96 protein-coding genes, 1 pseudogene and 1 other annotated feature (1 of these 98 running past the window's edge) are annotated in these 115343 nt (G+C 29.8%); of the genes and pseudogenes, 14 read left to right on the top strand and 83 right to left on the bottom strand.

From position 1 onward, the window contains the following. A protein-coding gene (locus ACZ41D_RS02750) for a glycosyltransferase family 4 protein (RefSeq protein WP_464152391.1) crosses the window boundary here: on the top strand, positions 1-788 show its 3' portion. It extends 358 nt beyond the left edge of the window; 788 of the gene's 1146 nt are visible here — the last part of the coding sequence; its start codon lies off the left edge, out of view; its stop codon occupies positions 786-788. Between the two features lie 35 nt (positions 789-823). Here the strand turns inward: ACZ41D_RS02750 and ACZ41D_RS02745 are convergent, their stop codons facing one another. From ACZ41D_RS02745 to ACZ41D_RS02670, 16 genes are all read right to left on the bottom strand, one after another. Next, positions 824-2050: a dicarboxylate/amino acid:cation symporter gene (locus ACZ41D_RS02745; protein WP_464152390.1), complete on the bottom strand. Its 1227-nt coding sequence runs from the start codon at positions 2048-2050 to the stop codon at positions 824-826. A 130-nt stretch (positions 2051-2180) separates the two neighbouring features. Beyond that, positions 2181-3086: a response regulator gene (locus ACZ41D_RS02740; protein WP_464152389.1), complete on the bottom strand. Its 906-nt coding sequence runs from the start codon at positions 3084-3086 to the stop codon at positions 2181-2183. A gap of 43 nt (positions 3087-3129) precedes the next feature. Beyond that, entirely contained in the window at positions 3130-4389 is a 1260-nt protein-coding gene (locus ACZ41D_RS02735) for an ATP-binding protein (RefSeq protein ID WP_464152388.1), read from the bottom strand. Positions 4390-4572: 183 nt separating this feature from the next. Beyond that, on the bottom strand, positions 4573-5883 hold the full coding sequence (locus ACZ41D_RS02730; protein WP_464152387.1) for a sodium/glutamate symporter: 1311 nt from the start codon (positions 5881-5883) through the stop codon (positions 4573-4575). A gap of 110 nt (positions 5884-5993) precedes the next feature. Further along, positions 5994-7196 carry a transposase gene (locus ACZ41D_RS02725; RefSeq protein WP_464150977.1) on the bottom strand — a complete coding sequence of 401 codons (1203 nt, stop codon included), beginning with the start codon at positions 7194-7196 and terminating at the stop codon, positions 5994-5996. 445 nt (positions 7197-7641) lie between these two features. Beyond that, positions 7642-9324, bottom strand: a complete 1683-nt coding sequence (locus tag ACZ41D_RS02720) for a formate--tetrahydrofolate ligase (RefSeq protein WP_464152386.1) — start codon at positions 9322-9324, stop codon at positions 7642-7644. Positions 9325-9430: 106 nt separating this feature from the next. Continuing rightward, positions 9431-10018: a uracil-DNA glycosylase gene (locus tag ACZ41D_RS02715; RefSeq protein WP_464152385.1), complete on the bottom strand. Its 588-nt coding sequence runs from the start codon at positions 10016-10018 to the stop codon at positions 9431-9433. Further along, the gene (locus tag ACZ41D_RS02710; protein WP_464152384.1) at positions 10008-10589 is read right to left on the bottom strand and encodes a uracil-DNA glycosylase; all 582 of its coding nucleotides are present in this window, start codon (positions 10587-10589) and stop codon (positions 10008-10010) included. Before ACZ41D_RS02710 ends, ACZ41D_RS02715 begins: the two co-directional genes overlap by 11 nt. 436 nt (positions 10590-11025) lie before the next feature. After that, positions 11026-12507 carry an ISLre2 family transposase gene (locus ACZ41D_RS02705; RefSeq protein WP_464150702.1) on the bottom strand — a complete coding sequence of 494 codons (1482 nt, stop codon included), beginning with the start codon at positions 12505-12507 and terminating at the stop codon, positions 11026-11028. 244 nt (positions 12508-12751) lie between these two features. Next, positions 12752-14236, bottom strand: coding sequence for a lysine--tRNA ligase (lysS, locus tag ACZ41D_RS02700; RefSeq protein ID WP_464152383.1), 1485 nt, complete (start codon positions 14234-14236; stop codon positions 12752-12754). 16 nt (positions 14237-14252) lie between these two features. Then, on the bottom strand, positions 14253-14732 hold the full coding sequence (gene greA, locus ACZ41D_RS02695; RefSeq protein ID WP_464152382.1) for a transcription elongation factor GreA: 480 nt from the start codon (positions 14730-14732) through the stop codon (positions 14253-14255). A 148-nt stretch (positions 14733-14880) separates the two neighbouring features. Beyond that, positions 14881-15867: a hypothetical protein gene (locus tag ACZ41D_RS02690; protein ID WP_464152381.1), complete on the bottom strand. Its 987-nt coding sequence runs from the start codon at positions 15865-15867 to the stop codon at positions 14881-14883. An 83-nt stretch (positions 15868-15950) separates the two neighbouring features. Further along, a complete protein-coding gene (dusB, locus tag ACZ41D_RS02685) occupies positions 15951-16922 on the bottom strand; it encodes a tRNA dihydrouridine synthase DusB (RefSeq protein WP_464152380.1) in 972 nt (323 codons plus the stop codon). 74 nt (positions 16923-16996) lie between these two features. Further along, positions 16997-17764: a type III pantothenate kinase gene (locus ACZ41D_RS02680; protein ID WP_464152379.1), complete on the bottom strand. Its 768-nt coding sequence runs from the start codon at positions 17762-17764 to the stop codon at positions 16997-16999. Positions 17765-17788: 24 nt separating this feature from the next. Next, complete coding sequence (locus tag ACZ41D_RS02675; protein ID WP_464152378.1) at positions 17789-18595, bottom strand: ECF transporter S component; 807 nt, start codon at positions 18593-18595, stop codon at positions 17789-17791. Positions 18596-18850: 255 nt separating this feature from the next. Then, positions 18851-20005 (bottom strand): aminotransferase class V-fold PLP-dependent enzyme, encoded by a 1155-nt coding sequence (locus ACZ41D_RS02670; RefSeq protein ID WP_464152377.1) that lies wholly within the window; start codon positions 20003-20005, stop codon positions 18851-18853. Positions 20006-20283: 278 nt separating this feature from the next. On the opposite strand from ACZ41D_RS02670, the gene yedE reads away from it, so the two are divergent. The 3 genes from yedE to ACZ41D_RS02655 are packed head-to-tail and all read left to right on the top strand — an operon-like array spanning position 20284 to position 21831. After that, entirely contained in the window at positions 20284-21363 is a 1080-nt protein-coding gene (gene yedE / locus ACZ41D_RS02665; RefSeq protein WP_464152376.1) for a YedE family putative selenium transporter, read from the top strand. A 19-nt stretch (positions 21364-21382) separates the two neighbouring features. Then, entirely contained in the window at positions 21383-21589 is a 207-nt protein-coding gene (locus ACZ41D_RS02660) for a sulfurtransferase TusA family protein (RefSeq protein ID WP_464152375.1), read from the top strand. A gap of 2 nt (positions 21590-21591) precedes the next feature. Beyond that, the gene (locus ACZ41D_RS02655) at positions 21592-21831 is read left to right on the top strand and encodes a putative Se/S carrier protein (RefSeq protein ID WP_464152374.1); all 240 of its coding nucleotides are present in this window, start codon (positions 21592-21594) and stop codon (positions 21829-21831) included. 119 nt (positions 21832-21950) lie between these two features. Here the strand turns inward: ACZ41D_RS02655 and ACZ41D_RS02650 are convergent, their stop codons facing one another. The 56 genes and pseudogenes from ACZ41D_RS02650 to purR all read right to left on the bottom strand — a co-directional run bounded on the left by ACZ41D_RS02650 (position 21951) and on the right by purR (position 90465). Further along, entirely contained in the window at positions 21951-23567 is a 1617-nt protein-coding gene (locus ACZ41D_RS02650) for a DUF4932 domain-containing protein (protein WP_464152373.1), read from the bottom strand. Positions 23568-23673: 106 nt separating this feature from the next. Next, positions 23674-24789, bottom strand: a complete 1116-nt coding sequence (locus tag ACZ41D_RS02645) for a sodium ion-translocating decarboxylase subunit beta (RefSeq protein ID WP_464152372.1) — start codon at positions 24787-24789, stop codon at positions 23674-23676. Between the two features lie 33 nt (positions 24790-24822). After that, positions 24823-25224 (bottom strand): biotin/lipoyl-containing protein, encoded by a 402-nt coding sequence (locus ACZ41D_RS02640; RefSeq protein WP_464152371.1) that lies wholly within the window; start codon positions 25222-25224, stop codon positions 24823-24825. A 16-nt stretch (positions 25225-25240) separates the two neighbouring features. Beyond that, positions 25241-25615 carry an OadG family protein gene (locus ACZ41D_RS02635; protein WP_464152370.1) on the bottom strand — a complete coding sequence of 125 codons (375 nt, stop codon included), beginning with the start codon at positions 25613-25615 and terminating at the stop codon, positions 25241-25243. A 23-nt stretch (positions 25616-25638) separates the two neighbouring features. After that, entirely contained in the window at positions 25639-27186 is a 1548-nt protein-coding gene (gene mmdA, locus ACZ41D_RS02630) for a methylmalonyl-CoA decarboxylase subunit alpha (RefSeq protein ID WP_464152369.1), read from the bottom strand. A 20-nt stretch (positions 27187-27206) separates the two neighbouring features. Next, positions 27207-27608, bottom strand: coding sequence for a methylmalonyl-CoA epimerase (gene mce, locus ACZ41D_RS02625; protein WP_464152368.1), 402 nt, complete (start codon positions 27606-27608; stop codon positions 27207-27209). Between the two features lie 6 nt (positions 27609-27614). Continuing rightward, positions 27615-28556 carry a methylmalonyl Co-A mutase-associated GTPase MeaB gene (gene meaB / locus ACZ41D_RS02620; RefSeq protein ID WP_464152367.1) on the bottom strand — a complete coding sequence of 314 codons (942 nt, stop codon included), beginning with the start codon at positions 28554-28556 and terminating at the stop codon, positions 27615-27617. 23 nt (positions 28557-28579) lie between these two features. Continuing rightward, positions 28580-28978: a cobalamin B12-binding domain-containing protein gene (locus ACZ41D_RS02615; protein WP_464152366.1), complete on the bottom strand. Its 399-nt coding sequence runs from the start codon at positions 28976-28978 to the stop codon at positions 28580-28582. A gap of 71 nt (positions 28979-29049) precedes the next feature. Then, complete coding sequence (locus tag ACZ41D_RS02610; RefSeq protein WP_464152365.1) at positions 29050-30729, bottom strand: acyl-CoA mutase large subunit family protein; 1680 nt, start codon at positions 30727-30729, stop codon at positions 29050-29052. 529 nt (positions 30730-31258) lie between these two features. Continuing rightward, on the bottom strand, positions 31259-32059 hold the full coding sequence (locus tag ACZ41D_RS02605; RefSeq protein WP_464152364.1) for an XdhC family protein: 801 nt from the start codon (positions 32057-32059) through the stop codon (positions 31259-31261). A gap of 14 nt (positions 32060-32073) precedes the next feature. Continuing rightward, positions 32074-32643, bottom strand: coding sequence for a molybdenum cofactor cytidylyltransferase (gene mocA, locus ACZ41D_RS02600; RefSeq protein WP_464152363.1), 570 nt, complete (start codon positions 32641-32643; stop codon positions 32074-32076). A gap of 1 nt (position 32644) precedes the next feature. Further along, a complete protein-coding gene (yqeC, locus tag ACZ41D_RS02595; protein WP_464152362.1) occupies positions 32645-33391 on the bottom strand; it encodes a selenium cofactor biosynthesis protein YqeC in 747 nt (248 codons plus the stop codon). Then, complete coding sequence (gene yqeB, locus ACZ41D_RS02590) at positions 33391-34203, bottom strand: selenium-dependent molybdenum cofactor biosynthesis protein YqeB (RefSeq protein ID WP_464152361.1); 813 nt, start codon at positions 34201-34203, stop codon at positions 33391-33393. The genes yqeC and yqeB overlap by 1 nt, the downstream gene beginning before the upstream one ends. 34 nt (positions 34204-34237) lie before the next feature. Beyond that, positions 34238-34936 (bottom strand): class I SAM-dependent methyltransferase, encoded by a 699-nt coding sequence (locus ACZ41D_RS02585; protein ID WP_464152360.1) that lies wholly within the window; start codon positions 34934-34936, stop codon positions 34238-34240. Between the two features lie 52 nt (positions 34937-34988). Then, the gene (locus ACZ41D_RS02580) at positions 34989-35516 is read right to left on the bottom strand and encodes a nucleoside-triphosphatase (protein WP_464152359.1); all 528 of its coding nucleotides are present in this window, start codon (positions 35514-35516) and stop codon (positions 34989-34991) included. A gap of 81 nt (positions 35517-35597) precedes the next feature. Beyond that, positions 35598-36716, bottom strand: coding sequence for an ABC transporter substrate-binding protein (locus ACZ41D_RS02575; RefSeq protein ID WP_464152358.1), 1119 nt, complete (start codon positions 36714-36716; stop codon positions 35598-35600). 34 nt (positions 36717-36750) lie between these two features. Continuing rightward, complete coding sequence (locus ACZ41D_RS02570) at positions 36751-37533, bottom strand: ABC transporter ATP-binding protein (protein WP_464152357.1); 783 nt, start codon at positions 37531-37533, stop codon at positions 36751-36753. Continuing rightward, positions 37530-38588 carry a FecCD family ABC transporter permease gene (locus tag ACZ41D_RS02565; protein WP_464152356.1) on the bottom strand — a complete coding sequence of 353 codons (1059 nt, stop codon included), beginning with the start codon at positions 38586-38588 and terminating at the stop codon, positions 37530-37532. Before ACZ41D_RS02565 ends, ACZ41D_RS02570 begins: the two co-directional genes overlap by 4 nt. Positions 38589-38921: 333 nt before the next feature. Then, on the bottom strand, positions 38922-40310 hold the full coding sequence (hydA, locus tag ACZ41D_RS02560) for a dihydropyrimidinase (RefSeq protein ID WP_464152355.1): 1389 nt from the start codon (positions 40308-40310) through the stop codon (positions 38922-38924). 267 nt (positions 40311-40577) lie between these two features. Further along, positions 40578-41771: a knotted carbamoyltransferase YgeW gene (ygeW, locus tag ACZ41D_RS02555; RefSeq protein ID WP_464152354.1), complete on the bottom strand. Its 1194-nt coding sequence runs from the start codon at positions 41769-41771 to the stop codon at positions 40578-40580. Between the two features lie 143 nt (positions 41772-41914). Then, positions 41915-43135 carry a YgeY family selenium metabolism-linked hydrolase gene (locus ACZ41D_RS02550; RefSeq protein WP_464152353.1) on the bottom strand — a complete coding sequence of 407 codons (1221 nt, stop codon included), beginning with the start codon at positions 43133-43135 and terminating at the stop codon, positions 41915-41917. A 114-nt stretch (positions 43136-43249) separates the two neighbouring features. Next, positions 43250-44464, bottom strand: a complete 1215-nt coding sequence (gene dpaL / locus ACZ41D_RS02545) for a diaminopropionate ammonia-lyase (RefSeq protein WP_464152352.1) — start codon at positions 44462-44464, stop codon at positions 43250-43252. Between the two features lie 423 nt (positions 44465-44887). After that, the gene (ade, locus tag ACZ41D_RS02540; RefSeq protein WP_464152351.1) at positions 44888-46606 is read right to left on the bottom strand and encodes an adenine deaminase; all 1719 of its coding nucleotides are present in this window, start codon (positions 46604-46606) and stop codon (positions 44888-44890) included. A 66-nt stretch (positions 46607-46672) separates the two neighbouring features. Beyond that, positions 46673-48000, bottom strand: a pseudogene (locus ACZ41D_RS02535) (NCS2 family permease). An 81-nt stretch (positions 48001-48081) separates the two neighbouring features. Then, positions 48082-49404, bottom strand: a complete 1323-nt coding sequence (gene ssnA, locus ACZ41D_RS02530; protein ID WP_464152350.1) for a putative aminohydrolase SsnA — start codon at positions 49402-49404, stop codon at positions 48082-48084. A gap of 245 nt (positions 49405-49649) precedes the next feature. Then, complete coding sequence (gene ygfK, locus ACZ41D_RS02525) at positions 49650-52667, bottom strand: putative selenate reductase subunit YgfK (RefSeq protein WP_464152349.1); 3018 nt, start codon at positions 52665-52667, stop codon at positions 49650-49652. Positions 52668-53154: 487 nt separating this feature from the next. Beyond that, entirely contained in the window at positions 53155-54912 is a 1758-nt protein-coding gene (locus tag ACZ41D_RS02520) for a sigma 54-interacting transcriptional regulator (protein ID WP_464152348.1), read from the bottom strand. Between the two features lie 105 nt (positions 54913-55017). After that, a complete protein-coding gene (locus tag ACZ41D_RS02515; protein ID WP_464152347.1) occupies positions 55018-56580 on the bottom strand; it encodes a methyl-accepting chemotaxis protein in 1563 nt (520 codons plus the stop codon). Between the two features lie 168 nt (positions 56581-56748). Then, positions 56749-58116, bottom strand: a complete 1368-nt coding sequence (locus ACZ41D_RS02510; protein ID WP_464152346.1) for a uracil-xanthine permease family protein — start codon at positions 58114-58116, stop codon at positions 56749-56751. Then, a complete protein-coding gene (gene xdhC / locus ACZ41D_RS02505; RefSeq protein ID WP_464152345.1) occupies positions 58109-58594 on the bottom strand; it encodes a xanthine dehydrogenase subunit XdhC in 486 nt (161 codons plus the stop codon). Before xdhC ends, ACZ41D_RS02510 begins: the two co-directional genes overlap by 8 nt. Continuing rightward, complete coding sequence (gene xdhB, locus ACZ41D_RS02500) at positions 58587-59477, bottom strand: xanthine dehydrogenase subunit XdhB (RefSeq protein WP_464152344.1); 891 nt, start codon at positions 59475-59477, stop codon at positions 58587-58589. The genes xdhC and xdhB overlap by 8 nt, the downstream gene beginning before the upstream one ends. A gap of 26 nt (positions 59478-59503) precedes the next feature. Further along, on the bottom strand, positions 59504-61783 hold the full coding sequence (gene xdhA, locus ACZ41D_RS02495) for a xanthine dehydrogenase subunit XdhA (RefSeq protein ID WP_464152343.1): 2280 nt from the start codon (positions 61781-61783) through the stop codon (positions 59504-59506). 31 nt (positions 61784-61814) lie between these two features. Further along, positions 61815-63074 carry a guanine deaminase gene (guaD, locus tag ACZ41D_RS02490; RefSeq protein ID WP_464152342.1) on the bottom strand — a complete coding sequence of 420 codons (1260 nt, stop codon included), beginning with the start codon at positions 63072-63074 and terminating at the stop codon, positions 61815-61817. A gap of 34 nt (positions 63075-63108) precedes the next feature. Next, positions 63109-65670: a selenium-dependent xanthine dehydrogenase gene (gene xdh / locus ACZ41D_RS02485; RefSeq protein WP_464152341.1), complete on the bottom strand. Its 2562-nt coding sequence runs from the start codon at positions 65668-65670 to the stop codon at positions 63109-63111. Positions 65671-66336: 666 nt separating this feature from the next. Further along, a complete protein-coding gene (gene ftsH, locus ACZ41D_RS02480; RefSeq protein WP_464152340.1) occupies positions 66337-68148 on the bottom strand; it encodes an ATP-dependent zinc metalloprotease FtsH in 1812 nt (603 codons plus the stop codon). Between the two features lie 90 nt (positions 68149-68238). Continuing rightward, complete coding sequence (hpt, locus tag ACZ41D_RS02475; protein WP_464152339.1) at positions 68239-68775, bottom strand: hypoxanthine phosphoribosyltransferase; 537 nt, start codon at positions 68773-68775, stop codon at positions 68239-68241. Positions 68776-68854: 79 nt separating this feature from the next. Beyond that, the gene (gene tilS, locus ACZ41D_RS02470; RefSeq protein ID WP_464152338.1) at positions 68855-70240 is read right to left on the bottom strand and encodes a tRNA lysidine(34) synthetase TilS; all 1386 of its coding nucleotides are present in this window, start codon (positions 70238-70240) and stop codon (positions 68855-68857) included. 31 nt (positions 70241-70271) lie between these two features. Continuing rightward, complete coding sequence (locus ACZ41D_RS02465) at positions 70272-71168, bottom strand: protein kinase domain-containing protein (RefSeq protein ID WP_464152337.1); 897 nt, start codon at positions 71166-71168, stop codon at positions 70272-70274. A gap of 59 nt (positions 71169-71227) precedes the next feature. After that, positions 71228-71977, bottom strand: a complete 750-nt coding sequence (locus ACZ41D_RS02460; protein ID WP_464152336.1) for a vWA domain-containing protein — start codon at positions 71975-71977, stop codon at positions 71228-71230. A gap of 110 nt (positions 71978-72087) precedes the next feature. Next, complete coding sequence (gene spoIIE, locus ACZ41D_RS02455; protein WP_464152335.1) at positions 72088-74466, bottom strand: stage II sporulation protein E; 2379 nt, start codon at positions 74464-74466, stop codon at positions 72088-72090. A 614-nt stretch (positions 74467-75080) separates the two neighbouring features. Beyond that, positions 75081-75494 (bottom strand): S1 RNA-binding domain-containing protein, encoded by a 414-nt coding sequence (locus ACZ41D_RS02450; RefSeq protein ID WP_464152334.1) that lies wholly within the window; start codon positions 75492-75494, stop codon positions 75081-75083. A gap of 73 nt (positions 75495-75567) precedes the next feature. Beyond that, positions 75568-75894 (bottom strand): FtsB family cell division protein, encoded by a 327-nt coding sequence (locus ACZ41D_RS02445; RefSeq protein ID WP_464152333.1) that lies wholly within the window; start codon positions 75892-75894, stop codon positions 75568-75570. A gap of 57 nt (positions 75895-75951) precedes the next feature. Next, a complete protein-coding gene (yabQ, locus tag ACZ41D_RS02440) occupies positions 75952-76449 on the bottom strand; it encodes a spore cortex biosynthesis protein YabQ (protein WP_464152332.1) in 498 nt (165 codons plus the stop codon). 27 nt (positions 76450-76476) lie between these two features. Then, positions 76477-76764, bottom strand: coding sequence for a sporulation protein YabP (gene yabP, locus ACZ41D_RS02435; RefSeq protein ID WP_464152331.1), 288 nt, complete (start codon positions 76762-76764; stop codon positions 76477-76479). A 72-nt stretch (positions 76765-76836) separates the two neighbouring features. Further along, positions 76837-77076, bottom strand: a complete 240-nt coding sequence (locus tag ACZ41D_RS02430; protein WP_464152330.1) for an RNA-binding S4 domain-containing protein — start codon at positions 77074-77076, stop codon at positions 76837-76839. 58 nt (positions 77077-77134) lie between these two features. Next, positions 77135-77413 (bottom strand): HU family DNA-binding protein, encoded by a 279-nt coding sequence (locus ACZ41D_RS02425; protein WP_464152329.1) that lies wholly within the window; start codon positions 77411-77413, stop codon positions 77135-77137. Between the two features lie 60 nt (positions 77414-77473). Next, positions 77474-78985 carry a bifunctional methyltransferase/pyrophosphohydrolase YabN gene (yabN, locus tag ACZ41D_RS02420; protein ID WP_464152328.1) on the bottom strand — a complete coding sequence of 504 codons (1512 nt, stop codon included), beginning with the start codon at positions 78983-78985 and terminating at the stop codon, positions 77474-77476. Positions 78986-79060: 75 nt separating this feature from the next. Next, positions 79061-80671, bottom strand: a complete 1611-nt coding sequence (locus tag ACZ41D_RS02415) for a putative polysaccharide biosynthesis protein (RefSeq protein ID WP_464152327.1) — start codon at positions 80669-80671, stop codon at positions 79061-79063. 156 nt (positions 80672-80827) lie between these two features. Next, entirely contained in the window at positions 80828-81379 is a 552-nt protein-coding gene (gene spoVT / locus ACZ41D_RS02410; RefSeq protein ID WP_464152326.1) for a stage V sporulation protein T, read from the bottom strand. A gap of 102 nt (positions 81380-81481) precedes the next feature. Beyond that, positions 81482-82429, bottom strand: a complete 948-nt coding sequence (locus ACZ41D_RS02405; protein ID WP_464152325.1) for a peptidylprolyl isomerase — start codon at positions 82427-82429, stop codon at positions 81482-81484. A gap of 51 nt (positions 82430-82480) precedes the next feature. Then, entirely contained in the window at positions 82481-86005 is a 3525-nt protein-coding gene (mfd, locus tag ACZ41D_RS02400) for a transcription-repair coupling factor (protein WP_464152324.1), read from the bottom strand. A gap of 90 nt (positions 86006-86095) precedes the next feature. Then, positions 86096-86656: an aminoacyl-tRNA hydrolase gene (gene pth, locus ACZ41D_RS02395; protein WP_464152323.1), complete on the bottom strand. Its 561-nt coding sequence runs from the start codon at positions 86654-86656 to the stop codon at positions 86096-86098. A 20-nt stretch (positions 86657-86676) separates the two neighbouring features. Next, the gene (locus ACZ41D_RS02390) at positions 86677-87624 is read right to left on the bottom strand and encodes a ribose-phosphate pyrophosphokinase (RefSeq protein ID WP_464152322.1); all 948 of its coding nucleotides are present in this window, start codon (positions 87622-87624) and stop codon (positions 86677-86679) included. Positions 87625-87648: 24 nt separating this feature from the next. Continuing rightward, on the bottom strand, positions 87649-89031 hold the full coding sequence (gene glmU, locus ACZ41D_RS02385; protein ID WP_464152321.1) for a bifunctional UDP-N-acetylglucosamine diphosphorylase/glucosamine-1-phosphate N-acetyltransferase GlmU: 1383 nt from the start codon (positions 89029-89031) through the stop codon (positions 87649-87651). 148 nt (positions 89032-89179) lie between these two features. Then, the gene (gene spoVG / locus ACZ41D_RS02380) at positions 89180-89440 is read right to left on the bottom strand and encodes a septation regulator SpoVG (protein ID WP_464152320.1); all 261 of its coding nucleotides are present in this window, start codon (positions 89438-89440) and stop codon (positions 89180-89182) included. Positions 89441-89640: 200 nt separating this feature from the next. Continuing rightward, positions 89641-90465: a pur operon repressor gene (gene purR / locus ACZ41D_RS02375; RefSeq protein WP_464152319.1), complete on the bottom strand. Its 825-nt coding sequence runs from the start codon at positions 90463-90465 to the stop codon at positions 89641-89643. A 314-nt stretch (positions 90466-90779) separates the two neighbouring features. Here purR and ACZ41D_RS02370 point away from each other — a divergent pair, with 314 nt between their 5' ends. The 3 genes from ACZ41D_RS02370 (at position 90780) to murC (ending at position 96122) form a co-directional block, all read left to right on the top strand. Beyond that, positions 90780-92261, top strand: coding sequence for an ISLre2 family transposase (locus tag ACZ41D_RS02370; protein WP_464150702.1), 1482 nt, complete (start codon positions 90780-90782; stop codon positions 92259-92261). Between the two features lie 482 nt (positions 92262-92743). After that, positions 92744-94225 (top strand): ISLre2 family transposase, encoded by a 1482-nt coding sequence (locus ACZ41D_RS02365; RefSeq protein WP_464150702.1) that lies wholly within the window; start codon positions 92744-92746, stop codon positions 94223-94225. A gap of 496 nt (positions 94226-94721) precedes the next feature. Continuing rightward, the gene (murC, locus tag ACZ41D_RS02360; protein ID WP_464152318.1) at positions 94722-96122 is read left to right on the top strand and encodes a UDP-N-acetylmuramate--L-alanine ligase; all 1401 of its coding nucleotides are present in this window, start codon (positions 94722-94724) and stop codon (positions 96120-96122) included. Positions 96123-96158: 36 nt separating this feature from the next. Here murC and ACZ41D_RS02355 read toward each other — a convergent pair whose 3' ends face one another. From ACZ41D_RS02355 to ACZ41D_RS02315, 9 genes are all read right to left on the bottom strand, one after another. Further along, entirely contained in the window at positions 96159-97136 is a 978-nt protein-coding gene (locus tag ACZ41D_RS02355; RefSeq protein ID WP_464152317.1) for an LCP family protein, read from the bottom strand. Between the two features lie 498 nt (positions 97137-97634). Beyond that, complete coding sequence (locus tag ACZ41D_RS02350) at positions 97635-99116, bottom strand: ISLre2 family transposase (RefSeq protein WP_464150702.1); 1482 nt, start codon at positions 99114-99116, stop codon at positions 97635-97637. 183 nt (positions 99117-99299) lie between these two features. Next, positions 99300-100154, bottom strand: a complete 855-nt coding sequence (locus tag ACZ41D_RS02345) for a 3-hydroxybutyryl-CoA dehydrogenase (RefSeq protein WP_464152316.1) — start codon at positions 100152-100154, stop codon at positions 99300-99302. An 18-nt stretch (positions 100155-100172) separates the two neighbouring features. Then, a complete protein-coding gene (locus ACZ41D_RS02340) occupies positions 100173-100952 on the bottom strand; it encodes a short-chain-enoyl-CoA hydratase (RefSeq protein ID WP_464152315.1) in 780 nt (259 codons plus the stop codon). A 402-nt stretch (positions 100953-101354) separates the two neighbouring features. Next, positions 101355-102431 carry an NHL repeat-containing protein gene (locus ACZ41D_RS02335; RefSeq protein ID WP_464152314.1) on the bottom strand — a complete coding sequence of 359 codons (1077 nt, stop codon included), beginning with the start codon at positions 102429-102431 and terminating at the stop codon, positions 101355-101357. A 36-nt stretch (positions 102432-102467) separates the two neighbouring features. After that, positions 102468-102794 (bottom strand): redoxin domain-containing protein, encoded by a 327-nt coding sequence (locus ACZ41D_RS02330; RefSeq protein ID WP_464152313.1) that lies wholly within the window; start codon positions 102792-102794, stop codon positions 102468-102470. Between the two features lie 74 nt (positions 102795-102868). After that, on the bottom strand, positions 102869-104371 hold the full coding sequence (locus ACZ41D_RS02325; RefSeq protein ID WP_464152312.1) for a DUF92 domain-containing protein: 1503 nt from the start codon (positions 104369-104371) through the stop codon (positions 102869-102871). A 12-nt stretch (positions 104372-104383) separates the two neighbouring features. Then, a complete protein-coding gene (locus tag ACZ41D_RS02320) occupies positions 104384-105718 on the bottom strand; it encodes a glucose-6-phosphate isomerase (RefSeq protein WP_464152311.1) in 1335 nt (444 codons plus the stop codon). 23 nt (positions 105719-105741) lie between these two features. Further along, entirely contained in the window at positions 105742-106869 is a 1128-nt protein-coding gene (locus ACZ41D_RS02315; RefSeq protein ID WP_464152310.1) for a SpoIIE family protein phosphatase, read from the bottom strand. 241 nt (positions 106870-107110) lie between these two features. Here ACZ41D_RS02315 and ACZ41D_RS02310 point away from each other — a divergent pair, with 241 nt between their 5' ends. The 7 genes from ACZ41D_RS02310 to ACZ41D_RS02280 all read left to right on the top strand — a co-directional run bounded on the left by ACZ41D_RS02310 (position 107111) and on the right by ACZ41D_RS02280 (position 113853). Further along, positions 107111-107827 carry a hypothetical protein gene (locus ACZ41D_RS02310; RefSeq protein ID WP_464152309.1) on the top strand — a complete coding sequence of 239 codons (717 nt, stop codon included), beginning with the start codon at positions 107111-107113 and terminating at the stop codon, positions 107825-107827. 125 nt (positions 107828-107952) lie between these two features. Continuing rightward, positions 107953-109320 (top strand): MATE family efflux transporter, encoded by a 1368-nt coding sequence (locus ACZ41D_RS02305; protein WP_464152308.1) that lies wholly within the window; start codon positions 107953-107955, stop codon positions 109318-109320. 139 nt (positions 109321-109459) lie between these two features. After that, on the top strand, positions 109460-109843 hold the full coding sequence (locus tag ACZ41D_RS02300; RefSeq protein ID WP_464152307.1) for a THUMP domain-containing protein: 384 nt from the start codon (positions 109460-109462) through the stop codon (positions 109841-109843). A gap of 158 nt (positions 109844-110001) precedes the next feature. Further along, on the top strand, positions 110002-110595 hold the full coding sequence (locus ACZ41D_RS02295; RefSeq protein ID WP_464152306.1) for a THUMP domain-containing class I SAM-dependent RNA methyltransferase: 594 nt from the start codon (positions 110002-110004) through the stop codon (positions 110593-110595). A 273-nt stretch (positions 110596-110868) separates the two neighbouring features. After that, positions 110869-111240, top strand: coding sequence for a class II SORL domain-containing protein (locus tag ACZ41D_RS02290; protein ID WP_464152305.1), 372 nt, complete (start codon positions 110869-110871; stop codon positions 111238-111240). Positions 111241-111302: 62 nt separating this feature from the next. Beyond that, positions 111303-111508: a binding site (T-box leader), on the top strand. Positions 111509-111559: 51 nt separating this feature from the next. Continuing rightward, the gene (gene tyrS / locus ACZ41D_RS02285; protein WP_464152304.1) at positions 111560-112786 is read left to right on the top strand and encodes a tyrosine--tRNA ligase; all 1227 of its coding nucleotides are present in this window, start codon (positions 111560-111562) and stop codon (positions 112784-112786) included. A 320-nt stretch (positions 112787-113106) separates the two neighbouring features. Then, entirely contained in the window at positions 113107-113853 is a 747-nt protein-coding gene (locus tag ACZ41D_RS02280; protein WP_464152303.1) for a CAP domain-containing protein, read from the top strand. An 83-nt stretch (positions 113854-113936) separates the two neighbouring features. Here the strand turns inward: ACZ41D_RS02280 and ACZ41D_RS02275 are convergent, their stop codons facing one another. Both ACZ41D_RS02275 and ACZ41D_RS02270 read right to left on the bottom strand, forming a co-directional pair. Further along, the gene (locus tag ACZ41D_RS02275; RefSeq protein WP_464152302.1) at positions 113937-114560 is read right to left on the bottom strand and encodes an NUDIX hydrolase; all 624 of its coding nucleotides are present in this window, start codon (positions 114558-114560) and stop codon (positions 113937-113939) included. A 175-nt stretch (positions 114561-114735) separates the two neighbouring features. Further along, positions 114736-115257: a peroxiredoxin gene (locus tag ACZ41D_RS02270; protein WP_464153105.1), complete on the bottom strand. Its 522-nt coding sequence runs from the start codon at positions 115255-115257 to the stop codon at positions 114736-114738. Positions 115258-115343: the final 86 nt, after the last annotated feature.

Raw genomic sequence — 115343 nt, 5'->3', positions numbered from 1 at the left:
AATATTTAAAATATTATAATCTTAAATTTATAGATAACTTACTGTGGAAATATTTTAGGTGGTTTCACGAAAAATGCGATAGAAATTACTGCCCATCATATTCAAGTTATCAGTTATTGAAAAATAAAGGAATCTATAATTTTCAAATAATTAATAATGGAATTGATACAAGTGAATTTTCTCCTAAGTATAGAGACGTAAATTTTAGAAAAAAATATAATATCGATGATAAAATAGTTATATTATTTGTAGGTAGATTGGCTGCAGAAAAAGATATAGATGTGTTTATTAATGTTGCAAAAAAACTAAATACTAAATATGAAGACGATATACATTTCCTCATGGTAGGAGATGGTCCTATGAAAAACGATATAATAAATTCAAACATTCCTAATCTAACATTAACTGGATTTCTTCACGGAAAAGAATTAGCTAAAGCCTATGCATCATCTGAAATATTCTTTTTCCCATCATCAACAGAAACATATGGTAATGTTATCCTAGAAGCAATGGCTTCAGGACTAGCAACTGTAGCTTGCAAAAAAGGTGGAATACTAGAAAATGTAATCCACGGTCATAATGGACTTTTATGTAATGAAAAAAATGTTCAAGATTTCTACAATGCAGTAGAAAGATTAATATTAGATAAAAACTCGAGGGATACATTTGCTCAAAACGGATTAAAACAAGCAGAAAATAAAAGTTGGGATAACATATTTGATACATTAGTAGAAAGTTATGAATATGTTATAAGTCAACATAAGACTAAGAAAAATATTTTAGCATAAATTTATAAAAAACACGGGTAAAAGCCCCGTGTTTTTTATAGTGATATCCCTTCACTAACATCGTTAATTTCATTTTCAGTATATGCGATTACTGTTGCAGCAGACAAATCCCCTACAACATTTATTGATGTTCTAGCCATATCTAATATTCTGTCTATTCCAGCTACTAAAGCTATGCCTTCAAGTGGTAACCCTACTGATTTTAAAACTATAGTCAACATTATCATACCAGCACCAGGAACGCCTGCTGTCCCTATTGAACCTAAAGTAGCTGTAAGAATTATTGTAGCCTGCTGTGCTATTGATAAATCTACACCATATACTTGAGCTATAAATAATGCACAAACACCTTGATATAATGCAGTACCATCCATATTTATTGTTGCACCTAATGGAAGTACAAAACTTGATATTTTATCAGAAACTCCCAAATTTTCTTTAGCAGCTTTTATGCTTACAGGTAGTGTTCCAGAACTACTACTTGTACTAAAAGCTGTAACTGCTGCAGGCACAACGCCTTTAAAAAATTTTAAAGGACTATATTTTGTAAACACTTTAATTAATGAACCATAAACTAAAATAGCATGTAATATGCACCCAATATATACTGCTGCTATAACTTTGATTAATGGAATTAATACTGAAGGGCCATTTTCAGCTACAACTGGAGTAATCAATCCAAATACACCAATAGGTGCAAATTCCATAATAAATGCAGTTATTTTATACATTATCTCAGCTAAACTGTTAAAGAAATCGATGAAAGGCTTTCCCACATTTTCAGGAATTGAAGTAACCCCTATACCTAAGAATAGGGCAAATACAATGATTTGAAGCATATTTCCTTCTACTAACCCTTTTAAAGGATTACTAGGAACAATATTTAACAAAGTTTCAATTAATGGAGGACTTTCGTTTATGGTAGCTTCTGCATTTATCGGAATGCTAAGTCCTGCTCCAGGTTGGAATAGATGTCCTAATATAAGTCCTATAGTAATAGCAAATGCTGTAGTAAATAAATAATAAACAATAGTTTTCCCACCTATTCTTCCTAGAGTTTTTACGTCTCCAACACTTGAGGCTCCCACTATAAGTGATGAAAATACCAATGGTACTATAATCATTTTGATAAGATTAATGAATAGACTTCCAAATGGTTTAATAAATGTGTTTGCTATATCTGGATTGCCATTTAACATAAACCCTACTATAATACCAAGGATTAAACCTAATAAAATTTTAGTTGTTAATTTTAATTTCAAACACTATACCTCCTTATTTTTATACTATTTATAAAATAATAGTTATTAATTATAATAAATGGTAACCTACATAATATGACTTAAAATTACTAAATCATACTTAGAAGATTCTGAATATAGAAATATTTGTTTATAAAATATCATTTTTTATTAATACTACTAAACCTTCTATGAATTTTTTTATATTTACTTTTCCGCTATATTTAGACTTTCCTTTAATAAAATCCATCTGTTTTCTAACTTCCTCAAAATGAAATAAACTGCTAGAATATTTTCTAAAAATTTCATTACTGTAATCCTCAATACCTAAACTTGCAATATTTTGTAACGCTTTATATACTGCCCTTCTAATTCTTTGCTCTATTGCAGCTATATTTGAAGATAACCCATATTCTCTTTCATATTTTTCATTCAATAAATTATATAAATTTGTTAATGTATAAACTTTTAAACTATTAGAATTATCTATATCTCTTTCTAGTAATAATGCAATTATTTCTATGATATCATTAGTTCCTGCTTCTCCCATAATTCCTAGTTGTGCCAAAATACTTTTTATCTGATTTTTATACTCTACTCTATAAGACTTGATGCCTTTACTATTTGCCTTAAATAAATCTATTTTTTTCATAGCACGTTCAACAGATTGAATAACCATAGACATATTCATTTTTTCTTTAACATTATTGATTACTGAAATAACTTCAATAACATTTATAGGTTTGTTAATATAAAATTCTATACCCATCTTATATGCCTTAGACACCATATCTTTTGAAGTTACTTCTGATATCATTATAAATGTAGATTTACAGCCTGTTCTTTTAAGCTCCGAAACTATTCCTATGCCATCAATATAAGGAAGTAATAAATCAACTAATACAATATCTGGCTGAAGTTTTCTAATTTCTCTTGTTGCTACCAATCCATCCCCTGAAATACCAATAATATCTCCTAATTTATGATCTAAAATAATTTTTTTTAACATTCTTTGGATGACTTTATCATCATCTACAATATAAAACTTATCATTCATAAAGTCCCCTCCTGTTACATTGAATATTCCTTATACAATTTATTCATTTTTCAATTTTATTAACCGGAATTACTATTTTAAATGTAGTTCCTTTATTAGCAACACTATGTACATAAATTTCTCCTTTAAAATTATTTTCTACCAATTGTTTTACATGAGATAACCCAAGTCCAGTTGACATATTGCCTGTCAAAGAATTATACTTTGTAGTATATCCAGGCTCAAATATAATATCTAAATCTTCTTCTTCAATTCCACAACCATTATCTTCTACTTTAATAACATACTTATTATTTTCTTTATATTCTACTACATTAATTACACCTGAATCATTAATTGCATCTATAGCATTGATAATTAAATTATTTAAAATAGAAGCCAATGAATAATAATCTATAATTATAAAATTATCATTTACATGCATATTTAGTGAAATATCCTTTTCCTTAGCTTTTATCATTCTATCAGTATTTTCTTTAATTATATTAAATAGTTCATTTATATCTAAAGAAACATTTTCCTTCCCCTTAGAAAGAGTCTCTTCAAAGCCAGCTAATACCCTATAGTAATCTTTCTTTATCTCATGAATATTTTTAGCTATATCCAATGCATCTTCTTTAAGTTTTTTATCCTTTATATTTTCATATAGTTTGTAACTTTTTTCCATAGTATTTTCTATATCTTCCCTTGATTTTGCAAGAAAAAATATCTCAGCTTTTAATTCAGATATAAATAACACTAATTTTTTATATCTGTTTTCATTTTGCTCTTTTTCGTATTTTCTTTTATGGTATAAGATAATATGATAAATTAAACTTGTTGCTACTGCACGCATAAATCCTACAACTACAATGAGATACACTGCTCTATTAAAATTAAATAATGCAAAAAAACTTCTAAAAACAGTTTCAGTTAAATTTGCAATAGTATCGCAAAACCACAACGATAAAATAAAAAATATAATATTATTTGTTTTATTCCTAACGTCTAAAAAGTAAAATAATATACCAAAAACAATATAAAAGATAGATACTGGAAAATAATTAATTAAAGCAGAAAAAATAGTTGCTTCATCAAAGGTCATATAATATACGAAAATTCTAAAAGCAGTTACACATACGCTAGTAATACTTGTGGCAACAATAATAGAAATATCTTTAAAATATAATAACAATAAGGATAATATTACTACTGCAAAAGAAAATCTAAACCATTGTGCAAAAGGGTTAACATATATTTCACCTACAAAAATAACTGCCATAAAAGCAATAAAAATATTTTGAATGTTCTTTTTCTGAGCCAACTCTTTGCCTCCTATTCCACTTCCTATTATACTCTTTACTTTTACATTATTGCAATAAGTTAAAGCTTTAGTTAATTGAGTAATATAAAAAAAGTATGCTTCTTTAATACTGTAATTTATTCTCTAAATTACAGTATTAAAGAAAGCATACAATCAAAAATCATATTAAGATAAATTTTTAACTTAAGCTTTTGAAACTACCTTTTTATTTTTGTTCCAGAAACCTGTCAATTTAGCTAAAATAAACAAAACTATTGTTATGCCTAAAAAAACTAAACCTGAATTTAAAGAGCCGTACTTAATTGCTAACATTGGTAAAATTGATGTTATTAATCCTCCACCTAAAAAAGGTTCAAATATAGGTGTCCTTAAAGCAAATGCTTTCCCAGCTTCTGTTTTCATATCTGGGTCTACAGTACGTAAAAGCATCAATCCTACTGCTGCAACTCCTGAAAGAAATCCAAAATTAATTATAGAGTTTTCAAACCAGTCTTCTTTAAATAACCTAGGACCTGCCCAAAAGAAGAATGCCACTAGTAATATACCATTAATAACCATTAATATTGAAAATGGAACTGCATACTGTACAATTACCGGTATCTTAATAGATGCTATAGCACTTACTATTAAAAAATCTAAAGCAATACCTTGAATTCTTTGTAAGGTATATATGTCAACAGCTTGAGCTAATTTAGTTTTAGATATACCTAATTGAACAAATAGTCCACCTATCATAGCCATTGGGAATAGAGGCATTTCTATGCCAATGTATCTTTTTATTAACCCTTGAAGTATCCAGCCAATAAAAACAGCTATAGCTATTAAAGATGAATGAAATGCAAAAGATTCAACTACATCCTTATTTATAGTTGTCAGAGAATTAGCTTCTCTTTCTGAAGGAGAAATGATATCGTTTTCCGTATTAGTTTTAATCTCGTCTTTAGATTTTATAATTGAAGTATATCCTTTTCTTACTCCATAGTTAATAATTATCATTCCACCAATAATACCTACCATTAACCCTACTGTAGCAGAAGTAAGACCTAAATCTCCACCTTCTACCCAATTTAAAGATTTATAAACATCAATCATACCCCCAGCTGTACCATGGCCTCCAGCCCATCCTACTTCGACAATAGAACCAAACATTTCACTAACGTGCCATATCGGTTTTAATACTAAAGATGTAATAATAAAAGGAACTGCAACTTGAATAAGATCCCCTATAAAACTGTAATATAGATGTGGTGTTATCATATTACCTACTTTCTTCATATTTGGAAGTTCTATACCTATTAGCATAGGTGCAAAAACTATTGTAATAAGCTTTCCTGGTATGGAACCCCAAGTTCTAGTCATTTCTGCAGGTAAAAAACCTATTCCATATTCTCCTAATATAAGTCCTATTACTCCAGCTATTAAAGACGCAGGAATAAATAGCTTTTTTAAAATTTTTAATTTAAGTGAGGAAATTGCATAATTCATCTTTTTCACAGTAGAAAAAAAGAGCATAGAGCGATAGCTCATTGAAAATGAGATTTTAAATTTGATATTTATTTTAGAATAATGCAAAGAACCTCCTAAATAAAGGTAATTTTATGCCGTTAGGCAGCTTTATTAACAACTTTACTTGAATTTAATGATATTGTTCCAGCTATAAGTGCTATGCAATTTAATAATGAGTGAACCTTGGCTTTTTTAATACCTTTAGACCTTATGTTATCTAAATTTAGATATTCTTTAAGTCTACTATTACATCTTTCAACTGATGTCCTTTTATCATATAACTTTTTCCAACTAGTAGAAGACCTTAAAGGATATCCATAATGCCTTGGATTTTCTTTATAATTGACTTTAAAAGTATATCCGTAGGTAGAAGAAGAACACCAATTCATTCCATAAGGACAATTACACTTACCTAAAGCGTGAGGGCAACGGAATTTAAGATATTTTCCATCTTTGCCCCAATATACTAATTTATATCCTGCGGAGCAGATAGGATTAAAATCTTCATCTAATCCAGCAGGTGGGGCATAGCTTCGTCTAGGATTGTAAGCTATTATTGGAATACCATTAAATTCGTTTATTATATCTTTATAAACATACTCAAAGTCATACCCAGAATCCATAGCATAATATTTAGGCTTAAAAATATCTTTATAATTATTAAAAAATTGCTTTATTAAAGGTATAGCTACAGTGCCATCATAAGTGCTTGCTGGGGTTAATAAAATATCTAATGGTAGTTCACTTTTAGAATCACATAATATATGAAGCTTCCAACCAAACCATTTTACGGTGTTACCATTAGTATCTTTTTTTATCCCCCAGTTAGGGTTATAGTCATCATCTACGATATATTTTTTACGCTTAGCAGATTCATAAGAACTTAATTTTGTTGAATCAATAGAGACATGTTCTCCATCAATTATATTAAGTTCTTTTGCTTTAACAACTAAGGTATGAAACAATTGTTCAAGTTCATCAGTTTGAGTTAATTTATCTAAAAATCTGCTAAAAGTAGATTCGGATGGTACTTTGCCAAGGACACTAAAACCACAACAGAATCTTAAAACAGGATTTTGCTTAAGATTAAGAACTAAATCTTTTATAGTTTGAATTTTTTCTACTTGCATAGCAATCAAAGCATAAATTAAAGTTTCAGGATCATAGCCCTTCGGGCCTTTAGAATTATGAGATTTTCTTAGTTTGCAAGCTAAATTAGAAATGTCAATCTGAGATAAAATCATCTCTAATTTAGTTTCTTGTTGAAATTCCATAATTTCCTCAAAGGAAATCAAGCTCATTTGTCGAATATACATTTAAGAAGTTTCACTCCTTTCGGGTATTGAGTTTGTCTACTTAATATATTCGACATTTAGGGGTGAAACTCCTTTTTGCGTTCAGTGAAATTTAGAAAAATCAACAATTTAAAATTATGCAATTTCCTCAAGTCTTAAAATTGTACCGATAAATAATAAAATACCTAATACCGAACAATAAAATAGCAAAGAGTCTAAAGATGAAGATGATATAACTTCATTTGGAAACATTAAATCACTCCTTTTTAGTATAATTTTATATTTTAATTTGTTAATAAAAATTAATATATTTTATTACAATACATTAACTTATTTCATTATAAAATGTAATGTACAAAATTATACTAAAAAGGACAAAAATATACTTTGAAGTTTGCAAAAAGTAGTGAAGCAGCAAGCTATTCTTACATAACCTACTGCTTCAGTGCTTTTAAAATAATCCTATTATTTCTCCATCAGGAGTTATATCCATGTTATTTGCAGCTGGTACTTTTGGCAGTCCAGGCATAGTCATTATGTCTCCTGTCAATGCTACTAAAAATCCTGCTCCAGCTGATATTCTGATTTCTCTTACTGTTATTCTAAATCCTTTTGGTCTAGCTAGTAATGTTGGATCATCTGATAATGAGTACTGAGTCTTAGCCATACAAATAGGCATTTTATCAAGGCCCATTTCTTCTATTTTTTTGATTTGCTTTTCACATTTTTTAGTAAAGTCTACTCCATCCGCTCCATACACTTCTTTGGCTATTGTTTCTATTTTTTCTTTTATTGATTGTTCTGATTTATATATTGGCTTAAAGTTTGATTTCTTTGTTTCTATTATCTCAACAACCTTTTTAGCTAATTCGACTCCACCTTCTCCGCCTTTTGCCCATACTTTAGACATTACTACATCTACTCCTGCTTTATTACATTTGTCATACAACAGCTTTAATTCTGCTTCTGTATCTGTTGGAAACTCGTTTATTGCTACTACTACTGGTACTCCAAATTTCTGAACATTTTCTATATGTTTTTCTAAGTTGCCAAATCCTTTTTCTAATGCTTCTAAGTTTTCGTCATTTAACTCTTTCTTTGGTACTCCACCATGATGTTTTAATGCCCTAACTGTTGCTACAATTACTGTACAATCTGGCTTCAATCCTACAAACCTGCATTTGATATCAAAGAATTTTTCTGCTCCAAGGTCTGCACCGAATCCTGCCTCCGTTACTACATAATCACCTAACTTTAATGCCATCTTTGTAGCAATTACACTATTGCAGCCATGAGCTATGTTAGCAAATGGTCCTCCATGTATGAATGCTGGAGTATTCTCCAATGTTTGAACAAGATTTGGTTTTATCGCATCTTTAAGCAATATTGTTAACGCACCAGTAGCTTGTAAATCATCTGCTGTTATTGGTTCATTGTCATAATTATATGCAACTATCATTTTGCCTAATCTCTCTTTTAAATCTTCTAAATCCGTTGCTAAACATAATATTGCCATTATTTCTGATGCAACTGTTATGTCAAATCCATCTTCTCTAGGTACTCCATTTGTCCTACCACCAAGTCCAACTACTATGTTTCTTAGAGCCCTATCGTTCATATCAAGAACTCTTTTCCACACTATCCTACGTGGGTCAATATTTAGTTTATTTCCTTGCTGTAAATGGTTATCTAATAGAGCTGATAATAAATTGTGAGCTGTTGTTATTGCATGTATATCTCCTGTAAAATGAAGATTAATATCTTCCATAGGTACTACTTGTGCATATCCACCACCAGCTGCTCCACCTTTAATCCCAAAAGATGGTCCTAATGATGGTTCCCTCAAAGCAGTTATAGCTTTTTTGCCTATTTTATTTAACCCCATACTTAACCCAATGTTTATCGTTGTCTTTCCTTCTCCTGCTGGTGTAGGGTTTATTGCAGTAACTAATATTAATTTACCATCTTCTTTGTCTTTTAGTCTTTTAAATACATCTAATGATATTTTAGCTTTATAATTTCCATATAATTCTACTTCATCTTCTTCTATACCTATTTCTTTTGCTATTTCCATTATTGGTTTCATCTTAGCCCGTTGTGCAATTTCAATATCTGTTAAATATTTTTCACTCATTTTACTCATCCTTTCTTTAGCATATTTACATATATAATAAAATAATATACGTCACAAAAATGTCTTTAATACCTTACCATTTTTATATTTAAATAAAATACAATCATTAAGTATTTCTATTGTTTAAAAGATATCTTAGCGCATTTAAATCTTTAATATATGTCTCTTTTAATTTTCTATTATATATTACCGCTGCTGGATGATATAATGGAAATACACAATACGTTTTTTGGTTTATACTGATTTTTATATCTTTGCCATGAAAATCTCCTATCTTCACTAATTTATCTTCTAATATAGCCTTTAATGGAGTATTACCAAGTGTAACGATAACATTAGGATTAACTATATTAATTTCATCAAATAAAAACTCTTTAAAATCTTTTATCTCTTTCTCTGTAGGCGGTCTATTTATTTCACCTCCTGTTTTTTTGCTTTCTTTTGTTGGCCTAAATTTTACCACATTGGTTATGTATATATCTTCTCTTTTTATTTCTAACATTTCTAAAAACTCTTTTAGGTATTTTCCTGCTTGACCAACAAATGGTTTTTTTAGCTCAACCTCTTTAGCACCAGGAGCTTCTCCAATAAGTACTATTCGACTATCAGAATTCCCATCTCCCAATACTATTTCTTTATCATGAAACTTATTTAAAATTTTACTATTTAGCTCTTCAAGCTTCTTATCTTTCAAGTATTTTTCCCTCTCCCTCTAATATCTCGTCATATTTTTTCTTTAGCTCTTTAAAATCTTCCCATGCAGGTCTTTTTTTGTTTACATCTCTTAATATTGCTGCAGGATGATATGTAGGTAAAATATAAAAATGCCCCTTTTTAATCCATTTGCCTCTATCCACTGTTATCCTAAAGTTTTTATCAATTATATTTCTTGCAGATACTGCACCTAAACACACTATAATATCTGGATTTATTAATTTTACTTGCCATCTTAAAAATTCTATACAAGCTTTGCTTTCATTATCATAAGGATTTCTGTTATTAGGTGGTCTGCATTTTACAATATTTGCAATATATACTTCTTTTCTCGACAATCCTATAGCTTTCAGCATTTTATCTAATAATTTACCTGCTGCTCCAACAAAAGGGCGACCTTGTTTATCCTCATTGTACCCAGGACCTTCTCCAATAAACATTATGTTAGCGTTTTCATTACCTTCTCCAAACACTACATTGTTCCTCGTCTTATGCAAATCACATCTCTTGCATTTCATCGCTATAGACCTGACTTCATCAAGGCTATACATTATTATTCCTCCACATTTAGTATTTATTAATATCTCAAGATTTATTTTATCATAAATATATAAATGTGGAAATTGTATATTAAAGTATGATACTGTCAAGTAAAAGTTGGCAAAATTATTATTTTTAAATTTAATCATCCAATTTTGCTGTTTTAATTATGTTTTTATGCCCGATAGGGCAAGAGTATTCTATTTATACTTTCTACAATTTTAAAAATAAATTTACATATACTTTACAATGATTTCAAAATTGTTATTCTATAATACTAGACTTATGATTATAGAATAACAATAAGTCTGAGAGCCCTATTTTTAGGTCTAATTCTATTTATTCATCAGTATTAATGCTCTATTATGTTGTATTTTTTTAGGCTTATATTAGAGCATAGGTATCGTATGTTAGCTTATTCTTTTAAGTTATATAATATATTAGATATTAAAAACTTAGGTTCATTTGACTTGCACATTTGCAACCTAACATGTCCTTTATGGCTTTTCTTCCGTTAGTTACTGAACATTGACTAAATGGCATGCTTGCTCTTTTGTGTTTGTATATCTTGCTTTTCTTTGGCTTTTTATTTACTTCTGCTGCTGTTAATCCTACTTTTTCTATTATTTCTTCAAGCTTTTCTTCTTTTATTTCTTTGTTCAGTAGTGATTTTATTGTTGTTGCTAATTCTTTGCTTGCTTTTTCTGCTAGTATCTTGGCTAAGTTACTGGCTCCTTGTATTGACCAACTTGTTTTATTCCCTTTCATCCTTTGTGCTAATATATCACATATGCTATGTTCCATTGTTCCTAGATTTCTATATTTAATTCCTTCTGGTGGTTGCGGCATATTTATGTCTGGGCGAAGTTTGTAGAGCACTATCCCTTCTTTGTTGTTTACTAGGTAATTATATAGTGCCTGTAATTTCTTCATTTTCTTTTGATTATCATTGTTTTCTATCATTAGTTTTGTTATCATTTCTAATCCTTCTTCTATGTTACCATTGCTTAGTTTCTTTATTATTTCTTTTGCCTTTTTCTTATCTTCTATGTTCTTAAGTACTGCTTGATTTCTATGAAATGGATCTAATTGAAAGTGTGAATTGTCTTCTTTTATAACTTCTTTTATCCAGTTTGCTCCATCTCCATTTACTATTTTTGTTTCTATTTCGTCAGTATTATATTGTTTCGCTATTTTGGCTTGTCTTAGTTTTCTAAATTCTTTACTACTTCCAAAGCTTGCATATGCTTTTTTGTTCTTTAGTACATATCTATCTTTTTTCTCATGCTTCTTCTCCCAGCCTTCATAAAAAATTCCTAATTTTAGTTCTTTTTTCTCTTTTCCCTTAGTCTTTTTATCTTTACCTTGGATATTTATCCACACTCCATCCATTTCTTCAAACAATATTTTTGTTTCTTTTTTGCCTTGTAATTTTTCTTCGTTGTTTAATTTTATTTCGTGTTTTTCTTTTTGTTTTAGTTGTTCTCCTAAGTTTTGTATTATGTTCCAAGCTGCTGAATGACTTATACTTTGGTTTGTCATTTCTGTTATTTTATTTGCTGTTTTTCTATATGATTCATCTGTTGCTAGATCTACTATTTTTTCTACTAGATTTGTAGATATATGTCCTATGGTTTCCATTTTTAAGTATTCATCTAAAAGGCATTTGTAACCTCTTTTACCCTCTTGTGTAGTATATTGATATATTCTACGTTTATATTCAATTTCGCCCATTATTGTTTTTATGGTAGTTTTCTTTAATCCTTTATTTCTATATTCTTCTTTATCTCTTTCTTTCATTAATTTATTATCTAATTTTTCTAATAGCTCTACGAGCATTTCACATGCCTGTCGGCATACAAGCTTATATATAATTTTCTCTAAGTTCTTGAAATTAATTTCTTTTTCATCTAAACTTATATTATACATGTAATCATCCCTTTTATAGTTTTCTTATTAATTACTATTATATTGGATGATTCATATATGTTAAAGGTGCTTTCGGGCATCTTTTTCATTTTTGTTGTTTTTGCCTACTAAAATTATACTCTAAGTTAAAGTATTTAATTAAATTTTGCCAATTCTTTAAATATATTTAAAAACAACTACAAGTTAATGTAATTAAAATATTAAAAATCTATAAGAAAAGCCTGCTAAAGTATCAGCAGACTTTTTATCTATCATTATCAATTGGCTTCATAGTTGGGAACAATATTACATCTCTTATAGATGTTTGATTAGTAAACAGCATTACCATTCTATCTATCCCTATACCAAGACCTCCAGTTGGAGGTAATCCAACTTCTAAAGCATTTATAAAATCATAATCCATCACATGTGCTTCGTCATCTCCAGCTTCTCTCTTCTTGACTTGAGATAAAAATCTTTCTTTTTGGTCTATAGGATCATTTAATTCAGAAAAAGCATTTCCTGCTTCACTTCCACAAATAAATGGCTCAAATCTATGAGTATATCTAGGATCATCTGGATCTTTTTTAGCTAATGGTGATATTTCAACAGGATGATGTGTTATAAATATTGGTTGTATTAGCTTATCCTCTACATATTCATCAAAAGCCTCGCTTATAATCTCTCCAATAGATTCTGTTCCCTTTAATTCTAATTTTAATTTCTTTGCTTCTTTTCTAGCTTCTTCTGGATCAGTTATTTTATCAAAATCTACACCTGTATATTCTTTAACAATATCTACCATTCTCTTTCTTGGCCAAGGTGGAGTAAGATCTATTTCTTGACCCTGATATTCAAACTTTGTACTTCCAACCACTTTTTGAGCTACATAAGAATACATACTTTCAACCATTTCCATTACATCTTCATAATTTGCATAAGCTTCATATGATTCTAATAAAGTAAATTCAGGATTGTGGCTACTATCCATTCCTTCATTTCTAAATACTCTACCTATTTCATAAACTTTATCAAATCCACCTACTATTAATCTCTTTAAGGAAAGCTCTAGTGCAATTCTTAAGTACATTTCTATGTCTAAAGCATTATGATGGGTAATAAATGGTCTTGCATTTGCTCCTCCGGCTAACGTTGATAACACTGGAGTCTCCACTTCAATAAACCCTCTAGAATCTAAAAATTCTCTAATAGCATTTATTATCTTAGATCTAGTTACAAATATATTTTTTACTTCAGGGTTTACTATCAGATCTACATATCTTTGTCTGTATCTTAAGTCAGGATCCTTAAGGCCATGGAACTTTTCAGGCAATATTTGAAGTGATTTTGAAAGAAGAGTAACCTCACTTGCTTTTATAGAAACTTCTCCAGTTCTTGTTTTAAAAACCTCTCCTTTGACTCCTATAATATCTCCAATATCATAAGATTTAAATAACTCATATTCTTCTTCACCTAATAAATCAAACTTTGTAAATATCTGAATTCTTCCTTGGCTATCCTGAATATCTGAAAAACTTGCTTTCCCATGCCCTCTTTTTGACATTATTCTACCTGCAACACTTACTTGTTTTCCTTCCATATTTTCATAATCTTCTTTTATTTCTTTACTATGATGAGTAACGTCATATTTTTCAATTTCAAAAGGATTTCTCCCTGCTTCAATGAGTTTCTTTAGCTTTTCCCTTCTCATCATCAGCATTTCATTTAGATTTTCTTCAACATTCGTCATTCATTCTAACCTCCTATTATCTTGATATAGCTAGTATTTTATATTTTATTATACCATCTGGAACCTGTACTTCAACAATTTCACCAATTTTTCTTCCTAGTAAAGCTTTTCCTACAGGAGATTCATTTGATATTTTATTTTCTTCAGGATCAGCTTCTGTAGAGCCAACTATAATATACTCAAATTCGTCATTGAATTCAAGGTCTAATATCTTAACTTTAGCCCCTACAGTTACGGTATCCGTAGAGATATCATCTGCATCAATAACCCTTGCATTACGTAAGATAGCTTCAAGTTTAGCTATTCTTTCCTCTAATTGAGCTTGTTCATTTTTTGCTTCATCATATTCAGAGTTTTCGCTTATATCTCCAAAAGCTAAAGCCTGTTTAATTCTATCTGCAACTTCTTTTCTTTTTACAACCTTTAATTCTTCAAGCTCGCTTTCAATTTTTTCATAACCTTCACTAGTTAAATAAACTTCTTTATCAGCCACCATATTTCTCTCCTTTTCTTTAATTTTTATATATATTTTAAAAATTCATATAATACCTAAACAATAAGCACCGTAAAAAATTACAGTGCCTGCATTTCTATATGATGATTATTATAATTTAGTAACCTAATATTGTCAAGAGTATAAAAGATTATATTGTTTTACTTTTTTCTAGAAATTTTTTAGAATTTGATGTTAGTTTTAAATACGTATCTACTGCATCATTTACATAGTATGTTTTATTATGTATTTTAATTTTTATCGGTAATATATTTTCATCACAGCATAGAGCTTCAAAAATGCAGGACCCTATTTCACTTCCAAAATTCAAATAATTATCGTCACATATTATATCACTATTATTTTTATATATGAAATCCTTTATAACTAAAATATTTTTTCTCTTTTTCCCAATCTCCTTACTTAATTTTCTTCTTATACTTATATCAAAAACTATTGCTCTTCTCTTAATCTTATTAATGTTAAAATTAATTTTATCATCAAAATTTATAATAACATCATAGTTTCCAATACTTTCACCTATATATTCTATTGAATGCACTGCAAGTCCTGTACTATGTAATATATGTTTTTTCATTTCTTCTAATTCTTTATTTCGTTTTTTTACTATTGTCAGGTATTTTACATGTTTAGATATTTCCATTATAAAATCTTTAGAAATATCTGTATTATAACTTATTACAACAATCTCTTGATTGTAAATATCAACATTTCTATAATCACATATCTTTTTATAAACTTGAAATAAATTGTTCTTTATTATATTTCTTCCATCTAAAATCTTCATCCCAGAAAAATCTTCTATATATCTCTTTTCTTCCTCGCCTAAATAATCGTAATCAGCAATAATATTTTCTACATTATTATCTTTTACAATCTTTATGGCCTCACATATTCGTTTGATATATATTTCTTTATCAATATTCTCATATGTAAACAAAATTCCTAATCCGTATCCTTTAATTTGGTCATTTTTATTTTTATATACACATGCTATTCTAGGACTTATTTTAAGTTGATATTTATTTATAAACTTTTGAGGAAATATCTTCCTAACTCCTCTTCTAAAGTGCGAATAATACTGATCAGGTGTTAAAAAATATATGAACTTACCCAAATGTAGAAATCCCCCCTCTAACACTCAAATATAATAAACTATATTGTATTTTATGACTTAATTATGTTGATATTCCTAAAGAATTATTTAAAACTTTCCAAGTACTTGTATAGTTCTGATTCCATTTCGTGTTTATTATCAATTTGGCTTATTTTATTCTTAAGTGTTGAAGCATTTCTCATTCCTTTTACATACCAAATAATATGTTTTCTCATCTCTCTAACCCCAATTCTTTCCCCTTTTAAATTTACCACAAGATTAAGATGTCTTATTGCCGTATTGATTTTATCTTCATCCTTTGGTAGTGGTAACTTTTCATTTCTTTCGAGCAAAGCAATTGTTCTTTTAAATATCCAAGGGTTGCCTCTACTTCCCCTACCTATCATGATAGCATCACATCCTGTATAATCAAGCATTTTCTTTCCATCTTCAGGAGTAAATATGTCTCCATTCCCAATAACAGGTATACTTACATTTTCTTTAACTCTTTTTATAATATCCCAATCAGCTTCTCCAGAATAAAATTGTTCCCTTGTTCTACCATGAACAGCAATTGCACTTGCTCCACTGTCTTCTATTATCTTAGCTATTTCCACTGCATTTATACTTTTTTCGTCCCAGCCTGCCCTTATTTTCACAGTTACAGGTTTATTTGAAGTTCTCACAACTGCCTTAACTATTTCTCTAACCAGTTCAGGTTCTTTTAGCAATGCACTTCCATCTCCATTTTTTACTATTTTAGGAGTAGGACACCCCATGTTAATATCTATAATATCTATATCTGGTTTGTTATTTAATATTTCATCAACTATTTTAGCCATTATATAAGGTTCATTACCGAATATCTGTAGTGAAATAGGTCTCTCGTATTCGTTAACTTCAAGTAGATTTTTAGTTTTTTTATCATTATAATATAATCCTCTGCTACTTACCATCTCACTATATACAAGTCCAGCACCCATTTCCTTACATATTGTCCTAAATGCACTATCTGTAATGCCTGCCATAGGTGCTAAAATAACATTATTTTCAAGATTTATATTGCCAATCTTCATTCTATCACCCTTTGTTTGTTGTTATAAACTTGTTTTAATATATTATCATAAAATAAGTAGCCTTTAAAGGCTACTTATTTATTCCTCTCGTATATTATTCTTAACCCTTCAAGAGTTAAAAGTTTATCTGTAATCTCAATATTTCTCGAATCTTTTGCAATAAGAGATGCTAACCCTCCTGTAGCTATTACAGTTTTTACATTTCCACCTAGTTCATTTTTCATTTTATCAATAATATAGTCAACTAGCCCCACATAACCATATATCAAACCAGATTGAATGCTATTTACAGTATTTTTACATATTACAGTTTCAGGTTTAATTAGCTCTACCTTTGGAAGTTTAGCAGTTCTCATAAACAATGCTTCACTAGAAATTTTTATACCTGGTGCTATACTACCTCCTAAATATTCTCCTTTTTCTGATACAGCACAAAATGTTATTGCTGTACCAAAATCAACTATTATAATAGGGCCACCATATTTTTCATATGCCGCAACAGCATTTACTATCCTATCCGCACCTACTTCCTTAGGATTATCATATTTTATATTCATACCTGTTTTAATTCCAGGACCTACAATTAATGGTTGTTTATTTAAATATTTAATACTCATTGCTTGTAAGGAATACATTATAGTAGGAACTACTGAAGATATTATCACATCTTCTAAATCATCTATATTAATACTGTTGAATATAAATAGCTCTCGAATAAGTAAACCGTATTCATCAGAGGTTTTATTTCTGTCAGTAGAAATTCTCCAATAATCTAGAAGTTTCTTCCCATCATATACACCTAAAACAATATTTGTATTACCAACATCAATTACTAAAAGCATTTTTTCACCTTCCTCTTATAAAGCCTACAAATCACCTCGTGACTTATTTTTTAAAGTTGAAATTACTCCAGTAACTATGAGTATAGCTACAATTATTTCGGGAATACCATTAGTAATACCAATGCCCATTATTATTTTCCCAGCTATATTTGTATTGCCGCCAATTTTTTCTACAAATTGCTCAGCATAAAGCAGATAAATCATAGATAAAACACCAATTGTATTTGTTAAAGTACCTAGCATAGCAGATATAACGACTTCAATTGCCTTATCCTTTAATTTTTTATAGGAAAAGTATCCTATAATTGCTGTTAATATAACTAGTGTACCATTAAAAATCATCATCCAAAATGAAGAATCCTTTATCATTTCTACAAATGAAATACTATTTAAACTATAATTTGAAATTTGTTGCACTAAAGTCATTAATAGATAACACATTATACAAGCCCAAATTGCTGATAATACTATATAAGATGCTTTTTTCCCTAGTTTCTTAAATATAGCATAAGCATAATATGCTACAATTCCAATTAATATTCTAGGTACCACAGCAACTAATGGGTTCAAAAAAACAAAAGAAATGGCTGTCGGATACATTATTGCTTGTATCATGCTAAATAAGCCAAACATTAGCCCTACTAATGCTCCAACAAAGGGACCTTCAACTATTGCACCTATTATAACTGGTATATGCATGATAGTTGCTTTTGTAGGCCCTACAGGAATAAATCCTAGAGGAGTTAACCCTAAAATAGCAGAAATAGCACTTAAAACTCCAACAATAGCCATTTTTCGCACAGAAAAACTCTTTACACTTTTTGAAATCATTTACACAACCTCCCGTTCTAGTTCCTTTTTTTTGGATACCAGACGATGCTTTAGAAATATTAAATTTTCCAAAACAGTCTAGCTCATATTAGATGCTAGCTTTAATAACAAGTTAATTATAAACTTTTTTTTACTTGTTGGCAATATAAATATGTAAGGAAATTGCATAATAAAATATTTTTTTAAATCCGGAGTTAGAAAATTTATAACTTGCAAAATTTTGACCTTGTAGTAATTATGAAATTCACTCACATTTTATAAATTTTTAATAACTTTATATACTGCATCTACAGCATATTTTACATCGTCTATTGTATTAAAATGACTAAAGCTAAATCTCACCGTCCCTTTTGGAAATGTACCTAAAGTTTCATGAGCTGAAGGTGCACAATGAAGCCCACATCTAGTCATTACACCAAATTCTTCATATAACCTGTATGATATTTCTCCATTATCTTCTTTAGGAACATCTATGGAAACAACAGCAGTTCTACCTTTTATCCCTTTTTTACCTATCACAGCTATTTGAGGAATATTTAAAATTTTATCTAAAAAATGCTTTACTACATATAACTCTTTCTGTTGTATAGAATGAATCCCTTCTTTTAATATATACTTAAGAGAAGCATTTAATCCGTATATCCCTGGAATATTTAATGTGCCTCCTTCAAATTTATCAGGCATATATTCAGGCTGTATTTCTTTCTCTGAAAGACTGCCAGTACCCCCTTCTATGAAAGTATCAAGTGCTTTAGCCATATCATCATTAATAATAAATCCACCTATTCCTTGAGGCCCTAATAACCCCTTATGTCCTGTAAATGCTATAGCATCTGCATTCATTTTTTTATAATCTATATCTAAAAAGCCTGCTGTTTGAGCAGTATCAACGATAAAATACAGTCCATGCTCTTTACATATAGCTCCTACTTTCTCTAAATCCAATATCGTTCCACAAACATTTGAAGCGTGTAGCATGATAACTGCTTTAGTATTATGTTTTATTTTCTTTATTATATCTTCTGGATTTAATTCTCCATTTTTATTACAAGTAATTTTTGAAAACTCAGCACCTTTACTCACAATACTATTTAATGGCCTCATAACTGCATTATGTTCCATTGATGACACTATAACATGATCTCCCTTTTTAATTAACCCCTTAATCAATACATTAAGGCTTTCCGTTATGTTTTTAGTAAATATTACGTTTTCAGGCTTGTCGAAATTAAAAAGCTCACATATTAATTCCCTAGTTTCGAAAACAACGTTTTCTGCTTCAAAAGAACTTTTATATGCTCCTCTATTTACATTGCAACCGACATTTAATAAATAATTTGACATGCTTTCAACAACTCCCGGAGCTTTAGGAAATGAAGTCGCTCCATTGTCTAAATATAGATTGTTCATATAATACACCTCCGTTATGGTATAGTTACATACCTCTAATTTATTATCTATATTCAGGATATCTTTATTTACAGCACTATACAATATTAATTATAAATGTCAATAGCATATGCCCATTATATAGGAATTTTCTATTATACTTTTAGCTTTGCAATTGTTAAAATTTAGATGAAAAGAGTAAATTGCAAGATAAAATATTCTATTAAATTTGGTACAGTGATAATTAAGCAATTTACTCAGATAAATATAATAATAAAATAAAGGAGGATTAGAATATAATGGAAAGAAAAGGTATTATTGTTGCAGGAGCCATCGTTGGAATCATATCAGTATTGTTAGTTAAATTTGGTAACCCAGCAAATATGGGGTTTTGTATCGCTTGTTTTATCAGAGATATGGCAGGTGGTATAGGCATGCACAGAGCAGCAATAGTTCAATACATACGCCCTGAAATAATTGGTCTTGTGTTAGGTGCATTTATTATCTCAATGAAAAATAAAGAGTTTCGAGCTACTGGAGGTTCTTCGCCATTTACTAGATTTATATTAGGTATCGCTGTAATGATTGGTGCATTAATGTTTTTAGGGTGTCCATTAAGAATGGTATTAAGGCTTGCAGGAGGAGATCTAAATGCTGTATTAGGAATAGCAGGATTTGTACTTGGAATCTTTATAGGAGTTTTCTTCCTCAATAAAGGCTTTAATCTAAAGAGAAGCTACAAAATGCCTAAACTTGAAGGTTATTTATTCCCTGCTGTAAATGTTGGTCTATTTGTTTTACTTTTAACTGGATTTAGCCTTTTGATGTTTAGTGAAGAAGGTCCTGGATCAATGCACGCTCCAATCTGGATTTCTTTAATTGCTGGACTAATAGTAGGAATTTTAGCTCAAAAAACTAGACTTTGTATGGTTGGTGGAACAAGAGATATGATAATGTTTAAAGATAGTTATCTACTATCTGGTTTTTTATCTATAATAATATTTGCATTTATAGGAAATTTGATATTTGGATATTTTAACCCTGGTTTTGCAAGTCAACCTGTAGCCCATACCGATGGATTGTGGAATTTTCTCGGTATGGCTCTAGTAGGATGGGGCTCAGTTCTTCTAGGAGGATGCCCATTAAGGCAGTTAATCTTATCAGGAGAAGGTAACACTGACTCTGCTGTAGCGATTATAGGTATGTTAGTTGGGGCAGCCATTTGCCATAACTTTGGATTGGCTTCTAGCCCAAAAGGTCCTACAACTAATGGTCAAATAGCAGTGCTTATTTGTTTCTTAGTTGTTGCAGTAATATCAATTGCAAACTCTGAAATGCTCGTTGGACAAAAAAAGCTAGAAAAAGCTAGCAATAATTAATTAAAAGGAGTTGAATGTAATGGAAAGAATAGATGTAAGAGGAATGTCGTGTCCACAACCTGTATTGATGACTAAAAATGCTATCCAAAAGCATCCAGAAGGAATAGAAATAATAGTAGATAATAACACTGCTAAAAACAATATTAATAGATTTTTAAAAAATTCAGGATATAAAGTAACATTTAAAGATATGGATGAAGATACATTAATCATAGCGGAGAAATAATCATGAATGAATATGTAGCAATTTTTTTCACTCATTCTGGAGCTATAAAATTTGATAGAAAGCTAAAAGCAGCAAATATTGAATGTAATCTTATGCCTGTGCCACGAAAGCTTAGCTCAAATTGTGGTATAGGTGCTAAATTTAAGTTTGAAGGAGATCTTAAAGATATAATAGACGATGAAGTTGAAAAAATATTTGTTGTTGAAGGTAAAAAATATAGGTTGGTATATAGTGCTGAATAAAACAATTATCCAAATTTATAAAATCAAAAAGCCTACACAAACTAAATTTTTGTTTTTCTCGTTTGTGTAGGCTTTGTTTTTACAAAGTGGTAAATAGGCACTTAATTTTTTAATTCAAACTAATAAAATCCATTTAAAACTTCCTTACCATCTATATACAAATGATAAGCTGATGGGCCATGAAAGTTATCATTAATATTTAAAATATTGTCCTCTTTGTTAGAAGTATAAATTATAAAACTTTTCTTTGGATTTTGTAGATTTTTTACAACAGTTATAAACTGAATTTTTTCACCTGAATATTCTTTTCCATTAATAGCAATAGAATTATCCTTCATTGTAAACGGAAACTCATCTTTATATTTAGAAAGCAATTTGTTTCCTTCAATAGTACCATAAATTAATACATTATATTTACTTAAGTCCATTTCCAAAGCTGTTTCATCTGAGATTATCTTTTCACTTAATTTAAATGCATTATTTATACTATTCGCATATTCTTTTATTTCATTGTTTTTACTTTTTTCATTAGTAGGTATTACAATAATAATATCTCCATCAAAAATTGCATCATTAATAGATTTATAAAGGGACAATTTCTCTTCTATTAAATCTTTGTTATTCAAATACTTGTCAAATGCCTTTATTAGTTCTGGATAAAATTCTTCAAATGTTTCATATTCCTCTCTATTATTTTCATACTCGTATAACTTATTAACCAATTCTTCTACATAAATAAACTTATTTCCTTCTTCATAAGCCAAAGCTTCTTCTCCTTCTTCTTCTCCATCATTAAAAGCCATTCTTGTAGTAACTGCTCTTACAATATGTTCATTTACACAAGTTTTCCAATCACTATATGCCATAGCAGACATAGGCTCCTTTATTGGGGTAAATAACTTTTCATACTTCATAAGTTCATCCTCATGGATATCAGCTAGATAATTTACAAAAGAGTGGCTAAACTCATGTCTTTGTAAATATTTGAATCCTTCTTCATTACCAAAAACAGGCTTCCCATTTTGTATCCCTTGTGGACCAATTATACTATATATATCATATTTGTTTTTATCTACTTCTACCTTAGGACCAAAGCCCCCTGGATGAAAAAGTGATGCTAAGACTATATTATAACTATTCTGCTTTAATCCATAGTAAGATTCTAACTCTTTTATGTAATTATGATTACCCATATTTTCTATAGTTTCATCGATTATATCATTGTAATAATCTGCATGGGCATTAAAAAATTTTTGGAAATTCGTATCTATGTAAAAATCTCTTAACAAGCTAACAAATTTCTCTATATTTTTCTCACCACCAGCCCTATTTAACAGATATTCAGTATAGTTAACATTATTTTTTTTATTTAATTTTGAATCTAAATATAGCATTACTGTTGGTGGTGCGTCATATGTAAAATTATTTTGTGACATTTTATCAAAAAACTCTACTGCTTTATGATTTTTATATTTTTCAAAATATTCATCTACATCTGACTTATACTCTATATCAAATTTAGTCATTAATCCTGTACGACTGTTATAATTACTTAAATACTGAACTATAGATAAAAGCTCTATATTAGGATTTACTGTAACATTTATGTCGTTATGTTCTTTTGAAATTATATTTACTTCTTCTTTTATTTCCTGTAATGAATCTGTTTCTTTACTACAGCCCGATAAAACAACTAAAAAGACTAAAACTGTCAAAATAAATAGTTTTCTCCTCATTTTTTTCACTCCTATTTCCTTTATACATTTTCGCCATACCCAGACAAGTCCCTGTCCCCTTGTCTGAAAAAACCTTCTATGGATAATCCATAGAAGGTTTTTATATTTAACCAAAGAACATTAGCAATACTCCTGCTGCTACTGCTGAACCTATAACTCCTGCTACGTTTGGTCCCATTGCGTGCATTAGTAAGAAGTTTGATGGATTTGCTTTTTGCCCTTCTTTCTGTACTACTCTAGCTGCCATAGGTACTGCTGATACTCCTGCTGCTCCTATTAGTGGATTTATCTTTCCTCCACTTGTTTTATACATTATCTTTCCAAATATTACTCCCATTGCTGTTCCAAATGCAAATGCTGCTAGTCCTAGTAGTATTATCTTTATAGTTCCCCATTGTACAAATATTTCTGCTTCTGCTTTTGCTCCTACTGATATCCCTAACAATATAGTTACTATATACATTAATGAATTTTGTGCTGTTTCTGCTAGTTTAGGAACTACTCCTGATTCTCTAATTAAATTCCCAAACATCAACATTCCTATTAGTGGTGCTGCTGATGGTAGTAAAAGCACTGTAAATAATGTAACTATTATAGGGAATATTATCTTCTCTTTCTTTGATACTGGCCTTAACTGTTCCATCTTTACTTTTCTCTCTTCTTCTGTTGTAAGTAATTTCATTATTGGCGGCTGGATTATAGGTACTAATGCCATATAGGAGTATGCTGCTACTGCTATTGGCCCTAGTAAATGGTCTGCTAACATTGTTGTTGTAAAAATAGCTGTTGGCCCATCTGCTCCACCTATTATCCCTATTGATGCTGCTTCTGGACCTGTAAATCCCATTAGTATTGCACATACAAAGGTTAAAAATATTCCAAATTGAGCTGCTGCTCCTAATAATATACTCTTTGGATTTGCTATAAGTGGTCCAAAGTCAGTTCCAGCTCCAACACACAAGAAAATTAGTGGTGGATATAATCCTTTATCTATACCTGTATATATTACTTTTAATAATCCGCTATCTTCCATTAATCCTGCTAATGGTAAATTTACTAATAACATTCCAAATCCTATTGGAATTAATAAATAAGGTTCGTACTGCTTTTTAACTGCAAGATATATTAATAAACAAGCAACACCTATCATCACTAATTCTTTCCAGGTTATCCCTGAAAAACCAGTGCTTGTCCAAAACTCTTCTAATAATTCTACAAACATTTAGGTTACCTCTCTTTCTGAAAATTTGCCTGTCTACTCTAAAGAAATGAGTGGATCTCCTGTATTTACTGATGCTCCTTTTGCAGTATTTATAGCAGCTACCTTACCACTTCTTGGTGCTACTATTTCGTTTTCCATCTTCATTGCTTCAAGTAGTAATAGTACTTGTCCTTCTGTTACTGTATCTCCTTCTTTTACTTTTATATCTAATACTGTTCCTGGCATAGGTGCTTCAACAGTTTCTGCTCCTTGTGGTACTGGTTTTGCTTCTGCTTTTTTTGGAGCTGGTTTACTAGCTTTTGCTGGCTTTGCAGGTGTAGCTTTTACTTGTGGTGAAGGAGTGCTTGAAATAGATGCAGCACTTGCTCCTTCTTTTACCTCTTCTATTTCAACTTCATAACTCTTTCCATTAACATTTACTATATATTTTTTCATTTTAAGTCCTCCTTGTCTATAATTTATTAGAAACCTGTTTTTGTCTTCCTGCTACAGCCCAAACTGGTGAAGTTTGGGGAATTCTATTAATAGCTTTTATCTTTATATCTGCAGGTGAAACTGATAAGCTTTGAGCTAAAGCAGCAGCTATAACTGCTACTATTTCCGTTTCTTCATCTATATCATCTTCAACTTTTTCTTCATCAATATTTGGCTTTTGATCTACTTCAATATTATTTTTTGATATTTGTTTTTTCTTATCGTCCTTATAAAATACACTTTTAAATCCCCCCAAAATAAGGGATATTATATACAATGTAGCAAATACAATTAACATACTAAACACTGTAACTATAAGAGCTTGACTTATACTCACATTATCTCCTAACAAAACTATCACCTCCAGTTTATCTATTATAGAGGCATATTACCATGCTTCTTAGATGGCCTATCCTCCCTTTTGCTCGACAGCATATCAAATGCACTAATAATCATAGGCCTTGATATAGATGGTTCTATTACATCATCTATATATCCCCTAGCTGCTGCAACATATGGATTTGCTACTGTATTTCTATATTCTTCTATCTTTTCTTTTCTTGTCGATACTGGGTCATCTGAACCTTCAATGTCTTTTTTAAATATGATGTTTGCTGCTCCGTCTGGTCCCATAACTGCTATTTCTGCTGTAGGGTAAGCATAAACAACATCTGCTCCTAAATGCCTACTACACATTCCAATATATGCTCCACCATAAGCTTTTCTTGTTATTAAAGTTACTTTAGGCACAGTTGCTTCACTATAAGCGTAAAGAAGTTTAGCTCCATGTCTTATAATTCCACCGTATTCTTGATTTGTTCCTGGTAAAAATCCTGGTACATCAACTAATGTTAATAGTGGAATATTAAATGAGTCACATGTTCTTATAAATCTTGAAGCTTTATCTGAAGCATTTATATCTAAACATCCTGCTAAATATTTAGGTTGATTTGCAATGACACCTACCGACCTTCCATTTAACCTAATAAATCCTGTTATTATGTTTTGAGCATAATATGGTTGTACTTCTAAAAAACTTCCATTATCAGCTATTGCATTTATAATTTCTTTCATATCATAAGGCTTATTAGGATTGTCAGGTATTAAATCATTTAACTTTTCTTCTACCCTATTAATATCGTCTTCTACTTCAAATACTGGTGCATCTTCAAGGTTATTTGATGGTAGATAACTTAAAAGTTCTTTTATTCTATTAATACAGTTTTCTTCACTGTCATCTATAAAATGTGCTACTCCACTTATTTTATTGTGTGTCATAGCTCCACCAAGCTCTTCCTGAGTTACATCTTCACCTGTTACAGCTTTTATTACTTGTGGACCAGTTATAAACATTCTACTTGTATTTTTAACCATAAAAATAAAATCTGTTAAAGCTGGTGAATAAACTGCTCCTCCAGCACATGGCCCCATTATTACTGATATCTGTGGTATAACGCCTGATGCTATTGTATTGTTATAGAAAATATTACCATAACCTGAAAGTGCATCTACACCTTCTTGAATTCTTGCTCCGCCTGAATCATTAATACCTATTATTGGAGCTCCCATTTTCATGGCCATTTTTTGTACTTTACAAATTTTTGCAGCATGCATTTCTCCCAATGAACCACCTATTACAGTAAAATCTTGAGCAAATACATAAACAAGCCTTCCATCTACTGTACCATATCCAGTTACTACACCTTCGCCTGGAGCTTTTTTCTTTTCCATTCCAAAATTCGTACATCTGTGTTCAACAAATGTATCCATCTCTACAAAACTTCCCTCGTCAAGAAGTAAGTTTATCCTTTCCCTTGCAGTTAACTTACCACTGTTGTGTTGCTTCTCAATTCTCTTTTCACCGCCTCCAAGTTTTACTTTTTCCTTTGCAGCTCGTAATTGTTCAATTTTATTTTCAGCCATTTTTACCCTCCCTTTAATAATTATTTTCTCTCAGTAAGTTCTAATAATACACCTCGACTGCTTTTAGGATGCATAAAAGCAATTCTAGCTCCACCTGCACCATATCTTGGCTTTTCATCTATCATTCTCATTCCTTTTGCCTTCATTTCTTCTATAGCCTTTTCTATATCATCTACTCTTAAAGCCATATGTTGAATCCCTTCACCTTTTTTTTCAATAAATTTAGCTATAGGTCCATCAGGTTCTGTAGACTCTAAAAGTTCTATTTCGCTATCTCCTAATGGAAGAAAAGCAACTTTAACTTTTTGTTCTTCTACTACTTCTGTACCTTGAGCCTTTAATCCTAAAACATCTTCATAAAATTTCAATGTTTCATCCAAGTTTTTAACAGCTATACCTATATGATCTATCTTACTTACCATCATATATCACTCCTTATTTTTTATTAACTTAATCATATTATCTTTAGCAGTATAAGGATCTAACTCTTTTCTTAATACTTTTTCTGATATGTTATCTAACATATCTCCTTCTTTTGATATATTCATTATCAAACTCATAAGCTCTTCATTAACCAAATTTATTATCTCAAGTCCTGCATTCCTCTTTCTTCTTTTTTCTAGTTTTCCATTATCTTCCATGTATTTTTTATGTTCTAATATTTTATTTAAAAGAGAATCTATTTCTCGATTTTTTCCTGCAGATACCTTTAGTACTGGAGGCCTCCATCCTTCTTGTTTATTAAAATCTAACATCATATTTATTTCAAGAGCAGTTTTATCAGCTCCATCTAAATCGCTCTTATTTACTGCAAATATATCTCCTATTTCCATTATTCCTGCTTTTATAGCTTGAATATCATCTCCAAGTCCAGGCACCATGACCATAATTACTGTATCAGCTGTCTTTACTATATCCACCTCTGATTGACCAACTCCTACAGTTTCTATAAAAATATAATCCGCCCCATATATATCTAATATTTTTATAGCTCCTTGAGTAGCTTTTGACAATCCTCCAAGGTGTCCTCTAGTTCCCATACTTCTTATAAACACTCCTGGGTCAGTAGATAAATCATTCATTCTTATCCTATCACCTAAAATTGCTCCTCCACTAAATGGGCTTGTAGGGTCTATGGCTATAATACCTACCTTTTTGTCTTTCTTTCTTAATAATTTCGCCAATTTGTCAGTTAAAGTACTTTTACCTCCCCCTGGAGGACCTGTTATTCCAATAATATATGCATGACCAGTGTGTTTATAATATTTTTTAATTATATCTATAGCTTCAGGTTCGTTACGCTCAATCATGGAAATTAATCTAGCACAAGTTCTTCTGTCTCCATCGAGCAATTTTTTACCTAAATCCAAATCAAGCACCACCTATTATTTTCCTATCTCTTTACGTGTTCTCTTATATATTTAACTACTTCAGAAGTAGGAGTACCGGGAGTAAATATAGCTTCTACCCCTGCTTCCTTTAATCCTGGTATATCATCTTCAGGTATAACTCCTCCACCAATAATTAAAACATCATCTGCACCTTGTTCCCTAAGTAGCTTTACTACCTTTGGAAACAAATGATTGTGTGCTCCTGACAAAATACTCATTGCTACTACATCTACATCTTCCTGAATTGCTGCAGATACAATCTGTTCAGGAGTCTGTCTTAATCCTGTATATATTACTTCCATTCCAGCATCTCTTAAAGCTCTAGCAATAACTTTCGCTCCTCTATCATGTCCATCAAGACCAGGTTTAGCAACTAAAACTCTTATAACCTTCTCAGACATACTTATCCTCCTATTCTTTATCAAAATAAAACTATAATATTTTTTTATTACATTTGCTTTTATATATAAATTTAAAGAATTACTGATTGTTGGTATTCACCAAATTCTTCTCTAAGTACACCACAAATCTCGCCTAAAGTCGCATATTCCTTAACAGCATCCAATATATATGGCATAACATTTTCTGTTCCTCGTGCAGCTTTTCTTAATTTTTCTAAAGCACTTTTTACTTTATCATTATCTCTCGTCTCTTTAAGAGATCTTAGTTTTTGTTTTTGAAGTTCTCCTACAGCAGGGTCTACTTTTAATATATCTTTATGATGTTCTTCTTCTATTTGGAATTTATTAACACCTACTACTACTCGTTTATTTGTTTCGATATCCATTTGATAATTATATGCACTATCTTGAATTTCTTTTTGAATATAGCCTTTTTCTATAGCTTTAGGAGCCCCACCTAATTCGTCAATTTTATTAATGTATTCCATAGCTCCTTCTTCTATCTTTTTAGTCAAACTTTCAATATAATAAGAACCAGCTAATGGATCTATAGTTTCAGCAACTCCACTTTCATAAGCAACTATCTGCTGAGTTCTTAATGCTATTCTAACAGATTCTTCTGTAGGTAAAGCTAGTGCTTCATCTCTTGAATTTGTATGCAGTGATTGTGTTCCACCTAATACTGCTGCTAAAGTCTGAATAGTAACACGAATAATATTATTATCAGGTTGTTGCGCTGTTAAAGTTGAGCCTGCAGTTTGTGTATGGAATTTTAATTTCATGGATTTTTCATTTTTAGCATTAAATCTTTCTTTCATTATTTTTGCCCAAAGTCGTCTAGCTGCTCTAAATTTAGCTACTTCTTCAAGCAAATCATTATGAGCATTAAAGAAAAATGATAGTCTTGGTGCAAAATCATCTACATTTAATCCAGCTTTTAATGCTGCTTCAACGTATGCTATTCCATCAGCAAGCGTAAACGCTACCTCTTGTATTGCAGTAGAACCAGCTTCTCTGATATGGTAGCCTGAAATACTTATAGTATTCCATTTTGGCACATTCTTAGAGCAATAATCAAATATGTCAGTAATAAGTCTCATTGATGGTTCAGGTGGAAATATATATGTTCCTCTTGCTATATATTCTTTCAATATATCATTTTGAATAGTTCCTCTTAATTTTTCTTTTGGTACCCCTTGTTTTTCTGCTACTGCTATATACATAGCTAATAAAACAGACGCTGGTGCATTTATAGTCATAGAAGTACTTACTTTATCTAGTGGAATTCCATCAAATAATATTTCCATATCTTTTAAAGAATCTATTGCAACTCCAACCTTCCCTACTTCTCCCTCTGATAATGGGTGGTCAGAATCATATCCTATTTGAGTTGGCAAATCAAAAGCAACACTAAGTCCTGTTTGTCCCTGCTCTAATAAGTACTTATATCTCTTGTTGGATTCTTCTGCAGTGGCAAATCCTGCATACTGCCTCATAGTCCAAAGTTTTCCCCTGTACATTGTAGGCTGTACGCCTCTTGTATATGGATATTCGCCTGGAAACCCTAATTCTTCATTGTAGTCTATATCTGCAGTGTCTTCTGGAGTGTAAATTCTTTTTACCTCTATACCGGAGCCTGTAGTAAATTTTTCTTTTCTTTCTGGAAACTTAGAGATAGTTTTAGATAATGTTGTATTTTCCCAATTTTCTTGGGATTCTTTAATTTGGTCTAGCTTTTCTTTATCAAACATTTTACTTCCTCCTCATTAATTAGTATAGACCAAGACATAAGCATTAAAATAATTAATAAAAATTTGATAAAAAACAATTTATTATTCAACATATTCTACTAAGTATAGACTATTACATTATTTATAAATATGCAATATATATTTCAAATTTTTTTGTTGATGAAGTAAAAATTTCATTTCTACAGAAATATTATTTTTATCTACTATCGTAAACTTAAATTAATTCGGTGAAACGTTTTTATGAAAATATTGATGTGATACCTTAATGGTGTACAATTTAGGTACAGTTAATTTGTTGTTTTTTGTATAGGAAAGTTAATTTTTTGATATATCAAAAATAGTTATAGCCCTTTTAATAAAACAGATTCAGCTTTAATGTTAACTTATACTCATAAAAAACGCTCTTTCCTGGATTTAATCTTATTTAGATTCTTGCCAGAAAAGAGCTTTTATTTTCACAAAAGCATAGATATTCTTATATTACTTCTACAGACCTTTTTCTTGATAATTCTTTTTTTTAAAAATGCTTTCACTTTCTAATCTCCTTCATATGTTTTAAGCTTCCATTATTTTTAACTGCTAGTATTTCACACATTATACTAAATGCTATACATTCTGGTGTCTCACCACCTAAGTCTATTCCTATAGGAGCGTAAACTTTATCTAGCAATTCCTTACTTATTCCTTCATTAAGTAAATTATTCATTACATATTTATTTTTTTTACTACTTCCTATCATGCCAATATATCTTGCGTCTTTATTTATAACTTCTCTTAATGCATCTTGGTCATTTTTATGTCCATGAGTTACAATAACCACAAAACAATTTTGGTCTATAGGGTATTCTCTTAAATTCTCAGCTATGTTCCCAGCTATAAGCTCATCTGCATGAGGAAATCTTTCTCTATTGCAAAGTTCTTCTCTATCATCGAAAATAACTACAGAAAAGCCCAACATATTACCTAATTTTTCAAGACTTAATGCTATATGACCTGCTCCAGCTATAATAAGTTTATATTTTGGTTTAAATACCTTAATAAATACACTAGCTTTACCTCCACATTGCATTCCTGTATTTCCTCCACTAGTAAGGTCAAAATTAAAGGCTTTATCTTCACCTGTCCTTATACATTCTTTTGCATGTTCAATAGATAAATACTCTAAATTACCTCCCCCTATAGTTCCATATGTAGAACCATCTTCAAATACTGCCATAATAGTTCCTTGTTCCCTGGGAGTAGAATCCGAAGAATTAGTGATAATTACCATAGCTGCTCTCTTATTCTTTTTAACTTCACCCGATATCATTTCAAGAATTTTATATTCCACTATTTTCACCTCTTTTAGAAATATTTCATATATTCATCCCATGTGTCAATGTCTTGTCCAGCAGAAAAGTTGTCTATTTTTATATATTTAACTCTATCAAGATTCCCCATTATTACTTCTCTTCCTCCTACATCTCCATTTAACATAAGAAGTTCTTCTTTTAAATAAGAAGGAAAAACAACTGGATTGCCTTTTTTATCTTTATATAGCGGCATCACAATCATTGAATTATTTCTATTAAATATATCTATTATTTTATTTATTATATCACTAGTTAAAAAAGGTTGATCTGCTACAAAAAACATATAACCATCTGTATAAGGTTTAGCAGCATTTATTCCTACTTTGATAGATGAACTTTGCCCTTCTTCTGCATTACTGTTATAAATCACATTGAGATTATACTTATCACCTATTGTTTTTACATCATGATTCCTATATGTCATTATAATTTCATCAATATTTGATCCCTTTACAGCTTTTATTACCCTTTCAAGCAATGTCTCCCCATTAATATTTAAGAGTAATTTATCTTTTCCCATTCTCTTTGAAAACCCTGAAGCCATAATAATACCTGTGATCATATTAAATCACCTTTTCAATAAACTCATTGAGAAAGCTCGTTATAATAATATTATTTATGCTATGTTTTTTTATTTTTTTAATATATTGAGCTATACATATACCTTTTCTACGTCTTTCATCATTGTCAGCTTTATTAAGAATTAGATATTTTTCTGATTTATCTAATGCCCCTTTGAATAGACCTTTTGGAGATAAAATTAGTTTAGTAATCATTTCTTTAGATATAATTTGATTCATTTTAGCACCTGTTATATTACAAAATATTTCAGGTCTATAAACATTATTATAACTAATACTTTTACCTAAACAATCAAGTCCTACTACTCCTATTACTTTTGTAGTATAAGTAGGTATTACCGGCTCATGATATGCTGAAGCTTTTACTGGCTTTTTATTAGCACCATCTGCCTCGACTAAAATTAAATCAAAAAAACCTTCCTTAAATATAATGTTAACTAACGATGAATCTATTCCTAACAACTTACCTTCCTTAGATACACTTCTCCCAATAACTGTTATTGTTCCTTTTTTAATACTAGACCAATTATAATCTTCTTTATCTGAAACTATTACCTCATCAATATATTTTTCTCTAGGATAATATATAGCTGTAGTTGTTGTAACTAATACCTTCATGTTTTTCCTTTTAGCTTCCTCTGCTAGGTAAAACATAGTTGTAGTCTTGCCACCTGCTCCTATTATTGAAATTAAGTCATTAGAATTAACATCTAATATATTACACAACATCAATTTTTACTCCTTTTATTTGATAGATGAAGAATTGCTTCTAACACACCTCCACCAATAGCTCTAGCTTTGTCTGAAATGTGATAACAATACTCTACCTTCCCTCTAGGGTCTACATCTCCTATTTTCATCCCTATAGTTACTTCATAACCGTCCCTTATCATTCCTCTTACTACACCGTCTATTTTAGCTTTTACTTCTATTCCATTTATTTCAGCTACAGCATCATTTTTCTTTACAATCGAACCTATATCTCTAATAACTTTAATTTTTCCATTGTTATTTGCTCTCAAAACTCTTTCTTCAGTATAACCTGCTATATTACCCGGAATACCAGTATTTGCTTCTGGTTTACCTTCTAATATAACTTTTCCTAAATTATGCCCACGATTTGTTTCAACAACTGCATCTACATCTTTCCCTGCTTCAAAACCTGGACCTACACCAATAACTATATCTGCCATTTCCTTATTAGTACCTAAATTTTTCTTTGCCAGTATAGCATCTACTACTACATCAGGATGAAGCTTTGGTATAAACTCTCCATTTGGATCAATTATTACAGGTATTATAGATTTGCTTAAACATTCATCAACTTCTTTAACGCTAGAAACAAGTTTTGATTCTAAGTCCTCTACTTTATAATTATTTTCATATACCGTTTCAGCAAAAGCTACCTTTCTCCTAATAACAGATGGCTTGTCTGTTTCAAGCATAACTATTTTAAATCCTGACTTATGCAGTCTATAACCTATCCCCGTTGCTATATCTCCTGCTCCCCGTATGATTACTAAGCAATTAATATTAATCACTTAAAACATCTCCTTTATATTTATAAATTCACTATTATTTTTTTATTATAACTACTGCACTTTTTTTCTTATTTGGTAAATAATATTTAGAATTTTTTCGTATAAGTTTTTCCTCAATCCATTTTATTAACTCTACCTTTTTACTTTCAGGTATCTTAAAATAATATTGAATAAATTTAATAGCTTCTTCTTTTGAATCAAATGGTTGTCCAAAATCTGATTGAAATATTTTTAAATCATAGTCTATTTTTAATCCTTCAAAAACTTTTATTAATTCTTTATACGTTGGCTGCTTTAACCTTCTTACATCTATTTTGATTCTTTTGTATAACTCTGTTATGGAAAAATTATCTTTTATTTCATCTACTGGCAATATCAATATAGTATAATTATTTGATAGGTTTATAATCTTTTCTATATTACTTTCGTTTATTAACCCCATAACATAACTCATTAATACTATATCGTATCTTTCTTTTTCAAGGATAAATTCAAATGCTGTATTTAAAGTACGGATATTTTGTAAAGAATAGTTGTTTATCCTTTTTTCCAATGTTTTTATAACTAAATGTGATATGTCAACTGCAGTTATATTAAAACCTTTCATAGCCAATTTTATAGAAAACGTACCTATCCCACAACCTATGTCGATAACAGTTTTTGAATTAATGATATATGGTTCCATTATCTTTATAGCTTCATCATAAAAATCTGTACTTTTTTCTGCATCCAAAAACCATTTTATGTTGGACGGAGTCCAATTAAATTTTCTTCTACTGAAACTTTTATTTGATTCTGTTATATAATTGTGTGGATATATAGTCTCTGTTTTGTTCAGTAATTTCAACTACAATCACATCCTCGCGTTTTTTTATGGAATTCATAAATATTGTTTTTTGTGGCTTTACTACTCCTAAAACTTTCTTCTTACTTTCTATTATTTCATAAACTTTTTCCTGAAATTTATATGCTTTACTCTCAAAAAAACCTAACTCATCCATAACAATTAGTTCAAAAGAACTTTTTAAGCAATAATTAAGTATGTCAACTCCAAAACTTTCAAAAGTCTCTGTAACTGGTATCCATCTTGTGCCGTCAGGGGTGTAACCTATTATTCTTTTCTTAAATTCTGGTTTTTCTAAATTATAATTTATCGGTTCTATATAAAACCCTTTTACCTTACCATATTCAAGAAATGCTTTAGTTGAAAATCCTCCTATTTTATCACTATTAATATTAAGTTTTTGTATTATGGATTTTAATACTGTCGTTTTGCCAATATTTATTTTACCTGTAAGGAATAAATTATCCATTTAAAAAACCCCTTTATACTTTACATTTGCCTTAAGCAAACAGGAAATATTTTATCACCTTAATTATTAAATGTATTAATGTTATTTTATATTTAATAACTCCTTTGCTTCTTCATCACTAATATCACAATGATAAAACATTTTATAAAAGTCTTTTACTTCTTGAACCATATCGTAATCATACACTTCAGGATATAAAATGTTGCCAATCCATTTTACCCCTATTATACGATTCACTGAAGATGGGCGGTCAAACCAACCAAAAGGATTTTGTGGTATTCCATATACTCTTTTGTTTTTTATCGCATTTATATCTTTCCAATCTGTATTTTTATAAACTGTTTCATAAAATGATACATCTTTATCATTATCACTCTCTGCAGCAGTTATGATAACATCAGGGTTCCACAGCAACACCTGCTCTAATGATACTTCACTACGACCATAGCTATTATTTTGGGATACTTCTGCTACATTTTCTCCACCAACTAATCTTATTGCTTCAGTTCGATTTGATCCTTTAGCTTCTGTCTGTAATCCTTTAGGTCCTTCAGCATAATATACTTTTACTCTATCTTTCTCATTAATTTTTTTAGCCTTTTCTAATACATCATTTATAGTTTCTTTACAATAATCAGCAAGTTCTTTCGCCTTCTGTTCCTCGCCTATTATCTTGCCTAAAAACATATAAGCATCATATAAACTTTCCAAGTTATCACTATAAACTATTACTACAGGTATTCCTAATTGCTCTTGAATATTTTCATCTGCATCAATTGTTGTGTCATCAATAATACCCATGTCTATTATTATATCTGGTTTAGCTTTCAATATTTCTTCCATGTTACCACTGCCGTTTTTTCCAAACCATCCCCCTAATATAGGAAGTTTTAGATATTTTTCATTTATATACTTTTTCTCATTTTCAGTAAACTTATAATTCCATCCAGCAAGTTTATCAGGTGCAAGCGTGTACATAGCTATAGTTCCCACTGGACTTTTGCAGTACACTTTTTCAATCTTACTAGGAATTTCCACCGTTCTTCCAGCCATATCTGTTATTGTAACTGTTTTAGATATTTCCTCTTGTGGATCTTCATTATCGTTATAAGTTTCTTTTGCTTTTGAACATCCAACTAAAAAAATGAATAATGATATTAAAAGCAATATGAAAACTACAGTTAATTTTGATTTTTTCAATTTAATTCCTCCTTTTCATTTAACATGATTAAACTTAATTTAAAACAGGAACACAATAGCTAACTTCCTTATTGTTTCCAACATGGTTATTTATTATTTTTGCTTCTACACCGTATACTTCTTTTAAACTCTCTTTGGTAATAACATCATTAGGATTACCTATTTTTACCAATCTTCCTTTGTTTAGCATAGCAACCTTAGTCGCACAAAGAAAAACTTGATTAGGAAAATGTGAAGTCATAATGATACCAATACCATTTTGTGCAAGTTTTTTTATATGATTTAATACTTTAATCTGATTGCCATAATCTAAATTTGATGTTGGTTCATCCATTATAAGCATTTTGGCTTGTTGTGCAAGTGTCCTAGCTATAAGGACTAATTGTTTTTCTCCTCCACTTATTTCTGTATATACTTTATCTTTTAGATGTAATATGTCTAGACTTCTTAATGCATCTATTGCAATATCAATATCTCTCTTAGAAGGCGTACTAAAAGTTCCAATATGGCATGCCCTACCCATCAAAACAACATCTATTACTTTAAATGGGAATGGAGGATTATGCGCTTGTGGAACATACCCTAATAGTTTTGCTAATTCTTTAGGTGAATAATTATGTATGTCTTTTCCATCGACTGATATCTCTCCACTTTGTATTTTTAAAAATCCAAATATAGTTTTAAATAATGTAGTTTTACCTACTCCATTTGGCCCAAGTATGCATAATATTTCACCTGAGTTTACTTCTATAGAAATATTTTTAATTATCGACACCGTTCCATATCCACAACTAACGTTTTTTAATTCTAGTTTCATAGCCACCCCTTCTTCGCATTTATCATCAAATATAGGAAAAATGGTACTCCTATTATTGATGTTAAAATTCCTATTGGAATTTCCAAGCTTCCTATACACCTAGCTAAATCATCAACTAAAAGCAAAAATGAACCTCCTATCAATACTGTTGCTGGTAACAGTTTCCTAAAATTTGGTCCTACAAGCATTCTAGCAAAATGTGGAACTACTAATCCTACCCATCCTATCAATCCTGCTATAGAAACAACAGAAGCTGTCATAAAAGTGGAACACAATATTACGATAATCCTTAGAACATTTACATTTACTCCTAAGGCACGTGCTTCTTCTTCGTCAAAAGATAAAATATTTAATTTCCATCTCAAAAATATTAGTGGAACAATTCCTATTATAAAAATTACAAATAAAATACAAGCATCTTTCAAATTGACTGATGATAAGCTTCCCATGAGCCAAAAAGTAATTTCAGGAAGTTTGCTATATGGATCTGCAACATATTTAATCAATGTAATAAATGAAGTAAAGAGCGTTTTTATTAGTATGCCTGAAAGAATTAATATAAGTGTTGTTCTAGTATTTTTCCCTATTTTTATACCAATAAAATATGTTAACCCCACAGCTAAAACGCCAAATATAAAAGATAATATTTCTATACCTACTATACCAAATGAAAACAATATTCCTACTGCAGCACCAAAAGCAGCCCCTGCAGAAGCGCCTAATATGTCAGGAGAAACTAAGGGATTCCTAAACATCCCTTGATATGCTGCTCCAGAAGCAGCTAGTGAAGAACCTGCAATTAAGGCAGCTAAAATTCTAGGTAAACGTATTTTATATATTACTGAATACAAGACATCTGGCTGTGAACGTTCAAGAGAAAAAATACCCTCTTTTAAAATAATTAATAATTGTTTTAATTGTATGGGATATTTCCCAACCATAAGAGATGTCATAACCATAATAATTGGAATGAAAAATATTATAATTCTTTTATTTATCCGTATAAAAAATTTATTCCGAATACTTATATTTTTAATAATAAATATGTTTCTCATAAAAAAATAAATCCTCCTTTAAAAGCATGGAAGGAAGGATTTAATACATGATAGTAATAAAGAGTATGCTAAAGTAAAGGTATAATATTATAATTACAATTATACCCAACATACTAATTACTAATATCTTTTATTGGTCACCCAATAGTCCTTCCCTGCCATTTACAGTCATAAACTGTTACGCCGCAGTACCTCTCTACCTCATTGTCCTTTCCTCGGCTCCCTAGTTTATGGATTATCCTAGTTCCCAGCTCTAGAAACTTCTCCTTAGAGAGGAAGGGCAAAGCCCCGCGTTATTTTATTATATTTTATAATCAGTAAGTTAAAAGAATATCAAAAATTACGATTTAAAGTTTTTCTTTTAATAAATTTACCTTTAGGTTGTTCTGTGAGTATTTCAGATTTTGATAATACCTTATTCCCCCTTAAAAAAACATATTCTGGTTTACCATAGACCTCAAACCCTTCATAAGGAGTATAATCTACATTTTGTAGTTGATTTTCCACACTAATTTCAAAAGATTTATTAAAATCCCATACTACTATATCTGCGTCACTGCCAATTGCTATAGTGCCCTTTTGAGGGTATAGGCCAAATAACTTTGCAGCATTTGTAGATGTTAATTCAACCATCTTATTTAAACTTATTTTTCCTGTTTTTACACCATACGTATATAAAAGTGACATCCTATGTTCAACACCTGGTATACCATTAGGTATTTTACTAAAATCGTTAATACCTATATCTTTTTGACCTTCAAAATTAAAAGAACAGTGATCTGTCGCAATAGTATCAATTAAATTTAACCTACATGCATCCCACAAAGCTTCTATATCCTCTTTTTTTCTTAGAGGTGGTGACATAACATATTTAGCAGATTCAAATCCATCTAAATTATATAAAGAATCATCTAATAAAAGATACTGAGGACATGTTTCAACATATACTTCTACGCCTCTTTTTTTAGCTTCAATTACGCTTTCTAAAGCTTTTTTTGAACTTAAATGGACAATATATACAGGAGATTCTGTCAATTCTGCAAGATATAATAGCCTAGTTACTGCTTCATTTTCAACTAACGCTGGCCTTGTCAATGGATGATAGTAAGGAGAAGTATTGCCATTTGACTTTGCTTCTTGTATTAAAGCATCTATAACATCTCCATTTTCACAATGAAAAGCTATTAATCCACCTATCTCTTTGCTTTTTTTCAATGCCATAAAAATTTCTTCATCATTCAACTGCATTGTACCCTTATAAGCCATATATATTTTAAAAGAAGATATCCCTTCTTTGGTCATGTCTTCCATCTCAAGCAAAACTCTCTCGTTCCAATCAGTAATTGCCATATGAAAACCAAAATCACAGAAACTCTTGTTTTGAGCTTTTTGATTCCAATGGTCCAACCCTTCTTGTAATGTTTCCCCCTTATTTTGAGTAGCGTAATCTAATATAGTAGTAGTACCTCCTACTATAGCTGCTTTAGTACCACTTGCAAAATCATCTGCTGTTTTGATTCCTGTCGATGTTTCTAAGTCAAAATGAGTATGAGGGTCAATTCCCCCAGGGAGAATATGACATCCTTCAACTGATATCACTTCATCTCCATCATCTTCTAGTTCAATCCCAATTTCTACTATCTTTTCACCATTTATACGAATATCTGCTTTATAGGTGTCTTGTGAAGTAACGATAGTTCCATTTTTCAATACTATCCCCATAACATTTACCCTTCCCATCATATAAATTTTCTACACTCTATTTATTAACAAATTTATATTTTATAGATAGATCTTAAATGAAAACTTATTTAACTATATATAAATAAAATACTACTTTAATCTGAAAATTTTTTATTATTCATCAAATATATTATATTATAAATACATAATATTATAAATGAGGAAATTGCATAATAAAATTCTTAAAGAATTTTATTATGCAACTAACTTCTTATAAAATTATAAATAACTTATCATTAAAGCATATTAAATTTCTTGTAATCTTGATTTATTTCTATCCAATAATGCTTGGAGCATTTTTACTGGATCCTTCACTTTTTGTAAGAATATCATTGCTGCAATAATATATGGTTTATAACTTGCTTCTTTATAAAGTGGTACTCTATATCTATCAAAAACAGAAGCATCTACTTCTCCTTTTTCGCAACTAACTCCAGTTATATCTGCTGGTAAGCAGTGTAAATAAAGAGCTTTTCCATTTTTAGTTAATTTCATTTTTTCTTCTGTGCATGACCAATCTGTATGTTGAGCATTTTGCTCTAATAATTCTTGTTCTAATTTATCTATTTCGTCAAATTTACCCTCTCCATATAGCTTAGTTCTTTTTTCCATAGCAGCATATGGAGCCCAGCTCTTAGGATATACGATATCTGCATCTTTAAAGGCTTCATCCATAGAATTGGTTATCGTAAATTTGCCACCTGAAGCTTCAGATTGTTTCTTTCCTCTTTCTACTACATCATTCATTATTTCATATCCTTCTGGATATGCTAATGTTACATCCATACCAAAACGAGTCATCAATCCAACAACTCCCTGTGGTACAGAAAGTGGTTTACCATAAGATGGAGAATAAGCCCATGTCATAGCTACTTTTTTACCCTTAAGATTTTCTATTCCTCCAAATTCATGAATTATGTGGAGCATATCAGCCATAATTTGAGTAGGATGATCAATATCACATTGAAGATTTACAAGAGTTGGTCTTTGTTCTAATATTCCATCTTCATATCCTTCTTTTACGTATTCAACAAAATTCTTTTGATAAGTATGACCTTTACCAATATACATATCATCTCTTATACCTATAACATCAGCCATAAAAGAAATCATATTTGCAGTTTCTTTTACAGTCTCGCCGTGAACTATTTGTGATTTTTTCTCATCTAAATCCTGTACTTCAAGTCCTAATAAATTGCAAGCTGAAGCAAAAGAGAATCTAGTCCTAGTTGAATTATCTCTAAATATAGATATCCCTAATCCAGAATCAAAAATTTTTGGACTGATATTATTGCTTCTTAAATACCTTAAGCAATCTGCTACTGTAAAAATCGATTTTAATTCATCCATAGTTTTATCCCATGTAAGGAAAAAGTCATCTTGATAAAGACCTTTGTAATCTAATTTTTGAAGGGTTTCTAGCATTTGTTTGTATTCCATACTCTTCCTCCTATTTTATTATTTTAAATATTTCATAATAAGGTTGTTTATTGAATGAGAAAATTACATAATTAAATTTTGATTCTTTGATAATTATGCAATTTCCTCAAATTTTAATCTATATTATTAATTATACAAGTTAATTATTTATTTGAATATTTATTAACATAAGTTATTGGTACTAAAGCATATAATGCTGCGCATTTTACCAATTCATCTTTCCATGTCTTTTCATTAGGTGCGTGAGCTTGATCTTCATGCCCTGGGCCAAAACCTATACATGGAATATTATATCTTCCCATAATAGATACTCCATTTGTTGAAAATGTCCATTTATCTACTAATGGTTCTTCATTGAATAATTTTTTATAACTGTCTACTAATGTTTGGCAAACAGGATGATCTTCTGGCAATACCCAAGCTGGGAAATAGCATTCTGTTGGATATACTAAGCCAGTATAAGAAGGTTTTTCATAACTATACATCTCCACTTCTGCATTTGCTGCTTTTACAGAAGGTAAATTCTTAATTTCTTGAATTGCACCTTGCCAAGTTTCTCCATTGGTTAATCTTCTATCAATAGATATACTGCATCTGTCAGCTACTGCACATCTTGATGGAGATGAGAAGAAAATTTCTGAAACTGTTAAAGAACCTTTCCCTAAAAATTCATCATAATGTAAATTTTCATGTAATGCTTTTAACTCATTAATGATAGGAGCCATTTTATATATAGCATTTTCTCCCCTTTCTGGAGCTGAGCCATGACAGCTTACTCCATGAGTAGTAACTTTAATTTCCATCCTTCCTCTTTGACCTCTATAAATATTGCATGAAGTAGGCTCAGTAATAACAACAAATTCTGGTTTTATTTTATCTTCATTAATAATATATTGCCAGCATAAACCATCACAATCTTCTTCTTGTATTGTTCCAGTAACAATTAGTGTATAATCATCTTCTAACCCTAATTCCTTAATTATCTTTCCAGCATAAACCATAGAAGCCATTCCGCCTTCTTGGTCTGAAGCTCCTCTTCCTAAGATTATTTCATCATCCTCATATCCTTCATATGGATCATACTTCCAATTTGCTCTTTCTCCAACACCAACTGTATCAATATGAGCATCCATAGCGATAATATGTTTCCCATGTCCAATATATCCTAATATATTTCCCATTGGATCTATTTCTACTTTGTCAAATCCAACTTTTTCCATTTCTTCTTTTATTCTTAAAACTACTTCTTTTTCTCCACAACTTTCACTAGGAATTCTTATCATATCTCTTAAAAATTTTGACATTTCAGGCTTATACTTTTCAGCAGCTCTCAAAATCTCTTTAAAATCAATATTCTTATCCATATATCTCTCCTCCTGTATTTTTATTTATTCAGCATAAAATTAGTAATATCCTCCACCATTTTCAAAGTAGTTATAATACTAATCTTAAAATCCACTTTTTAATATTTTGCTCTTTTACATTATTGTTGAATACATGCCATCCCAAACTATTTTTCTATAATTAACAGGGTCAGTATCCCCTTCAGTACTAATTAACAATACTTTTGAATTTTCATCTATCTTTAGTTTTTCTTTAAGTGAACTTAATTTTTTATCTTTTAAAATAGAATATAAAATTCCTGTAGTTACTGCTCCAGACTCACCAGATATTACTTTTTCGTCACCTCTTAATGGATTTCCTAAAATTCTCATACCATTAGCAGATATATACTCAGGGCAGGAAATAAAGGCGTCAGAATAATGATTTATTATCTCCCATCCAATTGTATTAGGCTCACCACAAGCTAATCCATTCATAATAGTATCCATATCTCCAGTAACAATAGTCTTTTTATTGTTCTTAGCAGATCTATAAAAACAATCAGCTTTATTTGGCTCAACAATTACTGTAATAGGTTGTTCTTCTCCATATAAAGATGATAAAAATCCTTGTACAGCTCCTGCTAAGGAACCTACTCCTGCTTGAACGAAAACATGAGTTGGTTTCTCTATCTTCATTTCTTGCATTTGTTCAATGGCTTCTAACATCAATGTTGAATAGCCCTGCATAATCCACCTTGGTACATCTTCATATCCTTCCCATGCAGTATCTTGAACAATTTGCCATCCATATTTTTGAGCATTGTCATTTGCAAATCTAACTGCCTCATCATAATTTAAATCGGTAATACTTGCTTGAGCTCCTGTTTCCTTAATACTGTTTAATCTTATTAAAGAAGAACCCTTAGGCATATATACTACAGCCTTTTGTTCTAATTGTTGTGCAACCCAAGCAACACCTTTTCCATGATTTCCATCAGTTGCTGTTACAAATGTAATTTCACCTAATTTATCTTTAATTTCTTTTGATTTTAACATATTAAAGCTAATTTCATCTATTGAAAGTCCAAGTTTTTGTGCTAAAAGGTTACCAATAGCATAAGAACCTCCTAATACTTTAAAAGCATTTAACCCAAACCTATAAGATTCATCTTTAACTAAAATCTCTGAAATACCTAATTGTTTTGAAAGATTTTTTAATCTAACAAGTGGTGTTTTGCAATATGCATCGAAGCTTTTATGAAATTTTCTCGCTTTTTTTGCATTTTCTAAATCAAAATCTTTTACTGATATTTTGTTATTCCCTTTGTCATTTTTTTCCCTACATATCCATTTTACTGATTCATCCACCTTACAAACTCCTTTCAGTTAATTTTTTATATACAATAATACATACAATTTTCATGCCAATTTATAATTTTTCTAATTCTAATTTGTTTTTTCTAAATTTATTATGTTTATTATATAAGTAAAGCAACTTGAACATAAAAATTGTTTTAAAATAGGCTTATTTTTAATATAATACTTGTATCATTACATATAAAAAACTCTTAGATAATAAATAAATTAAATAAGGAATTGTATAATATTTAATGTTAAAATATTTTATTATGCATTTTTTTCAATTAATACAATATCAATAAAGTTTTTGTTTTATCATATTAATAAAATTTATCATATTGATAAAACAGTTAACATTGTAGTTTGATTCAAGATTTTAAAGTATGTTTACTTACAATGATATTTAATTATTATCATTTTGATAAAACAAAATTAATAAGACAACTTAATGAATTCAAACTTATCTACATCAAATAATCCTTTATCTGTTACTTTTAATTTAGGTATAACTGGTAATGCCATAAAGGATAAAGTCATAAAAGGTTCTATATAATCATTTACTTTTAATACATTATGTGCTATTTTATGCATCTCATTTAATTTCTCATTAACTGTTTCCAAAGAATCTTCTGACATAAGGCCACCTATACTTAAAGGTAAAGTATCTAGTACTTTTCTTTTAGACACTAAAGTAATTCCTCCGCCTACTTTTCTTAATTCTTCTATAGCTAATAACATATCTATATCATTGTCACCAATAACTATTAAGTTATGTGAATCGTGAGCTATAGTAGAAGCTATTGCTCCTTTTTCTAAACCAAACCCCTCAACTAAAGCCAAACCAATATTACCTGTTTTCTTGTGTCTTTCGATTACAGCAACCTTTAATATACCATTTCCTTCTACAAGTTTCCCATCCTTAGTTATTATACTGTTGTCAATTTTTCTTACCACTTTTTCAGTTATTAAGCTATGTGGTAAAAGTTTAATTATATTAACCATTTCCCCCTTTAAAGAGATATTTAAATCTTTTTCATTAATATCCTTAATATTTACTGTATTTTTCATATCTGTATTGTCTTTGTGTACAAAGTCAAATAATGGTTTGTGATTTTCAGCAACTAACTTTCCATCTTTATAAACCTTTAATATGTTAAAATCCTTTAAATTATCTATAACTACTAAATCAGCCTTGTACCCTGGTGCTATTGCTCCTAACTTATTAAGTCCATAAATTTCAGCTGCATTCAATGATGCCATTTTTATGCAATCTATTGGATCTATCCCTTCTTTTATTGCCATTCTTATGTTATTATCAATACTTCCGCTTTTTAATAAATCATTACTCTCTTTATCATCTGTACAAAACATTATTCTTCTCAAATTATCTTTATTAACAGCTTTTATCAATTCCTTTAAGTTTTTAGTAGCTGAACCTTCCCTAATATGAATATACATACCCAACCTTAGTCTTTCAATCATTTCCTTAACAGTTGAACACTCGTGCTCTGTCTTAACTCCAGCAGCTACGTAAGCATTTAAATCTTTCCCAGTTATCATGGGTCCGTGACCGTCAATAATTTTTCCCCTTTTATCAGCCATTATTATCTTATCAATTACCTTCTTATCTCCAGCAATAACACCAGTATAATCCATCATCTCGCCAAGTCCAAGTACCCTATCCTCATCTATGAGCTCTTCTAAATCTTTTGCTTCAAGTACTGCTCCTGAATTCTCAAAAGGTGTACATGGTACACTACTAGGCAACATGATATATACATTTAGTGGAAGTTTTTCGCTTTCATCAAGCATGTATCGAATTCCTTCTATTCCTTTTACATTAGCTATTTCATGAGGATCAGCTATAATCGTAGTAGTACCCCTAGGAACAACAGCTTTTGCAAATTGTCCAGGAGCTACTTTTGATGATTCGATATGAACATGTCCATCTATAAATCCTGGGGATAAATATCTTCCTTCTATGTCTACCTCAGTTTCACCACAATATTTACCAACACCCGCTATCACACCTTTATCTATTGCTACATCTCCTTTAATAATCTCATTAGTAAATACATTGATTATGTTAGCATTTTTTATAACCAATTCTGCTTTTATTTCTCCCTTTGCAATTTTTATTATTCTATTCACGTTTTATATCCACCTCATTTCTATATTATGAAAAAGCTGCCTTATTAGAGGCAGCTATAAAACTATTTATCCTGTAATCAAAGGTAATATTTCTTTTAATATAAATAATACAGCTAATATATACATAACTACTGATATGTCTTTATACTTTCCACTTAGAAGTTTTAAGATTACATAAGAAACTATTCCAAATACAATTCCTTCAGCAATGCTATAAGCGAAAGGCATCATAACTATTGTTAAAAATGCTGGTATTGCTTCTGTATAATCTTTAAAATTAATCTCACCTACTGAACTTATCATAGCTAACCCAACTAATATCAATGCTGGAGCAGTTGCTTGACCTGGTATCATTCCAAATATTGGTGAAAAGAATAATGCCAAGAAGAAAAATGCAGCTGCAGTTAATGATGTAAGCCCAGTTCTTCCACCTTCAGCTACCCCTGATGCAGATTCAACAAATGTTGTTACTGTACTAGTACCTAAACATGCCCCTGCTGTTGTACCTATAGCGTCAGCTAATAAAGCTTGGCTTACTCTTGGGAGTTTACCATTTTCATCTAACATATTTGCTTTTGAAGATACACCTACTAAAGTTCCAACTGTATCAAATATATCTACAAATAAGAATGTAAATACTACTATTAACATATCAAAGCTAAATATGTGTCCCCATTCAAATTGAAATGCAACTTTTGCTATTGATGGAGGAGCATTAATGATACCTTCAGGTAATTGAGTTACCCCCATTGGAATACCTATTATAGTTGTTATAAGAATACCTATTAATAATGCACCTTTAACATTTTTAACATATAGTACTCCCATAATTATTAAACCTATTAAAGCTAGTAAAGGTCCAGCAGCAGTTATTTTACCTAATCCAATTACAGTACCATCATTTGCAGTAATTATCCCTGCATTAATAAAGCCAATCAGTGCAATAAACAATCCAATACCTACTGAAACCGCTTTCTTTAAATTCATAGGAATAGCATTAAATATTGCTTCTCTTACTTTAAAGAATGATAGTATAATAAATATAATCCCTTCTATAAATACTGCTGTTAAAGCAAACTGCCATGGTTTTCCCATTCCTAGTACTACTGAATAGGTAAAGAAAGCATTAAGACCCATGCCTGGTGCTAAAACAAATGGATAGTTTGCTAACAAAGCCATCGCAAGAGTACCTATCATAGCTGCAATAGCAGTAGCTGTAAATACTCCTCCCCAATCCATTCCAGCATCTGACAAATGTTAGGATTAACAATAAGTATATATGCCATAGTCATAAAAGTAGTTAATCCTGCTAAAACTTCTGTCCTTGTGTCAGTATTGTTTTGCTTAAGCTTAAACCTTCTCTCTAAAAAACTCCTTTCTTTTACATTTTCCATAAAAACCCCCCTTTGATTTTATTTATAAGCTTGGTATAGAATTCTACACCAAGCATAAATATTATATTCATGTTGAAGCAACTACATTTTAGACCAAATTTTAGCTGCCTTTTCCGAAGATTTAGCAAATATCTCCTCTTCATCAACAGGTAGTATCTCTCTGTCCTTCATAACGAATTTACCATTTATAATGGTATCATTTACCATTCTGCCAGTTATTCCAAATAGTATATGGCCAAAATAATTATCAGCATTTATAGGAGTATATGGTTTATAATCTACAGTTATAATATCAGCATATGCACCTTCTTTAAGAATACCTAATTCTCTTTTAAAGTAATTTCTACATATTGCTGGGTTATTGTCAAATTGTAGTGCTTTAGTTTCCATAAATCCTACTGTTGGATCACAAAGGTGGTGTTTATGAAGGATATTAGTAACTTTCATAGATTCAAACATATCATTTGTATAAGCATCTGTACCTAACCCTACTCTTATACCTTGCTTTACCATAGATATTACTGGAGGACACCCAACTGCATTATTCATATTTGACATAGGATTATGTACTACGTTAGTATCAGTTTCCTTTAAAATCTCAATTTCTCTTTGATTAGCATGTATACAATGAACTGCTATAGTCTGACTACCTAGTAATCCAAAATCGAAAAGCCTTTCAACAACTCTCCTGCCATATTTTCTTAATGAATCGTATTCATCTTCAATCCCCTCTGCTACATGCACATGATATCCTGCATCTATCCCTTCCATAGCTTCTTTAATTTTATATAAAGTATCGTTTGAAATAGTGAAAGAAGCATGCATACCAAATAGTCCTTTAATCATATCCTCTTTAGTATTGTTATAAGCTTTAATGAAATTTACATTTTCTTCTATCTCTTTTTTTGTTATATCTTTACCGTCTCTATCAGACACTTCATAACATAGAGATGTCCTAATTCCAAGTTTTTTCGCTACTTCAGCTATTGTAAATAAGCTATCAGTTGCAGCATTAGGACTAGAATGATGATCAAAAACTGTTGTTACACCATTTCTTATTGATTCAATATAGGTTGTATATGCATTATACTTGCAATCTTCTAAATCTAACTTTCTATCTAAATTCCACCACAAATTTTCAAGTATATTGAAAAAATTATTTGTTGGCTTAGATACAGACATACCTCTTGCATATGCACTATAAATATGAGAATGAGTATTAATCATTCCTGGCATTATGAATTTACCACCAACATCTACTACTTCTTCATCTGGATATTTTTGCTTTATTTTTTCAAACTCTCCAACTTCTTCAATGACATTACCTTTGATATAAACTGCACCGTTTTCTATATATGGGTTATCAGCATCATTTGTAATCACTCTACCATTTCCTATAATCATAGGATAATACCTCCTTAGTTTAGTTTTTGAGGATATTGTATAATAAATTATTTAATTAAATTTTGAAAATTCCTTAAGTAAAAGTTCAATATCGTAATTGTAACATTTGACAAATAAACTTTCACTTCGGATTATTTAAACACTTACCGCTATAGTGCTTAAATACCGGAGTAAAGAAAGTTTATTTGTCATATACTTATCCAACATTAATATATATTTATCTATAATAAAGTAATTTTTTTATTTTATAAATAATATTCATAATTCTCAACTAGTGCTTTTAATACCCTTTCTAATTCGTCAGATATTTTCCCATCTCCTAATTTATGCGTTACAACATTCCCAGTTTCTGTTCTAACAAGAAATTCATCATCATTTAACTTCAAAAATCCTACGTTTTCTGAAAGACGGAAATCTTCCTCTGTCCAAAATACAGTAACTTTATCTTTATAAGGATCTCCTGCATGAGGACAGAATACTCCACAGTTGCCACATTCATTACACATACCATCAATGTGAACTATTTGATGGATTTTCTTAAATCCTTCTACCTCTATCATTTGATTAGCTCTGTTAGGACAAACTTCAACACAAACTTCACATATTTGATCACATTTTAAGCAACGATTTGCTTCATCTATACCATCTTTCTCAGTTTCTAAAATTCCACGTTTAGAATAAATTTTTTCTTGTGATTCCTCTACCTTATATTTTACAAAGTCGCTCTCAATTGATTCTCTTTTTAATATATCTTGAGCTACAACCTTAGCATCTGCAATTGCTTGAACAATAGTTGAAGGTCCTTTCTTACAATCTCCAATAAAGTACACACGATCTTCACTACTTTCTAACGTCTCTTTAAGTTTTGGATAACCTTTAGCATTTAATTTAATACCATTTCTTTCAAACATTGAAGTATCAACTTTTGCACCTGTAGCACCTATAACAGTATCAAATTCAAATTCTACCAACTTTCCAGTGCCTTTTACAGATTTTCTACCAGTATTATCATAATCGCCTAACTGCATTTTCTCACAAACCAATTTCTTACCATCATAACTTTTTGGTGCTAATAGTTCATATATTTTTATATTTTCTTCTTTAACCTTATTGACATCCTCTTGACTTGCTGGCATATAGCTTTCAGTTCTTCTATAAATTATTGATACTTCTTCTACACCTTTTGTTCTTTTTGCAAGACGTGCACAATCCATAGCAACATCCCCGGCACCTATGATAGCTACCTTACGTCCTAGTTCTGCTTTATTTTCTACTTTTACTTCCCACAAGAATTTTAAGGCATCCTTTACTTTATCTTTCCCTTCTACAACAGGTGAATTACCTGGCTTCCAAGCTCCTGTGGCAACAATTATATATTCGTACTCTTTCTTTAGTTGTTTCAAATCATAATCACCAGGTTGGTTAAATCTAAATTCTACACCATGAGCAACAGCAAGTCTGTAATCTCTATCAATAGCTTCATCTGAAATTCTAAATTTCGGAATAATATGTTTTACTATACCATATGGTTGACTTAGTTTTTCATAAACAACTACTTTCATACCATTTCTTCTTAAGAATAATGCTGCAGCAATACCTGCTGGCCCAGCGCCTATTACCGCTACCTTTTTGTTAGATTTTATATCTGTTTTTTTAATATCTTTTATTAGTTGTTCTTGTGCATTATCTGCTGCTATTTTCTTTATATCTCTCATATGAAGGGAATTATCATAATCAAGTCTTGTACAATGACTTCTACATGGTTGACTACATAGTATTCCAGTAATTGTAGGTGCAGTATTATCTGTTGCAATAACCTTCATAGCGTCATAATATTTTTCTTCACTAACAAGTTTCAAATATTCAGGAATTTGTTGGTTAATTGGGCATCCCCCATCTTTACATGGAGCTTTATAGCAATCAAACAGTGGTAATTCAGAATTTGTTTTCCTAGATCTAACTTTTTCTCTATAAGACTTCTGATTTCTTCTATCGTTAATAACCTTTTCTGCTAAACTATTTAATTTGTTTACATCTATTCCACTATATTCGCTATGTAAATGAGGCTCTGCTAACTCAGCAATTTGCTTAAACCTAGTATATCCACCTGGTTTTAATATACTTGTTGCCATAGTAATTGGTTGAATACCTGTTTCTAATATTTCTACGATATTTAGAGCGTCTGCTCCACCTGAATATGCAATAGGAAGTTTCCCATTAAATTCTCTTGAAATTTTCGCTGCTAAGTTTATTGATAATGGTAAAAGACTTCTCCCAGACATATACATTTCATCAGCAGGTAACTCATTTCTTTCTACATTTACAGGAAATGTATTAGTTAACTTTAATCCAAATTTAAGCCCTAGCTTCTCAGATAAAGGCATAAGTCTCTTTATCATTTCACATGCATCATTAAACTGTAAATCTTCTTTAAAGTGATGGTCATCAAATGAAATGTAATCGTATCCCATACTGTCAAGTATTTCTCGTGCTAAATCATATCCAAGCATAGTTGGATTACATTTAACAAATGTATTAAGATTTTTTTCAGTCATAAGATAAGTTGCTATCTTCTCAATTTCTTCAGATGGACAGCCATGGAGTGTTGATAAAGTTACAGAATTACATATATTAGGTGATATTCTATCTAAATCATCCTGATTGAATCTTTCAAATTTTCTTAAATTACTTTTGAGATAATCATAACATTCTTGATATATCTTTGTCTGAGATGCATCCTTAAGTCCTTCAATATATCTATCAATTTTTTCTGTTTTAATTCCTTCTAGGTCATATCCAACGCTCATATTATAAGCAAAATCGTCTCCAGAAGAAATATTAAATTCTTTTGCAAGCACTTTAATAGCAAAATATGCCTTCACATATTCTTCAAAAGCTTGATCAACGGTAAGCTCTGTTGACCACTCACAATTATAGCATTCATCTTCTGCATTGATACAAGGTTTTTTTACTGCTTTTCTAATTTCTTCCCCGTCCATTTTTTGAACCGTCTTTAACTCAATAAACCTGCTTCCTGTTAAATAAGCAGATATAATGTTCTGTGCTAGCTGTGATTGAGGGCCTGCAGCGGGTCCAACAGGAGAAGATAATTTATCTCCAAATACATTCATCATATAATTTCCACTTTTATTAATATAAAATTTATCTTTACTGATTCCAAATACTCTATTTTTATTTCTATATTCTTCTATACACCAATCAATCAAATGACCAAAGGAAATCGGTCGCATCAAATCTGCCATATATCTTCCTCCTTTTTTACAAATATATTTTATTTATTTATTAAAGCAAAAATTATGCCAAAATTATAATCAATAAAAATATTACTGTTTTTATCATAATTAAGAAAAACTTATAGTTAAATTTTTTATATATTATATTATATTTAAATTCATATATAACTTTTTTTAAACTTATTTCTATTAAATTTAATTAAAAATTCATAATTCAGCATAAAAAAATATAAATTACATAATTTTATCTTTGTAGTAATTATTTTACTTATTCAAATATAAAAGATATAGTTATTTTTAAATAATAATAACTATACATTCTAAAGATAAAAAAAATTATTATTTTCATATTGATAAAATTTATCATATTGATAATTTCTTTACCAAACAAGGTAATTTGGCATTTTTATATTAAATAATTAAAATTTACTCACAACTAATTATCAATTTGACAATTAATAATAATCCTTTATAGTTGTCTAGTCTATTAAATAATCTATTTACGAGAAGAATTTATTTTTCTATAAAGTGTGGCAATTCCAATACCAAGCTTATTTGCAGCAATCTGCTTTCCTCTTGTGTCCCATCCATAAACATCTAAAGCTTTTAATATATATTCTTTTTCAATTTTATCTAGTGGTTTTATAGGTTCTAATTTATTTTCATCTTGACTACTATTATTGTTATAATTTAAAATATTTTCCGGAATCATTTCCTTAGTAATAACATCTTTATCTTCTGCCAAATTAATCATATATTCTAATGCATTTTCTAGCTCTCTTACATTACCAGGCCAAGAATAGTATAATAAAATTTTCATAGCTTCTTTATCAATAGAAGTGATATTCTTGTTAAATAAAATGTTATATTTTTTTATTTTTTCTTTAATAATAACTTCTATATCTTCTCTTCTTTCTCTCAAAGGCGGAATAGTAATAGGTATTACATTAAGTCTATAATATAAATCTTCTCTAAATTTATTCTGTTTAATAAGGTTTTTCAAATTTTTATTTGTAGCAGCAATTATTCTAACATTGAGGTCAATAGACTTATTAGACCCTATTCTTACTATCTTTCTATCTTGCAATACCCTCAATAATTTTACCTGTAAATTCAAAGGCATATCACCTATTTCATCTAGAAAAATTATACCTTCATTTGCCAATTCAAATTTTCCTACTCTTCCATTTGGATTAGCTCCACTAAAAGCCCCTTTCACATAACCAAAAAGTTCACTTTCTAAAAGAGTATCTGGAATAGCTCCACAATTAATAGCAACAAATGGTTTGTTGGCCCTATCGCTTTCCGAGTGAATAGCCCTAGCTATAAGTTCTTTTCCTGTGCCACTTTCTCCTGTAATAAGCACCGTTGAATTAGAAGACGCTATTTTTTTTATTCGATTTTTAATGGCCATAATACTTTTTGATTTTCCTAATATTGCATCTAATTCTATCTTTTGATTTGCATAAGTCAACGTATATGCTTCAGATTGTATCTTTCTGATTCGATTAAATATAAATATCTTATTATAATTAGAGATTTCCAATGGTAATGTTATTAATGACCCTAATAAATCAAATTTCTTATTTCCTATCTTAATTATATATTCCTCTTTACCCATCATTGATTCATGTTTAGGTATAAGTGTAACTTTTTTATTAATATTTTTTGTTTTAAGATTAAGTTGTTTTAATGCGCTATTATTTATGTCACATATATTAAATTGACTATCAAACATAATTATTCCTTTATCCACATTATCAATAATTTCTCTTAAAGCTTTAATTAGCATCTTATTTCTGTGGTTTTCCATCTCTTCATAAACTTTAGTACCAATAAAATCTGCTATTTGATATAAAAATTCCAGATGTGAATCTATTTTACTGATTAATAATTCCCTTTTTTTAAGGTCAAAACTAACAAGGCCTATGACTCCAATTACTTCGTTGTTTAATTTAATAGGGGTACTTAACTCAAAGCATTCATTACAATGGCCTTTATTAATGCATTTTTCACATAGAGGATGTTCTCCAGGATTTTCGATAATTTGATGCGTTCCTGTTTCAATAACATGTTTATAAACATATCCTTCTGCTAACATGTTTTCATTTATTTTTTGTGAAAATATCCCTGTCCCTGCTATTCTATTTAAGTTTGAATCAACTATTTCTACATCTACTTCTAAAACATTTGATAATACATTTGCGTATTTAATAACAGATTGTTGAATAGATTTTAAACTATAATTTTGCATTTGCATCATCCTTTTTTATTGTAGAATTCTATAACTTATATGTTTATTTTCTACAAATGCATTCTTATTCCTGCAATAAAATTTTGTAAAAACTTATATGAAATTTTAAAATTTAAGCAATGATTCAATAGATAAACCTACTTGATAAATAATTCCATTCTTATCAACAGCAGCCAAAAATTTAAAAAGTCTCCCATCTTCAACTCTTTTCTTTAGAGGAGTTGTAACATATGTTTTTTCTCTATTTTTAAGTAATAAATAGCATTTATCTAACTGATAAAGGTTAAGGCCTATGCTCTTTTTTTCATTGCTATATTTTACTACACCATTCTCGTTAGTTAAGTATATTGTATCTACTCCAGTTTCTCTTAGCAATTCTTGCATTAAATCTTCGGTTATAGCTTTATTGCCAACCCTATTTTGTATATAAGTAACATCTCTAAGCATTTTACCTTCCATCACCTTGCTAGTTACATATTGCTGCATGTTATCGGAAGTTTTGTATAAATCATTAATTATATCATGCAATTTTGATATTTTTTCGTTTTGAACCATTACTTGAGTTGTAGTTTCTTGCATCTGTGAAGATATCTGGCTAGTAAAGTCTGTAACTTCATCAACACTTGATTGTATCTCGTTTACACTTTCGGTTGCTTTATTAATAGAAATATTTACATTCTCTATCTTAGTAGCACTTGTCATTAATGATTCCTCTATTTTACTAAAACCATCAATAGTTTTTTGCATTTCAGAATGACATTCATCAACTTGCGTTGACTCTTGATACATTGATTTATAAATAACTTTAATATCATTTCTAAGATTAGAAATTACTTCTTCTATTTCTGCAGAAACTTTACTTGTTTCATTTGCTAATTTACTAACTTCCATTGCTACTACTGAAAAGCCTTTACCATATTCTCCTGCTCTAGCTGCTTCTATTGAAGCATTAAGGGATAACATATTTGTCTGATTTGATACTGAATTTATTAAGTCTATTAATTTTACTACTTTTTCAGAATATACCATTAAATTATCTACTTTTTTTGCATTTTTATTGGCAAGTTGCTTTGTAATCTTTATCTTTTCTTGAACTTCTCTTGTTGACTTTATACCTTCCCGTGCTGATTCTATAGATTTAGAAGTAAATTCAACAGTGTCTTCCATTTCTTTTTTTATATTATTAAAAATAACTACAATATCATCGATTTTTTTAGATACTTGTTCCATCATCTTAAATTGACTCTCACTATTTTTACTTGTTATTTCTGCTGATGAAGCTATAGATTCCATAGCTGTTTGAGTCTCAATTGATATCTGATTAATCTGCTCACTTATCTCAGATAACTTAGTAGCAATGTTAACTTGTTTCTTAAAGTTTTTTTTCATTTCTTCTAACATTTTACCGATTTCAGAAATAATTTCTTTACCAATACCTTTTTTACCATCATTAATATTTATCATCAAGTCATTTTTATTTATGCAATTTGTGTAATACTTTATATTGTTTATAGCTATTTTATATATCTTATTAACAACACAAGTTATTATAATAGAAAACAAAATTGCTAATGCAATATTAAAAATTATATTATCTAATATTGTTGTCAAAAATATTAAAAAGCCAAATATTGCAAACAAAATAATAAATAATTTGAGTTGTCTCAAAATTATTCCTCCTTAAATATAATATCTTGCCTTGATATGTAGTTTTATATTAATAATTATTCTATAAAATAGGGATGACAACGTCATCCCTATTTTATAATTTGAACTAATTACACAATATGATTATTTTTAATATAAGTATTAAATATGTTATTTTAAATTATTCTTTTATGCAACTGTAGTTTCATGTTGTAAAGCGATTTCCGATTTTTCGCTTTCTTCTTTTAATATTAAATTAAGAATAAGAGCTGCAAATGTACCTGTACTTATTCCAGAAGAAAATAAAGTTTTCAAAACACCTGGAAGATTTGCTATAAAATCAGGTCTAACTGTTACTCCTAAACCTAACCCTATAGAAACAGACACTATTAAAAGGTTTCGATTATTTAATTTAACCCTACTTAATGTCTTGATTCCTGCAGCAGCAACATTACCAAACATTACTATGCCTGCTCCTCCTAATACTGGATTTGGCATAACTGCAATTAGAGCTCCTAATTTAGGGAAAATACCAAGAAATACCATTATTATTCCAGAAACCACAACAACAAATTTACTTGCAACCCTTGTCATAGGTATTAATCCAACATTTTGACTAAAGGATGTATTTGCATTTGCACCGAAAAAGCCTGCAATAAAACTCCCAACTCCATCAGCCAAAAGACCATTCCCTATTTCCTTGTCCGTCATTTCTTTATCGCATGCTTCACCAATAGCTTTAAGGCATCCTACTGTTTCTATAGTTGTAACTAAGTATGCAGCTATAAATGGAACAACGGCTGCTAAACTAAATTTTACTCCATATCTAAATATTCTAGGAAATTCAAACCATTTGGCATCTGCTACTGCACTAAAATCCACCATCCCAAGTGGAATACAAATTATATAACCAATTGTCATACCTACTAATACCGACGCTGTGCTTAAAATACCTTTAGCATATCTATTTAATAAAATTACTATAATCATTACAGTCATAGCAATCGCTAAGTTTTGTAAACTACCATATTCAGGAGAGCCTACGCCTCCAGCAGCCCAGTCAATTGACACTGGAAGAAGTGTAACTCCAATTAAAGTTACTACTGTACCTGTAACAATTGGTGGGAAAAATTTCATTAATGGTTTTATAAAACGACTTAAAATCATTTCAATAAATGAACCTAAAATTGTTCCTCCAAACATTGAAGGTACACCCATAGTAGATCCTACAACTATGGAAGGAGCAACAAAAGTAAAATCTGTTCCCATCATACAAGGAACTCTTGCTCCAATAGGCCCTATTCCTCTAGATTGTATAATTGTTACAATCCCAGCTACAAATATAGCTGCACTAACAAAAATTGCTGTATCTTGTACAGATAACCCTAAAGCTCCACATACTACAAGAGGTACTGCTACTATTCCTCCAAATGCGGCAACAATATTTTGAAATCCCAATAATATTGACATCAAGAGAGGTGGCTTATCATCAACTTTATACAACATTTCTGATGCCATATAATTGTCTTTTTTTTCATCAACTTGTTTTTCACTCATTTTTCTCTCTCCTTTTATTTTTAGTCTTTTCTATTGCATTTATAATATTTTCATATCCTGTACAACGACAAAAATTACCAGAAATTTGTTTTTTTATCTCTTCTCTTGTATATTCTTTTTCATCTTCCAAAATAGGTATAGAAGACATAATAAATCCAGGTGTGCAAAAACCACATTGAACTGCACCTTCATCTATAAATGCTTGTTGAATATCAGATATATTTCCTTCATCATCCATTAATCCCTCTAATGTAAGAACCTCTTTTCCTTCTGCCCAGATTGCAAGATATATACAAGAATCAACAGGTTCACCATCTATTAATACAGTGCACGCACCACATTCTCCAACTTCACAACCTCTTTTTACACTTGTTAAATTTAATTTGTTTCTAAGAACATCAAGAAGAGACTCTCTATCATCTACTACTAATTCTTTATGTTCTCCATTTACAGTAAAATTCAAAACTACATTAGCCATTAATTACACCCCCGGATTTTTTAATTGATTCTTTCAGACAACGTATACTTAATTCTTTAACAAGATGAATACGGAATTCTTTAGATGCACGCCATGATGTACGAGGATTAACTTCTGTAGCTGCTATTGAACTAAAAATTCGATACATCTCATCATCAGATATCTTCATTCCTTTTATAGCTTCTTCAGCCTTAGGGCACCTTATAGGAGTAGGAGCAGCAACACCATATGCCAAGCGAACATCTTCAATAATACTCTTATCTTCATTAAGTTTACAAGTTACACTACAACCTAATGTCGCAATATCCATTGAATTACGCATAGAATATTTAATATAATGTCCTGTATAGTTTTCATAATCATCTTTTTCTATATATATAGATGTAAGTATTTCATCATTTTTCAATTTAACTTTCCCTGGTCCTATATAAAATTCAGAAATAGGCATGATTTTTTTACCATTAGGCCCCATTATTTCAAGCTTAGCGTTAAGAGCAAATAAGGTAGGTGCACTATCAGCACTAGTAGCACCATTAGCAACATTTCCGCCTATAGTCCCCATATTTCTTATTTGAGGTCCACCAACTTGATCAACAGCTTCTCCTAAAACAGGTATATATTTTTGAACAATTGGGTCCTTTGTTACATGCGAAAAACTTGTAAGTGCTCCAATTTTTATACTACCGTTATCCAGTAGAGATACTCCTCTCAGTTCATCTAACCCATGAATGCTTACAAGTGAACAGCCAGCCAGCTTTCCATTACGAATCTTTATAAGTACATCGCTTCCACCTGCAATAATCTTTGCTCCAGGGTCTGCAACAAGATGCTCTATAGCATCTTCAACTGAAGTTGCACGATATATTTTTTTGATGTCATACATTTAATTTCACCTCTCTTTTTTATTAACTATATCAGTTTATATTCCTTAAACTTTTCAATTAATCTTTGTGGTGTTAGTGGAATAACATTAAATGGAATTCCTGTTGCATCCAATAATGCATTTCGGATTGCAGGTGCTACTGGAATAGCAGGAGGTTCTCCTAATGCCTTATTACCAAAAGGCCCTGATATATCATATGTTTCTACAAATTGTGCTTCTAAATGTGGCATATCCATAACTGTTGGAAGTTTATAGTCAAGTAAATTGTTATTAAGTGGTTTACCTGTCTTTTCATCAAATAAAAGTTGTTCACTTAACCCAAAACCTAAGCTCATACTCATACCACCATGTACCTGTGCTGCAGCAAGTTGAGGATTTAGCACTTTTCCACTATCATGAACATTTATAACTTTATTGACCTTAATTTTACCTAAAGGAATATCGACTTCAATATCTGCAAAACATGCTCCAAAAGAAAATGTATTAGACTTACACTGGTTCGTTACTTCTGACGTAATATGAATTGATTTTTCTGTATTGTAAATGGCATGAGTAGCAACATCTTGTAAGGATAACAATACTTCATTAGTTTCTTTGTTTATTATGTTGCCATTTTTAAGGTCAAGATTTCCTATAGGGAGTTTTAACATGAAGTTTGCATGCTCTAAAATTTTTTCTTTAAGTTTAATAGCAGCTTTTTTAGCAGCCATACCTGAAACATAAGATTGTCGTGATGCATATGCTCCTGAATCATATGGAGTAACGTCTGTATCTTGCATTGATACTATATATACTTTTTCCATTGGGATATCAAGAACATGAGACACCATTTGTGAGAAAACTGTGTCAGCACCTTGTCCTATTTCAGTTGCACCCATCTGAACTTGTACAGAACCATCTTGATTAAGTACAATTCTACAGCTTGCAGTTTCTAGTGCAATAGGATAAACACCTGTTGCATAACTAAATATTGCCATACCAACGCCCCTACGTATAGGACCTGTTTGGTTTTTATATTCTTTCTTCTTTTTATCCCATTCAATATATTTTTTGCCTTTTTCAATACATTCTTTAAGTCCATTACTATTGCACTTAATGCCATTATCTTCGAAACCTAATTTCATCATGTTAATCTCTCTTATTTTAATTGGACTTATATTAAGTGATCTTGCAATTTCATCAACATGAGATTCTAATGCAAACGTAATTTGTGGTATTCCATACGCACGCATTGCACCAGAACTAGGAGTATTTGTGAAAACCGTATACGCATCGCACTTAGTTGCTACTTCATCATTGTATATTTGCTTTACAGCACCGGCTGCCTTACCTATAACACTGTGCCCATGAGATGCATAAGCACCTTTATTCCCATATACTTCTACTTTTCTTGCGACAAAACGTCCATTAGGGCGCACATAACTCTTAATCTTTATTTTCGTTGCATGACGTACACGTGTACAAATAAAATCTTCTTCTCTTGTAAGCTCAAGTTTAACACATCTACCTCCAACTAATTGAGATAAATAAGCATTTAGTGGCTCATAAAGAACTTCTTGTTTACCACCAAATCCTCCTCCTATATATGGCTTAATAACTCTAACTTTACCCCAACCAATTCCTAGTGCTTGACCTACTACACGTCTTACTATATGAGGAATTTGAGTTGAAGTAACAACAACTATTTTACCAGCTTCGCCATAAGCATAAGAAATAGGATTTTCGATATAGCAGTGTTTTACCATAGGAGTTTCATATTCTCCTTCAAATACTAGAAGCCCTTTTTCTTTGATTGCATTATCAAAATCACCTATTTCATAACTTGTGTGTTTTAGAATATTGTTAGGATAAGCGTCATGAATAGGTTTTGCTCCTTTTCTTAAAGCAGCTTCAATAGAAACCAATGGCTCATATTCTTCATAATCAACCTTTATAAGCTTAAGTGCCTTCTCTGCAGTTTCTTTATCTTTAGCAATTACAGCTGCTATATCATCACCATAATATCTAACTCTTTGATTAAGTAACTTCCTGTCTGCAATATCTGCATGATCAGGGTCAAGAGCCCAAGGATGGCCAGCTGTTGGGAAAGTAATATCTGGAACATCGAAACAAGTAACGATTTTTACAACTCCATCGAGTTTTTCAGCTTCTGATGTATCAATACTTTTCACAAGACCATTAGCAATAGTACTATGAAGAACTTTAGCAATGAGTGCATTACTCAGGCGAAAATCGTCTGTATATTTTGCACGTCCAGTTACCTTTTCAAAAGCATCTACTCTTTTAACGCTTTTACCAATACTCATTTCATCCCCTCCTATATATTTTGATAAAAAATTAAGATATTTTATTTCCTTCTACGTATCTAGCACAAATGTTTCTATCATCACCTGTATATATAAATTTTTCTAACCTATCCTCTATAGAATAGTTGTTAGACATAATTTCCTCATCTTCAATTACAAGTGCATCCATACTATATCCATTTTCAAAGCTTCCAGTTTTACCGAAAAATTCACCACCGCTTTTCGTAGCTAAATAAAATGCTTCAGATATAGTAAGTGGTTTAGATCCTGAATTATACATATTTATTATCTTAGAAGACTGAATTGCTCTAACTATAGTTTCATTTAAAGCAATTTTATGACCAGCAGCAATATCACTACCAAGTCCTACCTTTATTCCAATGTCTAAATATTTTCTAATCGGCATTATCCCACTTATAAGGTTTATGTTCGAATCTGGACAATGTACCAACATAACATTATTCTTTTTGACTAATCTTATTTCATCATCATTTAAATATATGCCATGTGCCATAACTGTTGGAGTTTGCCCAAATAAACCATTTTCATTATAAACTTCTGAATAATTTTTTGCCTTTGGGAAAAGATTTTTTACCCATTCTATTTCATTAAGACTCTCATCTAAATGGGATTGAACCGGTAAATTGTATTCATCAGCTAATTTACCTAATTCTTTTAGTAATTCATCTGTACAGCTAGGTGCAAATCTTGGAGTTATAATAGGTTTAACTAATTTGTCATTTTTGTATTTCTCAATTAAGTACCTTGTTCCTTTTATTAAACTATCTTTTGATTCTATAATATATTCAGGTGCATTTCTGTCCATTTCTACTTTTCCAACATATGCTCCAATTCCTTTCTTCTTTAAAATCTCAAATAATACTTCTGTACTTTTTGTTGAAGAAGTAGCAAAAATACATGCCCTTAAAGTTCCATTTTTAACTAGTTTATCTACAAAATTTGTATAAGCTTTTTCTGCAAATTCTATATCTAAAAATTCTTTTTCCGATTTAAATGTATATTCGTTTAGCCAATCAAGAAGTTTTTTATTCATTCCTATCCCACTCTGCAAAAACTGAGGTGCATGCAAATGCAAATCTACAAATCCTGGAATTATCAACCTGTTACCATAATCCTTGACTGGATGACCATTATATTTTTCTGGCAAAACTTTATATATTCCTTCTACTTTACCATCAATACATACAATGTAGCTATCGCTATATACATCGAATTTATTGGGTGCCGATGTAAATATAATATTACCTTTTAATATTAATGAATTCCCCATATACATATCTCCCCTGCATATTTTTTACTTGTTTTTACCTTTTCTTTCTGCTATAAGGTGTGTTTTCTAGTGGAAGTTTATTTCTGAATATACCGTCGTATTTTAAATACGCTCCACTAACAGCAGGTGCTACTGGTATAGCAGATATTTCTCCAATACCTTTTGCTCCGTATGCTAACTCACTATTGTTTTTACCTAAAATAATTGATTTAATTTCTGGTACATCAGTAGCCCTTAAAAGTCCTAAAGTTCCATATCTAGCTGTAGGTACACAATCTTTCAATGGATAATCTTCTGTAAGCGCATAACCTAACCCCATAACTACTCCGCCTTCAATTTGTCCCTCTAGATTTTTAGGGTTAATTGGTTTGCCTACATCATGAGCAGCTACTACTTTGTCAATGCGTCCATTTTCATCTAAAATTACGAGATCTGTTGCATAACTATAAGCTATATGGCTAACAGGATGTTCCTTATCAGAACCCATAGGGTCAGTTATCCCATTATATTCTCCATAATAATCTTGGCCTTCTAATTCATCAAGTTTTTTTGTCTTTAAAGCTTTATTAAGTTCCTTAGCAGCAAGTCTTACGGCTTCTCCAGTAAATAATGTTTGTCTTGAAGCTGTAGACATACCAGAATCTGGAGTGATAAATGTATCTGGAGCATCAACTACTACTTTCTCTTTTTCTATTCCCGTTGTTTCACATAATATCTGTATGGCAATCGTAGCAAGACCTTGCCCCATACATGCAGCACCTGTTCTAATATGAACTTTACCATCAATAATTGATAGCCTACATCTTCCTATATCAGGAACTCCTACACCTAAACCAGTATTCTTAATAGCACATGCTATGCCAACATATTTATGCTTATCATATTCATCTTTTACAGCTAATAGAGTTTCTTTAAGAGCAGTATCGTCACCAGCAATTTGCCCATTTGGAAGAACTTCTCCAGGTTCTATTGCATTTCTATACCTTATTTCCCAAGGTGAGATTCCCACCTTCTCAGCTAGTAAATTTAAATTACATTCAGTAGCAAATAAAGATTGTGTAACCCCAAAGCCTCTAAATGCACCTGCTGGTGGATTATTAGTATATACTGCCAATCCTTCTATATCTACATTTTGGTAATTATATGGCCCTGCTGCATGAGTACATGCTCTCTGCAATACTGGTCCTCCAAGTGACGCATAAGCTCCAGTATCTGCTATAATCCTAGCCTTCATTCCTGTCAATTTGCCATTTTCATCACAAGCTGTTGTGAATTCCATTTCCATTGCATGCCTCTTAGGATGAACTATTAAGCTCTCCTGTCGTGTTAATGTTACTTTTACTGGCTTTTTTGTATACCATGTCAAAAGTGCTGCATGATGCTGAACGCTCATATCCTCTTTGCCGCCAAAGCCTCCACCTACAAGTTTATTAATTACTCTTACTTTTTCAGCAGGTATTCCTAATAATCGTGAACATTCTCTTTGTACTGCAAATACACCTTGACATCCAGTATATATTTTTACTACATCACCATCCATCATGGCTAAAGCACTTTCTGGTTCCAAAAAAGCATGTTCTGTAAAAGGTGTAGAATATCTTTTAGTTACAACATATTTTGATTTAGCAATTGCTTCATCTGCATTTCCTCTTTTAAGTACTTCTTTTACTAAAATATTACCTTTTTCATGTATCTTAGGTGCATTTTCATCCATAGCTTCATATGGATTCCTTAATGGCTTAAGTTCTTCATACTCTACTTTTATTAAATTAAGTATTTCCTCTAAACCCTTTTTACTTCTGGCAGCAACTAAAGCCACTGCATCTCCCACATATCTTGTTTCTTCACCTACAGCTATTAAAGCAGGCCAATCGTTTATAATATGTCCTATATATCTTTCACCAGGCACATCTTCAGCAGTGAGAACAGCTTCAGCCTCAGGGTGTTTCAATGCTTCAGATATGTCTATACTTTTTACTAAAGCTCTTGGATACTTAGCTTTAAGCGATGCCCCATATAACATACCTTCAACATACATATCATCCACATATTCACCAATTCCTAATATTTTCTCTCTTGCATCAACTCTGTTCATTTCATCGCCAACAATACCTTTGCATTCTCTTTTAGGTGGCTTAATGCCTTCTCTCATAGCTTTTGCAGCCATTAAAATTGCCTTTTCAATTTTCACATAACCCGTGCATCTACATATATTGCCCCTTATTGCCTTCTTAATATCTTCTCTAGTAGGGTTTAAATTATTATCTAAAAGTGATTTTGCACTAATAACCATTCCTGGAATACAATATCCACATTGTACAGCTCCAGCCTCAGTAAACGCCCATGCATATATATCTTTTTCTTTATCTGATAATCCTTCCACAGTTAATACTTCTTTACCATCAACTTTACTTGTAGTTAATCTACACGATTGTCTTTTTTTTCCGTCAACTAAAACTGAACATGCTCCACATACTCCTTCACCATTACATCCATTTTTTACTGATGTAATTCTTTTATCATCCCTTAAGTAATCAAGTAAACGTTTATCTTCATTTGTGCTAACTTTTTCTCCATTTAAAATAAAACTATACATCATCCTACCCACCTTTAATTAATTTCAATTAATAAGTTACTATGTTTTATAAATATTTTATTCACATATAATTTATGTAGCAACAATCATGCCAATAAACACCAATTGTAATATGAGACTTTTAACTTTTATAAATAATATTTTAAAACTAACTAATAAACCTAATTTGTAATTGATTGTAAAAACTATATAAATACTTACAGTTCAAAATATAACAAATTATATTCTAGATATCTGAATTTTTGCGATTTTAATTGAAATTAAAGGAAAGAAACTATAAAATACAAATTTTTATAATTTTAAAAAAATTTTATTTATTATAAATGTAAATATGTCTTATAATATTAATAGAAATTCAATATTTACGCACAAATCATACGGTATTTTTTCCGATACTTTTGTTTAATTTTCATATTGATAAAAATTATCATATTGATATATTTGTCTTAAATTTGTTATTATAGTATTTTTAATTCTATTAACATATAAGATATCAAACTAATTATCAGTTTGATAATTGGTTTGATAAAAAATAATCAAATGTACAATATATTCGGAAAAAAGAATATTAAATAAGGAAATAAAATTTGTCATACGAGGTATTTAGCATATGATATAAATAGTTTTACAAAAAAACAGTTCCAATTGGAACTGTTTTTGTAAAAATTATGCACTCATAAATACATTCTCAAACTCTTTAGCATCAAGAGTTTCTTTTTCAAGCAAAGCTTCTGCTACTTTATGAAGTTTATTAATATTTTCAGTTAGTAATTCTTCAGCTTTATGATAAGCTTTATCTATTAACCCTCTTATTTCTCTGTCAATTTGTGCAGCCACTTCTTCACTATAGTTTCTAGTTCTTCCAAGATCTCTGCCGATAAACACCTCTTCCTCATCTGTTCCATATGTCATAGGACCTAATTTCTCACTCATACCATAATGTGTGATCATATTTCTAGCTAATTTTGTAGCTCTTTCTAGATCATTTTGAGCACCTGTACTAATATCTCCTAATACAAGTTTTTCAGCAACTCTTCCTCCTAGCATTTGGACTAAATGCTCTTCCATCTGTGTCTTAGTCATATATTGCCTATCTTCTTCTGGAAGATACATAGTAAATCCTCCAGCTCTTCCTCTAGGAATAATTGTAACCATATGGACAGGATCTGTATTTGGCAGTAATCTTGAAGCAACAGCATGCCCTGCTTCATGATATGCTGTAAGTTTCTTTTCTTTTTCGCTTATTACCTTGCTTCTCTTTTCAGGGCCAGCAATAACTTTAGTAGAAGCCTCTTCTATTATGTGCATAGGTATCTTCTGTAAATTATTTCTTGCTGCTAAAAGTGCAGCTTCATTTACTAAATTTTCTAAATCTGCTGGAGTAAATCCTGGAGTTCTTCTAGCTACAACCTTAAGGTCAACATCTTCATCTAACGGCTTATCTCTAGTGTGTATTCTTAGTATTGCTTCCCTTCCCTTAATATCTGGAACACCAACATAAACCTGTCTGTCAAATCTTCCTGGTCTTAATAATGCTGGGTCTAAAATATCTGGTCTATTTGTAGCAGCCATTACAATGATACCTTCGTTTTCACCAAATCCATCCATTTCTACAAGTAGTTGGTTTAATGTTTGTTCACGCTCATCGTGACCTCCACCTAAACCAGCTCCACGTCTTCTTCCAACTGCATCTATCTCATCTATAAACACTATACATGGTGAATTCTTCTTAGCTTGATCGAATAAATCTCTTACACGTGAAGCACCAACGCCAACAAACATTTCAACAAAGTCTGACCCACTTATACTAAAAAATGGTACACCAGCTTCACCAGCAACTGCTTTACTCAAATATGTTTTACCTGTTCCCGGAGGTCCTACCATCAATACTCCTTTAGGTATTCTTGCTCCAAGTTCAATATATTTTTTAGGACTTTTAAGAAAATCAACTATTTCTTTTAATTCTTCCTTTTCCTCATCTAATCCAGCTACATCCTCAAATGTAATCTTTTTCCCTTCATTTTGTTTATGCATCTTTGCTTTACTCTTGCCAAAAGACATTACACGACTTCCTCCGCCTTGAGATTGCTGCATAAACACAAACCAAAATACTACAAATATTAAAATCATAAAGATTGTTGGTAATGCTTGCAATATCATTGGAGTTTCAGGTGGTTGTTCTCCGCTAAATCTTATTTCTCCTTTGTCGACAGGTTCTTCAAGATATTTACTATAAAAAACTTCTTGTACTGCCCATGGTACATAAGAAGTAAATTTGGTTCCATCCTTTAATGTACCCTTTACATCATTCTCAACAAATGTAATACTTGATACATTATTGTTTTTAATATTCTCTATCAACTCAGTAACATCTAATTCAGTAACTTTTTCAACATCTCGTCCCATAACCTGTACAACAAATATTATAATTATGAATATAAGCAAATAGAAGCTTATACCCCTAAAAAATCTTCTCAACAAAAGTCCTCCTCTCCAGTATGCAAACTATCATATTATAATATTCTACCATACATTTTTCCAAAATACAATAATGCACAGTTAAATATTTTATCTATAAATTTCTTCTTTAAGAATGCCTATATAAGGCAAATTTCTATATTTCTCTGCAAAATCTAAACCATACCCAACTACAAATGCATCAGGAATTTTAAATCCAATGTAATCAACTTTAACATCAACGCTTCTTCTTTCAGGTTTATCCAAAAGAGTACATATCTTCACACTGTTTGCTCCCCTAGATTTTAAGTTATTAGTCAAGTAACTTAGTGTAAGTCCAGAGTCTATTATATCTTCTACTACCAATATATCTTTACCCTCAATACTAGCATCTAAATCTTTAATTATTCTTACAACTCCAGATGATTGCGTAGATTTTCCATAGCTAGAAACAGCCATAAAATCTATAGTTATCGGTATCTTAATATATTTACATAAATCAGACATAAACATAACTGCTCCCTTTAATATTCCAATAAGCATCAAATCCTTACCTTTATAATCATTTGTTATCTTTTCACCTAATTCTTCAACTCTTTTTTGTATCTCGTCTGAAGTAAGTAATATTTCACTAATGTTGTTTTCCATAATTAGCCTCCTCAATTAAAATTATTTCTTGCAAAATTTAAAATCTATAATTATTTATTTTTCAAATTATAATAAACTTTTAATTTATATACTCTACCACCAAAACATTTTTTGTGTGTTCAGTTATTTTATATTTTTCACTTACCCTATATCCTATTATCCAAACAATATTATTTCCATCTACTAATAAAGGAATCTTGTCCCTCTCATCTCGTGGGATTTTTTTATCTATAAAAAAATCTTTAAGTTTTTTGCTGCTATTCATTCCAATAGGTACAATTCTATCACCTTTTCTCCTATTTCTTAAATAGAGTTCGCTTTTTATTTTATCATAATCAAAAAACTTTATAAATCTATCATTAAAACTAATATTAACTTCTTCCCTTGACAATACTTTACATTTAACTTTTGTACTTAATTCATTAATAAAAGTAATCTCATTTATTTTAAGCCTATATTGAAAATTAGATATTCCATTTTCTTTTTTATTTTTCTTAATAATTAATTTTTCATAACTTACTTGAGCTAAAATTCCTTTATTAATACTTATTTCTTTTCCTGTATTACCTTTTTCAAATAAGTTCATAACATCGTCAATATGCTTTTTTTCAAGATCTTTAATATCCCCCAATAATCTTTCTACAGATATCCTAATAACTCTAGCCTTTATTGCTGGATGTAATTTTTTAAAACCTTTTTTACTTAATACAACATTGTTATCAGTCTTACTTTCTAGCACTTTTTCATAGCTTTCTTTACTATACTCATCTAAGAACTCTTTATCATATGATAATATCTTAGCATTTCTAAATAACGTATCAATTATATTGTTATTCAAATTCTTTTCAATATAAGGTATAAGCTCAAGCCTAATTTTATTTCTCCCATATAATGTTTCAAAATTAGTTTTATCAATCCTAGTTTTAATATTTTTAACAAAACAGTACTTCTCTATCTCTCCTCTATCAATGTCTAATAATGGTCTAATTATATCGCCATTTTTATATTTCATGCCTACTAAACCATCTATGCCTGCTCCCCTAATAAATCTAAATAGTACAGTTTCTGATTGGTCATTTTTATTATGTGCAACTGCAATCTTTCCCCCACCAATTTTATCTAAAATCTCTCTGAAGAAATCATATCTTATTTTTCTACCAGCTTCCTCTGAAGATAATCTGTTTTCCTTGGCATATTTATTCATGTCTACCCTTTTTATGTATAGCGGGATATTTAAAGTTTCACAAGTTTGTTTCACAAAAAACTCATCTTCATCAGCTTCTTTACCTCTTACACCATGGTTAACATGAGCTGCATAAATTTTAAAATTAATTTTCTTTTTTATTTCCATAAGAACATAAAGAAGAGCCATCGAATCAGGCCCTCCTGACAACCCTAATACTATATTCTCTTTTTCATTTATCAGATTATGGGTTTTAATTGTCTTATAAACTTTTTCTTCCATAACCAATGACATCCTTCATCATTAATTTTTTTTACCATAGTAACATCAATGATACTACAAAAAAAACAATACTAAATATTAAAACTATATCTATTATATCAATTTTATCTTTATTTCTACACAATTTATTTGTTTTTTTATTAATTATATTTATTAAATCTTTTCTAAATCTACTAAAATCACTGTACCTGCCACTTACACCTTTAATTATAACTTGTTTTATACTGTTATCTATTCCTAATGTTTTAATATTATTTTTTACTATGGACATATTAACTAATAAGGGATTAAATTCTTTGTTAGATATTAGAGAAACCATTAGCATAGATAAACTAAATATTATACTTTCAACATCTTTCATCTTAAAGTTTAATCTCCATGAAATCATGTTATATGTTGGAGTATATTCCTTTATACTTGAATTTTTTTTTATTGCTCCACCAAAATCAATTAAATAAACTTTTTTGCTTTTTCTGCTAATTAATATATTCTGTGGCTTAATATCAACATAGAGATAACCTATATTGTTGATAATTTCCATCATGGTTGATAGTGTTATAATAATTTTTATTAGCTTTTCTATATTATATTTTATATTCTTAATATAATCATTTAAACAAATTCCGTCAATATAATCCATAATAAAAAAATGAAAAATATTATTTTCTTTTACATAATCATCAATTTCATAGACATTTGGAACAAAATCTATGAAACGCATCTTAACTAAAATGTCATATTCTCTAGTTATGGAACTTATATCTTCACTAATTTTCAAAGCATAAATTTTTTTATTTTTATCTATTACCTTATAAACCTCACCTATACCACCCTTGCCTATTTTTTGAATGATATTGTACTCGTTTCCATTCCATTTTCCTTTTATGGTATTGTTTTCTATTATTATGTTTTTTTTCTTATTATCCAACATAATCATTCCTTTATTTCCTGGTTATTCTCTAAACATTATGGATAATAAAATTTTGATTATAAAATGCTTTCATCTAATAATGGAGAAGAATTACAATCTTCTTTAAGTTCTTCTTCTACACAATCAATTGCTTCTCCATTTAACAAATTTATTGCTGTTTCTAAAGCAAGACCAGTAGGTGTAGTCCCTCCAGTACGTATCATATCAAAGCTTTTTTCCAATGTTTGAACATCGCCTGTAAAATCACATAGTAATCTACACATTTTGTCATTTTCCCAAGGATACGTTATTAAAGCAATTTCCATTTTCCCTTTTCTTTCATTCATAACTTTTAGTAAACTTAAAACACTATTTTTTGCTACTGTTATTTTTTTAGCCATACTACCACTGCAGTCCATTACTACACAGCATTTTATATCTATCTCTTCTTCTAATTTATCTATTGCTTTAATTATTTTATTTCTCTTATCAGGGTGCATATCAAGCATATCGGCTTTAAATACTTGTTTTAATTCCCTATTTACTGCTTCTTCTATAGTTTTATAAACCGATTTTGCTGTCATCATTGTCATAGTTTGAGAAAGGCTCTCTAAGTTAGTAATTTCCCATAAACCACCTCCAGCAGCTGCGATATTTTGTATCTCGGCCATAGGTTTTTCTAATTTGCAATTTTTTACTATTCCTATGGTATTAATTATTATGCCATTTCTTTTTCCCCTATCAGCCACTAACACTGGGTTTATGCCAACATTTGATTCTCCGTCAGTAACAAGTATTATCTCTTTTAAAACTGTACTATCACTCATACTAATCCTCCTATATATATTTTTTTTTGATTATTGCCATTTATCAATCTTATATACATGGTGAATTTGTATGAGGAATTTAAACATATAAAAAGGAGCTTTTTAAGCTCCTACCTTCTTTTCCATATTTTAGTAACTAGCACCGTCATATCATCTCTTGCATTATTGTTACATCTTTCCAATGCCTTGCGTAATATCTCCTCTGCCATTTTTTGAGGGTTTATAGTATTTATTCCTTCTATTATTTCTGACATCCATGCTTCTTTATCATCTTTATCAATGTCGGCATCTAAAACCCCATCTGACATCATAATAATAAAATCACCATCTTCAAGATCACTTTCATAAACTTGAAAATCTACATCTTTCAATATTCCTACTGGTAAACTATTTGAATTGATTATTTCTATTGAATCTTTTCTCTTTATAAAAGTAGAAACCGCCCCTACTTTTATAAACTGTCCTCTACCACTAAGTAAGTTTAATATTGATATATCAACAGTAGATAACATTTCTTCATTTGACTTCAAAACAAGTATTGAGTTTATAGTTTTTAAAGCTAATTCCTTATTAAACCCTGCTTCGAGAAACTTCTCTAATAAAGATATAGTTATATTACTTTCGTTACTTGCTTTTATCCCCATACCCATTCCATCGCTTAAAGCAATATAATAATTACTACACTTTTCACCATATGTGTAATTATCTCCTGAAACATAATTAAATGAATCATTTAAAGATGCAACTTTAGTAATAGCTCCATATCTATTAGCTCTTATAAGTTTAATTTTAATTCCTTCATCTCCTTTAGTTTTATAGTTAAAATCATCTTTTATTAGTTCGTACCCAACTATTTCTGAAACCATATTAGTTATGCTTTCTAAATCAACATTATTTTTTGATGGTTTAATTTCTATATATATTTGAAACTCATCATCATCAGATTCGGCAACTATAATTTCTGCTACATTTATACCTTCTTTTCTAAGTCCAGCATATATCTGCTTTTCTACATCTTCCTTAAATCTCACATCTTTATATATCTCTTTAGATAAATCATCAATGATTTTAGATACACCACCTAACTGTTCAGAAACTAATTGTCTACTTTCTAGTATCTTGTTTTCCCATTCATAATTTATCTTATACATATCGAACAAGTAATTACATTTATTTACAATAAGATCAGGTTTTATGCATCTCTTTTTTAAAATATCAGGCAGAGCATTTTCAGTAATTGAACCGTTAGCTTCGATAAAACTCATAATATTAAACATAGAATGATATGTAGCATAAAAATCATCAACCCAACATACTTTATGCATAGCACAATTGCTGCAGACATCATTAACTACTTCATTTACAAATCCAGAAATATCATTCTGCTCAATAATGTGTTTTTTTTCAGATGCCATATAAAAGGTTTGTCCAAGTTCATCAAATACCTTTGAAATCTCTTTTAACCTTTTAAATGTCATTTCTTTCAACTTTTCACTATATGATTTTTTATTTCTTTCAAATCCCCAAAATCCTTCTAAAATTATATTTTTAACATTATCTATAGGTCTTGTAAAAATTAACATAAGAATGCATACAACAATTATTTCTTTAAATCCAATTAAATTTATAGTAATACCATTAATATAAAATGTCATTATTCCACTTCCTAGTATAAAACCTAAACAAGTACCTAATTTCCCTAAATCTTTAAACAAGCCAGCAAGCATCCCTGAAAAACCATATACAGAAATCAAAACTGGCATAGTGCTATATGACATCCCAGAAATTGTTCCTATTGTAACACCAATAGTTGCTCCAAAAGATGGTCCTTTGATATATGCAGTCATTATTACAATAAATATGGAGATTATTTCTTTTATTGATAACCCAATTAAAGAAAGGTTGTTAAGTCCTGATATGCATACTGAAATCATTATAGCAGTACAAATCATCTCTTCATTTGTACACCCTCGACTTATTTCATTTTCAATAGCTGAAATACCATAACTAAAAATATATATAAGAGTAAATATTATAACGCCTTCAAAAATAGTCATTAATATATCATATAAATAATAATCAGTAATTAATATATAAAAGGATTTAATTAGCACCATTAATATAGATGTAAATAATGACATTTTTAGTGTAGTAATTTTTAATTTATGATAAATTATTTTGTACAAAAGATATAGAGACCAAACTATAATAATATATGGAAACGCTTCATAACCTTTTATGCTTAAAATTCCTAGCGAAACAGATATACCTACTAATAAACCTTCATTAATTTTTTTTGCTATATAAGCTGCAAAAAAAGCAATTCCAAAAGGAGTTATATTATCCATAATTGAACTTCTAGCTATAAAAAAGGACATAATGAATACTAATATACCTTTAAGGTTTATGCTACTAAACAGTCCTCTTATTTTGTTATTTCCCCTAAGTTTGTTAGTCCGTGCAGAAACTAATACATTTTTATTTATCATTTAATATCACCGCCTATATTTTTTGATGTCTTCATTTTAGCAGATAGAAAATAAGATATTTGTCAAGAATAGTTATAAGGCCATCAAAATTTTCTGACAATAAAAACGTTATTTCCATAAATTATTAACATGTTTTCATTCTTAAAGTATATTGATAAAAATACGCTAGTTTTTTTCTTAACTATATTATGTATCTAAAAATATTGCAGTCATTCCAATCGACATAATTTTTTTTATATTTTTAATTAGTAAAAGTAAAATAAATATTAAAAATAATTTTTTTCTCACCTTAGTTAATTGTGTATATAACCTGATTATTATACATAAACAATAATATTAATACTTTAAAATAAACTCTGTTAAACTAAAACATTTCCAATTTCCCAAAAACATTAAAATATTATTTAATATAAGCATAAATTTATTTGTTGAACATTAAGACTCATATAAAGACATATACGCTACATAAAACATTAAGATTATCTTAACAGTTTAATTTGTATATTCAAACAAATGTCTTTATGTACAAAAATATCCAACACTTTAAAAAAAATATTATTTTGTCGTCAAAAAAACAAAAACCGGGATTATCCCGGTTATTACATCCAAAATTCCTAAGCTCTACTACGGCTTCTCATTGAATTCCAGTGTTTAGATTCTCTACTTTTTAATTGGTCTTGCTTTTCACCGCTTTCTTTCATAAACTTTGAAAGTTTATCCTCAAAAGACATATGCCTTTGTTTGTCATCAATCTTTCCCCAATCTATTTCAATTGGCTTGTTATTACTTCGTTTAGGTTTAGCTTGTCTTATGGAAAGGCTAATTTTCCCTTCATTGCTAATAGATAATACTTTCACCTTCACCTTTTGATCTTTCTTTAAATAATCACCAACCTTGTTTACATAGTCATCTGATATCTCAGAAATATGAACTAGTCCTGTCTCTCCTTCGGGTAATTTTACAAAAGCCCCAAAATTTGTTATGCCTGTAACAATACCCTCAACTACATTACCTACTAAAACGGGCATATAGAAAAGATTCCTCCTTCTTATATATTATCTATATTAATCTATTTAAGTATATCCTATAATATAAGATATGTCAATTTGTAGGTTTTTCTTCAATATTAAATGTATCCTTTTTCTTAGTACTATCTATGAATATGATTTCCCCATCTTTAACCATTTTAAGCTCATCTCTAGCAATTTTTTCAATGTAGTCTAAATTTCCAATATTATCGATTATTTCTTTTGTCTCATTTATTTCAGCTTCAAGTTTTTTAATTTCCTCTTGTTTTTCTGCTTTTTCTTTTTCTAATTTTTTAATAGTTATCTGTTGATTTATAAAAGTTGTCCCAATATAAAATAATATAAAAAGAAATACAATATACCTTAATTTAAATCTCCTTTTTTTATTTCTATTCCCCATAATTATACCTCCAAACAAGTTTACATAAATACTTCTACAAATAATAAGAAAACCCTTTTATTTTTTTGTTGAAATCATTTTTATATTTCTTTTTAAATCACCATATATTCTTAAAGGAATCTTATTCAATCTTTTAATTCTATTATATTTCTTTTTTATTTTTTTCCGAGGAATAGATAATAATCTCCATATTAATCTAATAGGATAAGTTACAATTCTTAAAAAAATATTTAACATCTTTAATATATATCTAACTGTATGTACCAAAAAGGTAATTATATATTTGCTTAATAATTTATTATATAGCAAAGCACCACTTAAAAACCCTATAAAATTATAACCTCTTATTTGCCCCCAACTGCTTGAAAATAAAATATATAATGATATAATACATACTATTATCCAAAACACAAAGTCTTCTATAAAAGTGGCTATCTTCTTAGGTCTAAAAAAATACCTAAATATCCTATATAAATCATAAATGAAACCTATAATAATACCACCATAAAGAGTAGATAAAAATATATAGGCTTGGGTTTGTATTGAATCCCCCATATTTATCCCCCTATATAAGCAAAATATTTATTTAAACATTTTTCCCAACAACCCTCCACTCTTACTATTAGGTGTATCTCTTTCACTATATATTATTCCGTTTATTGAACCATTAATGGTAACATTCCCATCCTCTAAATTGAGTTTATTTAAGTTTAAAGAGTTGCCTTTTATCGTTATCTTTCCTTTAACAGTGTATAAAACAATGGTATTTTCATTATAACTATTCACATGTTCAACCCCAGATACGCTCAATTTTTCTCTATTCTCCAATATTACATTCTGACTTCTATTTAAATTATTTTTTTCAGTCATAATATCCCTCCTTTGTATAGCATAAACAAGATACTATTAAATAATATGTATACAAAGGTATTTTTATGACTTCTATAATAATCTATACATATCTTCTGCTTTATTCTTCGGTGCATGTTCTAATAATTCTAATACTTCTACTTTTATTTCTTTATTTCCAAGGTTAATTTTTATTATATCTCCTATATTCACTTCTGTACCAGGCTTTGCTAATTTTTCATTGATCAGGACTCTACCTTGTTCACAAGCCTCCTTTGCTATAGTACGTCTTTTTATTATTCTTGAATTTTTTAAAAATTTATCAATTCTCATACTTATCCTCCATAAACAATTATTTCAAGCAAAAAATCAGGTCAAGGACCTGATTTTTTTATTTATTAACTGCTTCTTTTAAAGTTTTTCCCGCTTTAAATACTGGAGCACTTGAAGCTGGTATTTTTATAACTTCTTTTGGATTCCTTGGGTTTCTTCCTTCTCTAGCTTTTCTTTTTCTTACTTCAAATGTTCCAAATCCAACTAATTGCACTTTTTCACCTTTAACTAATGCTTCTTCAACACTTTTCATGAACGCATTTAGGGCAATTTCAGCATCTTTCTTGGTTAAATTACCTTTTTCTGCCATGCTAGCTACTAATTCAGATTTATTCATTTATATTCCTCCTTCATTAAAATGTTTAAAAATCAATACTTATAAGCATATTCTATGCATTTACGTAAAATCCTTCTTTTTAGTAATATTTTTTATCATTTTTTTATTATTATCTATTTTGGCCATTTCCCAAAGTTTTTCCATTTCTTCTAAAGTCATATCTTTTAAATTTTTCCCAATTTCTTTACTTTTTAGCTCCATGTATTCAAATCTTTTTATAAATTTTTTTGTTGCTTCATTTAGTGCAATCTCTGGATTAATATTTAAAAATCTAGCAACATTTACTATAGCAAACAATAAATCTCCTAATTCCTCTTCTATTTTATCCACATCACCTCTCTTGTATTCTTCCATAACTTCATTAAATTCTTCTTTAACTTTTTCAATAGCTCCAGTTATATCATGCCAATCAAAACCTACATCAGCAGCTTTCTTCTGAACTTTATAACTTCTCATTAAAGACGGTAAATCCTTTGGTATTTCTTTTAGTCTTTCAGTGTAACTCTCATTTTTTCTCTTATTATACTTCATTTCTTCCCATTTCATATTTGCTTCATCTAAATTATCTGCTGATATTTTCCCAAATACATGGGGATGTCTATATATCAGTTTATTACATAAATTTGATGTAACATTTAATATGTTGAAATAACCTTCTTCACTTGCTATTTGACTATGAAATAATACTTGAAGTAATAAATCCCCTAATTCTTCGCACAATAATTCCATATCTTCGCTATCAATAGCATCGACAACTTCATAAGCTTCCTCTATTACGTATTGCCTAAGAGATTTATGAGTTTGCTTCATATCCCATTTACATCCATCTTCACTTCTTAATTTTCCCATTATATCTATTAAATTATTCATATCATATGTATTTTTATCTATTTTATCCATCTTTGGAATATATATACTAGTTAAATAATCAATCCATTCAATTCTATCTAATTGATATAGAGGAATCTTTACTACTTTTTCCTCTCCTTTAATACCTGCTGATTTTATAACATATATTGTGTATTCGTCATCATAACTCTCTAATAATTTTAGTTTAACTTCAGAAGCTATAATTCTGTTATAAACTTGAGTAATAATATTATCAGTATTTATATCTACATATTGCCATGATATATCTAATCCGTCAATAACTTTTAATCCATTTTTTATAGGGTCACGTCCTACAGCAGTGATAACTGGATCTATAAAGCTCATACCGGGTATTATTTCTAATTCAAGGCCTTCTTTTTCATTTATTTTTAATAATCTTCTCACTGTACTTTCTGCAACTAAAGGATGACCTGGTACACAATAATTTATACTACCATATTTTTTTGCATTTTTAATCAGATCTGTAGTTATATATTCATAAACATCGTCAAATGTTTCCTTATTTTCATAAACGTGATCATATGAGTAAAACGTAATATTGTTTTGCTGTAAATATCTAACTGTAGGATGTTTTTTTGTTCTTAAGAACAGCTTGTTGCCATCCTTTATTTTATCTACAGCTTCTAAAGTTAAAGCTCCGATATCACCAGGCCCCAAACCAATTATAACTATCTTCCCCATTATAAATTCCTCCATAGTTTATTATTATAGTTTCCAATTTGTAAAATGAAATATCAATATTTTCACTAATTATGATTAATCTCTTAATAGCCTTAAAGACTTTAATATCTTAGATATTTTATCTCCTTTAGGTAATATTTGGAAATCATCACTATTAATTGAGCCAGTAACTAACAATAAAAATCCATATACTAATATCCCAATTAATATAGCAATAACAGTAGCTAACTTACTCCCTATGGTTGTATATATACTTACATATACAAACCAAACACCTAATGTCATCACTACCACAGATAATATGGGGCCTATTAACAATCGTCCAAATTTGAATTCTGTTTTAGTAGATTTTTTCACTTCAATATAATTTAAAGTAGCAGCAATTAAATATGCAGCAATTGTACTAATAGCAGCACCTTTAATTTCAATACCTGGTATTCCTACCAGTATAAAAGATAAAAAAGACTTACATACTGCTCCTATAAATAAGTTTCTCACAGGAATAATGGGTTTTCCTAAACCTTGTAATATAGCTGTAAGAGATTGAACTAATGTCAAAAATATAACACTAAAGGATAAAACCTTTAATATAGCTCCTGTACTAAGCTGAACTTCAATAGGATTACCCCCATATAGCAAATTTATTATCGGAGTAGCTAAAATAAAAAGCCCCATTGCAGAAGGTAAGCCTATAAGTAAGGTTATCCTAATCCCTGAACGTGTTATACGTCTTATACTATCGTAATTTTTTCTAGCATAAGCATCAGATACTGCAGGTACTAAACTCATAGCTAAAGCAATAGAAAATACTTGTGGAAAATTAATCAAAGTTTGAGCAAATCCAGTAAGTTGCCCCCACTGATTGTTAGCTTCTGTTTGGGAATATCCTAATCCTTGAAGTCTTTTCATTACTATAGTTACATCCATAATATTAAATAGTGGTACAACACATGCCCCTATAGAAATTGGTATTGCAATTGCTAATATATCTTTAATAATCTTACTAGTTTTTTCCTCAGTATAAACTGAACTTCTGCTAATTTCTGCCCTAATATTTCTCCTTCTTTTTAAATATATTAAAATCATCGTTATAGTACCAAATATTGCACCAGCAGAGGCTCCAAAAGATGCTCCACCTGCTGCCAAAGGTAATCCCTTATCTAGAAGAGTATAGGCGAGAAACAATCCTACTGCTACTCTAAAAATTTGCTCTACGATTTGAGAAAGTGCTGTAGGAGCCATATTTTGTGTTCCTTGAAAATATCCCCTAAAAGCTGACATAATAGGCACAAAAAAAAGTGCTGGAGTTAAAGCTATCATAGAGTAATAAGCATTAGGATTTTGGACTTTATTTGTTATAAATTCTGCCCCAAAAAAAACAAAAGATGATGTCAGTATTCCTCCTATAAAAAGACCTATAAAAGATATCTTAAATACTCGTTGCCCACCTCTATAATCACCTAATGCACGTTTTTCTGATACTAGCTTTGCAATAGCAACAGGAAGACCTGCTGTAGATATAGAAAATAATAAATTATATATTGGGTAAGCAGTTTGATAATATCCTAATCCTTCAGCCCCAATAATGTTTGCTAATGGTATTCTATATACTGCACCTAAAATTTTCACCAAGAACCCTGCAATACCTAAAATCGCGGCCCCTCTTAAAAAACTCTCTTTAGTCATAACCAGCCTCCTATTGGAAATCCCTTGAAAATAATTCATCTTCAGTAATTATGTAAATTCCTCATACTATTATACCAAAAAGAGATTATTTATTAAACAAATTTATTTTTAAAAATACAGCCTACCAACTTAATCGGCAGGCTGTATTCACAACTATTAGCTTTCCATCTGTTTTGAAAGAAATGCTGCAGCTGTTTCAATAACTTTTCTTTCTGTTTCTCCCATAGTCGCATCTGGTTCTTTAGAAAGTACTATCACAGACCCTATTGGATCTCCTTGTGTTACTATTGGTGCTATTATCTGGCAACTATATTTGTCAGAGTTAAATTCCTCTGAAGCAACTCTTATTGGTTTAGCAGTACTAGTAGCTACATATGTTTCTTTGCTTTCCATTATTTTTTCTAACTCAGGGCTAACCCTTCTGTCCATATACTCTTTTTTAGAACCTCCAGCTACAGAAATAATAGTATCTCTATCAGAAATAATTACAGTATTACCAAGTGTTTCATATAGAGCTTCGCAGTATTCTGTAGCGAACTCTCCTAATTCGCCAATTGGAGAATATTTTTTTAATATTACTTCTCCCTCTCTGTCAGTAAATATTTCTAAAGGGTCTCCTTCTCTTATCCTAAGGGTTCTCCTGATTTCCTTTGGAATAACTACTCTGCCTAAATCATCAATTCTTCTAACTATACCAGTTGCTTTCACTTGTTTCCCTCCTCTTTTTTTCTATGTGTATTTATTATTTTACTATTTAGAATATTTTATGCATTGGTGGTAATTTATAAAAAAAATCGCCTAAGGCGATTTTTATTTTTCTTCATTATTTGATAGTAATATCTCTACATCAGCTTCATCTCTAAGCTGTTGTAAATGTTCAGCATACTTTTCATTTAAAACATCATTTTTAACATTTTCTTTTACTTTTTCAAAAGAATCAAGCTTATCTGTAACCTTAATTATATGATATCCATATTGCGTCTCAACTATATCACTAATTTGTCCAATATCCATTGAAAATGCAGCTTCCGCAAATTCCGGCACCATTTCTCCTTTAGTAAAATATCCTAAATCACCACCATTTACTGCGGACCTTTGATCTTCAGATTTTTCCTCAGCTATTTTTGCAAAATCAGCTCCATTTTTTAATTCATTTAAAATTTCCTCTGCTTCTTCTCGTTCTTTTACCAAAATATGGCTAGCCCTTACTTGCAAATATGCATCTGGATTATTATCATAAACTTTCTTGATTTCTTCATCATCTATTTTTAGTCCGCTAATAAAATTATCTTTATATTTCTCAATACTCATCTCTTTTTTTAGTCCCTGTCTAAAATAATCAATATCCATATTATTTTCTTTTAAAAATTCATTAAACTTTTCTTCTCCTCCAATTAACTGTTTATAAGAATTTATTTCATTATCTACATCTTCATTTGATACAATAAGATTTTCTTTCTCAGCTTCCTGCAAAATTATTTCTTCAGTAATTAACTTTTCTAGTACATTTTCTTTTATCAAATCCTCAAAAGTTTTATTTTCACCTGCACTTTTAGATAATATATCTGGTCCATAACTATCTTCATAAATCTTTTTATACATTTCAAAATTCTGATCAAATTCTTCTCTAGAAACTATTTCTCCATTGACTTTTGCTACAGCTTCTTCATTAGCATCTTTACATCCACTTAAAGCTATAGATAGCATTAAGATTATTGACACAAGAAAAATAAGATATCTTTTATAATTTTTCGTCAATCATACCCTCTCCTTAATATGAGTCTTTTATCTTAATTATATATTATATCTTCAATTATTTAAACTACTAATTTTTTCTACTATTTTTTGGACTCTATCTAAAACGTCATCTTGTTTTTCATTTGGTAGCATAAATCGAATAATAGGTTTTTTTGATAAATCAAAAGTTATTTTTCTTCCATATTCCATTACTAATTTATTTATAAACTCAGGCTTCATAATATCTTTATCAAAAAATTCGATAGTAATTTCTTTCCCTTTTTGGGTAATAGAATAAATTTTAGCTTTGTTAGCTAAGTGTTTTATAAGAGATATTTTCATAAGATTAATCACTTGATAAGGAACTTCGCCATACCTATCCATAATCTCTTCTAAGACATCTGAATAATCATCTTTAGACTGTATAGAAGAAATTTTCTTATATATTTCAATTTTTTGTTCTTCATCATTAATATATTTTTCTGAAATATATCCGTCTACATTTAAGTCTATAGTAGTTTCAATTTGTTCAGATATTTTATCTCCTTTAAGTTTCTTTATAGCATCTTCTAAAAACTTAACATATAAATCATATCCTATAGCCTCCATATGCCCATGCTGCTCTGCACCTAATAAATTTCCTGCACCTCTTATTTCTAAGTCCCTCATAGCTATCTTAAATCCTGAACCAAACTCGGTAAACTCTTTTATAGCTTTTAGTCTTTTTTCTGCAACTTCAGATAATACCTTATCTCTCTGATAAGTAAAATACGAGTATGCAAGTCTATTTGAACGCCCTACCCTTCCTCTTAACTGATAAAGTTGAGATAATCCCATTTTGTCAGCGTCATATACCACTATAGTATTAACGTTTGAAATATCTAACCCTGTTTCAATAATTGTGGTACATACTAAAACATCGTATTTTTTATTCAAAAAATCTATCATTACTTTTTCAAGCTGTCTCTCACTCATCTGCCCATGTCCTATTGCAATTCTTGCTTCAGGAACTAATTCTTTTAATCTAGATGCAATTTTTTGAATTCCTTGTACTCTATTATAAACAAAATATACTTGGCCATTTCTATTTAATTCTCTTATTATTGCATCTCTAACAAGTTGTTCATTATATTCTAATACATAAGTCTCTATAGGGTATCTTTCTTCAGGAGGCTCCTCTATTATGCTCATATCTCTTATTCCAACAAGTGACATATGAAGAGTTCTTGGTATAGGAGTTGCAGTAAGTGTTAAAACATCTACAGTTTCTTTTAGCTTCTTTAGAGTCTCCTTATGCTTAACACCAAATCTTTGTTCTTCATCAACTATTAAAAGTCCTAAATCATAAAATTTTATATCTTTAGAAAGCAATCTATGAGTTCCAACAATTATATCTATACTCCCTCTTTTTAGTGAGTTAATTATATTTTTTTGTTGAGCAGGAGTTCTAAATCTACTAAGCATTTCTATTTTTACAGGAAATTGACTAAACCTATCGATCAAAGTATTATAGTGCTGTTGTGCTAATATTGTAGTTGGTACCAAAAATGCTACCTGCTTACCATCCATGACTGCTTTAAAAGCTGCTCTTAAAGCTACTTCAGTCTTACCATACCCAACATCTCCACATAGAAGCCTATCCATAGGTCTATCTTTTTCCATATCCCTTTTTATTTCTTCAATACATCTTAATTGATCTTCAGTCTCTTCATAAGGAAATAAATCCTCAAATTGTCTTTGCCAAGGTTGATCTTTTGAAAAAGCAAATCCTTTAGTAGACTCTCTTTTTGCATAAAGCTCTAATAAATCTTTAGCCATATCCTCAATAGCTCTTTTTACCTTTGCCTTAGTTTTTGCCCAATCACTGCTTCCTAGTTTATTTACTTTAGGCTTTACAGAATCAGCACCTATATATTTTTGAATTAAATTCATCTGGTCTACTGGTACATAAAGTTTATCCTGCCCTTGATATTTTATGCTCAAATAATCCTTCTTAACTCCCTGTACATCAAGCTGCTCTATACCCATATATTTACCTATCCCATGTGTTTCGTGTACAACATAGTCTCCAACATTTAAATCAGTAAACGAAGAGATTTTTCTTGAATCTTTTCTTTGTTTACTAGTTCTCTTTTTTTTGTGTATACCATATATCTCTTTATCACTTATTATAACAAATTTTAATTTTGGATACTCAAATCCCTTGGTCCCAGACATTGGTGTAATGAAAACTTGCCCTGATTTTATTTCTTCATTTAAATTATCAGTGTATCTACATTCTACATTATTCTCCCTTAAGTTTTCTCCAAGCCTTATTCCTCTGTCTACTGAACCAGATAATATTATAATTTTATATCCACGATATTTATAATGTTTTAAATCATCTACTAGTAAGTCTAGCTTATTATAAAAAGATTGCACATCTTTAGTCGTAAAATCTAGAATATTTTTTGATTTAAACTGAGAGATCTTTTTCATTATTCCAGTAGAAGTAATACAAAAATGGTTCTTCACATCTTTTATTATATCTTCGTATTTAAAATATAAATCCTGGTGCTTTGATAATACTTCTCCTCTTTCGAATAAATCCATATATCTATTAATAAACTCATTTTTATTTGCTCCAACAGCTTCCTCTATTCTATGAGGTTCATCAAGTATTATTAGAGAATCATTGTTAAGATAAGATACTATACTTTCTAAATTTTCAGAAAGCATATAAGGAATAATAAGGTCCATATTTTTAACATTTAACCCATTTTCTATTCTATCAATACAATGCCTAAATTTTTCCTCTAAAGCCTCTATTTTTTCCTTTTCCATGTTTTTATCAATTCTTTTTAATGTATCATCTAAATCTTGTTTTATATTTTCAACAATTTTAATTCTTGATTCATGGTTAATTAAAATCTCTTTAGCAGGGAAAATTTCTACACTATCAATATTTTTAATAGATCTTTGAGTCTTTATGTCAAAAGATCTAATAGAATCTATTTCATTATCAAAGAGTTCAATTCTAAAAGGATTATCACAAGTTATAGGGAAAAAATCTATTATTCCTCCTCTTATACTAAATTGCCCTTTACCTTCAACCATACTTACTCTTTCATAACCTTGTTTGATAAAAACTTCAATTAAATTGTTTAAGTCAACAGTTTCTCCATATTTTAAAATCTGCATATTTTTTTTGAAAATTTTATATGCCATATTTTTATTTAAAACAGATTGAATAGAACTCGTTATAATGCAATTGTTTTTTTTAACTAACTGATTTAATACTTTCAATCTTGTATGAGAAACTTCATTACTATATGCATCAATATTATAAAAAACAGCTTCTCTTGAAGGAAATAAAAAAACATCCTTCTTTTCAAATGTTTGAATGTTTTCAAAAATCCTCTTAGCTCTAAGCTCATCATAAGTTAGAATAAGCATTTGCTTTCCTGTATGGTATTTAAGAGCATAGCAAATATGGCTTAGGCTTTCTTCAGTTAACCCATATAATGATACTGGTCCTGTTCCTTCATATACATTTTCTAAAAGTTTTTGATATGATTCTAAATTTTTTAGTTGGTCAACCAAAAAGTTACGTTGCATAATTATCCACTCCCTAATGAAAACACCTCTAGCCCAGGACAATTCCTGGGCTTTAGGTAAATAGCATTCTTATATTATTTTATTCACATATTATCTATTATATTCATTCATAGCTTTGTCTATACCATTTATTATTATTTCTTCTACAGACATAGCAGCTCGTTCTATTGTTTCATCTATTATTCTTCTTTCTTCATTTGTAAAACCACTAAGAACAAAATCTGCTAAATCTCTTCCAGGTTCTGGTTTGCCCACACCTATTCTCACTCGTGGAAAATTATCATTTTGAAGTTGGTACACTATTGATTTCATCCCATTATGACTTCCTGCACTTCCCTTTTTTCTTATTCTTAATGTAGCAAATTTAATATCTATATCATCTACTATAACTATAATATTTTCTATGGGAAGTTTATAATAATTGTATAAATCTAGCACACACTCTCCGCTATTATTCATAAATGTCTGGGGTTTTACAAGTAAGACCTTTTCTTTTCCTATCGTACCTTCACCAATAATAGCTTTATGTTTAATTTTACATATCTTGAATCCATTTCTCCGTGCTAAACAATCAATAGTATCAAATCCTACATTATGTCTCGTTCCTCTATATTTTCTGCCTGGATTTCCCAAACCTACTACTGCAAACAAAGGAATCAACTCCTAAACAACTAGTCAAATAATGTGCTTACTGATTCATTTTTATATATTCTTTTAATAGCTTCTGCAAACAGTGGTGCAACAGACACTACTTTAATGTTATCTAGTTTCTTTTCTTTAGGTAATGGTATAGTATCTGTAACAACAAAGTCTTCTATATCAGAATTTTTTATTCTCTCAATAGCAGGTCCTGATAATATTGGGTGAGTACAGCAAACGTCCACTCTTAAAGCCCCAAAGTTCTTTAATACTTTTGCTGCCTTTGTTATAGTACCAGCTGTATCAATAATATCATCTATTATAATAACATTTTTTCCTTCAATATCACCTATTACATTCATCACTTCTGATACATTTGCTTTTGGCCTTCTTTTTTCAATAATGGCAATAGGTAAATCTAATAAATTAGCAAAATTTCTTGCCCTTGTAACACCACCTAAATCCGGAGAAACAACAACGGTTTCTTTTTCTATTTTTCCCTTAAAGTACTCAGCAAGAATTGGCACTCCTAACAAGTGATCTACTGGGATATCAAAATATCCTTGTATCTGTCCTGCATGTAAATCCATTGTAAGAACCCTGTCAGCTCCTGCCTTTGATAGTAAGTCAGCAATGAGCTTAGAAGTAATAGGTTCTCTAGCTTTAGTCTTTCTATCTTGCCTTGCATAACCATAATATGGTATAACTGCATTTATTCTTCCTGCAGAAGCTCTTTTAAATGCATCCATAAGTATTAAAAGCTCCATTAAACTATCGTTTACTGGAGGGCATGTTGGTTGTATTACAAAAACATCAAAGCCCCTCACTGTTTCATTAACACTTACAGATATTTCACCATCACTAAATGTACCTACTTCACAGTCTCCTAAAGGCACTCCTAATTCTTCACATATCTTTTTAGCTAATTCCTTATTAGCATTACCCGTAAAAATTTTAATATCTCTTCCGCTTATATTCATTATTTCAACTCCTCCTAAAATTTTTTATCTTCTTAGAAGTCCTTTTCTTTCAACCCAACCACTTTTATTAACCTGCCTTGCTCTGGCTATTGAAAGTTCTCCTTCTTTAACCTCGTCTGTAATAGTAGATCCTGCAGCTACATATCCATCTTTTTTAACTATTACTGGAGCCACAAGATTAGAATTACTGCCTATAAAAGCATTGTCTTCTACTATAGTTTTGTTTTTTACCTTTCCATTATAATTAACAAATACAACTCCACATCCTATATTTACATTTTCTCCTACCTCAGCATCTCCTATGTATGAAAGATGAGAAGCTTTTGTATTATTTCCAATGGTAGAGTTTTTTACTTCAACAAAATCACCAATTTTAACATGATTTCCTATTTTACTATTAGGCCTTAAGTATGCATAAGGTCCTATCTTTGTATCATTTCCTACATAACTATCTAATATAGTGGATATTTCTATCTCAACATTATTGCCAATATTACTATTAACTATTTTAGTATTATGTCCTATTACACAGTTATCGCCTATTACCGTATTCCCTTCAATAATAACCCCAGGGTATATTATGGTATCCGTCCCAATCTTAACTCCTTTTTCAATATAAGTAGTGCTTGGATCTATCATTGTAACCCCTTGAGATAGGAAACTATCATTAATTCTTTTCCTCATAATCTTTTCAACTTCTGCAAGCTGAACTCTAGAATTAACTCCTAAAATCTCTACTGGGTTATTAATTTTATAAGCCCCAACTTTACAACCCAATTTATTTAAAATCTCTATAGCATCTGTAATGTAGTATTCTCCTTGGGCATTATTATTACCAAGCTTATCTAATACAATTTTTAAGTTTTTCCCTTTAAAACAATATATACCTGAATTTATCTCTTTAATTCTCTTTTCTTCTTCAGTAGCATCTTTATGCTCTACAATTGAAATAACATTTCCTGTAGCATCTCTTATAATTCTACCATATCCTGTAGGATCTTCAAAATCTGCAGTAAGTACCGTAGCATCATAATCTTCATCTACATGAAATTTCATCAGCATATTTATTGTATCTTTTGTTATTAGAGGTGTATCTCCATAAAGGATTATCACATAGCTGTCGTCTTTTATGTAATCCTTTGCCTGCATTACAGCAAAACCTGTACCGTAAGGCACACCCTCTCCTACAGGCTGATTAACAATTTTTAAATCATCATACGCAATAACCTCTCTGACTTTATCTCCACCATGCCCAACAACAACTATATTTTGATCTACACCAGCACCCCTTGCTGCCTCTATAACATAGTCCAATAAATACTTACCACAAACCTTATGAAGGACCTTAGGTATTTTGGATTTCATCCTAGTTCCCTCTCCTGCAGCAAGTATTATAGAATTTATCATATATTTCACTCCTTTTGGCTTTTTAGCTGAAAAATTAAATCAGCAAAGCATATCCCTATACATTGTATATGATTCATTACATAAAATCTACATTATTTCTTTTATTTTTTAGTCAAAAAAGTAAAAAGGGTCCACATTGACCCTTTATTTACCCATTTAATAATTTTTCGTATTCTGCAAATACAGCTTCTTGTATTTTACTTCTAGTTTCGGAATTAATTGGGTGTGCTATGTCTCTAAATTCACCGTCAGGCATCTTTCTACTTGGCATAGCTATGAACAATCCATTTTGTCCTTCAATAACTTTAATGTCATGAACTACAAATTCATCATCAAATGTAACTGAAACTATAGCCTTCATTTTCCCTTCATTATTAACCTTTCTCACCCTTACGTCTGTAACTTTCATGTAATCACCACCTTCCCCCAAGTGAGTCGGAAAAGGATATCCTAATTTATAGAACCCCTTTTCTAAATTAGCCTTTATCCTTCAAGTTCAGAAAGATAATAAGCAGATCGTTATTATATGTATTTGTTATATTCTCTAAAATCTAACAAAATCCTTCTAAAAAAATTAATTTATTTTGAATTATTAAATATTTTTCCTATTTAATCATTAATTATTTCCATATTTGGCTCAATATAAACCTTTTTATTCTCTTCATCTATATCTTTTAATATAAGCAAAGATAAAAAATCATCAACAAGTTTCTTTTTAGGTTCCTCAGTAGATATAAAAACTCCAATTCCTTTGACTTCAGTCTTAAATTCTAACATCATTTCTTTTATACCCTTTGCAGTACCCCCTGCTTTCATGAAATCATCTATTACCAATACCTTTGAGCCTTCTTTTAAGGCTTTTTTAGGTAGAGACATAGTTTGTATCTTTTTAGTTGATCCTGAAACATAGTTAATACTAACAGTCGGACCTTCTGTTATCCTAGTATTTCTTCTAATTATTACCAAAGGTACATTGAGAATATGTGCAGTCATCAGTGCAATTGGAATACCTTTTGTTTCTACGGTTACTACATAATCAACTTTTTGATTTATAAAATACGTAGCAAATATTTTACCAATATCCATAATGATTTTAGGTGCATATAATATATCTGCCATATAAATAAATCCACCCGGAATCAATCTTCCTCCTTTAGAAATCTCATCACAGATATTATTAAGCAATAACTTAATTTGACTACCAGGGAGTTTTGGAATAAATTTTACCCCTCCTGCTGCCCCTGAAATAGTTTCTACATACCCTAAGTCCATTTTTTTTACCATTTCTTTTATTATAGATATATCTTCACTTATAGATGACTTTGAAGCATTGAATATTTGTGAAAAATAATTATAAGTAAATATATTATTTGGTCTATTTGTTAAAATATGCATCAATGCTCCTATTCGTTCATTTCTTTTATATTTACCCATAAAATTCCTCCATACCCGAATATTTTTTTCTTTATACATAATATTATTCGTTTTTTATTCATTGTTCAATAGTAAAATTGAGTATTAAATATATTTTTAATTGAGGAAATTGCATAATAAAATAATTTAAAAAATTTATAACTTGCAAAATTTTGACCTTGTAGTAATTATACAATTTCCTCAATATATCTTAGAGTATAATTTTAGTAGGCAAAAACAACAAAAATGAAAAAGATGCCCGAAAGCACCTTTAACATATATGAATCATCCAATATAATAGTAATTAATAAGAAAACTATAAAAGGGATGATTACATGTATAATATAAGTTTAGATGAAAAAGAAATTAATTTCAAGAACTTAGAGAAAATTATATATAAGCTTGTATGCCGACAGGCATGTGAAATGCTCGTAGAGCTATTAGAAAAATTAGATAATAAATTAATGAAAGAAAGAGATAAAGAAGAATATAGAAATAAAGGATTAAAGAAAACTACCATAAAAACAATAATGGGCGAAATTGAATATAAACGTAGAATATATCAATATACTACACAAGAGGGTAAAAGAGGTTACAAATGCCTTTTAGATGAATACTTAAAAATGGAAACCATAGGACATATATCTACAAATCTAGTAGAAAAAATAGTAGATCTAGCAACAGATGAATCATATAGAAAAACAGCAAATAAAATAACAGAAATGACAAACCAAAGTATAAGTCATTCAGCAGCTTGGAACATAATACAAAACTTAGGAGAACAACTAAAACAAAAAGAAAAACACGAAATAAAATTAAACAACGAAGAAAAATTACAAGGCAAAAAAGAAACAAAAATATTGTTTGAAGAAATGGATGGAGTGTGGATAAATATCCAAGGTAAAGATAAAAAGACTAAGGGAAAAGAGAAAAAAGAACTAAAATTAGGAATTTTTTATGAAGGCTGGGAGAAGAAGCATGAGAAAAAAGATAGATATGTACTAAAGAACAAAAAAGCATATGCAAGCTTTGGAAGTAGTAAAGAATTTAGAAAACTAAGACAAGCCAAAATAGCGAAACAATATAATACTGACGAAATAGAAACAAAAATAGTAAATGGAGATGGAGCAAACTGGATAAAAGAAGTTATAAAAGAAGACAATTCACACTTTCAATTAGATCCATTTCATAGAAATCAAGCAGTACTTAAGAACATAGAAGATAAGAAAAAGGCAAAAGAAATAATAAAGAAACTAAGCAATGGTAACATAGAAGAAGGATTAGAAATGATAACAAAACTAATGATAGAAAACAATGATAATCAAAAGAAAATGAAGAAATTACAGGCACTATATAATTACCTAGTAAACAACAAAGAAGGGATAGTGCTCTACAAACTTCGCCCAGACATAAATATGCCGCAACCACCAGAAGGAATTAAATATAGAAATCTAGGAACAATGGAACATAGCATATGTGATATATTAGCACAAAGGATGAAAGGGAATAAAACAAGTTGGTCAATACAAGGAGCCAGTAACTTAGCCAAGATACTAGCAGAAAAAGCAAGCAAAGAATTAGCAACAACAATAAAATCACTACTGAACAAAGAAATAAAAGAAGAAAAGCTTGAAGAAATAATAGAAAAAGTAGGATTAACAGCAGCAGAAGTAAATAAAAAGCCAAAGAAAAGCAAGATATACAAACACAAAAGAGCAAGCATGCCATTTAGTCAATGTTCAGTAACTAACGGAAGAAAAGCCATAAAGGACATGTTAGGTTGCAAATGTGCAAGTCAAATGAACCTAAGTTTTTAATATCTAATATATTATATAACTTAAAAGAATAAGCTAACATACGATACCTATGCTCTAATATAAGCCTAAAAAAATACAACATAATAGAGCATTAATACTGATGAATAAATAGAATTAGACCTAAAAATAGGGCTCTCAGACTTATTGTTATTCTATAATCATAAGTCTAGTATTATAGAATAACAATTTTGAAATCATTGTAAAGTATATGTAAATTTATTTTTAAAATTGTAGAAAGTATAAATAGAATACTCTTGCCCTATCGGGCATAAAAACATAATTAAAACAGCAAAATTGGATGATTAAATTTAAAAATAATAATTTTGCCAACTTTTACTTGACAGTATCTCAATATATCTTAGAGTATAATTTTAGTAGGCAAAAACAACAAAAATGAAAAAGATGCCCGAAAGCACCTTTAACATATATGAATCATCCAATATAATAGTAATTAATAAGAAAACTATAAAAGGGATGATTACATGTATAATATAAGTTTAGATGAAAAAGAAATTAATTTCAAGAACTTAGAGAAAATTATATATAAGCTTGTATGCCGACAGGCATGTGAAATGCTCGTAGAGCTATTAGAAAAATTAGATAATAAATTAATGAAAGAAAGAGATAAAGAAGAATATAGAAATAAAGGATTAAAGAAAACTACCATAAAAACAATAATGGGCGAAATTGAATATAAACGTAGAATATATCAATATACTACACAAGAGGGTAAAAGAGGTTACAAATGCCTTTTAGATGAATACTTAAAAATGGAAACCATAGGACATATATCTACAAATCTAGTAGAAAAAATAGTAGATCTAGCAACAGATGAATCATATAGAAAAACAGCAAATAAAATAACAGAAATGACAAACCAAAGTATAAGTCATTCAGCAGCTTGGAACATAATACAAAACTTAGGAGAACAACTAAAACAAAAAGAAAAACACGAAATAAAATTAAACAACGAAGAAAAATTACAAGGCAAAAAAGAAACAAAAATATTGTTTGAAGAAATGGATGGAGTGTGGATAAATATCCAAGGTAAAGATAAAAAGACTAAGGGAAAAGAGAAAAAAGAACTAAAATTAGGAATTTTTTATGAAGGCTGGGAGAAGAAGCATGAGAAAAAAGATAGATATGTACTAAAGAACAAAAAAGCATATGCAAGCTTTGGAAGTAGTAAAGAATTTAGAAAACTAAGACAAGCCAAAATAGCGAAACAATATAATACTGACGAAATAGAAACAAAAATAGTAAATGGAGATGGAGCAAACTGGATAAAAGAAGTTATAAAAGAAGACAATTCACACTTTCAATTAGATCCATTTCATAGAAATCAAGCAGTACTTAAGAACATAGAAGATAAGAAAAAGGCAAAAGAAATAATAAAGAAACTAAGCAATGGTAACATAGAAGAAGGATTAGAAATGATAACAAAACTAATGATAGAAAACAATGATAATCAAAAGAAAATGAAGAAATTACAGGCACTATATAATTACCTAGTAAACAACAAAGAAGGGATAGTGCTCTACAAACTTCGCCCAGACATAAATATGCCGCAACCACCAGAAGGAATTAAATATAGAAATCTAGGAACAATGGAACATAGCATATGTGATATATTAGCACAAAGGATGAAAGGGAATAAAACAAGTTGGTCAATACAAGGAGCCAGTAACTTAGCCAAGATACTAGCAGAAAAAGCAAGCAAAGAATTAGCAACAACAATAAAATCACTACTGAACAAAGAAATAAAAGAAGAAAAGCTTGAAGAAATAATAGAAAAAGTAGGATTAACAGCAGCAGAAGTAAATAAAAAGCCAAAGAAAAGCAAGATATACAAACACAAAAGAGCAAGCATGCCATTTAGTCAATGTTCAGTAACTAACGGAAGAAAAGCCATAAAGGACATGTTAGGTTGCAAATGTGCAAGTCAAATGAACCTAAGTTTTTAATATCTAATATATTATATAACTTAAAAGAATAAGCTAACATACGATACCTATGCTCTAATATAAGCCTAAAAAAATACAACATAATAGAGCATTAATACTGATGAATAAATAGAATTAGACCTAAAAATAGGGCTCTCAGACTTATTGTTATTCTATAATCATAAGTCTAGTATTATAGAATAACAATTTTGAAATCATTGTAAAGTATATGTAAATTTATTTTTAAAATTGTAGAAAGTATAAATAGAATACTCTTGCCCTATCGGGCATAAAAACATAATTAAAACAGCAAAATTGGATGATTAAATTTAAAAATAATAATTTTGCCAACTTTTACTTGACAGTATCTCAATATATGTTTCTCTTTATGTTACAAATCTATTATGATATAATCAAACAGTAGCAAATTAAAAATTTAAGCAATAATATGATATTAATGTAATTATTGGTAATAATATAAAAGAAGTAATATAAATCTTCTTTAGGAGGTTTCGTAATGTTTTCATTCGATATAAATGATCATATATTTAAACATGTACATTTTATAGGCATAGGCGGTATTAGCATGAGTGGATTAGCAGAAATTTTGCTTGCAAATGATTATAAAGTTACTGGATCAGACATGAATAATTCCCCTTTACTTAAAAATTTAGAAAGCAAAGGTGCAAAAATCTTTATAGGTCATGATAAAAATAATGTAAAGGGCGCTGATCTAATCGTCTATACAGATGCTATATCATTTGATAATCCTGAATATTTAGCAGGAAAGGAATTTGATATTCCAACAATTGATAGAGCAACTTTTCTTGGACAAATAATGAGAAAATATAAAAATTCTATAGCAGTTTCTGGCACTCATGGAAAAACAACAACAACAAGTATGTTATCAGTTATATTAACTAATTCTTCTATCGATCCTACAATACTACTTGGTGGTGAACTAAACAAAATTGGAGGAAACGTAAAAATAGGAAAAAATAACTGCTTATTGACTGAAGCTTGCGAATATAAAGGAAATATATTGAAATTTAACCCAACTATAGCAATTGTATTAAATATTGAGAAAGACCATCTCGATTATTATAAAAATCTCCAACATATTATTGATACTTTTAGAAAATATATTGAAAATTTGCCTAAAGATAAACTTCTAATAATAAATAACGATGATGAAAATGTAAAGAATGCATCAAAAAATGCAAAATGTAAAATAGTAACTTTTGGAATAAAGAATAATAGTGACTTTAAAGCAACAGACATAAAATTTGATAAAAAAGGATGTGCCCAATTTAACCTCATTATTCGTGATAATTCTTATAAAATATCTCTTAATGTAATGGGTATACATAATGTATATAATGCCCTAGCTTCTATTGCTACAGCATATTATTGTAATATTCCTATGGATACAATAATTAGTTCTATAAAAGAATTTAATGGCACACACAGAAGATTAGAATACAAGGGCAGCTTTAATAATATTACCGTATTAGATGATTATGCTCATCACCCAACAGAAATAATAGCCTCTTTAAAAGCTATAAAAAATATAAGCTATAATAAAATATGGTGTGTTTTTCAACCTCATACCTATACTAGAACAAAAGCCCTCTTATCAGATTTTGCAACTTCCTTTTATGATGCTAACAAAGTAATAATACCAGATATCTATCCCGCAAGAGAAAAAGACACTGGACTAATTCATTCTAAAGATTTAGTAAAGGCATTAATAAAAAACAACGTAGATGCTACTTATTTTAGTAATTTCGAAGAAATAACTGATTACTTACTTAAAAATGCTAATGAAGGTGATGTCATAGTAACTATGGGCGCAGGAAATGTATATAAAATAGGAGAAATGTTGCTTAAAGAAAAACAATTAACAAATATATGCTAAAAAGGATTCTTATTTTCATAAGAATCCTTTTTAATATTAATTTGTTTCTTCTTTTACATTGTATAGTTCCATCATAAGTTCTCTTACTTTTTCTTTATCATAGATGAAATAGCTTCGTTTTAATCCACCATATGTTCTGTTTTCTGCCTCTCCATCTATTGTTTTAATAGAAAAATCATCCCCACTAATTCCTATAGCTTGACCTGCGTAAAGCAAAGCATCTGTTAACTTCATATCTGTTTTTACATAGTTGAAACAAGTTTTAACTACTGTAGGAAGCTTAAAACTTAATGCTTTTTTTAAAGCAGATTGTATAAATTGCTGCTGTGCCCTAACTCTTCCTAAATCACCATCAGGATATCCTACAGTCATATCATTGTTATGTCTCCAGCGCAAAAACTTTATCGCATTTTCCCCGTCTAATACCTGTTTTCCCTTAGGTATATCTATAATCAAAGGAGGGTTATCTGTAGGGTCTTTATATTCCATATGGAAAGGAACGTTTACTTCAACTCCTCCCAATACATCTACAACCTTTTTTACTCCTTCATAGTCAACAATTATATAATGTTCGATTGGTATGTCTCCCAATAAATTAGAAACTGCAGCCTTAATTCCAGAAATTCCTTCATCACCATATACTGCATTTATTTTTCTCTTGTCAGCATGTTCATATCCTGGTCTGTAATAGTAAGTATCTCTAGGAATTGAAAACATATCAACTTTGTTCTCTTTGGGATCAAAACTTGCAAAAATAATAGTATCCGTTCTTGGCCCTTCCATTCCTAAAAGCAAAAAATTGACCCTTTTACTTTCAGATATAGCTTTTTTAAATGGGTCTTTTATGCCTTCATCCTCTATATCACTTTCTTTTTTTTCATTTTCCATACCCGTTGCTTCATTAATAACATTATTATCAGAATTATAGAATTTAAAAAATGTAAATAGTCCTGCTACCATTGCTAAAGCAAAGCACAAAAATGCAATGGAAAAAACCTTTAAAAAATGTTTCATAACATATGCCACCTCTCAAATATATGAGTATAAATATTATATCATTTAAAGAATAGTAATTAGATTAAAAATATATTACAAATTCTTTTCCTGTATACTTAAAAAATTATATCATTAGTTATTTAGTTTTGCAATAAATCAGCTATAACAGATACTGTCAAGTAAAAGTTGGCAAAATTATTATTTTTAAATTTAATCATCCAATTTTGCTGTTTTAATTATGTTTTTATGCCCGATAGGGCAAGAGTATTCTATTTATACTTTCTACAATTTTAAAAATAAATTTACATATACTTTACAATGATTTCAAAATTGTTATTCTATAATACTAGACTTATGATTATAGAATAACAATAAGTCTGAGAGCCCTATTTTTAGGTCTAATTCTATTTATTCATCAGTATTAATGCTCTATTATGTTGTATTTTTTTAGGCTTATATTAGAGCATAGGTATCGTATGTTAGCTTATTCTTTTAAGTTATATAATATATTAGATATTAAAAACTTAGGTTCATTTGACTTGCACATTTGCAACCTAACATGTCCTTTATGGCTTTTCTTCCGTTAGTTACTGAACATTGACTAAATGGCATGCTTGCTCTTTTGTGTTTGTATATCTTGCTTTTCTTTGGCTTTTTATTTACTTCTGCTGCTGTTAATCCTACTTTTTCTATTATTTCTTCAAGCTTTTCTTCTTTTATTTCTTTGTTCAGTAGTGATTTTATTGTTGTTGCTAATTCTTTGCTTGCTTTTTCTGCTAGTATCTTGGCTAAGTTACTGGCTCCTTGTATTGACCAACTTGTTTTATTCCCTTTCATCCTTTGTGCTAATATATCACATATGCTATGTTCCATTGTTCCTAGATTTCTATATTTAATTCCTTCTGGTGGTTGCGGCATATTTATGTCTGGGCGAAGTTTGTAGAGCACTATCCCTTCTTTGTTGTTTACTAGGTAATTATATAGTGCCTGTAATTTCTTCATTTTCTTTTGATTATCATTGTTTTCTATCATTAGTTTTGTTATCATTTCTAATCCTTCTTCTATGTTACCATTGCTTAGTTTCTTTATTATTTCTTTTGCCTTTTTCTTATCTTCTATGTTCTTAAGTACTGCTTGATTTCTATGAAATGGATCTAATTGAAAGTGTGAATTGTCTTCTTTTATAACTTCTTTTATCCAGTTTGCTCCATCTCCATTTACTATTTTTGTTTCTATTTCGTCAGTATTATATTGTTTCGCTATTTTGGCTTGTCTTAGTTTTCTAAATTCTTTACTACTTCCAAAGCTTGCATATGCTTTTTTGTTCTTTAGTACATATCTATCTTTTTTCTCATGCTTCTTCTCCCAGCCTTCATAAAAAATTCCTAATTTTAGTTCTTTTTTCTCTTTTCCCTTAGTCTTTTTATCTTTACCTTGGATATTTATCCACACTCCATCCATTTCTTCAAACAATATTTTTGTTTCTTTTTTGCCTTGTAATTTTTCTTCGTTGTTTAATTTTATTTCGTGTTTTTCTTTTTGTTTTAGTTGTTCTCCTAAGTTTTGTATTATGTTCCAAGCTGCTGAATGACTTATACTTTGGTTTGTCATTTCTGTTATTTTATTTGCTGTTTTTCTATATGATTCATCTGTTGCTAGATCTACTATTTTTTCTACTAGATTTGTAGATATATGTCCTATGGTTTCCATTTTTAAGTATTCATCTAAAAGGCATTTGTAACCTCTTTTACCCTCTTGTGTAGTATATTGATATATTCTACGTTTATATTCAATTTCGCCCATTATTGTTTTTATGGTAGTTTTCTTTAATCCTTTATTTCTATATTCTTCTTTATCTCTTTCTTTCATTAATTTATTATCTAATTTTTCTAATAGCTCTACGAGCATTTCACATGCCTGTCGGCATACAAGCTTATATATAATTTTCTCTAAGTTCTTGAAATTAATTTCTTTTTCATCTAAACTTATATTATACATGTAATCATCCCTTTTATAGTTTTCTTATTAATTACTATTATATTGGATGATTCATATATGTTAAAGGTGCTTTCGGGCATCTTTTTCATTTTTGTTGTTTTTGCCTACTAAAATTATACTCTAAGGCTATAACAAAATAGTAAAATAGAAGGAGCTAATATAATATTAGCTCCTTCTATTTTACTATTTACTATAATCATAAAAACCTTTCCCAGTTTTTCTACCTAATAATCCACCTCTTACCATTTTCCTCAAAAGAGGATGTGCTCTATACTTTGAATCTTTAAATTCTTCATAAAGTACATCCATTATAGCCAAGCAAACATCATTCCCAATTAAATCACTTAGTGCTAAAGGTCCTATTGGGTGATTAGCCCCAAGTTTCATAGCATTATCTATATCTTCTGCACTAGCAATACCCTCTGCAAGTATACCAACTGCTTCATTAATCATTGGAATAAGTATTCTATTAACAATAAATCCAGGAGCTTCTTCTACTTCTACAGGAGTCTTTCCAAGCTGTTCTGCTAAACTTAATATTTTACATTTAGTATCTTCTGATGTAGCTATACCTTTTATAACTTCAACAAGTTTCATAACAGGAACAGGGTTAAAGAAATGCATTCCAATAACTTTATCAGGTCTACTTGTCACACTTGATATTTCAGTTATTGATAAAGAAGAAGTATTTGTAGCTAATATAGCTTCTTCTTTACATACTTCATCAAGTTTCTTAAATATCTCCTTTTTAAGCTCCATATTCTCAGATATTGCCTCGATAACAAGATCACAATCTTTAAGGTCATTATAATCAGTAGTAATGCTTACTCTGTTTAATATAGCTTCTTTTTCCTCTTCAGTTATTTTCTCCTTCTTTACCTTTCTGTCTAAATTTTTTGCAACCTTATTTAAGCTAGCTCTTGGTGCTTTTTCATCAATGTTTCTAACTACCATAACAACATCCATATCTTTTTCTGCAAGCACCTGTACAATACCTGAACTCATAGTTCCCCTTCCAAGAACTCCTATTTTTTTCATATAAATACACCCCCATTTTTATTTTAAAGTAAAATTAGGCTTTCTTTTCTCTAAAAATGCACTCATTCCTTCTTTTTGATCCTCTGAAGAAAAACATAACCCAAACAAATCTTTTTCAATAGACATGCCTGTCTCAATATCACTTTCAATTCCTCTATTTATTGCGGTTTTAGCATACCTAACTGCAAGCTGACCATTGCTAGCTATTTTCTTCGCTAAATTTATAGCTTCATCCATTAATTTGTCTTGCGGAACAACTTTATTTACTAAGCCTATTTTCTCAGCTTCATTTGCATCTATCATATCCCCGGTAAAAATAAGTTCCTTTGCTTTACCTAAACCAACTAACCTTGCTAATCTCTGTGTACCTGCAAAGCCTGGTATAATACCAAGTCCTACCTCTGGTTGTCCAAATTTAGCTTTTTCACCAGCAATTCTTATGTCACAACAAAGAGCAAGTTCACATCCACCACCTAAAGCATAACCATTTACTGCTGCAATTACTGGCTTTTCCATAATTTCAATTTTCCTAAATGTTTCTAAACCTAATTTTGCAAATTTTCTAGCTTCTATTGGATTCTTATCTTTCATCTCACTTATATCTGCCCCTGCAACAAAAGCTTTGCCATCACCAGTAATAATAATTATATGTACATCCTCATCTCTTTCCAGCTCCTCAACTGCATTTTTTAATTCCATTAAAGTTTTCGTATTTAGGGCATTTAATGATTTTGGTTTGCTAATAGTCAAAATACATATATTATCTTGCTTTTTTAATAAAACGCTTTCATAGCCCATCCTACCCCTCCTAAAAAATTATTAATTTTTAATTCTATGTATACTTTATCAGATTGTTAATAAAAAATCAATCTTTAAAATTATACAATATACTTTGATTTTTTCGATTTTCACCACATTTAAATATTTATGTTATTATATATAAACAAATCTTAACATTAAACATGTTAATAAGCATAAAGCTTATAATATCGTATTTTTCTTTCACTTATATAAATTTTTTTTAAATTTAAGTATGTGAATATTACTACAAACTCAGATTTTTTATATAAGAAATTAAATAACAAAATAGTTTCTATAACTAGATGACTTTTTTAAATGAGAAAATTGCATAATAAAATATTTTATTATGCAATTTCATTTCCTAATTATCTAAATATAATGTTATAAAAAATGTTAAAACTACTCAATAATTAAATCTTTAATAATATCTTGCTCTATATCAAATACCCTAATTACATGATTGTTTGTATCTGCAATGTATAATAATCCCTCATTATATAAAATGTCATTAGGCTCATTAAGTGGTAAAATATTACACTCTTTTCCTTCTAAATTGCAAACCCCTTTCATAGGTCTACTTATTATAGTTTTAATTCTGTTTTTTTCTAAATTTGCTACTCTAATTGCATGATTATATGTGTCACAAATATATATATTATTATCATGATAACAAAGACCCATGGGATGTTGTAATAATGCAACTCTAAAACTTCCATCTTTATGTCCAAATTTAAACAATCCTTTTCCTATCAAAGTTCCAACAGTATCGTTATTTAAATCCACAAATCTTATTGAAGAAGTTTCACTATCACAAAAATATAGCTTACTCCCATCACTCGTTATACTACTAGGTTGAGCTAATTGAGCTTCTAATACATGTCCATCAAGGATATTCTCTTTCCCAGAACCTGCAAAGAGCTCTAACTGATATGTATTTATATCCATTCTCCATAACTGATGAGATCCAGCCATAGTTATATAGAGAAAATTATCTTGAATTACACCATCACAGGGAGAATTAAACTGGTGTTCATTTTTCCCGTTCCATAATATTGTTGTTACTGTCTTTTTTATGAGATCAATTTTTCTTAAAGCATGATTTCCTGTATCACACACATACAATGAATTGTTATAATATATTATCCCTTGAGGTTTGTAAAAAGACGCTTCATTATAATATCCATCATTAAGTCCCTTTTCTCCATTCCCAATTATCTCAATAACTTTCCCCGTTATTTTAGAATCTAATCTTACTACCAATATCCTATTATTATTTGAATCGCTAATAAATAACCTATTATTTACTTTATCAATACCTAATTTTGTAGGATATGAAAGAAGCCTTTTCTTTTTTCTCTTATATCTGATTTTAATTTTTTCTTTAGCTAGTGTTCCTATTATTTTAGCCATTTCTATTTCTCTTTTAATAACATTATCAACCTCATCTCTAAATCCTTCACAAGAAGTCTTATACACAATATTTCCATTAGGATCAATCAAAAGAAATGAGGGCTATGTAGTTATCCCATATATAGTCCACAATCTGTGATTATTATCCACTAGAATTGGGTAATTGATTTCATACCTCTCAATAGCAGAATTTATATTATCTACATCCATTTCATTACTAAATTTAGCTGAATGAATTCCTATAACAATAAAAGGTTCATATTTATATTTTTCTTCTAACCAAGCGATATCAGAAAGTGCATTTATGCAGTCTATAGACCCATACGTCCAAAAATCAAACAATACTACATGTCCCTTTATCTCGTCTAATGTCAAAGGTTTTTCAGTATTAAGCCATGTCATACCCTTCGGAAACGGTTTAAATTTCATAACACAACCCCCTAGAAACTTACTTATTATTTATAGTTATTCCCAATTTTAATATACCTATACCAGTAATTTCCTCAAAGAAATAAGTAAGTCATACTAGCTATTCCTATACTTAAAAAATTTACTAAATCATTATTAAAAAACTTAATTCCTCTAACAAATCTTGTAGGCTCACCATTATATATTTTCTTTTCAGTTTCTTTTTGTAAAGAATCACAATAGTATACACCTTGTAAGGTTGCTCCAAGAATTGAATCTATAATACAGCCAATAAACCCGCCAAGTGTTACGCTTTTCAAAATAATCATATATGAATAATTGCTCATATCTAATTTCAAAATATAAGCTATCACTACAGATGCAATCCCAATAAATTGTGCTCCTAGATAACCAGACAATGTCCCAAGAAAACTAATAGCTCCTGAAGTACCATTATCTACCCTCTTAAAAGTTCTTAAAGAAATAGGTTTTCCATGATTTAATACTCCTAATTCTGTAGCCCAGGTATCAGCATTTGAAGCTGCAAAAGATATCCCTATAGGAACTAAATAGATTGGATCTTTCGTAACATAATAAATTATAGAGTATATTAACCCTATACCTCCATTTGCAAACACCTGAAATATATCCCTGTTTCCTGTTTTATCAAATTGCTTTGCTACATCACTTTTTAAGTTCTTCTTATATTTACTTAATAAACTAGAAGAAACAAAGAAAAGGATCATTATAGTTCCACCATAAAGCCCAGAAGTTGCATATATACCACTTCCTAAAATTATTGCCCCTATGCTTCCACTTACTGTAAGTGATTTTCTGATATAAGCGACATACCCTATAATTGAACTGCCTAAAAATCCAATGCTTGCTCTAAATAATAGGGCAACTATTTCCATATCTGCAATTATAACCACACATAAGATTATTGATGATACTAGAGGTACAGAAAGGTTGTCCATTCCAAAAGGAGTTAATGCTTCCAATAAAGCAGCAAATGTAGATACTATAAAACTAACCTTAATAATAAACAAGCTAAAGCCATTGATTAGAGATAATAATATAAAGCTAACAAAAAAGGAAAAAAGAAACATAGCTATTGAGCCTTCAATTGTCTTGTTATTCTTAAATATTTTATATTTATGCCTTCCGTATTTTTGTCCTATAATAGCTGCAAAACCATCTCCATAGCCCATAATTAACACTGCTATGGCTCCTAAATACTTTCCTTTTATACCAAGTGAAGGATTGTTCCATAACAATAATACTAGTATCAAAAGTAATATAGGAAAATAAACTGTACCTAAATCAGATTTATTTTTCCCTCTTTCCATACTTTCAATAAGATTTTTTTTGTAAGATATATAATTTAATATTATAAACAGAATAGGTGGTAAAATAGCAAATTTTACATCCCTTATTAGAGGAATAGAAATAAGCCACCAATGAGATACACCAATGTGTATAAATTTACGCGTACCTTCACTATTACATACGCCTTTTTTTCTCAATATTTCTGAAATAAAAATAATCAATATAACAAATAAAATCGATAGGGCAGTACCTGCTATGTCATTAACCAAAGTCAATACCTCCTAATATTTAATATTTTTTCTCAATTCATAATACCCAGGTTTGCCCAGTAATGCAAACATGTTTTTCTTATAAGCTTCTACTCCTGGTTGGTCAAATGGGTTTACTCCTAACATATATCCACTTACTGCACAGGCTTTTTCAAAAAAGTATATTAGTTTACCAATGTAGTATTCATTAATTTCAGGAATTGATACTATCAAATTAGGAACATTTCCATCTTTATGAGCAATAATAGTCCCATAGCAAGCATTTTTATTCACAAAATCCATAGTCTTTCCTTTTAAATAATTAAGTCCATCTAAATTTTCCAGATCTTCTTTGATTACTATATCTTTTTTAGGATTTTCTACCTTTATTACAGTTTCAAATAAATTTCTTTTTCCATCTTGGATATACTGCCCTAACGAATGTAAATCAGTAGAAAAATTTACTGAGGAAGGGAAAATACCTTTTCCATCTTTGCCTTCGCTCTCTCCATATAGCTGCTTCCACCATTCTGAAAAGTATTTAAGTGAAGGCTCATAATTTACTAATATTTCAATATCCTTACCTTTTTTATACAAAATATTTCTTATAGCAGCATACTGATAACAATAGTTAGAACCTAAATCATTAATAGAATACTCATCTTGTCCATCCCTAGCTCCCTTAATTATCTCATCAATATCTATACCAGCAACAGCAATTGGAAGCAACCCTACTGGAGTAAGAACCGAAAATCTGCCTCCAATGTTATCATTGATAATAAAACTTTCATACCCTTCTTTTTCTGCTAATTTTCTGAGTGCTCCTTTAGATTTGTCTGTAGTAACATATATTCTTTCCTTTGCCCCTGTTTTCCCATACTTTTTCTCTAAGTATTCTTTAAAAATTCTAAATGCAATGGCAGGCTCAGTAGTAGTCCCTGATTTAGATATAACATTTATACTTATATCTTTACCATCTAATATGTCTAACAAATCTTTTAAATATGTACCACTTATATTGTTGCCTGCATAATATATCTCTGGAGTCCCTCTTTTACTTTTAGGAAGAATATTATAGAAGCTATGAGTTAAAGCTTCTACAACAGCTCTTGAACCTAAATAAGAGCCTCCTATGCCTATGACAATAAAAGCATCTGAATTCTTCTTTATTTTTAATGCTGCTTGCTTTATTCTTTTAAATTCATCTTTGTCATAATTTTTAGGATATTCGACCCAACCTAAAAATTCATTTCCACTACCTTTCCCTTCATGGATAAGAGTATGTGCTAATAATACTTGATCTTTCATATATACTATTTCATCTTCTTTTAATAAACTATTAGAATAATCAAAATATATATTTGTCATATCTATCCTCCTAGCAAATCATTTTATATCTGTTCTACTAATACCATAGCCAAATCATCTTTTTGTGTTCCTTGAACAAATTTCTGTAATTTACAATCAATTTCATATAACAAATTATCGCCGTTATTATTCTTTATTATATCCATCAACCTGTCAAAACCAAATTCATTATCAGAGTTATCTCTTGCTTCTATTATTCCATCAGTATATAACAAAATTTTATCCCCTTTAGTTAATGATACCTCTTTCTCATTATAACTAATACTATCAAATAAATAAGTTATAGGGAAATCCTTAGATTCTAATATCTTAACATCATTATTTCTAATAAGCAAAGGCATACAATTATGTCCTCCATTTGCATATTTAAAAGTTTTAGTTTTATTATTTATTATCCCATAAAAGATAGTAAAATAGTTATCATTATCTAAATTTAAATCAAGAAATCTCCTGTGCAATTCCGTTAATACTTTTCCAGGACTATTTATAGTATCCTTTATTGCCCTCATTGTTTGCCTAATAAACATAGTCATCATAGAAGCTGATATTCCATGACCTGCAACATCACTTATATATATGCCTGTTTGTTCTTTGTCAATATTAAATATGTCAAACATATCCCCACCTAATATTTCGCTTGGCTTGTATAAATAGTCTATCTTAAGTGAATTATACATTCCTTTTTGAGGAAGTATTTTTTCTTGTAAATTCCTTGCAAATTGTAAGTCTTTACTCATTTTTTCATTTTTTTCGATTAATTCATTTTCAAGCCTTTTTTCTTTGGTAACATCTCTAAATACTTCTACCGCAGCATATATTTCACCATTTACATTTCTTACAGGGGAACTTTTAACAGTAAATATTTTATCTCCAACTATCTCTTCTTTTTCCTCTACCTTACCTGTCTTAATTGTTTTATCAGTAATACATAACACACAAGGATGTTTTTTCCCTAAACACTCATAGCATCTTTCACCTAATAATTCCCTTCCAAGCCCTTCTTTCATTGTCCTATTAGCATATATTACAATTTTATCTTTGTTGACTACCCTAACCCAATCTACCATTCCATCGAGTACATCATAATAATTTAATCCTTGATAATTATTAATTTCTTTATGAAAATTTAAGTCATTTTTTCTATTCAACATAGTTTTCACTCCTAAAATATACCCTCACTTTTTTTATTGCTTATATTTTAATAATAACATATATTAATAATGAAATGATAAGCAAAACAAAAAAATGCAATAATATATAAAGGTGAAAAAAGTGAATAAAAAAAAATATTACAACATAATAATTATTATTTTATTATTCTTTATCTTTGTTAAAAGCCCATTTTATTATATCATTAGAAGCTATATTATAATGTACCCTTATAGCCTTAAAATGACAAAAGAAAGCATTATACAAAAAAAAGACATATACATATACATTCCTAGTGGTAGATATACAAAAGAAAAAGACTGGTATCCTTTTGTCCTAACATTTAATGATAATAAAGGTTTTTCTAGATACATTGGAAAAAATCTCTCTGTTACAGTATTATATAATTTTGGACATTTTATTCTTAGAGAAGGTAGTTCTTCATACTATAACCCAAATTCTAAATATTATAATAGTTTTTACGGAGCTTACATAATTTACAATAATGATAATCCAAAATCTCCTTTTGGTTTTAATGAAGATGGAAGTATAAATATTGATGAAATTTCCCTTATCCCAAAATATGACCAAGAAAGATTAGTACTCCCGTCTTTAGGTTGCCCAAGTAATATCATGGTTTTTAAAAATAATATTGAGTCTATAGAAAACGATGTAAAATATTTAAATATTGATGGGTGGACTAAAATAGATTCAGAAATAATAACCAATAGTCCAATTCATAAATATAAAAAATCGCAAATAGGATATATTCAATATGGAAAACCAATAGAAAAATACTATAACAATAAAGATTTTCCAATTATAAAACTTAAAGGAAGAGCTTATGTTAACTATTTAGAAAAATATGATGTTACGATAATAATGTATATAATGTCTCCTAATAATTTAGCTATTGAAGAATGTGACAAAAACATATTATCTAAGTCTACAATCAAATAAGGAATTTGCATAATTACTTTAAGATCAAAATTTTATTTCTTATCTATTATGCAATTTCCTTATTTATTTTGATACACGAAATAAATAATGGTATAATAAAATAAATTAACTATTCGGAGGTTATTATGGACTACAATGGTAAACGGGAACTAATTTTAAATGGAAAGATGGCAAAAGTAATATTATTACTGTCTGGTCCAATCATGTTAAATAACCTAATTCAAACTATTTATAATCTAACTGATACTCTTTGGGTCAGTAAAATTGGTGATATACAGGTTGCTGCAATAACCTTTGTTTGGCCAGTAATATTTTTCATGATGTCATTAGGAATGGGAGTTTCCATTGCTGGTACTGCACTAATATCTCAGTATATAGGCTCGAACAGTCTTGATGATGCCACTGATGTAGCAGGTCAAGTAATATCATTTTCTTTTTTATTGTCTTTATTGTTAGGATCTATTGGAGCACTATTGTCTCCCAAAATAGTAAGTGCGATGGGGGGATCTGGAGAACTTTATTATAACGCTGTAAATTATTTAAAAATAATGTTTTTAGGTATGCCCACAATGTTTTTATTTTTTTCATTTAACGCAATAATGCAAGGACAAGGAGATACTGTCACTCCAATGAAATTGGGTGCTACTTCGGTTACATTAAATATTATTCTTGATCCAATATTTATATTTGTTTTTAATTTAGGAATTAGCGGTGCAGCAATTGCAACAGTAATATCAAGAGGCTTGTTTGCCTTAATAGCTATATTTAGACTCTTTTCATCAGAAAACGGTATTAAGTTAACTAAAAATCATCTACATATTAACAAATCTGTGTTAAAAAAGATAATTAAGATAGGTCTACCTTCATCTATAGGTCAGTCAACTGCAGCTTTAGGTTTCACTATTTTAAATGTATTTATATACTCTTTTGGAGAATCTACAATGGCTGCATTTGGAATAGGTAACAGGATAAATTCTCTCATACTTATGCCTGCTATGGGAATAGGAAATGCTTTAGCTACAATAGTAGGACAAAATATTGGAGCAAATAATGTTAAAAGAGCAAAAGAAGCTGTTAAAACAAGTGCCATTTTATCAACAATATTTTTGGCAGCAGGTGGAATACTTATATTTAGTATAGCAGACAATGTTGTAGACCTTTTTGCAAATAGTACTGAAGTATTAGAACAAGGTACTTATTATTTAAAATTGATAACTCTCGCATTACCTTTGATGGGCTTTTTTCAAATTTTCATCGGTACATTTCAAGGCTCAGGACATACCATTTTAGCTATGATAATTATGGCTGGTAGACTGTGGGGATTAAGAATTCCATTAATTCTTATATTTAAAAATTATACCAATCTTGGGGAAAAATCCGTTTGGTTTGCTATGGTCCTAAGCAATGCAATAATATGTCTTATTGGTTTTGCTATATATTTGACAGGCAGATGTCAAAAGAAAGTAATAAAAGATAAAAATGAAATTGCATAATTACTACAAGGTCAAAATTTCTTAAATTATTTTAATATGAAATTTCCTCATTTGTTATAATAACTATAGAGATTGATTATTTACTTCAAAATCTATATATACTGAATTTAATTAAAATTGATATAGTGGGAGAAAAAATATGAAAGAAATAGAACTTATAGCGACATCTACCTTTGGTTTAGAATCAATTGTTAAGAAAGAAGTTTTAAATTTAGGATATAAAGATATAACAGTGGAAAATGGAAAAGTTACCTTTAAAGGAGATATTTCTAGTATCCCAAAATCAAATCTATGGCTAAGGTGTGCCGATAGGGTATTATTAAAAATTGGTGAATTTAAGGCTTTATCTTTTGAAGAATTATTTGAAAAAACTAAAGCACTTCCATGGGATGAATGGATAAGCATTGATGGTAAATTTACAGTAACAGGAAAATCGATAAAGTCTAAGTTATTTAGTGTACCAGATTGTCAAGCTATAGTTAAAAAAGCAATTGTAGAAAAACTAAAAAAAAATACAATGTAGAATGGTTTAAGGAAAATGGCCCTGAATATACTGTACAGGTATCCCTTCTCAAAGATGTTGCCACTTTAACTATAGATACTAGTGGAGCAGGATTACACAAAAGAGGGTATAGAGTAAAAAGTGTTATTGCTCCAATTAAAGAAACATTAGCTGCAGCAATGGTGTTATTGAGCTATTGGAATAAAGATAGAGTTTTATTAGATCCATTTTGTGGCTCAGGAACTATCCCTATAGAAGCAGCATTAATAGGTAAAAATATTGCACCTGGATTAAATCGCAGCTTTGCGTCAGAAGATTGGGAAGTCATAGGTAAAGATATTTGGAAAGCAGAAAAAATTAAAGCTTTAAAAGCCATTGATCAAAACGTTAATTTAAAAATTTATGCTTCTGATATAGACCATAAGGCAGTAAAAGCTGCTAAAGAAAATTCTTTTGAAGCTGGAGTAGATGATTGTATAGAATTCAGAAAAACTAATTTCTCAGATATAAATCTAGAGGAAAATTATGGTGTCATCATATGCAATCCTCCATACGGTGAAAGATTAAATGAATTTAAAAGCGTAAAAAAGTTATATATGGATATGGGAAAAAGCTTTAATAAACTTAAAACTTGGTCAAAATATGTAATTACATCTTGTGAAGATTTTGAAAAATTTTATGGTAAAAAAGCAGATAAAAAACGTAAATTATTTAATGGCAGAATAAAAGTCGATTACTATCAATTTTACGGTCCAAAACCCCCAAATAATTGAGAAAAGCAATATAATTACTTTAAATTTAAAAGTATTGACTATCGCCATTATTTAACCTCCTAATAAGTTAGAATCTCTTGTGATATATTTATGTAAATGTGGGTATATAATAAATATAAGATGTAAATGATTGCAAAGCATTGTTTAATCATTGTAGATAATCAAGAATAAATAATAAAATATTTCTAAAAATATTTCTATAAATATAGGGTATTATATTTTTATATCCATATTTGCAGTCATTAATAGAAAATAACAAAGGAGGTTGTAAATATGACTATTGGTAAATACTTGCAAAGTGGAGATTGGAAAGGTGAAAAACACGTTCCTGTTATTCATGTTCCAGAAAAAATTAAATCAGGGGAAGAAGTAGAATTAAAAATTGTAGTAGGTGAAGAGATTAAGCATCCCAATACTTTAGAACATCACATAGGATGGATCAAAGTTTTCTTTTTTGCGGATGGAGGAAAATTCCCAATTGAAATAGGTAGCTATAACTTTACTGCTCATGGAGAAAATGGAGTATTTAATGAACCAGTTATTTCTACAAAAATAAAACTAGATAAATCAGGCACTATTCATGCATTAAGCTACTGCAATATCCACGGCTTATGGGAAAATAGTAAAAAAATTATTGTCGAATAATAAAAATCTCTTCTTGACAACGAAGTAAATAATATATTATGATAAATAACAAAACATATACTAATTTGGCTATGAAAGATTTAGTAGTAACCTATAGCTTACATTTAGAGAGCAGACTGGTAGGTGAAAAGTCTGATGGGCATAGGATATGAATTACACTCTGGAGCTTCAATGGTAATGCATTGCGGTTATCATCCGTTAAAATGATAAAAGTGACATCTTTCATAGATGTAAATAAGGTGGTACCACGGGTTTTCTCGTCCTTTCTGGATAAGAAAGCCCTTATTTTTTATTATAAAACATGTCAGGAGGGATTACTTTGAGTAATGTATATGACATCTTAAAAGAAAGAGGCTTTATTGAACAAGCTACACATGAAGAAGAAATACGAGAATTGCTAGAAAATGAATCTGTTACTTTTTACATAGGATTTGACCCAACAGCTGATAGCTTACACATAGGACATTTTATACAAGTTATGGTAATGATGCATATGCAGAGAGCAGGTCATATACCTATTGCTCTAGTTGGTGGAGGAACTGCACAAATTGGCGACCCTTCAGGGAGAACTGAAATGCGCAAAATGCTCTCAAAAGAACAGCTAGAAAAAAATATTTCTGGGATAAAAAAACAACTTTCAAAATATATAGATTTAAGTGACGGAAAAGGATATATAATAAATAACGGTGATTGGCTTAATAACCTAAATTATATTGAATTCATTAGAGAAATAGGAAGTCAATTTTCTGTTAATAGAATGCTTACAGCAGAATGCTTTAAATCCCGTTTAGAGAGAGGGCTCTCATTTCTAGAATTTAATTATATGCTTATGCAAGCATATGACTTTTTAGAATTATACAGAAGACACAATTGTAAAATTCAACTTGGAGGAAATGACCAATGGTCTAATATTATTGCAGGAATTGACTTAATAAGAAGAAAAGAATCTGCTTCTGCATACGGACTGACATTTAAACTTCTTACTACTAGTGAAGGAAAGAAAATGGGTAAAACTGAATCAGGTGCTGTATGGATAGACCCAGAAAAAACTTCTCCATACGATATGTATCAATATCTAAGAAATATTGATGATGCAGATGTTGAAAATTGCCTAGCATTATTAACATTCCTACCAATGGATGAAGTAAGAAGGCTAGGTGCATTAGAAGGTGCTGAAATCAATAAAGCAAAAGAAATACTAGCTTATGAGTTTACTAAAATCGTTCACGGAAAAGAAGAAGCTGATAAGGCTAGAAAAGCTGCAAAATCATTGTTTGGAGGAAGCGGTGACTCATCAGATATTCCTTCAACTGAAATTAATTTAGATGAATTTAAAGAAGGAATGGATATCCTTACTCTGTTAATGAAAGCTGGACTTACTAATTCTAAAGGTGAAGGCAGAAGATTAATTCAGCAAGGTGGAATCTATTTAGAAAATAATAGGGTTAAAGATATTTACATGGTTATTACAGCTGAAAACTTTAAAGATGGAAAATTGATGATAAGAAAAGGCAAGAAGGTATATCATCAAATAAAACTTATTTAATGCTATCGGGTAGGAGCAGCCAAGAAATGGCTGCTCTTTTTGCTATAATAAAAAATATATATATTTGTTTATAACTAAATTTATATTATCAATTTCATGTAATTATTATTTATAAAGTATCATTTTTTATTCTTATAAACCATTATTGTGAAAAATTAGTCAAATATAATCTCATATAGTTGGATATTCCTACTTGTCCAAAAATTACAGGTTTATTATGTTAACCAATAATGTTATACTCTATAAGACAGATTTAAATATATTTAGTTTTCCAACTTAAATATATTAATTTTAAAATTCATTTAGGAGGTTGTTAATTAATGAAGAGATTATTACCAAAAGTAGTAGTCACATCAATAGTTACTGCTCTATTAATTTCAGTTGGAAGTATATCCTATGGTGAAGGTTTTAGTTATACTTGCACACCTACTTGGAATGTAAAAACTATACAGTGGAATTTTCAAAATAACTCAAACTTCAAATATATTATTCAACCAAAAAATTCGAACAATGTAGACAATACATCAATTCAAAATAATACACCAAATATACAAGACAATATTACTAACCAAGACAATCCAGAGCAAAACACTAATACTAATACAAATACTGTGGAACAAGGCTCTCAAACTGTAGAAGACCAAACAACACAAGATAACACAACAAGCAATGTTTCAAATAGCGTTAGAGCTATGGAAACAAAAGTCATTGAATTGGTAAATGCAGAAAGAGCAAAGGTAGGGTTAAGTCCTTTAACTGAAAATGTAGAACTTTCAAAAGTTGCTAGGATAAAGTCCCAAGATATGATTGATAAAAACTATTTTAGCCATACATCGCCAACCTATGGTAGTCCTTTTGACATGATGAAAAACTTTGGTATAAGCTACAAAACTGCCGGTGAAAATATTGCTGCTGGATATAGTACACCTGAAGCTGTAGTTAACGGATGGATGAATTCTGAGGGACATAGAGCAAATATACTTTCATCTAGCTTTAATAAAATTGGAGTAGGTTATGCAGTAGATAAAAATGGTAAAGCTTATTGGACACAAATGTTTACTGATTAAATATAAATAATAAATTTAGCAAATTGCACAATACAATTTTTTGCAATTTACTCATAAAAGAATAAAGACGATGCAAACCGTCTTTATTCTTTTGTTTCCTTAATAATATCTATAAAATTATTTGTTATAGTTGCAGTCATACCCCATATTATATATTCTTTATATTTATAAAAATATATGGGATATCTTCCTTTTCTCCAACTATAATTTTCTCCATTTGGAATCATGTGATATGGAAAATTATCTTCTGGTTTAGGACTTATACTTACATAATATATAGAAGGATTAAAGTTTAGGATTTCTCTTATAGGAATAGTAAATACATGATTTACTTCGTTTTTACTAAGTTTTAAATCTTTTAATTTCACATTACTTAAAACTCCTACAAATGGTTTAAGTATGAAATTGTATGGAGAAACTATATAATCAATCTCTCCAATAATATTAACTTTATCTTGAGTTATTCCTAACTCCTCTATTGCCTCTCTTATTGCAGCGTCTTCATAACTTTCATTTTTTTCGACTTGTCCACCAGGAAAAGATATTTCTCCCGGTTGAACTTTCATATTAAATGCTCTTACTTCATATAAAAGATGTAATTCATCTTGTATTTCTAATATAGGAACAAGAACTGCATAATTACGTTTTATACCCAAAATTTGAGATTCTCTATCTTCTACTTTTTCTTTTATAGATAATAAATCCATAAGTACCCCCTTTAATTTTTATTGCGTCTTGACTTTGTAATAATTGTTCAATTTCTTCATATCAATATTATAATACATAATTTCACTATAAGTCTTTTATTATAATTTAATTTAATCAAAGAAAATCTTAAAAGTAAAATAATAAGGAACAGCATATACACTGTTCCTTATTATTTTATAGCAAGTCTTCTCCTTCCTCCCAATCAACAGGGCATAAGCCACCAGTCTTTAATGCTTTTAATACACGAAGGGTTTCGTCTACACTCCTACCTACATTTAAATCATGAATAACTGAGTATCTTACAACCCCTTCTGGATCTATAATGAATAATCCTCTTAAAGCTATTCCTTCTTCTTCTATAAGTACCCCATAGTCTCTAGATACTTGTTTTGTTATATCAGAAGCTATTGGAAAATTAATTTTACCTAATCCATCATTTATCCACGCTTTATGTGAATGTTCACTATCAACGCTAACAGCTAAAATTTCTGCACCTTCTTTTTTAAAGTCCTCATATCTTTTACTATATCCAGTTATCTCTGTTGGGCATACAAAAGTAAAATCTAATGGGTAAAAAAACATTACAAGCCACTTACCTTTATAATCCTCTAAAGTTACTTTTCCAAAACCTTCACCATTTCCTAATGCAGTTTTCATAGAAAAACATGGTGCTTCTTTTCCTACTAATCTTTCCAAAATCATCATTCCTTTCTTTTTGTCTTTAGTATATTTATATCCATTTTTATTGATTTTAATTATGTTTTTAAGGATTTTTACAATGA

Source organism: Brassicibacter thermophilus (assembly GCF_055378355.1).
The sequence above is the reverse complement of the archived record's forward strand: the minus strand, read 5'-3'. Positions and strand labels throughout refer to the sequence as shown.

Coding starts and splice junctions, on each gene's coding strand:
- ACZ41D_RS02550 (WP_464152353.1), bottom strand. CDS start 43,135: ATGGATAAGAATATTGATTTTAAAGAGATTTTGAGAGCTGCTGAAAAG.
- ACZ41D_RS02315 (WP_464152310.1), bottom strand. CDS start 106,869: ATGTTGAATAGAAAAAATGACTTAAATTTTCATAAAGAAATTAATAAT.
- mocA (WP_464152363.1), bottom strand. CDS start 32,643: ATGATCACAGGTATTATTATGGCTTCAGGGTTTTCAAAGAGAATGGGA.
- spoVG (WP_464152320.1), bottom strand. CDS start 89,440: ATGAAAGTTACAGACGTAAGGGTGAGAAAGGTTAATAATGAAGGGAAA.
- ACZ41D_RS02430 (WP_464152330.1), bottom strand. CDS start 77,076: ATGAGAATTGATAAATTTTTAAAAAATTCAAGAATAATAAAAAGACGT.
- mce (WP_464152368.1), bottom strand. CDS start 27,608: ATGGTAAGTAAGATAGATCATATAGGTATAGCTGTTAAAAACTTGGAT.
- ACZ41D_RS02330 (WP_464152313.1), bottom strand. CDS start 102,794: ATGAAATTTAAACCGTTTCCGAAGGGTATGACATGGCTTAATACTGAA.
- glmU (WP_464152321.1), bottom strand. CDS start 89,031: ATGATAAATTCTATAATACTTGCTGCAGGAGAGGGAACTAGGATGAAA.
- xdhB (WP_464152344.1), bottom strand. CDS start 59,477: ATGTATGACATCAAAAAAATATATCGTGCAACTTCAGTTGAAGATGCT.
- spoIIE (WP_464152335.1), bottom strand. CDS start 74,466: ATGATAAATAAAAATGTATTAGTTTCTGCACGGACTAACAAACTTAGG.
- ACZ41D_RS02415 (WP_464152327.1), bottom strand. CDS start 80,671: ATGACTAAAGAGAGTTTTTTAAGAGGGGCCGCGATTTTAGGTATTGCA.
- ACZ41D_RS02705 (WP_464150702.1), bottom strand. CDS start 12,507: ATGTATAATATAAGTTTAGATGAAAAAGAAATTAATTTCAAGAACTTA.
- ACZ41D_RS02355 (WP_464152317.1), bottom strand. CDS start 97,136: ATGAAACATTTTTTAAAGGTTTTTTCCATTGCATTTTTGTGCTTTGCT.
- ACZ41D_RS02305 (WP_464152308.1), top strand. CDS start 107,953: ATGGACTACAATGGTAAACGGGAACTAATTTTAAATGGAAAGATGGCA.
- ACZ41D_RS02390 (WP_464152322.1), bottom strand. CDS start 87,624: ATGAATATAAGCGGAAGAGATATTAAAATTTTTACGGGTAATGCTAAT.
- ACZ41D_RS02580 (WP_464152359.1), bottom strand. CDS start 35,516: ATGGATAATTTATTCCTTACAGGTAAAATAAATATTGGCAAAACGACA.
- ACZ41D_RS02645 (WP_464152372.1), bottom strand. CDS start 24,789: ATGTTTGTAGAATTATTAGAAGAGTTTTGGACAAGCACTGGTTTTTCA.
- ACZ41D_RS02445 (WP_464152333.1), bottom strand. CDS start 75,894: ATGGGGAATAGAAATAAAAAAAGGAGATTTAAATTAAGGTATATTGTA.
- xdhC (WP_464152345.1), bottom strand. CDS start 58,594: ATGGCTAATGTAGTTTTGAATTTTACTGTAAATGGAGAACATAAAGAA.
- ACZ41D_RS02720 (WP_464152386.1), bottom strand. CDS start 9,324: ATGAGTGAAAAATATTTAACAGATATTGAAATTGCACAACGGGCTAAG.
- ACZ41D_RS02740 (WP_464152389.1), bottom strand. CDS start 3,086: ATGAATGATAAGTTTTATATTGTAGATGATGATAAAGTCATCCAAAGA.
- ACZ41D_RS02345 (WP_464152316.1), bottom strand. CDS start 100,154: ATGAAAAAAATAGGAGTTCTTGGAAGGGGAACTATGAGTTCAGGTATT.
- ACZ41D_RS02320 (WP_464152311.1), bottom strand. CDS start 105,718: ATGACAAATATATATTTTGATTATTCTAATAGTTTATTAAAAGAAGAT.
- ACZ41D_RS02310 (WP_464152309.1), top strand. CDS start 107,111: ATGACAAAAGAAAGCATTATACAAAAAAAAGACATATACATATACATT.
- hpt (WP_464152339.1), bottom strand. CDS start 68,775: ATGGAAAACAACATTAGTGAAATATTACTTACTTCAGACGAGATACAA.
- ACZ41D_RS02520 (WP_464152348.1), bottom strand. CDS start 54,912: ATGCAAAATTATAGTTTAAAATCTATTCAACAATCTGTTATTAAATAC.
- ACZ41D_RS02510 (WP_464152346.1), bottom strand. CDS start 58,116: ATGAGTGAAAAACAAGTTGATGAAAAAAAAGACAATTATATGGCATCA.
- guaD (WP_464152342.1), bottom strand. CDS start 63,074: ATGGGGAATTCATTAATATTAAAAGGTAATATTATATTTACATCGGCA.
- ACZ41D_RS02365 (WP_464150702.1), top strand. CDS start 92,744: ATGTATAATATAAGTTTAGATGAAAAAGAAATTAATTTCAAGAACTTA.
- ACZ41D_RS02615 (WP_464152366.1), bottom strand. CDS start 28,978: ATGTCTGAGAAGGTTATAAGAGTTTTAGTTGCTAAACCTGGTCTTGAT.
- xdhA (WP_464152343.1), bottom strand. CDS start 61,783: ATGAGTATTGGTAAAAGCGTTAAAAGAGTAGATGCTTTTGAAAAGGTA.
- tilS (WP_464152338.1), bottom strand. CDS start 70,240: ATGGAAGAAAAAGTTTATAAGACAATTAAAACCCATAATCTGATAAAT.
- ACZ41D_RS02670 (WP_464152377.1), bottom strand. CDS start 20,005: ATGAACAATCTATATTTAGACAATGGAGCGACTTCATTTCCTAAAGCT.
- ACZ41D_RS02450 (WP_464152334.1), bottom strand. CDS start 75,494: ATGCCCGTTTTAGTAGGTAATGTAGTTGAGGGTATTGTTACAGGCATA.
- ACZ41D_RS02565 (WP_464152356.1), bottom strand. CDS start 38,588: ATGAGAAACATATTTATTATTAAAAATATAAGTATTCGGAATAAATTT.
- ACZ41D_RS02710 (WP_464152384.1), bottom strand. CDS start 10,589: ATGTATAGCCTTGATGAAGTCAGGTCTATAGCGATGAAATGCAAGAGA.
- ACZ41D_RS02340 (WP_464152315.1), bottom strand. CDS start 100,952: ATGGGCTATGAAAGCGTTTTATTAAAAAAGCAAGATAATATATGTATT.
- xdh (WP_464152341.1), bottom strand. CDS start 65,670: ATGTATAGTTTTATTTTAAATGGAGAAAAAGTTAGCACAAATGAAGAT.
- ACZ41D_RS02425 (WP_464152329.1), bottom strand. CDS start 77,413: ATGAATAAATCTGAATTAGTAGCTAGCATGGCAGAAAAAGGTAATTTA.
- ACZ41D_RS02460 (WP_464152336.1), bottom strand. CDS start 71,977: ATGAGTGATAGTACAGTTTTAAAAGAGATAATACTTGTTACTGACGGA.
- ACZ41D_RS02655 (WP_464152374.1), top strand. CDS start 21,592: ATGAATGAATATGTAGCAATTTTTTTCACTCATTCTGGAGCTATAAAA.
- yedE (WP_464152376.1), top strand. CDS start 20,284: ATGGAAAGAAAAGGTATTATTGTTGCAGGAGCCATCGTTGGAATCATA.
- mfd (WP_464152324.1), bottom strand. CDS start 86,005: ATGCAACGTAACTTTTTGGTTGACCAACTAAAAAATTTAGAATCATAT.
- ACZ41D_RS02640 (WP_464152371.1), bottom strand. CDS start 25,224: ATGAAAAAATATATAGTAAATGTTAATGGAAAGAGTTATGAAGTTGAA.
- ygfK (WP_464152349.1), bottom strand. CDS start 52,667: ATGGCAGATTTGATGCGACCGATTTCCTTTGGTCATTTGATTGATTGG.
- greA (WP_464152382.1), bottom strand. CDS start 14,732: ATGGTGGCTGATAAAGAAGTTTATTTAACTAGTGAAGGTTATGAAAAA.
- hydA (WP_464152355.1), bottom strand. CDS start 40,310: ATGGGGATAGTATTGAAAAATGGAACTATCGTTACTTCACAAGACACC.
- ACZ41D_RS02280 (WP_464152303.1), top strand. CDS start 113,107: ATGAAGAGATTATTACCAAAAGTAGTAGTCACATCAATAGTTACTGCT.
- mmdA (WP_464152369.1), bottom strand. CDS start 27,186: ATGGCTGAAAATAAAATTGAACAATTACGAGCTGCAAAGGAAAAAGTA.
- ssnA (WP_464152350.1), bottom strand. CDS start 49,404: ATGATTATAGGAAATGGTAGAGTGATTACAAATGATGCTGATAACCCA.
- lysS (WP_464152383.1), bottom strand. CDS start 14,236: ATGACGAATGTTGAAGAAAATCTAAATGAAATGCTGATGATGAGAAGG.
- dusB (WP_464152380.1), bottom strand. CDS start 16,922: ATGAAGATTGGCAATATAAATCTTGAAAATAATGTTATTTTAGCACCT.
- ACZ41D_RS02570 (WP_464152357.1), bottom strand. CDS start 37,533: ATGAAACTAGAATTAAAAAACGTTAGTTGTGGATATGGAACGGTGTCG.
- ACZ41D_RS02275 (WP_464152302.1), bottom strand. CDS start 114,560: ATGGATTTATTATCTATAAAAGAAAAAGTAGAAGATAGAGAATCTCAA.
- ygeW (WP_464152354.1), bottom strand. CDS start 41,771: ATGGAATACAAACAAATGCTAGAAACCCTTCAAAAATTAGATTACAAA.
- ACZ41D_RS02350 (WP_464150702.1), bottom strand. CDS start 99,116: ATGTATAATATAAGTTTAGATGAAAAAGAAATTAATTTCAAGAACTTA.
- yabP (WP_464152331.1), bottom strand. CDS start 76,764: ATGACTGAAAAAAATAATTTAAATAGAAGTCAGAATGTAATATTGGAG.
- ACZ41D_RS02290 (WP_464152305.1), top strand. CDS start 110,869: ATGACTATTGGTAAATACTTGCAAAGTGGAGATTGGAAAGGTGAAAAA.
- yabQ (WP_464152332.1), bottom strand. CDS start 76,449: ATGGGGGATTCAATACAAACCCAAGCCTATATATTTTTATCTACTCTT.
- ACZ41D_RS02680 (WP_464152379.1), bottom strand. CDS start 17,764: ATGCTTTTAGTAATTGATGTTGGTAATACAAATATTGTTTTAGGTGTA.
- murC (WP_464152318.1), top strand. CDS start 94,722: ATGTTTTCATTCGATATAAATGATCATATATTTAAACATGTACATTTT.
- ACZ41D_RS02675 (WP_464152378.1), bottom strand. CDS start 18,595: ATGATTTCAAAAAGTGTAAAGAGTTTTTCTGTGCGAAAAATGGCTATT.
- purR (WP_464152319.1), bottom strand. CDS start 90,465: ATGGGTAAATATAAAAGAAATGAACGAATAGGAGCATTGATGCATATT.
- ACZ41D_RS02370 (WP_464150702.1), top strand. CDS start 90,780: ATGTATAATATAAGTTTAGATGAAAAAGAAATTAATTTCAAGAACTTA.
- yqeC (WP_464152362.1), bottom strand. CDS start 33,391: ATGTTGTGTAATATATTAGATGTTAATTCTAATGACTTAATTTCAATA.
- yabN (WP_464152328.1), bottom strand. CDS start 78,985: ATGGGGAAGATAGTTATAATTGGTTTGGGGCCTGGTGATATCGGAGCT.
- ACZ41D_RS02610 (WP_464152365.1), bottom strand. CDS start 30,729: ATGTTTGATAAAGAAAAGCTAGACCAAATTAAAGAATCCCAAGAAAAT.
- ACZ41D_RS02295 (WP_464152306.1), top strand. CDS start 110,002: ATGGTGTTATTGAGCTATTGGAATAAAGATAGAGTTTTATTAGATCCA.
- ACZ41D_RS02725 (WP_464150977.1), bottom strand. CDS start 7,196: ATGAGCTTGATTTCCTTTGAGGAAATTATGGAATTTCAACAAGAAACT.
- ACZ41D_RS02660 (WP_464152375.1), top strand. CDS start 21,383: ATGGAAAGAATAGATGTAAGAGGAATGTCGTGTCCACAACCTGTATTG.
- ACZ41D_RS02300 (WP_464152307.1), top strand. CDS start 109,460: ATGAAAGAAATAGAACTTATAGCGACATCTACCTTTGGTTTAGAATCA.
- ACZ41D_RS02650 (WP_464152373.1), bottom strand. CDS start 23,567: ATGAGGAGAAAACTATTTATTTTGACAGTTTTAGTCTTTTTAGTTGTT.